Annotated in this window: 105 protein-coding genes, 4 tRNA genes and 1 riboswitch (2 of these 110 running past the window's edge); of the genes, 69 read left to right on the forward strand and 40 right to left on the reverse strand. The window is 52.7% G+C overall.

Going from position 1 to position 115343, the window contains the following annotated elements; all coding sequences use genetic code 11:
* The 4 genes from CMUST_RS06670 to CMUST_RS06685 all read left to right on the forward strand — a co-directional run.
* Positions 1-670, forward strand: partial view of a hypothetical protein gene (locus CMUST_RS06670; protein ID WP_047261863.1) — the 3' portion only. The gene continues 182 nt to the left of window position 1, outside the view; the window shows 670 of its 852 coding nt (coding positions 183-852); the start codon falls outside the window, past its left edge; its stop codon occupies positions 668-670.
* 261 nt (positions 671-931) lie between these two features.
* Positions 932-4237: a hypothetical protein gene (locus CMUST_RS06675; RefSeq protein ID WP_047261864.1), complete on the forward strand. Its 3306-nt coding sequence runs from the start codon at positions 932-934 to the stop codon at positions 4235-4237.
* A gap of 100 nt (positions 4238-4337) precedes the next feature.
* Entirely contained in the window at positions 4338-5174 is an 837-nt protein-coding gene (locus tag CMUST_RS06680; protein ID WP_047261865.1) for a hypothetical protein, read from the forward strand.
* A gap of 65 nt (positions 5175-5239) precedes the next feature.
* Positions 5240-5941, forward strand: coding sequence for a hypothetical protein (locus CMUST_RS06685; protein ID WP_047261866.1), 702 nt, complete (start codon positions 5240-5242; stop codon positions 5939-5941).
* Positions 5942-5994: 53 nt separating this feature from the next.
* On the opposite strand, the gene CMUST_RS06690 is transcribed toward CMUST_RS06685, so the two are convergent.
* Positions 5995-6414, reverse strand: a complete 420-nt coding sequence (locus CMUST_RS06690; protein ID WP_047261867.1) for a hypothetical protein — start codon at positions 6412-6414, stop codon at positions 5995-5997.
* 47 nt (positions 6415-6461) lie between these two features.
* The gene (locus CMUST_RS06695) at positions 6462-6962 is read right to left on the reverse strand and encodes a hypothetical protein (protein WP_047261868.1); all 501 of its coding nucleotides are present in this window, start codon (positions 6960-6962) and stop codon (positions 6462-6464) included.
* A 295-nt stretch (positions 6963-7257) separates the two neighbouring features.
* Here CMUST_RS06695 and CMUST_RS06700 point away from each other — a divergent pair, with 295 nt between their 5' ends.
* The 5 genes from CMUST_RS06700 (at position 7258) to CMUST_RS17120 (ending at position 13422) form a co-directional block, all read left to right on the forward strand.
* Positions 7258-8049 (forward strand): YwiC-like family protein, encoded by a 792-nt coding sequence (locus CMUST_RS06700; protein WP_047261869.1) that lies wholly within the window; start codon positions 7258-7260, stop codon positions 8047-8049.
* Positions 8050-8265: 216 nt separating this feature from the next.
* Positions 8266-9630, forward strand: a complete 1365-nt coding sequence (locus CMUST_RS06705; RefSeq protein WP_047261870.1) for a YeeE/YedE thiosulfate transporter family protein — start codon at positions 8266-8268, stop codon at positions 9628-9630.
* Positions 9631-9815: 185 nt separating this feature from the next.
* On the forward strand, positions 9816-12176 hold the full coding sequence (locus CMUST_RS06710) for a hypothetical protein (RefSeq protein ID WP_047261871.1): 2361 nt from the start codon (positions 9816-9818) through the stop codon (positions 12174-12176).
* 85 nt (positions 12177-12261) lie between these two features.
* Complete coding sequence (locus tag CMUST_RS06715) at positions 12262-12984, forward strand: hypothetical protein (RefSeq protein ID WP_047261872.1); 723 nt, start codon at positions 12262-12264, stop codon at positions 12982-12984.
* Positions 12985-13287: 303 nt separating this feature from the next.
* Positions 13288-13422: a hypothetical protein gene (locus CMUST_RS17120; RefSeq protein WP_269082587.1), complete on the forward strand. Its 135-nt coding sequence runs from the start codon at positions 13288-13290 to the stop codon at positions 13420-13422.
* Positions 13423-13537: 115 nt separating this feature from the next.
* Here CMUST_RS17120 and CMUST_RS06720 read toward each other — a convergent pair whose 3' ends face one another.
* The 8 genes from CMUST_RS06720 to CMUST_RS17285 form a co-directional block, all read right to left on the reverse strand.
* Positions 13538-14863: a UDP-glucose dehydrogenase family protein gene (locus CMUST_RS06720; protein ID WP_047261873.1), complete on the reverse strand. Its 1326-nt coding sequence runs from the start codon at positions 14861-14863 to the stop codon at positions 13538-13540.
* Complete coding sequence (locus CMUST_RS06725; protein ID WP_047261874.1) at positions 14860-15837, reverse strand: phosphotransferase family protein; 978 nt, start codon at positions 15835-15837, stop codon at positions 14860-14862. Before CMUST_RS06725 ends, CMUST_RS06720 begins: the two co-directional genes overlap by 4 nt.
* Positions 15837-16922, reverse strand: coding sequence for a phosphotransferase (locus CMUST_RS15925; RefSeq protein ID WP_052844569.1), 1086 nt, complete (start codon positions 16920-16922; stop codon positions 15837-15839). The genes CMUST_RS06725 and CMUST_RS15925 overlap by 1 nt, the downstream gene beginning before the upstream one ends.
* Complete coding sequence (locus tag CMUST_RS06735; protein ID WP_047261875.1) at positions 16919-18700, reverse strand: ABC transporter ATP-binding protein; 1782 nt, start codon at positions 18698-18700, stop codon at positions 16919-16921. The genes CMUST_RS15925 and CMUST_RS06735 overlap by 4 nt, the downstream gene beginning before the upstream one ends.
* A gap of 8 nt (positions 18701-18708) precedes the next feature.
* Entirely contained in the window at positions 18709-19809 is a 1101-nt protein-coding gene (locus tag CMUST_RS06740) for a glycosyltransferase family 4 protein (protein WP_047261876.1), read from the reverse strand.
* Positions 19810-19812: 3 nt separating this feature from the next.
* Positions 19813-21021 carry a glycosyltransferase family 4 protein gene (locus tag CMUST_RS06745; RefSeq protein WP_047261877.1) on the reverse strand — a complete coding sequence of 403 codons (1209 nt, stop codon included), beginning with the start codon at positions 21019-21021 and terminating at the stop codon, positions 19813-19815.
* Positions 21018-22190, reverse strand: a complete 1173-nt coding sequence (locus CMUST_RS06750; RefSeq protein ID WP_047261878.1) for a glycosyltransferase family protein — start codon at positions 22188-22190, stop codon at positions 21018-21020. The genes CMUST_RS06745 and CMUST_RS06750 overlap by 4 nt, the downstream gene beginning before the upstream one ends.
* A 483-nt stretch (positions 22191-22673) precedes the next feature.
* Positions 22674-23156: a hypothetical protein gene (locus CMUST_RS17285; protein ID WP_236690174.1), complete on the reverse strand. Its 483-nt coding sequence runs from the start codon at positions 23154-23156 to the stop codon at positions 22674-22676.
* 87 nt (positions 23157-23243) lie between these two features.
* On the opposite strand from CMUST_RS17285, the gene CMUST_RS06755 reads away from it, so the two are divergent.
* Positions 23244-23999, forward strand: a complete 756-nt coding sequence (locus CMUST_RS06755) for an SMI1/KNR4 family protein (protein ID WP_047261879.1) — start codon at positions 23244-23246, stop codon at positions 23997-23999.
* Between the two features lie 107 nt (positions 24000-24106).
* Here CMUST_RS06755 and CMUST_RS16950 read toward each other — a convergent pair whose 3' ends face one another.
* Positions 24107-25078 (reverse strand): SgcJ/EcaC family oxidoreductase, encoded by a 972-nt coding sequence (locus tag CMUST_RS16950; protein ID WP_201779228.1) that lies wholly within the window; start codon positions 25076-25078, stop codon positions 24107-24109.
* Between the two features lie 208 nt (positions 25079-25286).
* Between CMUST_RS16950 and CMUST_RS06770 the strand changes: the two genes are divergently transcribed.
* Entirely contained in the window at positions 25287-26693 is a 1407-nt protein-coding gene (locus CMUST_RS06770; protein WP_047261880.1) for a DHA2 family efflux MFS transporter permease subunit, read from the forward strand.
* 177 nt (positions 26694-26870) lie between these two features.
* Complete coding sequence (locus CMUST_RS06775) at positions 26871-27899, forward strand: 6-phosphofructokinase (protein WP_047261881.1); 1029 nt, start codon at positions 26871-26873, stop codon at positions 27897-27899.
* A 52-nt stretch (positions 27900-27951) separates the two neighbouring features.
* Here CMUST_RS06775 and CMUST_RS06780 read toward each other — a convergent pair whose 3' ends face one another.
* Positions 27952-28650 carry a DUF4241 domain-containing protein gene (locus CMUST_RS06780; protein WP_047261882.1) on the reverse strand — a complete coding sequence of 233 codons (699 nt, stop codon included), beginning with the start codon at positions 28648-28650 and terminating at the stop codon, positions 27952-27954.
* Positions 28651-28811: 161 nt separating this feature from the next.
* Between CMUST_RS06780 and ald the strand changes: the two genes are divergently transcribed.
* Together ald and gatB are read left to right on the forward strand one after the other, a co-directional pair.
* Entirely contained in the window at positions 28812-29924 is a 1113-nt protein-coding gene (gene ald, locus CMUST_RS06785) for an alanine dehydrogenase (RefSeq protein ID WP_047261883.1), read from the forward strand.
* Between the two features lie 78 nt (positions 29925-30002).
* Positions 30003-31511 carry an Asp-tRNA(Asn)/Glu-tRNA(Gln) amidotransferase subunit GatB gene (gene gatB, locus CMUST_RS06790; protein WP_047261884.1) on the forward strand — a complete coding sequence of 503 codons (1509 nt, stop codon included), beginning with the start codon at positions 30003-30005 and terminating at the stop codon, positions 31509-31511.
* A gap of 497 nt (positions 31512-32008) precedes the next feature.
* On the opposite strand, the gene CMUST_RS06795 is transcribed toward gatB, so the two are convergent.
* The gene (locus tag CMUST_RS06795; RefSeq protein ID WP_047261885.1) at positions 32009-32716 is read right to left on the reverse strand and encodes a LysE/ArgO family amino acid transporter; all 708 of its coding nucleotides are present in this window, start codon (positions 32714-32716) and stop codon (positions 32009-32011) included.
* A gap of 70 nt (positions 32717-32786) precedes the next feature.
* On the opposite strand from CMUST_RS06795, the gene CMUST_RS06800 reads away from it, so the two are divergent.
* The 3 genes from CMUST_RS06800 (at position 32787) to CMUST_RS06810 (ending at position 35302) form a co-directional block, all read left to right on the forward strand.
* Positions 32787-33656: a LysR family transcriptional regulator ArgP gene (locus CMUST_RS06800; protein WP_047261886.1), complete on the forward strand. Its 870-nt coding sequence runs from the start codon at positions 32787-32789 to the stop codon at positions 33654-33656.
* Positions 33657-33747: 91 nt separating this feature from the next.
* Complete coding sequence (locus CMUST_RS06805) at positions 33748-34365, forward strand: HNH endonuclease family protein (protein ID WP_236690175.1); 618 nt, start codon at positions 33748-33750, stop codon at positions 34363-34365.
* Positions 34366-34453: 88 nt separating this feature from the next.
* On the forward strand, positions 34454-35302 hold the full coding sequence (locus CMUST_RS06810; RefSeq protein ID WP_047261888.1) for a DoxX family protein: 849 nt from the start codon (positions 34454-34456) through the stop codon (positions 35300-35302).
* 97 nt (positions 35303-35399) lie between these two features.
* On the opposite strand, the gene CMUST_RS06815 is transcribed toward CMUST_RS06810, so the two are convergent.
* From CMUST_RS06815 to CMUST_RS06830, 4 genes are all read right to left on the reverse strand, one after another.
* A complete protein-coding gene (locus CMUST_RS06815) occupies positions 35400-36668 on the reverse strand; it encodes a glycosyltransferase family 87 protein (RefSeq protein WP_047261889.1) in 1269 nt (422 codons plus the stop codon).
* An 80-nt stretch (positions 36669-36748) separates the two neighbouring features.
* Complete coding sequence (ilvD, locus tag CMUST_RS06820) at positions 36749-38590, reverse strand: dihydroxy-acid dehydratase (RefSeq protein ID WP_047261890.1); 1842 nt, start codon at positions 38588-38590, stop codon at positions 36749-36751.
* Between the two features lie 75 nt (positions 38591-38665).
* Positions 38666-39211, reverse strand: coding sequence for a PH domain-containing protein (locus CMUST_RS06825; RefSeq protein WP_047261891.1), 546 nt, complete (start codon positions 39209-39211; stop codon positions 38666-38668).
* A 99-nt stretch (positions 39212-39310) separates the two neighbouring features.
* A complete protein-coding gene (locus tag CMUST_RS06830) occupies positions 39311-40843 on the reverse strand; it encodes a mechanosensitive ion channel domain-containing protein (RefSeq protein WP_083987445.1) in 1533 nt (510 codons plus the stop codon).
* Positions 40844-41331: 488 nt separating this feature from the next.
* Here CMUST_RS06830 and CMUST_RS06835 point away from each other — a divergent pair, with 488 nt between their 5' ends.
* From CMUST_RS06835 to serA, 7 genes are all read left to right on the forward strand, one after another.
* Positions 41332-43167: an acetolactate synthase large subunit gene (locus tag CMUST_RS06835; RefSeq protein ID WP_144414146.1), complete on the forward strand. Its 1836-nt coding sequence runs from the start codon at positions 41332-41334 to the stop codon at positions 43165-43167.
* 36 nt (positions 43168-43203) lie between these two features.
* Positions 43204-43725, forward strand: a complete 522-nt coding sequence (ilvN, locus tag CMUST_RS06840; RefSeq protein WP_047261892.1) for an acetolactate synthase small subunit — start codon at positions 43204-43206, stop codon at positions 43723-43725.
* A 93-nt stretch (positions 43726-43818) separates the two neighbouring features.
* Positions 43819-44832, forward strand: coding sequence for a ketol-acid reductoisomerase (gene ilvC, locus CMUST_RS06845; RefSeq protein ID WP_047261893.1), 1014 nt, complete (start codon positions 43819-43821; stop codon positions 44830-44832).
* Between the two features lie 501 nt (positions 44833-45333).
* Positions 45334-46533, forward strand: coding sequence for a cation diffusion facilitator family transporter (locus CMUST_RS06850; protein ID WP_236690176.1), 1200 nt, complete (start codon positions 45334-45336; stop codon positions 46531-46533).
* 121 nt (positions 46534-46654) lie between these two features.
* The gene (locus CMUST_RS06855; protein ID WP_047261895.1) at positions 46655-48457 is read left to right on the forward strand and encodes a GmrSD restriction endonuclease domain-containing protein; all 1803 of its coding nucleotides are present in this window, start codon (positions 46655-46657) and stop codon (positions 48455-48457) included.
* Between the two features lie 41 nt (positions 48458-48498).
* Positions 48499-50073, forward strand: coding sequence for a cell wall-binding repeat-containing protein (locus tag CMUST_RS06860; protein WP_047261896.1), 1575 nt, complete (start codon positions 48499-48501; stop codon positions 50071-50073).
* A gap of 211 nt (positions 50074-50284) precedes the next feature.
* Entirely contained in the window at positions 50285-51877 is a 1593-nt protein-coding gene (gene serA, locus CMUST_RS06865) for a phosphoglycerate dehydrogenase (protein WP_047261897.1), read from the forward strand.
* 46 nt (positions 51878-51923) lie between these two features.
* On the opposite strand, the gene CMUST_RS06870 is transcribed toward serA, so the two are convergent.
* Positions 51924-52358 (reverse strand): winged helix-turn-helix transcriptional regulator, encoded by a 435-nt coding sequence (locus tag CMUST_RS06870; protein WP_047261898.1) that lies wholly within the window; start codon positions 52356-52358, stop codon positions 51924-51926.
* 108 nt (positions 52359-52466) lie between these two features.
* On the opposite strand from CMUST_RS06870, the gene CMUST_RS06875 reads away from it, so the two are divergent.
* From CMUST_RS06875 to CMUST_RS06885, 3 genes are all read left to right on the forward strand, one after another.
* The gene (locus CMUST_RS06875; RefSeq protein ID WP_047261899.1) at positions 52467-52883 is read left to right on the forward strand and encodes a nuclear transport factor 2 family protein; all 417 of its coding nucleotides are present in this window, start codon (positions 52467-52469) and stop codon (positions 52881-52883) included.
* A gap of 274 nt (positions 52884-53157) precedes the next feature.
* Positions 53158-53877: an ABC transporter ATP-binding protein gene (locus tag CMUST_RS06880; protein WP_047261900.1), complete on the forward strand. Its 720-nt coding sequence runs from the start codon at positions 53158-53160 to the stop codon at positions 53875-53877.
* Positions 53878-53918: 41 nt separating this feature from the next.
* Positions 53919-55076: a SufD family Fe-S cluster assembly protein gene (locus CMUST_RS06885; protein ID WP_236690177.1), complete on the forward strand. Its 1158-nt coding sequence runs from the start codon at positions 53919-53921 to the stop codon at positions 55074-55076.
* Positions 55077-55130: 54 nt separating this feature from the next.
* On the opposite strand, the gene CMUST_RS06890 is transcribed toward CMUST_RS06885, so the two are convergent.
* Entirely contained in the window at positions 55131-55997 is an 867-nt protein-coding gene (locus CMUST_RS06890; protein WP_047261901.1) for a DUF4862 family protein, read from the reverse strand.
* 154 nt (positions 55998-56151) lie between these two features.
* Between CMUST_RS06890 and CMUST_RS06895 the strand changes: the two genes are divergently transcribed.
* Both CMUST_RS06895 and CMUST_RS06900 read left to right on the forward strand, forming a co-directional pair.
* The gene (locus CMUST_RS06895) at positions 56152-57168 is read left to right on the forward strand and encodes a 3-isopropylmalate dehydrogenase (RefSeq protein ID WP_047261902.1); all 1017 of its coding nucleotides are present in this window, start codon (positions 56152-56154) and stop codon (positions 57166-57168) included.
* A gap of 53 nt (positions 57169-57221) precedes the next feature.
* On the forward strand, positions 57222-57875 hold the full coding sequence (locus tag CMUST_RS06900) for a DUF2625 family protein (RefSeq protein ID WP_052844574.1): 654 nt from the start codon (positions 57222-57224) through the stop codon (positions 57873-57875).
* On the opposite strand, the gene CMUST_RS06905 is transcribed toward CMUST_RS06900, so the two are convergent.
* Positions 57872-59308: a cryptochrome/photolyase family protein gene (locus CMUST_RS06905; protein WP_236690178.1), complete on the reverse strand. Its 1437-nt coding sequence runs from the start codon at positions 59306-59308 to the stop codon at positions 57872-57874. The genes CMUST_RS06900 and CMUST_RS06905 overlap by 4 nt on opposite strands.
* Before the next feature lie 37 nt (positions 59309-59345).
* Positions 59346-60026, reverse strand: a complete 681-nt coding sequence (locus CMUST_RS06910; protein WP_201779229.1) for a suppressor of fused domain protein — start codon at positions 60024-60026, stop codon at positions 59346-59348.
* Between the two features lie 89 nt (positions 60027-60115).
* On the opposite strand from CMUST_RS06910, the gene CMUST_RS16785 reads away from it, so the two are divergent.
* From CMUST_RS16785 to CMUST_RS15930, 8 genes are all read left to right on the forward strand, one after another.
* Positions 60116-60286 (forward strand): hypothetical protein, encoded by a 171-nt coding sequence (locus CMUST_RS16785; protein WP_158408204.1) that lies wholly within the window; start codon positions 60116-60118, stop codon positions 60284-60286.
* Positions 60287-60359: 73 nt separating this feature from the next.
* Positions 60360-62216: a putative nucleotidyltransferase substrate binding domain-containing protein gene (locus CMUST_RS06915; protein ID WP_047261905.1), complete on the forward strand. Its 1857-nt coding sequence runs from the start codon at positions 60360-60362 to the stop codon at positions 62214-62216.
* Positions 62216-62860: an exonuclease domain-containing protein gene (locus CMUST_RS06920; RefSeq protein WP_047261906.1), complete on the forward strand. Its 645-nt coding sequence runs from the start codon at positions 62216-62218 to the stop codon at positions 62858-62860. The genes CMUST_RS06915 and CMUST_RS06920 overlap by 1 nt, the downstream gene beginning before the upstream one ends.
* A gap of 87 nt (positions 62861-62947) precedes the next feature.
* Positions 62948-63745, forward strand: coding sequence for a fumarylacetoacetate hydrolase family protein (locus CMUST_RS06925; protein ID WP_047261907.1), 798 nt, complete (start codon positions 62948-62950; stop codon positions 63743-63745).
* 172 nt (positions 63746-63917) lie between these two features.
* On the forward strand, positions 63918-64481 hold the full coding sequence (locus tag CMUST_RS06930; protein WP_052844575.1) for a class I SAM-dependent methyltransferase: 564 nt from the start codon (positions 63918-63920) through the stop codon (positions 64479-64481).
* Between the two features lie 188 nt (positions 64482-64669).
* The gene (locus CMUST_RS16790) at positions 64670-64897 is read left to right on the forward strand and encodes a hypothetical protein (RefSeq protein WP_158408205.1); all 228 of its coding nucleotides are present in this window, start codon (positions 64670-64672) and stop codon (positions 64895-64897) included.
* A gap of 24 nt (positions 64898-64921) precedes the next feature.
* Positions 64922-65758, forward strand: coding sequence for a DUF3558 domain-containing protein (locus CMUST_RS06935; protein ID WP_144414147.1), 837 nt, complete (start codon positions 64922-64924; stop codon positions 65756-65758).
* 2 nt (positions 65759-65760) lie between these two features.
* Positions 65761-67410 (forward strand): hypothetical protein, encoded by a 1650-nt coding sequence (locus CMUST_RS15930; protein WP_052844576.1) that lies wholly within the window; start codon positions 65761-65763, stop codon positions 67408-67410.
* Between the two features lie 72 nt (positions 67411-67482).
* Here CMUST_RS15930 and CMUST_RS06945 read toward each other — a convergent pair whose 3' ends face one another.
* Positions 67483-68583, reverse strand: a complete 1101-nt coding sequence (locus tag CMUST_RS06945; RefSeq protein WP_047261910.1) for an isochorismate synthase — start codon at positions 68581-68583, stop codon at positions 67483-67485.
* A 59-nt stretch (positions 68584-68642) separates the two neighbouring features.
* Positions 68643-69551: an SLAC1 family transporter gene (locus tag CMUST_RS06950; RefSeq protein WP_047261911.1), complete on the reverse strand. Its 909-nt coding sequence runs from the start codon at positions 69549-69551 to the stop codon at positions 68643-68645.
* Between the two features lie 116 nt (positions 69552-69667).
* Here CMUST_RS06950 and gltX point away from each other — a divergent pair, with 116 nt between their 5' ends.
* Complete coding sequence (gltX, locus tag CMUST_RS06955; protein ID WP_047261912.1) at positions 69668-71149, forward strand: glutamate--tRNA ligase; 1482 nt, start codon at positions 69668-69670, stop codon at positions 71147-71149.
* The gene (locus tag CMUST_RS06960; protein WP_047261913.1) at positions 71121-71618 is read left to right on the forward strand and encodes a hypothetical protein; all 498 of its coding nucleotides are present in this window, start codon (positions 71121-71123) and stop codon (positions 71616-71618) included. Before gltX ends, CMUST_RS06960 begins: the two co-directional genes overlap by 29 nt.
* Here the strand turns inward: CMUST_RS06960 and CMUST_RS06965 are convergent, their stop codons facing one another.
* Complete coding sequence (locus tag CMUST_RS06965; protein ID WP_047261914.1) at positions 71619-72362, reverse strand: nicotinamide mononucleotide transporter family protein; 744 nt, start codon at positions 72360-72362, stop codon at positions 71619-71621.
* A 77-nt stretch (positions 72363-72439) separates the two neighbouring features.
* Positions 72440-72592: riboswitch (FMN riboswitch) on the reverse strand.
* 302 nt (positions 72593-72894) lie between these two features.
* On the opposite strand from CMUST_RS06965, the gene CMUST_RS06970 reads away from it, so the two are divergent.
* Positions 72895-73923 (forward strand): alpha/beta hydrolase family esterase, encoded by a 1029-nt coding sequence (locus CMUST_RS06970; protein ID WP_236690179.1) that lies wholly within the window; start codon positions 72895-72897, stop codon positions 73921-73923.
* A 75-nt stretch (positions 73924-73998) separates the two neighbouring features.
* On the opposite strand, the gene CMUST_RS16335 is transcribed toward CMUST_RS06970, so the two are convergent.
* Positions 73999-74163, reverse strand: coding sequence for a DUF4236 domain-containing protein (locus tag CMUST_RS16335; RefSeq protein WP_083987447.1), 165 nt, complete (start codon positions 74161-74163; stop codon positions 73999-74001).
* Positions 74164-74315: 152 nt separating this feature from the next.
* Here CMUST_RS16335 and CMUST_RS06975 point away from each other — a divergent pair.
* The 3 genes from CMUST_RS06975 (at position 74316) to CMUST_RS16340 (ending at position 74969) form a co-directional block, all read left to right on the forward strand.
* Positions 74316-74387 (forward strand) — tRNA-Gln (locus CMUST_RS06975).
* 44 nt (positions 74388-74431) lie between these two features.
* A tRNA-Glu gene (locus CMUST_RS06980) sits at positions 74432-74504 on the forward strand.
* A 90-nt stretch (positions 74505-74594) separates the two neighbouring features.
* A complete protein-coding gene (locus CMUST_RS16340; RefSeq protein WP_083987449.1) occupies positions 74595-74969 on the forward strand; it encodes a hypothetical protein in 375 nt (124 codons plus the stop codon).
* Positions 74970-75104: 135 nt separating this feature from the next.
* Here CMUST_RS16340 and CMUST_RS06990 read toward each other — a convergent pair whose 3' ends face one another.
* Positions 75105-76049 (reverse strand): DUF4300 family protein, encoded by a 945-nt coding sequence (locus tag CMUST_RS06990; RefSeq protein ID WP_052844577.1) that lies wholly within the window; start codon positions 76047-76049, stop codon positions 75105-75107.
* Positions 76050-76181: 132 nt separating this feature from the next.
* On the opposite strand from CMUST_RS06990, the gene CMUST_RS06995 reads away from it, so the two are divergent.
* Positions 76182-76254 (forward strand) — tRNA-Glu (locus CMUST_RS06995).
* Positions 76255-76446: 192 nt separating this feature from the next.
* Here the strand turns inward: CMUST_RS06995 and CMUST_RS15935 are convergent.
* Positions 76447-76986, reverse strand: coding sequence for a TetR/AcrR family transcriptional regulator (locus tag CMUST_RS15935; RefSeq protein WP_052844578.1), 540 nt, complete (start codon positions 76984-76986; stop codon positions 76447-76449).
* Between the two features lie 111 nt (positions 76987-77097).
* Between CMUST_RS15935 and CMUST_RS17035 the strand changes: the two genes are divergently transcribed.
* Positions 77098-77490 carry a cytochrome b5 domain-containing protein gene (locus CMUST_RS17035; RefSeq protein WP_083987453.1) on the forward strand — a complete coding sequence of 131 codons (393 nt, stop codon included), beginning with the start codon at positions 77098-77100 and terminating at the stop codon, positions 77488-77490.
* 86 nt (positions 77491-77576) lie between these two features.
* Here CMUST_RS17035 and CMUST_RS07010 read toward each other — a convergent pair whose 3' ends face one another.
* Entirely contained in the window at positions 77577-77771 is a 195-nt protein-coding gene (locus CMUST_RS07010; protein ID WP_047261916.1) for a hypothetical protein, read from the reverse strand.
* 370 nt (positions 77772-78141) lie between these two features.
* On the opposite strand from CMUST_RS07010, the gene CMUST_RS07015 reads away from it, so the two are divergent.
* Together CMUST_RS07015 and CMUST_RS07020 are read left to right on the forward strand one after the other, a co-directional pair.
* Positions 78142-78588 (forward strand): hypothetical protein, encoded by a 447-nt coding sequence (locus CMUST_RS07015; protein ID WP_047261917.1) that lies wholly within the window; start codon positions 78142-78144, stop codon positions 78586-78588.
* Positions 78589-78740: 152 nt separating this feature from the next.
* Positions 78741-79292 carry an HD domain-containing protein gene (locus tag CMUST_RS07020; RefSeq protein WP_158408206.1) on the forward strand — a complete coding sequence of 184 codons (552 nt, stop codon included), beginning with the start codon at positions 78741-78743 and terminating at the stop codon, positions 79290-79292.
* Here the strand turns inward: CMUST_RS07020 and CMUST_RS07025 are convergent.
* Positions 79289-80011, reverse strand: coding sequence for an IclR family transcriptional regulator (locus CMUST_RS07025; RefSeq protein ID WP_047261919.1), 723 nt, complete (start codon positions 80009-80011; stop codon positions 79289-79291). The two genes, CMUST_RS07020 and CMUST_RS07025, sit on opposite strands and share 4 nt — an antisense overlap.
* Positions 80012-80092: 81 nt before the next feature.
* Here CMUST_RS07025 and leuC point away from each other — a divergent pair, with 81 nt between their 5' ends.
* The 3 genes from leuC to CMUST_RS07040 all read left to right on the forward strand — a co-directional run bounded on the left by leuC (position 80093) and on the right by CMUST_RS07040 (position 82293).
* Positions 80093-81547, forward strand: a complete 1455-nt coding sequence (gene leuC / locus CMUST_RS07030; protein ID WP_047261920.1) for a 3-isopropylmalate dehydratase large subunit — start codon at positions 80093-80095, stop codon at positions 81545-81547.
* A gap of 26 nt (positions 81548-81573) precedes the next feature.
* Positions 81574-82164, forward strand: a complete 591-nt coding sequence (gene leuD, locus CMUST_RS07035; RefSeq protein WP_047261921.1) for a 3-isopropylmalate dehydratase small subunit — start codon at positions 81574-81576, stop codon at positions 82162-82164.
* A gap of 57 nt (positions 82165-82221) precedes the next feature.
* A tRNA-Ser gene (locus CMUST_RS07040) sits at positions 82222-82293 on the forward strand.
* Here the strand turns inward: CMUST_RS07040 and CMUST_RS16350 are convergent.
* Positions 82267-82650 carry an SdpI family protein gene (locus tag CMUST_RS16350; protein WP_158408207.1) on the reverse strand — a complete coding sequence of 128 codons (384 nt, stop codon included), beginning with the start codon at positions 82648-82650 and terminating at the stop codon, positions 82267-82269. The genes CMUST_RS07040 and CMUST_RS16350 overlap by 27 nt on opposite strands.
* A gap of 138 nt (positions 82651-82788) precedes the next feature.
* Between CMUST_RS16350 and CMUST_RS15940 the strand changes: the two genes are divergently transcribed.
* From CMUST_RS15940 to CMUST_RS07080, 7 genes are read left to right on the forward strand one after another with little or no spacing between them, the layout of a single operon-like run.
* Entirely contained in the window at positions 82789-84495 is a 1707-nt protein-coding gene (locus CMUST_RS15940) for an LbetaH domain-containing protein (protein WP_052844579.1), read from the forward strand.
* Complete coding sequence (locus CMUST_RS15945; RefSeq protein ID WP_052844580.1) at positions 84495-86222, forward strand: hypothetical protein; 1728 nt, start codon at positions 84495-84497, stop codon at positions 86220-86222. Before CMUST_RS15940 ends, CMUST_RS15945 begins: the two co-directional genes overlap by 1 nt.
* Before the next feature lies 1 nt (position 86223).
* A complete protein-coding gene (locus tag CMUST_RS15950) occupies positions 86224-87852 on the forward strand; it encodes an LbetaH domain-containing protein (protein ID WP_052844581.1) in 1629 nt (542 codons plus the stop codon).
* Between the two features lies 1 nt (position 87853).
* Positions 87854-89572, forward strand: coding sequence for an LbetaH domain-containing protein (locus CMUST_RS15955; protein WP_052844582.1), 1719 nt, complete (start codon positions 87854-87856; stop codon positions 89570-89572).
* A gap of 2 nt (positions 89573-89574) precedes the next feature.
* Entirely contained in the window at positions 89575-91296 is a 1722-nt protein-coding gene (locus CMUST_RS15960) for an LbetaH domain-containing protein (protein ID WP_052844583.1), read from the forward strand.
* Positions 91297-92637: a hypothetical protein gene (locus tag CMUST_RS15965; protein WP_052844584.1), complete on the forward strand. Its 1341-nt coding sequence runs from the start codon at positions 91297-91299 to the stop codon at positions 92635-92637.
* Positions 92638-92655: 18 nt separating this feature from the next.
* Positions 92656-93063, forward strand: a complete 408-nt coding sequence (locus CMUST_RS07080) for a hypothetical protein (RefSeq protein ID WP_047261923.1) — start codon at positions 92656-92658, stop codon at positions 93061-93063.
* Positions 93064-93170: 107 nt separating this feature from the next.
* Here CMUST_RS07080 and CMUST_RS07085 read toward each other — a convergent pair whose 3' ends face one another.
* Complete coding sequence (locus CMUST_RS07085; RefSeq protein WP_047261924.1) at positions 93171-94046, reverse strand: choice-of-anchor M domain-containing protein; 876 nt, start codon at positions 94044-94046, stop codon at positions 93171-93173.
* A 798-nt stretch (positions 94047-94844) separates the two neighbouring features.
* Here CMUST_RS07085 and CMUST_RS15970 point away from each other — a divergent pair.
* Complete coding sequence (locus CMUST_RS15970) at positions 94845-96359, forward strand: bactofilin family protein (RefSeq protein WP_052844585.1); 1515 nt, start codon at positions 94845-94847, stop codon at positions 96357-96359.
* Positions 96360-96380: 21 nt separating this feature from the next.
* Entirely contained in the window at positions 96381-97433 is a 1053-nt protein-coding gene (locus tag CMUST_RS07095; protein ID WP_047261925.1) for a hypothetical protein, read from the forward strand.
* Positions 97434-97720: 287 nt separating this feature from the next.
* Here CMUST_RS07095 and CMUST_RS07100 read toward each other — a convergent pair whose 3' ends face one another.
* Genes CMUST_RS07100 through CMUST_RS07110 form a run of 3 tightly spaced genes read right to left on the reverse strand, consistent with a single transcriptional unit; the run spans position 97721 to position 100287 of the window.
* Positions 97721-98467 (reverse strand): hypothetical protein, encoded by a 747-nt coding sequence (locus tag CMUST_RS07100; RefSeq protein WP_047261926.1) that lies wholly within the window; start codon positions 98465-98467, stop codon positions 97721-97723.
* A gap of 7 nt (positions 98468-98474) precedes the next feature.
* Positions 98475-99218 (reverse strand): hypothetical protein, encoded by a 744-nt coding sequence (locus tag CMUST_RS07105; protein WP_047261927.1) that lies wholly within the window; start codon positions 99216-99218, stop codon positions 98475-98477.
* A gap of 55 nt (positions 99219-99273) precedes the next feature.
* The gene (locus CMUST_RS07110) at positions 99274-100287 is read right to left on the reverse strand and encodes an NUDIX hydrolase (RefSeq protein ID WP_047261928.1); all 1014 of its coding nucleotides are present in this window, start codon (positions 100285-100287) and stop codon (positions 99274-99276) included.
* 205 nt (positions 100288-100492) lie between these two features.
* On the opposite strand from CMUST_RS07110, the gene CMUST_RS07115 reads away from it, so the two are divergent.
* The gene (locus CMUST_RS07115; RefSeq protein ID WP_047261929.1) at positions 100493-101491 is read left to right on the forward strand and encodes an NAD(P)H-dependent glycerol-3-phosphate dehydrogenase; all 999 of its coding nucleotides are present in this window, start codon (positions 100493-100495) and stop codon (positions 101489-101491) included.
* 27 nt (positions 101492-101518) lie between these two features.
* Entirely contained in the window at positions 101519-102622 is a 1104-nt protein-coding gene (locus tag CMUST_RS07120) for a D-alanine--D-alanine ligase family protein (protein ID WP_047261930.1), read from the forward strand.
* Here the strand turns inward: CMUST_RS07120 and CMUST_RS17125 are convergent.
* Together CMUST_RS17125 and CMUST_RS07125 are read right to left on the reverse strand one after the other, a co-directional pair.
* Positions 102619-102747, reverse strand: a complete 129-nt coding sequence (locus CMUST_RS17125; protein WP_269082588.1) for a hypothetical protein — start codon at positions 102745-102747, stop codon at positions 102619-102621. The genes CMUST_RS07120 and CMUST_RS17125 overlap by 4 nt on opposite strands.
* A 36-nt stretch (positions 102748-102783) precedes the next feature.
* The gene (locus CMUST_RS07125; RefSeq protein WP_047261931.1) at positions 102784-103740 is read right to left on the reverse strand and encodes a DUF3515 domain-containing protein; all 957 of its coding nucleotides are present in this window, start codon (positions 103738-103740) and stop codon (positions 102784-102786) included.
* 136 nt (positions 103741-103876) lie between these two features.
* Here CMUST_RS07125 and CMUST_RS07130 point away from each other — a divergent pair, with 136 nt between their 5' ends.
* The 8 genes from CMUST_RS07130 (at position 103877) to CMUST_RS07165 (ending at position 112018) form a co-directional block, all read left to right on the forward strand.
* Positions 103877-104851, forward strand: coding sequence for a thiamine-phosphate kinase (locus tag CMUST_RS07130; RefSeq protein WP_047261932.1), 975 nt, complete (start codon positions 103877-103879; stop codon positions 104849-104851).
* Between the two features lie 95 nt (positions 104852-104946).
* A complete protein-coding gene (locus CMUST_RS07135; RefSeq protein WP_047263464.1) occupies positions 104947-105651 on the forward strand; it encodes a uracil-DNA glycosylase in 705 nt (234 codons plus the stop codon).
* An 11-nt stretch (positions 105652-105662) separates the two neighbouring features.
* On the forward strand, positions 105663-107699 hold the full coding sequence (locus CMUST_RS07140) for a DAK2 domain-containing protein (protein WP_047261933.1): 2037 nt from the start codon (positions 105663-105665) through the stop codon (positions 107697-107699).
* 3 nt (positions 107700-107702) lie between these two features.
* Positions 107703-109826: an ATP-dependent DNA helicase RecG gene (locus CMUST_RS07145; RefSeq protein WP_047261934.1), complete on the forward strand. Its 2124-nt coding sequence runs from the start codon at positions 107703-107705 to the stop codon at positions 109824-109826.
* 25 nt (positions 109827-109851) lie between these two features.
* Positions 109852-110064 (forward strand): biotin/lipoyl-containing protein, encoded by a 213-nt coding sequence (locus tag CMUST_RS07150; protein ID WP_047261935.1) that lies wholly within the window; start codon positions 109852-109854, stop codon positions 110062-110064.
* A gap of 17 nt (positions 110065-110081) precedes the next feature.
* Complete coding sequence (rsmD, locus tag CMUST_RS07155; RefSeq protein WP_047263465.1) at positions 110082-110675, forward strand: 16S rRNA (guanine(966)-N(2))-methyltransferase RsmD; 594 nt, start codon at positions 110082-110084, stop codon at positions 110673-110675.
* A gap of 11 nt (positions 110676-110686) precedes the next feature.
* On the forward strand, positions 110687-111193 hold the full coding sequence (coaD, locus tag CMUST_RS07160) for a pantetheine-phosphate adenylyltransferase (RefSeq protein ID WP_047261936.1): 507 nt from the start codon (positions 110687-110689) through the stop codon (positions 111191-111193).
* Between the two features lie 63 nt (positions 111194-111256).
* The gene (locus CMUST_RS07165; protein ID WP_047261937.1) at positions 111257-112018 is read left to right on the forward strand and encodes a sulfite exporter TauE/SafE family protein; all 762 of its coding nucleotides are present in this window, start codon (positions 111257-111259) and stop codon (positions 112016-112018) included.
* 63 nt (positions 112019-112081) lie between these two features.
* Here the strand turns inward: CMUST_RS07165 and CMUST_RS07170 are convergent, their stop codons facing one another.
* The 4 genes from CMUST_RS07170 to CMUST_RS07185 form a co-directional block, all read right to left on the reverse strand.
* Entirely contained in the window at positions 112082-112834 is a 753-nt protein-coding gene (locus tag CMUST_RS07170; protein WP_047263466.1) for an amino acid ABC transporter ATP-binding protein, read from the reverse strand.
* A 38-nt stretch (positions 112835-112872) separates the two neighbouring features.
* On the reverse strand, positions 112873-113802 hold the full coding sequence (locus CMUST_RS07175; RefSeq protein ID WP_047261938.1) for an amino acid ABC transporter permease: 930 nt from the start codon (positions 113800-113802) through the stop codon (positions 112873-112875).
* Between the two features lie 95 nt (positions 113803-113897).
* On the reverse strand, positions 113898-114881 hold the full coding sequence (locus tag CMUST_RS07180; RefSeq protein WP_083987463.1) for an ABC transporter substrate-binding protein: 984 nt from the start codon (positions 114879-114881) through the stop codon (positions 113898-113900).
* A gap of 318 nt (positions 114882-115199) precedes the next feature.
* A protein-coding gene (locus tag CMUST_RS07185; protein WP_047261939.1) for a DUF368 domain-containing protein crosses the window boundary here: on the reverse strand, positions 115200-115343 show its end. The gene runs 789 nt beyond the window's last position; only the last 144 of its 933 coding nucleotides appear in the window; the start codon falls outside the window, past its right edge — the gene reads right to left on this strand; it ends in the stop codon at positions 115200-115202.

Below are 115343 nucleotides of genomic sequence, written 5' to 3' on the forward strand. Positions count from 1 at the left end.
AGGCCCCGCGCGTAAGCGTGATGAGATTGCCGCGGCACTTTCGGGGAGTATGTGGCGCGGAACTATTGTCAGCGACGAGGCCGGTGGGCGTGTGGTGCATCTGTCCTTTGTCACCGATGTGCAGGCCGGATTGAGCGATGAACAGCTCATAGGCTGGCTGGTGTTTGTCCACAACGATGTATGCGTGGTGTTTCATGACCTCAACACCCATTTCAGCATTCTTTCGCCCGCACTCACCCCGCTTGTATGTGCGATCGATGCGACGTTACCCGCGGTCACCCCACGGCGGTGTGAGGAGTTGCTTTCACGGGGTTCCCTCCCCGTTGAGGTGAGTGATGAGGCGTATCAACAACACCGTGAAGCCGAGGGCTTGGGCTTAATAACCGTGAGGTTTACTGGCGAGACGTTGCGGTTATCGTATTGGGACGAATCCGGCTATTACCAAAAGAAGTTCCTCCCTCCTGAAGTGCACGCTATCGTTGTGCAATTGAACCAAGAACCGCACATAGGCGCTATTGAGATTAATGGGTATCGCGAGCTTTTCATCCACACAGTGGTGTACTGCGGGGCGGGAGCCACTGACGAGCAGCTGATTTACTGGTGTGATCACACTCTTGTCCTCATGCATGAACTGGCGTTAAGGCTGCACAGGAAACCAGAGAAACGGTAATGGGTAATGCTGTGGGCGTCGACAAGCAAGAGCACGGGCATATACTGGCGAAACGATTGCAATGTTGGCAATGGGCACGAAAAACAACCCGTGAAGCGATCGTATTGGGGGGAGCTTATTTTGTTTGGGTACTAGCTGCGGGCACGGTGTTTTCTAAGATACGAATGTGTGTTTGGCCATTTTTGGGGGCTTGTGTTAGCCAGCCATGCTACAAAAGGTATGTTTACGTGTTTTCCGCCAAGCATTTAAAGAGAGCATCCTATGACCAAACCCCCTGTTGCACCGCCTAAGCTGCGCAAAGCTGTTGAGATTTTCAAAGAACTCGGCTGGGACGACGCTGAAATTTCTGATGCACCCATCTTGCCCTTAGGGACCCCCGAACAGCAAGAGCTCGTAGTCAAAGGGCTAGAAAAAGGCGCCTGGAAAAAATGGGTGGATGATTCTTACAGCGGCACCACTTACGATCTTGTTCAGGTTAGTCACACCATGCTGGCGCTGTTCGCGATCCGATGTGGGGTTAGCGCCAAGCGAGCGGTGTGGCTTTTGGATTTCGCGGCTGTACGTGAGTGGCCAACTGCTGCCCAGTGTGCGCTTCAACGCGGACCTAAGTATGTGCGCGACGTAATGGCTGGCATTGAGAAGCGTGATCGTTGGGGCGACGACACTTCCGTGGGGGCGTGGGATCTATGTATGTTGTCATTTCTCCTGATCGTTGAAGACTACGGCCTTGATTTTGAAGTCCCTGCGTATCCCTGGTATTTGCGGGATTGGGCCGGGATTGTTGCGTATGCCTTCTATGGGAGGGAGGGGGCATACTTCCAAGGCGAGGTTGACCAGATTCCACCGAAGGAGACGTTGCTTCGCTCCATGCGTGCGCATGTGGAGATGGCTGTGGAGCAGGGAGTTCCGTTGTGGGGTGCGTTGGGGTATGTGCTTCGTGCGGGCTTAGAAAACGGTGTGTTTACAAGAAAAGAGGTGGTTGATTATACGGTGGCGGCGGTGAATGCGCCTGCCCGTCCGAGTGAGCATAAGCGCTGTGTGGAGCTTTTGTGCGGTGACCTTGCGATTACTGATGATGAGATTCGTGCTCATGCGGAGACGTTGGGGGCGTTGATTGCATCGGGTGATGCTGTGCTTATCGACGCCGTGGGGGCGCGGTTTTTTGCTGTTGCGGCTGCTGCTCAGGCGGCAGAAGTGGCGGTGGGTGCGTTGTATGCTTCCACGCAGAAGGCACAATTGGTTGTGTTGCAGGGATTATCGGCCCGTACTGATCTGACGGGGGAGTTGCTGACACCACTTGTGCAGAGATTGCAGGAGCTTGCAGGGGCTCGGAATAAGCAGGTTGTGAAGCTGGCTGCTAGTTTGCTGGACCAGGCGGGTGAGCAGCTAGAACCTGCCACACCGCTGAATGAAATGGAAGCACCAACCGTTACGTGGGAGCCTGTACCGCCGGTGTGGGAGGTTGAGCGTTTTGAGGTGGAGCAGGTCGATGTGGATGCGTTAGTGGCGGCACAGCAGGCAACATCACCGGATAAATATGACAGCGGGCCGAGCTATGACATTGAGCTTGAGCAGTTCTTTGCCATCCTCGTGGCCTTAGCACAAACGGACTTTCAGTCCGCACAGCGCTATATCGATTCCCAAACTGATCACGATGCTCCTTATATACGAACGGTTGGTAGTGATCCGGTTGGGGATCGTGGATTCGCGGTATGGTACAACGTTGGGTCGTTTCCGGTGTTGTTATCGCAGCCTTCTTTTGTGGATTTGCGGATTATGCCAGAGGATTTCTTTGCGCGGTTAGAAACATATCGTTTGGCTGGTGTCCCGGTTTCTTCGAGGGATCTTCTGCTTGCGTTGTGTCGGTTGGATGTGCGTGGGCATGACCTGCATGAGCTTATTCGGCGGGTGAGAGAGTTTCCGTTGCCTTTGCGGTGGTTTGGTGATGAGGAATACCTCGGCACTGTTGCTGATGTTGTGGAGGAATACCTCTGTGAGGAGGAGTTTCTTGCCACGGTGTGGCCCGAGACTGGGTTGATCGATTCAAACGGAGGTTTTGCCGTTCCGAGAGTGTTGGAGCGGTTGGTCAATCATGGTTCGGTCCACTATTTCACTTTCTATGAACCGTTTATTTTCCCGCTCATGGGAGACGGGTTTTTTAAAGAGTTCGGTGCCACGGGCCATAGTACTTTCCAAGGGGCGTGCCTTGCCGCCGTCGCCAAGCAGTTGGCGCGTTGCTCTACGCCGTTGAGTCCTGGTATTGCTATGAATCTGATTGCTGCCCCGCGATTGAATGCTAAGGGCAAGGCTGTGGGGCTTGATGAGGCGATTCGGGCGGCGTGGCGCAGGGGGTTGCTAATCCCAGGTGTTGCTGACATCAACAGCATAGGGTGGAAAAACCCTGTTAAGAGTTTCCATGGGCTGGATGAGGTTTTCCGTGATCTAGCTCATGACGGGATGCTTGCCCTGGTGTGGCCGTTGATGAACGACATTCTTGTTGCGGCTTCTCAAGCGGTGCGTCCACATAAGGGCGCCGGTGAGATTGCGGAGTTGACTGTTGAGCTGTTGCCGAGTGTGCAGCAAGCAGTTGAGGCTGGCGTGGCTGATCCACATGTGTTGGAGTTGCCGGGGATTCGGGCTTTTGGCACAAAGAAGGGCTCATCGAGGTTAGCGGAGGCGGCGCGTGCTGCAATGAAACTTTTGGAGGGTACTACATCACCAGCAGCGGATACTCGCGTTGAAGAGCCTCAACCTGAGGTCGAATTTAGTGGTGAGTTCACAGAGCTATGGCCCGAGAACCGTGGAGAAGGTCCGGCGCGACCAGACACGGCGACTGTTACTTTCGAGGAAATAGAGGACGATGAAAATGCATTGTTCTGGCGCTCGGATGGTCTTTTTGCTGTGGTAAGCGTCCCCGAATACCCAGGAAAGGCATTCCGAAAGTTCCCATTTTCCTCCATCCATCCGTGGCGATTCCACGAACTAAGCAATGGAAAAACCGCAACTCTGCGCGAGGAGCACCTCTGTTTTGATGGTTCAACGTGGCAGCTGGAAAGCGCGCCTGATACCCGCAGCTGGAATAAGGAATTTTATCCTTCTTCGGAGTTCCCGGATAGTTTCCTCTACATTCTGTGCGCCTTCCTTGCGGTGCCGAAAGAGCCAAAGGGCGCTTTCGAAGAACTCGGTCGCCAACTAAATCTGAATACGATTAGTGCTGCAAGTATGAAAGCTGTGATTCCGCGGCTTCTCCAGCTGGACTTTTGGTCACCGGTTCCACTTGTGAAAGCGATTGAGAAAAACCCATCTCACTTGCCAGCACTGTGGCCAAGTCTTACTGAATCCATTGCGGTGGCCGCTGGTTTTATCGATGCGGGCGAGTCCGTGCCAAAGTGGTTGAACAGGGTTCTTGATTGCGCGATCTATCACGCGCCGATTCTGGCCGAGGCAACAAAGCGCGGCAAGATCCCCGCCACGGAGTGGGAGCCGTTGAACCAGATCGCAGAAATGAAGAAGAAGGTGGTGGCCAAGACTAAGGCCAACGAGCTTCGTATTCTGCTTGGCATGTGATTAAGAAAAATCCTGCACAAAGCTAACGTGGCAGCTAGGCGGGGGATTTTTTGAAACGAGTGCGAGAGAGTCAAGGACGGCGGAAAGCGGGGAGACGGTGATGGCGAAGGTGGGTGAGGTGAGCGTCGAGAAGCTTTTCGACGCCGCTGCCACGCTGGGGTATGAAGCGTACGAGACGTGGCCTGTTGGAATGTGCATAACGTTTGATCGGATCAGCCTTGACGTGGTGCTGCATGAAGACGCAGGGTTACTTGAGTTTCGTGCCGAATGGCCAGGGCGGGTGCGTGATGCTGGGAAAGTGGCGGAAGTATTAAGGCAGCGCATATGGCGGGGTCTAGTGTTCCGTGAAGATTCTGGGGCGAAACGGTTAGAAGTCTCACTGATGACCGATGTTCGCATGGGGCTGAGTGCCGAGCAGCTCAAAGGCTGGTTAGTGTTTGTACACAACGACCTGTGCGTGCTGTTCCACGATCTTGGCACCCAGTGTGGGATGCATCAAACCGCGCCGCAACCGCTGAAACGCGAGGTGGCTGTGACACTGCCAGCGGTTATTCCGGAACGCCTTTATGCACTGTTGGCACACGATGGCGGAAAACTTCAGGTGACTGACACTACCTACTACCACGAGCTTGAGGTAGGGGACCGTCGTTATGGAACGATCAGTCTCGATGGTGAAGAATTGCAGCTTGAATTCAGGGATGAAGGTGGCTTGTTTAGCAGCACCTATCTGCCGCAGGATGTTGGGGAGAAAATCGATGAACTAAACCGTAAAACCCATGTCGGAGTGGTGGAGGAGTATTGGGGTGAAATTTCCGCTCGCACCGTTTTTTATTGTGGTGCTGGGGCGAGCGATGAACAGCTTGAATCCTGGTGCGCAGAGACAATGCCGAAGCTAGAAGAACTGGTGGAACACGGTGCCTGCAAACATAACAGCTGAGTTGATCAGCCGAGTGTGGTATACCCCTGCGATACCGCTGTATCGCGAAGGGTTATGGGTTGACTGTGGGAACTACACACTGGGAGCTGCACTGCGATGCAGACAAACAAACGGTGCTGGTTATGGCGGTCATTCCCGCACCCGATGCGACTATGGAGCGGGTGGCGAAACTGGAAAGGTGGGGTCCGTTTCGGTTGCGGCGCGATGGCCAGGGGAATGTGTGCGCCGAGCTCACCATCAGTGTTGTTGGGGGTTTGAGTGATACCCAGCTGGTGGGGTTTCTTACCCATACACGTCACGCGATTCAGGGGATCTACGAAGACTTCCATGCTTCGACCAGCACGGAACCTGTGCCGGATACGCCAGCGCACATGCCGGTGACGGATGCTTATGTAACGGAGCTTATTACCACACACCTTGCGCAGGAATTTGGTGCGGAAAGGTTTGTTTCCCCCTACTACTACCAGGTGAAACGAGCGCGGGACGAAGGTGTGTTTCTTGTGGTGTCGTGCGCACACATCAACTACATAGACCATCTGCCTAGAGCACAGTTGGGTGAGCGGATTGGTTTCTTTAACGATGGGCGAAGCTTCGTGAGGGTGATGCTTACGCCGGAACCATCCATGGACACGTGCGAAGAGATTCAGGCACGCATGTGGTTTTATGTTGGGGCGGGGGCTTCCGACGCGCAGCTTCTTCACTGGCTGGAACACGGGGAGTCTGTGCTGTCAGAAGCCCTCGACACCGTTTGTCAGAAGGCTTATTGAGCAACAAATTGATTCACTAGAAACGGGTGAATGTGGAGGTTTGAGGTGGTGTTTTAGTAGTCGCGGCACCCTACGACTAGTTCGCTTGTGAGGGTTTGGGTAAAGCCAGTGGCCTTGAATGAAACTTCGCCCCACATTGTCACAATTCGCACCGCCCAGCGATCTGAACCTGATGGGTATGTGCCGTTGTATGAAAGATAAAGATCCTCGATTTCAAGTGGGAACGGCGTTTGTTGGAGATTAAGCGAAAGCTCGGAAGGGTCGTGAAAAACGAGGTCGCAAGCCGCGGTGCATTGCTTAAAAGAAACATCGTTAATGGGCACGTGGCCGAAACAATAATCTATATCGAATTTGATATGGTCATGTTCCGGGTGGAAGTTTATCCCATAAATAACCGAATCGTGCCACCCCATGTCCTCATAATCTTCGGTGGTCCAGACTTGTTTAGGCTGTTCAATATAGTCCTCTATCATCTCGTATTCCTTATAAAAGAACCTTTCTTAAGCCGCGTTGTTGCAAGTTACGTTTTCCGCAACGAATAAGCAGTATTACACCAGGTTGGCTCCCCAGTGGCTGTTTGCTCAAAACCGGTGGCGGTGAAGCTTAATACTCCCTCTTGGCATTCGAGGAAAAACTTCTTGCGTTCAGGCTCATTATCCGTGATTTCTTCCCCAGATTCTGGGGTTTCCATCCGAATCGTCCCAATCTCCAACGAAGGATACATACTCGCACATTCGATCACTAGGTCCCGGGTATCAAAAAACACCAAATCGCAGCGCACCACAAGAAACTTTCCCCGCTCGTTCTCGGTTGGCCACTGAAGAAGGTAATCAATATCGAATGTGAGATTCAGGGTATCGTTGCCGATACTTATTCCATGGATGAGGCAATCATGCCAATGTAAGTTCCCGAAATCTGTTACGCCCCACCGAAAAACCTGGGTCCGATCAGCATTGATCTCTGCCACAATATCTACCTCAACAATCGTTGAATACCTACGAAGAGCATAGACCACCAGCATGATCTGATGAGGCTAAAATCGCATGAACATGGCAGCACCCGGATGGAGCCGAATCGGGAACTGGGTAACGGTGATGTCGACAAGCAAGAGTGTAAAATTTGGGCCGTACGCGAAACGGGAATGTGCACGTGGAGAAATCTTCAGCTGGTAGCTGCGTTGACCACATCTACGGAATGTGAGTCGGGGCTGTGGAAACTTAGGTTCTCGTTGTTTTAAAAATAGTGGGATTTTTCACTGCATGAAAATGCACAAGGTCTGCATTTTTGTTAGGTAACACTTACTATAGTGGGAAGCTATGGTGAGGAATGCATTTAAGAACGGGTGGGTGACTGACCAGCACGGATCGTGGGCTATGGGGTTTGCCCCGCTTATCTTTGGCCTGATTATTGCAGATCGTACATGGCTTCATTTTGTTCTTTTGGGGGCGTGGACTTTTGGGTTTTTCTTCTTCGCGGTTGCGGAAAAGTGGTTGAAGTTTCGCTTCAAGCCAAGATATCGACCGGCACTTTTTACCTACGCTGGTCTCACCGCAGTTTTTGGGTTGATACTCATCATCGGAGCCCCGCATCTGCTGTGGTGGAGCGTACTGTATGTTCCCTTGGTCGCGGTTTCCTTCCATCGTGCCTGGCGCAAGCGGGAGCGGGAACTTACTTCTCGGCTGGTGGCTATCGTTGCGGCGGCTATGATTCTGCCTGTTGCGGATAATGTGCCGACATCGGTGGCGTGGTTTACCCCAGGCGGGGTGTCGGTGAAAGCGTGGCTTTTTACTGCGCTTTTGACGATGTACTTTGCTACGACGGTTCCGCTTGTGAAAACTCTCATTCGGGAAAGTGGTTCGCGGGCGTGGTTTATCGGTTCAGTGTGTGCTCATGTTGTTGCCGCTTTGATTGTTGCAGCATTGGCTTTTATTGGTTTTGCTACATGGCCGCACGTGTTGGTGTGGGTGGTTTTGGTTGTGCGTGCGTACGCCCTTCCGGTGATTGCGTTACGACGCGGGAGGCGGTTTAACCCACGGCAAATCGGTCGCCTAGAGATTCTGGCGAGCCTTATGGTGTTTGCCACGCTACCGTTCGGATTCGCCGGTTGACTAAGTGCAGTCAGTGATACGCGCCTATCTAAGGCTGAACTCTAGGTTATTAGTGCGCTGAATTGATTATATTCAACTTCTTATCGATTTTCTTTAGCCAGTATAAGGGGTATTTTTAGACTACTTTGTCTGTTTAGGTATTCAAAAAATAAACAAAGCTGTCTAGTATGTGGTTCATTCCGGGAAGAATACTTGCTGCGAAAGAAGGCTAACCTCATGATCATTACTGGACTGATAGTGGGCATCGTGCTCGGTGCCATCATGCAACGTGGACGGTTCTGCGTCACGGGAATGCTGCGTGACATATTCCTTGCAAAAACGTGGCGCAGTATTGTGGCATTGCTCATCGTCATCACAGTCCACGCGGTGGGGCTGCACGCTCTTGATACCGCAGGCGTAATATCATTGAGTGTCGATTCGTTTGCCCCGGTTGCAGTGGTGATCGGTGGTCTAATTTTCGGCTGTGGCATCGTTCTTGCTGGCGGATGTGCCTCAGGAACCTGGTACCGATCAGGTGAGGGACTTGTCGGTTCGTGGGTAGCGCTGGTGGCCTATGCCACCACGGCTGCGGCCATGAAGACAGGCGTTCTCAGTGGGTTTAATAACTGGCTTCGTGGATATACCATTGAGGCCACCACTATTCCCGAAACCCTAGGGATTTCGTCCTGGTATTTTATCGCTGCACTTATTGCTGTTACTGCCTATGCGGTTGCATACTACCGCAAGCGGGATGCCGGAACTGCCAAAGTGGATTTGCATGTGCAAGGCTGGCGGCGACCGCTGCACCAATACGTCGCTGGTGCTCTAATAGGGGTGATTGGTGTATTAGCTTGGCCGTTGTCTGCCGCAACTGGACGTGACTATGGCCTGGGTATCACTGGTCCTTCCGCGAACCTCACAAACTTTGTGGTTACAGGGGATACTCAATACTTCGACTGGGGTGTCCTGCTAGTAGTAGGTATTCTTTTTGGGTCGTTTGCAGCGGCGCGGGCAACTGGGGAATTTCGGGTTCGCATCCCAGAACCCGAAACAGCAGTACGTGCCCTGGCGGGTGGAATACTCATGGGGATAGGGGCCAGCTTGGCTGGCGGCTGCACGGTTGGCAACGGAATGGTAGAGACAAGTTTGTTTAGTTACCAGGGGTGGATTGGCTTGCTTGCAATCGCGATCGGGGTTGGGGCCGCGTCAAAGATATGGCTGAAACCAACTGCGAAGTCTGCGCGACCTCAACCAGCTGCAGGAGGGCATCTTGATGGTGAACTGTTTGATCGGTTGAAGGCGTTTCAAACGTCGCCTGTTGCGTTGAAACTTCCAGCACCCTCCGCCGTGGGGGTCCGTGAGATTGCCCCTGGGACATATACGCTTGATGCGGTAGGGTCGGTGTGCCCCTTCCCGCTTATCGACGCAAAAGAGGCGATCGCTCACCTTCAGATTGGTGAAAAACTTGTGATTGATTTTGACTGTACGCAGGCCACCGACAGTATTCCACAGTGGGCTGCGGATCAGGGACATGAAGTGGAAAATTTCCACCAGACAGGGGTTGCCGAATGGCAATTAACAGTGGTTAAAGGCGCAACATAGCCGATTGGTATCAATGACTAGAAAAAGATCATGGTGTGCTCAACCCGTAGGTGGTGTGGCTGACCGTGATCTTTTCTTATACCGCAAACCAAAACAAAAGCAGAAGCTACGGTTCGGCGTCGAAAAGCAAAAATAAGGTGCCCTGATGTGGCAGTATGAAAAACACTGCCAACCTTAGGAGAATCATGAAGCCCACAATCCTCGATGCGGTTGCGGTGTATCGCAAACTTGGCTGGGACACCGCCGAACTTAGCACTCTGCCACATATGCCTGTCGGTACCGACGAGGAACAAAAAGTAGCACGTGCTGGACTTGCTACAGGTAGCCTTCTTGGGTTAAACAACGTAAATCGGCTCAATCTACGGCTATTCGCACTCTGTGTCGGGGTGCCACCACGCCACGCAGCGGAGCTTATTGACGCACGTTACACCAATGTCACCGTCGCGTGCATCCGACGCCGTGGCGAAACCTACGCACGCGAACTCGTTCGCGAAATTAGCAAGTTTGATGCGTCGAGCTTGGGTTATCAAAATTGCAGCAGTCCGCATCATGTTGCTTTTACGCTGGTCAACGAAACATATCTGCAGCTGCCTGTTCCTACAACCGTGGGGTATCTTGTTAGCTGGCTGCACCTTGCCGCTCGACACTACGACGTGTCAGAATCTGTGGTTGTTTTTGGCGACCCCAGTCACCTGCCAATAACAGATACGCTTCCTGGGCGAATAGGTGAGCACTTGGAGGTATTCGCTAAATCAGAAGTAGCAAAAACATCATTGTTTTCCAAGGTTGTAATGGCCGCGCTGCAGCAAGGAAATATCGACCGGGCTACGGCATGCGCTGTTTTATTCACCGCACTGGACAATACTACGCGGAAGTCAGACAAAACCCAGTGCGTAAAAGTTCTGCGCGACGAACTTAGCATTACGGATGCTGAACTGTTGACAAACAGCGCTCACCTGATGCCTCTTCTCGAATCCGGTGACGCCGTAATCACCTCGGCTTTTGCGCCTCGACTGCTGGAGATAATTCCCGAGCAAGATGTAACCAACCTGGCGATCGCAGCGCTATGCCAACCCACCCAGAAAACCCAGAAAGCCACTCTCACCGCACTACACTCACGTGCAGACCTTAGCCCTAAAACCATAACTAATCTGCATTCCCAAGTTATTGAACTAGTGAAAAGCAAATATCCGGGCGTGGCAACCCCAGCACAACGCCTCCTTGACAGATGGGGCTATCATAACCCTAACGAGGAAGACCATGGCGAAGATAAAGCGCCATCAGTTCAATGGCTACCAACCCCCAATCTGTGGGCTACTGAACGGGTGAGGTGTGCTGGTTCAACTGTAACGCTGCTAGTGGATGCCGCACGGGAAGCGCTGCGCGATCCACTAACTACGAATCTAGCCACAGAGACATTTTTTGCACTGGCGGTTCAGCTCGCATGGAGTGACCCGGTTGCTGCCAAACGGGCATTAACCGGCTTGCCAAAAGTCGGACGGTTTATCCCACTTCAAGCATGGGCGAAAAACATGAATGTGGCCGAATGCTTCGAACAAGAGCATGATTTTCCCATCGGAGCCCGAGATGGGGAAGCCGCCGCACGGTTAGGCGACATTCCCTGCCTTTTGTCTTCCCCAAGTTTTTCGGATCTTTCTATAACTCTCGCAGATTTTTGCGCTCGGCTAGACACTTTCGAGTTGCATGAACGGTCTGTCGGCGAAGCAGACCTATACCTAGCTCTATGTCGGCTTGTATGCTGTAACAGCAGTCAGCTCGACGAATTGTGTAACTCCACCGTTGCGGTGAAACAAACACTGCCTACCGCGATACGTAGAAAAACACTCTACACAGTGGGCGAAGTTATCACAGAGTTGCTTAGCCTACCTGGGCACACATTTACAGACTCACTCGTGGAAACCACACTACTTCGACCCAGGCTGCAAGTATTGCGGGGCTACGGGCACCACCCTGATTTCACCATCCTGCCCCGATCTGGGGAAGAAACATACCACGTGCTGCGGTGGGCGAAAACTGCCTCGCCCGAAAAACTCAGCGCATATGCCGCCCAGGTGGCATGCTTGGCCAACCCGCTGCCACCTGCTGCATTAATCAACTTTCTGGGGTTGATGCGTCCCACACGCAAGGGAATTGATCCTCGCATAGGAGAAGCTATCATCACTGCATGGCAGCGGGGCTTGTTACGCGAAGAAAACGTAGATGTTCAGCTCTTGGATTGGGGCTTGAAACCACAGGTAAAACCCTTATTAGAACCCCTGGGTGATCTAGCACAAGCCGGATTGGTGGCGATCGTATGGCCCATACTCGATGGATTCCTAGAACATGCCAACGCAATGAGATTATCCGCTGCAACCTGCTCGCTTGTCCTTGATCTGATGCAGCAGTGTTTACCAGCAGATGACATGTTAAAGAAATCAGAACTCAGATTGACAGGGCTTCATTCACACGCGCACAAAGAGTCAAAAGGCAAGACTGTATCTAAGGCTCGTGCGATTCTGCACCAGATTCAATCTGGAAAAGATTGACATACATCGACGAACACAAGTACTCTGGCCCACCTGCCCAAAACCGCAACCAACGAGATCAGGGAAACAAAGGCCAAGGATCACGATGCTTGATAAGATCGCTGAGGAAGCTGTCACACTGGGAATTACACCGCTACCCATATGGCCAACTGCGGTGTGGCTGGATCATCGTGACATGATAATTGAAGCCACAGAATACGCAGACTCCGAAGCAATTGGGTTGAAAACGACTTTCCCTACAAAACTGCGAACAATCGAACAACCCGAGCAATCACCCTGCCGACTTACCCTCGGGACCAGCGACAACGGAGCGCGGCAACTCGTCATCGAGTTCTTCGCGGATATGGTCGTCGGCTATCAGCCAGGCTTGCTGAGCTTTGTCCACCGCGAGTTTAAAATTCTAGCCATTGATCTCGGCATACAACTTCCCGCCATTTCAACTCACCATCGTAACGAAGCATATGATATTGCCAGAGCAAGACATCTCACTACACTTCTAGCTGCCCACGTTGTGGACTCTCCATTGAGCTTTAAGATCGAACCCCATCACGACTGGGTACGGCTCACCTGCCGCAATTACGACGACCGGATGTACGAACGAGCGCGAGTAAAGGTGGCCAAGCAAAAATGCGCACAGCTTAATCAACGGACCGCGCCGGGGCGGGTATTTGTGGAATGGGACGTGGCAGTGACCGCGTACTGGGACTTTTACTACACCAATGCAACCGACACCCAACTGCGGACGTCGCTTGAACGTGGTACAAGCTGCATATCACAGTTGGTTGAACAAGCAAGTAGGTTCGGCTAAGCGCCACAGTATGTTTGGCACCCTGGCTTGGGGGCGGTTGGCGTTGAAGTTGCGGGGTGGAGCATGCAAAAACTCAAGCTAGGCAGGTTAAAGGTGTGGTCTTATTAGAGCAACTCGACCTTTTCATGAATAGGTGGTGGGTTTCATGGCGTGGGAGATGAATAAGTCGAGTACGGAGGTCAACACCCAGCTGGCGGCGTTTTTAATGGGCCTGAAAGGTTAAGAAATCCCGGTTAGTTCAGGGCACAGGGCTAGCAAACACCTAACCGTCTCTTTATTTATTGGGATGAAAAATCTGCGGTTGTGTTTTCTAATACTTTCCGTACGAAAAACCGGGCAATTGGGTACGTGGAAGCTAGAGCTAGGCGGGTAACCGTTCTGGGCGAACACCAACTCGACCTTTTCACTTCCTGGGCGGCGGAATCAGCCGAAGGATAACGAAAAAGTCGAGTTGGTGTTCGCCCAGCGTATTAACCAGGCTTAACCCATGGCAGACATGGCTCCGCTGAACTAGTACTGGAAGATCACCTCTGCACCGTTAAAAACGCGAGCGTCAGTGCCGACCTAAACCGCGATATGACCAGCCGCTGGCCTTCCATTGGTCGGCGTCAAGGGCATTGCGGCCATCAATAATGGCTGGTGTTTTGACAATCGACTTGATGTGTTCAGGGTTAAGATTTTTAAATTCTTCCCACTCCGTCAGCAGCAAAACAAGATCGGCCTGGTCAAGCGCTGTAAGCGTATCGCGCTCAGTGGTCAGGCCAGGATACCGGGATTCAACAGCATGTAGGGCTTCTGGGTCGGTGACTGTAACGTGTGCGCCCAGATCATGCAGGCGAAGCGCGACATCTAAGGCGGGGGAGTCGCGGATATCGTCACTGTTTGGCTTGAATGCTGCACCAAGCACGGTGATCTTCTTGCCCGTCGCACCGCCATTAAGAGCAGCCAACGAAAGGTCTACCACGCGGTCGCGGCGGCGTTGGTTGATTTCGTCTACTTCACGCAAGAACCCGACGGCGTCTTCAACGCCGAGTTCCTCGGCGCGGGAGACGAACGCGCGGATGTCTTTGGGCAAACAACCGCCACCAAAGCCCACACCGGCTTTAAGGAACTGGTTGCCGATGCGCACATCGTGGCCGAGGGCTTCAGCTAGCTGAGTGACATCACCATCAGTGGCTTCACACAGTTCCGCCATGGCGTTAATGAAGCTGATCTTGGTGGCCAGGAAGGAATTGGCAGCTACTTTAACCAATTCAGCAGTCGGATAATTCATGATAAGCCGTGGAGTGTCTGCGGCAAGCATGGAGGCGTAAATCTCATCGAGGGCCTGCTGCCCACGAGCAGCCTCTGCAGGGTCGTCGGAAAGCCCGTAGACGATGCGGTCGGGATGCAGGGTGTCCTGAACGGCGAAGCTTTCGCGCAGGAATTCCGGATTCCATACGAGGGTGAGTTCCTGCGGTGCGATGCGGGCGGCAAGCTTTTGTGCGGTGCCCACTGGAACGGTTGATTTACCTACTACAACTGGTGTTTTACCGGATTTTTGCACCGCGTCTAGGATCATGTCGAAGGCTGAATCTACATAGCTTAGATCCGCAGCACCGCTGGTCGCAGATTGGGGAGTGCCAACGGTGACGAAGTGAACATCAACATCAGCAAGCTCCTCTAGTGCAGGGGCAACGGCAAACCGAAGTTTGCCGGAGGCGAGGCTTTGCTGCAGGATTTCTTTGAGTCCGTCCTCGTAAAACGGAGTGTCGCCCTTATTAAGGGATTCTATTTTGGCGGTATCAATGTCGACACCGATGACGTCGTGGCCGAGTGAAGCCATACATGCAGCGTGGACGGCACCGAGGTAGCCGCAGCCAATTACTGAAATCTTCATGGTTGTTTCTCCTCTAAGGTGTGGGAAATCCACTGGTTAAGAAAGGGTTGTGCATTAGGTCGGAATGCGTATACGCAGCACAGTCGCAGGCGGGCGGATTGGGTGTAGGCACGCAACCGAGAACGGGAAATCTTTAAACGGTGTGCAAGCAAGGCGAGTTCTTTTATGATCAGCGCTTGAGTTTCATGGGAGTAAACCCCCTGGTATCCACGCAGTTCAACATGGGCAAGCAAATTGCCCACATCCAGTGCTGCTTCACCGTAGGCGGCGGTATCTAAATCCAAAACGCTCACTGTTGTGCCGTCCCACAGCAATTGCTTGTCGTGCAAATCCCGGTGTAACAAAACAGGATCATCGGGGGTTTGGTTAAGCGCTGTAGCTAGCTTTTCGACGCTTAACCGCAAGACGTTTAGCACTGATACAGGTAGTGCCTGATAGCTATCAACTAGGTTAATCCAATGCTGAAGTGTGGCGAGCTCTTCCATCGCACCATGAATCGGAAGTTCCACACCCACAGTGTGAGCAAAATTGGGCCACAATTCGGCGAATTTCCGCCAGCCAGGCAAGGAAGCATCGCCAAGTTCCATGAGGGTTCTGCCACCAAGCAACGAAAATTCGATGGTTGACCCAGTTTCCCCCAAAACCTCCGCAGCACCTAATCCTGCCGCGACAGCGATGGCCGACAAGTCCGGCGGTGCGGCTTTAGCGAAATGTTTTATGGCTCTTCCGTTATTAATATCAATGACAACGGCTCGCCGATGTAGCCGGTGCACCACCAAACCTGGGTGGGGCCTAAGTTCTGGAAGTTTAGGGTCGGTGCCAAACGGCACGATCGAAACATTACCGCTGGCATCAACTTCACCAGCGCGCAACTGGCCGTCGACAAGCTGCTCAAACGTGAGGCTATAATTCTTCACGTTTGGCCAGGCACGTAGCACATCAGGAAGATTGAAGAGCACATCAAGAGGTTTCATCACAGCGCCTCCTCAATGCGATCAAGTCGTTGAGCGATCTGCGAACGCCAGTGTGGCGAAGCGGCGCGCAGTGGCTGTGTTAACCGCATGAGCTCTGCATGAACTTGGGCGGTACGAATATCGGAGGCAGACGGAAGAGCGGCTACTGAAGCATAAGCATCAAGAAATAGATCGTGATGCGTTGGATCGATAGCTGCCAAATAAGAACCAATATCGAAGGCCGCAGGTCCACAATGCACCCGATCGAAATCGCTGAACCACAATTGGCCACTCGTGGAATCGTAAAGGATTTGATCTGGGGTGAAATCGCCGTGGAGTAAAACCGGGTCGGTTTTTTCGAATCTTGGAACATTAATACCAGCGACTCGGGCGGCCAGCCCGGAATCTAAAGACTCTAAAATTCCCACGTGGGCACATAGTTGGTGCCGCACATCAGGGCCAGCGGCAACAATATCCGAAGGAACCGTGCTTCCCAACGCATGCAGCCGGGCAAGTGCTGCACCGACCTCGGCGGTGGCCGACTCATGTGGGTTATGTTCCAAATCCGTGTCGCCAACAAAATCGACAACACTTAAGAGTGGGTTTGAACCGTCATCATGTCGTGTTTGAGTGGGGACCGCAGTGGAGAGAAAATCATGCATCTGTTTTGGTGGCGTACCGGCGGTATTGATTCGCCACACTTTGTCACCCACTCGGAAAACCACTCGACGCGCAGGGTTGTACCGAAGAATTTTCCCGCCACGTACCTCGGCGGGCAACGGGCGCAGCAATGTGCTCAACTTGGGATCAGCATTCACTTCCCCCGTTTGGAGGATGAAATCGTTCGATAACTCAATCGTGCGTACATCCAGCTGCAGTTTTTCTGCTAGTTGCTGCGCTTTTTGGGCTTTTTTGTGGCTGGTTGGCCACAAAACCCGGACCCAACCGAGAATCTGACGGGTATCTGGTTTGCGGAGCGAAGCAACAAGAGATGTCGCGGGCTTAATGCGCATCCATTCTGCTTTCACATTCTGGCCGAGTTTTTCACTGAGCCAAGACGCATCAGTGAAACGATCAACCAGCGACACCGTGGTGGGGATCATCATTGAAAATCCTCCTTGGAATCGACCCAGTTTCGGAAGGCTCCGCTGAAGGAATAAAGTTCGCTAGGGGAGCCGTCGAGAAGCACCTTGCCGTTTTCAAGCCACACGACACGATCAGCACGCAGCGCAACCTCCGCATCGTGGGTAACAGCTAGAGTGGTGCGGCCTGAAACAAGCTTCTCGATGGCTTCAAGTACCAGCCCAGCTGACTCAGGATCAAGCCCTGAGGTAGCCTCGTCAAGAATGACGATGGGCGTATCCCGCAAAAGCGCACGTGCGATGGCCACGCGTTGCCGTTGTCCGCCGGAAAGAGTTCCGCCACGTTCGCCAACAACGGTGTCATAGCCCTTGGGCATTGCGGTTATGAAATCATGGGCGTTTGCAGCCTTGGCGGCTGCCTCGATGTCGGCGTCAGTGGCGTCGAAACGACCATAGCGAATATTTTCGCGAATGGTGCCTGCGAACAAGACGGCTTCTTGGTGCAACAACGATACGTGTGCCCGAAGATCTGTAAGGTCAAGGCTGGTGAGCGGAAGACCGTCGATGCTTACTGTACCTTTTGTGGGATCAAGGGCACGCACCAAAAGGGAGACGAGAGTAGATTTTCCAGCACCGGAAGGGCCGATGATGGCAACGGTTTCGCCAGGGTGGATAGTTAGATTAAGGCCGCGCAGTACTTTCGTCGCCTCGTAATTAGTGTGTATGTCGTCAAATGTGACCAAACCTGAAACATTGTCGCCAAGCGGAACGGGATGTTCAGGGGATTTGATGTCAGATTGAAGCTCCATCAGATCTGCGACACGTTCACCAGATGCGGTTGCGCGTGCAATTCTGCCGGTGTATTTTGCCATATCGCGCAGCGGTTTCATGGTGGTACGCAGGTACGTGGTGAATAGAACCAGGTCGCCGAGAGTCATTGCGCCATCTAGTACCCGAAGCCCGCCGCCAACTAGCACCGCTGCGGAAGCTAAACCTACGATTACATCGGTACTGCGTTCCAGGCGTGCGGCAAGGCGTCGGCTTTTCACCCCAGCGGTTAGCGAAGTTTCATTCGCGCCAATGAACCGATCAGCGATCAGCGATTCCAGGCCGTAGGCTTGCACGATCTTTATTGATGAAAGGGACTCTTGTGCAGTGTTTGCCAATTGCCCTTCAGCTTTTCGGGTCTTGCGTGCGGCGACAGCGATTTTATGCGAAGCGCCTCTTGATGTAACGAGGAACAGGACCATAGCAATCACCACTACCAGCGACAATAGTGGATCAAGCACCATCATTATGATGAGCATCACTATCAACGTGATAACGTTCGCCAGAAGTGGCAACCCTGCGGTAACCGCGACTTCCTGCATGCGATTGACGTCCGAGACAAGGCGCTGCACGGTATCTGCACTGCGGTTTTGAGAATGGAATTGTTGGGAAAGTCCTTGTACGTGCTGAAAAATACGGGCACGTAACAGTGTTGAAGCGCGAGAACCTACCAGCGCAAAAGCCACCGTCGCCAAGTAATTACACAGCGCACGCATCGCGACCACAAGTATCAACGCCGCGCCACAGACCAGCAATAACTGCAACGAAGCTGGTGATTCCGCTATGTCTGCACCTATAGATACAGACAATGCATCAATGACGAACTTCAATGGCCAGGGTTCAAGTACGCGGAAAACAACTTCAAGAAGCAGCGCCACAACTCCGCCCGCGATTAATTTTCGTTGGGGTTTAACGTCGGGCGCTATGAGTTTCAGTGTGCGTTTGAGCGCAATTTTCTTCATTCGGTTACGCATAGTTGACCCTATTCCGCCAGTCCCGCGTGTTGGAACATGGTGTCAACGACGCTTGCCCAACTGTGTTTTTCGAGTGCGCGCTCTCTAGCTAGCTGACCATAGTGGGCGGTCAATTCTGGGCTGTGTGCTAAAGCGTCGATCGCCTGTGCCAGGGCATCGGAATCTGAAGGCGGTACGAGAACACCCACCCCATCAAGCACCTTCGGGATTTGGCCGATTTCAGAGGCAACAACGGCAAGACCCGCAGCCATGTATTCATACACTTTCAGTGGTGAAAAATACTCCTGATTTTCGGGATAAGGTGCAACGCCGATGCTTGCCCCAGCCAAGTAGCTAGGCATCTCTTCCGGTGCAATCGCACCACAAAATTCCACATCAAGCCCCAATTCGGTGGCTTTTTTCGTTAAATTTTCCCGTTCGGGGCCGTCACCGATGATGCGTAACTGCCATGGGCGTGTAGCCTGCGCAGCCGCTTCCAGTAATACCGATACGCCGTGCCACGGTTTCAAGGTGCCGACGAAAATAACCACTGGTGCCTTTGATGGGTCAATTTCTTGAGGGTGGATTCGGTTAACGTTGACCCCGTTCGCGACGGTAAACGCAGTTTCCGTATGGGTATGATCTACAACCCACTGCCGAACTGGAACTGACACACAGATTGTGGCAGCTGCAGCTTTTACCTGGTTTTTAAGCGCTGTATAGGCGTAGTCTTCTGATACTAATTCGCGGTGGGTACGTTGTTCGTCGATAAGCGGTGCGTTTACCTCAAGGATGCCAGGCAGCGCGCTTTCGGCGATGACCGTGCTAAACAGAGAATAACGTTCGTAGATGAGATCGAAGTTTCCAGCAGAAATAAGCTCAATGAAGCGGGTGCTGGCATCAATTTGGGCTTGCTCTCGTGCCGCAGCATCGTCTTTAGCCACCGGAATTTCAACGACATCTAGGTCTGTTAGATCGGCAGGAACATCCGCGCCGCGTTTGGTGGTGAAAACTGTGACATTATGGCCGCGTGCGAGCATTTCACGCACGACTTCTTGGATATGAACGCTAGCCCCTTTAGTCCCAAAAACGGGAATGCCAGGGTCAACGCTGACGTATGCAATATTCATGTTTTAAGCTCCTTGGGCGGATTCCCACTGCGACAATGTTCGAGCTTGGCTCAAGCTGTCAAAGTGCTTTTCGACGAGTAACCGGGCGTTTCTACTTAAAGCGAGACCATCTACCTCACCAGTTGCGCACTTTTCTAGGGCTTCTGCGAGGGCAGGAACATTGCCGGGTTCAAGAAGCAGTCCAGTGTCGTCATTGCGGACAACCTCCGGAATTCCGGTTACGGCTGTAGAAATAACGGGAGTGCCACAGGCCATTGACTCTAAGATCACGGTGGGTAACCCGTCGATATTGCCATCGGTACCTGGCACACAAGGCGCTGCAAAAACGTGGCATCGGCGCAGCAAATCACGCACTTCTTCTTGGTTTAGTGGTCCCAACATGGAGATGGAATCTTTAAGATCAAGATCCTTGATTTTCTGGGATAGTTCTTCCTTTAACTCGCCACTACCACCAAGGAAGATCTCTAATGGTATGCCTTTTTCTTTCAGCATTGCCGCGGCTTCGATTAGGTCGCCAAATCCTTTCTTCGGCACCAAACGTCCCACAGCCGCGACTTTGAGCGGTTCAGACAACTCAGGCGGCTTATGGTACGGGAAGCGATCAAGCTCCAATGCGTTGTATTGGAGGCTAATGTTTGCACCCGTGCCGTCAAGAACCTGTTGCAAGTAGTTGTGATTGTATTGACTGATCGCAATAACCCGATCTGCATCAGCACAGATACGACGTAGCCAGTCCATGTTCACGCTATTGTGGAAAATATCTTTGGCATGTGTGGTTACCGTGTACGGAATGCCAGTCAGCCGAGAGGCGACCCAAGCCATGCGGCCAGCAAGCGCTGCGAAATGCGCATGGAGATGGGTAATTCCTTCTTCCTTGGCCTTTATCGCTAGCTCTATACCTTGAGAAACATCACTGAAACCTAACGTGGCAAGCTTAGGAAGAATTTTGTGGAAATTCTGCGCAATTTCGGGGTCCTTGATGGCACCGCCGATGCGCAGCCAGAAATCCTCTGCACCGAATGGTCGACCTATCCATTTCACCTCGGCGCGTACCCGAGCTAATTCTGGATGGAAGCGAGCATCGGTGGTGGGGCGAAGTGCGAAGATAGTCAGTTCGTCACCAATTGCCTCACGTGCAAGGATTTCTGTGACGATAAAAGTTTCGGAGAACCGAGGATAGACCTTGAGCACATAGCCTATGCGACCAGTCATGACATTACCTCCACCCGGTCACTGCTAAACAGCTCTGCCGTAAACTCTGCGGCTTTAGTAAGTCCTTTTCGGGACACTGATGAGCGGTTAACGGTACGAGTAACTGCAGTTTTGACCCATTCACTGAGCCCTTGGGTTTCCAAATCCTTCATTCGGGTGTATTCGACCATCCCGACTGTTGCGAGAGAGCGGGCCCGAATCAATTGCTCTAGGCGGGGCACTTCACGAGGGACGATCATCGCGGGGGTGTCGGTGGCTAAGATTTCCGCGATGGTGTTGTAGCCACCCATTGAGATAACAGCCGAAGCTCGATCAATCTGGCTAGCTAACCCTGGCCATGACTTAATTACTTTTACCTCCGGCCGGTTCTCGGCCGCGCGGGTAAGTAACTCAAATTGGTGCTCGTCCAGTTGGGGGCCAGCTACCACTACATGCTGGTGTCCTGCTGGCACCGCAATATCTACTGCTATTCGGGCAAGCCCGAAACCGTCTTCACCGCCTCCAACTGTGGTGAGAATGAAAGGCTTTGCCGCGATGTCGGAATTTCGGTCAGTGATGTTTCGACCTTTGGATAAATAACCCGTGAACTTCACTTTGTCCGCCAACGCCAGAGGTATTTCGCCAGAAACTACTGGATCATGGACGTGTTTGTCGCCGTACACCCAAATCGCGTCGATGAGGTCATAAACTATGTCAATGTCGCCGAGTCGATCCCATTCCGCGAGCGCAACTTCGGGGGAATCAAGGATCTCGCGCATCCCCAGAACTATATGTGTGTCAGGGTGACTTTGTTTCAACGCGATCAGTGGTGCCTTTAGCTCTTGCCACACCCCAAAGATATGCCGATCAACTACCACGATGTCGGGCTGGAAGCTTAACAGTGTGGCGGAAATTATCGCGGAGCGTAGTTCGATGAGTCGCGAAGTCTCTTCATTGAGATTGCGCGCTTGATAGCCGTTTTCGCCCTTGGAAATGCCAGGTACCGCCACCCAATCAAAACCGGCTGGCAGCGGGAATAAATGAGAAGGTGCGAGACCGGATAGCAGTAATCCAGACACGTTTGGGATCGTTTTGGCTATGTGATGCGCGATCGCTAAATTACGGCGCACGTGGCCTAGTCCTTGCGAATCGTGACTATACATAAGCACACGAATGGGGGTGGAGGTCATGGTGATGAGCCTTATCTAAAGAATCCTGCACCTTGAGGTTTGGTGCAGTGGTGGAAAGTGGGATAAACGCTAATAAATGAACGTTTTTACGTTTTAAATGATTTTTCTAATTAATCAGACGTCTGCTGATAGTTTAAGTAGATCATTTGCGTACGTGCAAATTCGCTTTTGTGCAACATGAAAGCCGGATACTGTCTGCTGTACCAATGAAATCTGCCGTTCTTCCAGCTCAGGGGCTATTATTTATATGATTATTTGGTATCGCTTACCAATATTTACGTTTTTGGCTTTGGTCTGATGACCGGCAATTATGAAGTGAAAGTGAACCAAAAATGAAGAATGTGATGTTCAGCATATTAGTGGAGTTTTTGGTCGAATCGGCGTAACCTGTGTTGCCGCGTTATTGATAACGCTTTTTTAGTTGGAGATTTCTACTTCATTTCTTCCAATAAAAGAATCAATAAGAGGGGCCCGTAGCCTCACTCAATTATGCGAAGCATTTAGTGCTGAAATTCCTGGGGGATCATGCAAACCTACAACAAGACGTGCAACCAGAATGGGTATCTGAACCCAACTCGACTTATTCCCGGTGTGGTAGTCGGAATCGTCGTCTGGAAAAGGGATAGGTCGAGTCGGGTTCAGAGTCAAAGGGTGGCGACGCACCCTGAGGTGGACAGCAAGCTGGGCAGCGGTTGCGGCAGGTGCCGCGTATACCCTCGGCCTGCATTCGGATGGCACCGTCATTTGCGTGGGTGATAATTCCTGCAGGCAGTGCGATGCTGGAATGAGGTAAAGAGCATTGCTTGTCGACGCCGCAAGCACCACCCGTGGTTCATGGGTATCCTGCCGCTGCGGAAAACCTGGTGCCGCATAGGAACGTACTTCGATAGAGCTTAAGGTGACTACATGACACCTGTTGGCGTCGAAAAGCCAGGTCCCGCGAATATATTGTTGTTTTAAGCACACCGGTTTGGGTGTGCGATATTTATCGGCTCTCGTTACTGTGGTGAACTAAGGCAACAGGAAATCAGATGCGCATAAAGGAAAATCTATATGACTTTGTCCATTGTGGAACATGTTGCCGAGGTTGAATCGCAGCTTGGCTGCCCACTGCCCCAGGATTATCGGGAGTATCTTCTTAATTCAGAAAATGCGAATTCTGCTATCACCAGGTTCTTTATGAAACCCGATGAGCGGCTACATTGGGGAGCCGATTTCCCGTTCGCGGCCAATAACCCACCGATGTGGGAGAATCCTGACTTTGTCGCAGGATTTGAAGAACTAGAAGACGAAGCAGAAATTGACCAGCTGTACGACAAACTGGGGGAATATCTTACGCAGCGATATGAAAAACCGGCTACCCAGGGTGTTGTGTTTGTTAGTGATGAAGGCTGCGGGGAATACACCATTTTTGTTTTGCGGGGCGTGTCACGCGGCCAACTGTGGTGTTTTGATGTCAGCTACGAGGGGGCACTGATCACGCCACGTCTGCATCCAGTAACTAGGCAACCACTGGATTTTTCTCAGTGGTTGGGATTGCAGCGTGATCCGTATCGGTTGACTGCGGTGCCGAAAAAGCAAGCAGGAGGGTTAAGTTTCGCTCGAATCAGTGGTGAAGGGAAGACCGCTATGCGGTATCATCTCGCCCGAGGGGAATTAACGGGGATTACCGAAACACAGATCGCGAAATTGAAGCGGGTCGCGGATATCCCAGAAACAGCCAAGTTCTTAGATCCTTACACCAATACCTGGCAACCGCTGCGCGTTGGATACCCAGTAACGTGGTCATACGGTATTACCAAGGTTTAAGCACTTGTAATGTGAGAGCAAGTCCTGGGGGCAAAGCGAGTGGAAACACCGGAGTAGTTGCAGTCTATTCCGGTGTCTTTATGTAATCGTGGGATAGGAATACGGGTTTATTTCTCCGGCATTACGGAAGAATGATGGCTGGAAATCTTCCATTGGTTGCCATCCCATTTGTAGGTGTAAGTAAAACGTGCCGCTGCGGAAGCTCCGTCCGCATACGCGAAGGTATATAGTCCGGAGTCGGTCGCGGTGTTGCAGCCGCGAGTAATCCAACGTTGATTGATAGTTCCTACGGGTTTCTTCTCAAGGAAGTGTTCGAAGTAATCCTCCTTTTCTGTTTTTGTAAACCGCGTTTTATTGGAGACGGTGGGGAGCAGGATAGAATCCTCGCCGTATAATTCCGCAACTTGGCCAGCGTCTCCGCTTTCTAATGCGGCGTTCCAGGTATCAAATAACCCGGTAATATCTGAGTCCTCTGCGACTACACAGTTCTCGCCGCCAAGATCGGGTTTCGGCGAAGCAGTAATTCCGGTTGCGGCAGGCTGATTAGTATCAGCGCCTTCTTCTGGCATGACGGATGAGTGATGGGTGGTGATTTTCCATTCGTCATCTTCAAGCTGATATATAAACGTGTACCGCGCTGGAACCTTGCTGCCATCGGCATAGGTGAATGTGTAGGTACCAGCATCGATAGCTTGGTTGCAGTCGATCTCGATCCAGCGTTCGTTTACAACTGCTGACGGTTTCTTTTCGAGCCAATGTGTGAAGTAGTCCTCTTTTTCCTCAGGCGTGAGTCGTACTTGATTTGAGACGGTGGGCAGCAATACGGATTCTAGGGCGTAGTTTTCTACTACTTTCTTTGCATCACCGCTTTCTAAATCTGCATTCCATTGGTCGAATAGGGCGGCGATGTCTGTTTCGGTGGTAGCTTCGCAGGACTCGTCTTCAAGGCCGTTTAAGGCGGCGGATGTAGTGGCGTCAGGAAGGCTGCTAACGGTTGAGTCCACGGAGTTGGTTTCGCTACATCCGGGCAGAAAGAGCGCCAACCCCAGTATGCAACTGATAATGAGTTTTGGCTTCATGGGAGACCCCTTTGGGTGGCGGATAAAAATAATAAAACATTATCAAAGTTATATTCTTATTATATAGCAGTATTGCTGTAGGCTTAATGTTTTGCGAAGGAAACTGCCTGATTGTGGGCATTGTCACCGTTCCAATTGCTTTTCGACGATCGTCCGTGGCCAGAAAGCTGTGTTTTCCGCATGGGCGCTAGCGCGTAGAATCACTGCAATGACAAATCCTGAATCGACACCCGTTACGAGTGAGACTCATGCGTGGAAAGCGCTAGGGGCGTTATGCATTGGGTTCTTTATGATCCTGCTGGATCAAACCGTTGTGGCAGTTGCGACTCCACAGCTGCAATCGCAGCTAGGTGCATCACTTAATCATGTGGTGTGGGTAACTAGTATTTATCTATTATTCTTCGCGGTTCCGTTATTGGTCTCTGGGCGGTTAGGCGATAGATTTGGTCAACGGAACGTATATCTAGTGGGGCTGACCATATTTACATTAAGTTCGTTAGCATGTGGACTATCACCGACCGTCGAAATGCTCATTCTATCCCGTGCCATGCAGGGACTAGGCGGCGCACTCATGGGGCCGCAAACCATGAGCGTGGTCAATAAACTTTTTGCTCGGAATCGTCGCGGCGCCGCAATGGGGGTATGGGGAGCAGTGGCGGGGCTGGCATCGTTATTAGGGCCGATTGTAGGTGGGCTCATTGTTGGAACTATTGGTTGGCAGTGGGTGTTCTTTATCAATGTGCCACTGGGAATACTATCTTTCGTCTTGGTTTATCTTTGGGTACCTACATTTGAATTAACCACCGGGAAACTGGATTTCCTCAGCGTGATCGTATCAATCGCGGCCATGAGTGCACTTGTATTCGCCGTGCAACAAGGCCCAGAACTTGGTTGGCCGACATGGATTTGGGGCTTGTTGGTACTTGGCATCGTACTCATTGGGCTTTTTATCTGGCTGCAAAAAACCGCAGACCGCCGTGATTCTGCCGCGCTGATCCCCCTGTCTATATTCAATATCAAGAACTTTTCCCTAGGTGCATTTTCAATCTCTGCGATGGGATTCGCAATTGGTGGCGTAATGCTGCCCATCATGTTGTTTTTACAGCAAGGCCACGGGCTTTCTGCGGAACAGGCCGGATTCATGCTGGTTCCGATGGCTATACTGTCGGGCGGCTTGGCACCATGGGTGGGCAAACAATCTGACCGAATGCACCCACGAATCCTGTCAATGATCGGATTCGGCTGTATGCTGCTTGCTGCCGTCTCGCTAGTCATAGTCATGCGTGACGGGGTGGACATGTGGTGGATTCTTATTCCAATTGTTCTTCTGGGCTTCGGGAATGGATTTGTGTGGTCGCCAAATTCCGCAACCAGTTTGCGGGATCTACCGGTTCACCAGATTGGGGCAGCTTCAGGCGTTTATAACACCACACGGCAACTGGGTTCCGTCATGGGGGCAGCAGCAGTCGGGGCAGCTATGCAGATTGGTGTTGCCAACACGGATTTTGCCACTGCGATGGGCAATTCAATCATTGTCGTGGCGGTGGTTCTGTTTACTGGGCTGATAGCCGTGTCCCGTTTTGAAAACAAAGTGCACACCCGTGAAGCGTCGTAAAGCATAACCAATTACTGACACCCAATCGTGGCTAATGCATAACAGGAGTAATAATTTTTAGTGCGAGAAAACTCACAATCGAATATTGGTGCGGATCGATTAAAAGCCCTTGTCACTGGCTCACGATTGACATTTCCGATCGGGCAAAACAAAAGAAAGTGGACTAGGATTTAACTCATGCGTATTGCCACACTGACCTCCGGTGGTGACTGCCCCGGCTTGAATGCTGTTATCCGCGGAATCGTCCGCACCGCAACTGAATATGGTTCCACAGTGGTGGGCTACCAGGACGGTTGGGTCGGTCTGATGGATGATCGCCGCACCCAACTCTACGATGACGAAAGCATCGACCGTATCCTGCTTCGCGGCGGCACCATCCTAGGTACAGGTCGGCTACACCCCGACGCATTCAAACACGGCTTGGAAGAGATCAAAGAAAACCTCGCAGATGCCGGAATTGATGCGCTCATTCCAATCGGCGGCGAAGGTACACTCAAAGGTGCAAAATGGCTGGCGGATAACGGAATTCCGGTAGTTGGTGTGCCAAAAACCATCGATAACGACGTTAACGGCACTGACTACACTTTCGGCTTTGACACCGCCGTATCCGTGGCAACCGATGCCATTGATCGGCTACACACCACCGCTGAATCCCATAACCGTGTGATGATTGTTGAGGTTATGGGACGTCACGTCGGCTGGATTGCATTACACGCAGGCATGGCGGGTGGCGCACACTACATTGTTATCCCAGAAGCACCATTCGACATTGCTGAGATCTGCAAGGCAATGGAACGCCGTTTCCAAATGGGGGAGAAGTACGGAATTATCGTCGTAGCCGAAGGCGCTTTGCCTAAGCCTGGCACCATGGATTTCGCCGAAGGTGAAGTGGACCAATTCGGCCACCAGGTATTCAATGGAATCGGCCAGGTGATTGGCGAAGAAATCAAGCGGCGGCTAGGCCACGATGTGCGCACCACAGTTCTAGGCCACATTCAACGTGGCGGTACGCCAACCGCATTCGATCGAGTGCTGGCAACCCGGTACGGTGTACATGCCGCACGAGCGTGCCATAACGGTGATTTTGGCAAGTGCGTGGCTCTGCGCGGCGAGCATATTGAACTCATCGAGCTTGAGGAGGCTGTCGGCAAGCTCAAGACGGTATCTCCAGGGCGCTATCGCACCGCACAGGCGTTGTTTGGATAGCATCCGGCACAACCCCGCAACCCCCGAATTTTTGTTCGGGGGTTAACGTGGTTTATACAGCTGGTGAATCGACTATTTCGAGGTCGATGTGGTAACTGACTAGTTCTCCCTCGGTACCGTATCCAGCCAGTACCGGATAGAAACCATCACCCCAACCGGAGTGGCTCAGCACCACGTTTTCTTTTCCTGAGACAAAGGGCAATGGAATATTGGCTAGCCCTTCCTTAAAGTGATCGGGGCTGTCCATCAGTGCGAACCAGCAATCAGGTTTATCGTTATCTACGAAAGTTTCGTTGAAATTGATCCCGTTTTCCCGGTAGTGTTTGGTAACCGCTTTGGCTGCTGCGCTATCGACGAAAGCTACAGTGCCAGCATCGACGCCTACCCCGAAAAACATCTCATCTTCATCTTCATCGTCATCTTCATCTAATTCTTCTGGATCTGCATTCGTTGGAATGGCGTTGACATAGCGAACGGCAGGCTCCGGGCTGAAGACCACGCTGAGGTACGCTTCGCGCAAGTGTGGAACATCCTCTTCCGTGATGTGTGCGATCGTGACGAAAACATCAAATTCACCGTTGGGGGCGGGAAAATGAAGCGATTCTCCCAGCGATACAAATGGGTCGCAGGCCTCAATGCTGCCAGAGGTAACTGTTAACTTTCCAAGTGGGGTGCGGGTTAGCCGGTAGGTATCACCACTGTACGAATCAGTGGCGCGTTCAGCATAAGCAAAACATGATCGGTTGGTCATAGCCGTTAACCTAACACATGGCTCACGCTTCGCGTCCTAAAAATCTTGAAACGCGAAAAATAACTCTTTTGAAGAAAGAACCAGAAAATCCATAGCGTGGTGGGGGACTGACGGGATAGAATCGCAGCTACGATTGACATCTTTGCTAAGGAGAACCGCCCATGATCATAGGCTGCCCCAAAGAAATCAAGACCAACGAGGCTCGGGTCGCACTCACACCTGCTGGCGTACGTGAACTGGTGAAAAACGGTCACGAGGTATTGATCGAGACAACGGCGGGGCTTGCCTCAGGGTTTGATGATTCCGCGTATGAAAGTGCTGGGGCAAACCTCATACCGGAAGCAACTGAAGTATGGCAGCGCGCCGACATGGTGGTAAAAGTCAAGGAACCACAGGAATCTGAATTCCATTTGATGCGCCCTGACCTCATTCTTTTCACCTATCTCCACCTTGCTGCGGAACCTGCAGTTGCCGATGCGCTAGTGAAAAATCGCGTCACCGCAATCGCCTACGAAACGGTCACCGGCGATCATGGGTTGCCACTTCTTGCACCTATGAGTGAAGTGGCTGGCAAACTTGCGACACAGGTTGGTGCCTATCATCTCATGAGCCCAATGCACGGATCGGGAATCCTTTTAGGCGGAGTTCCCGGAACGCTTCCAGCGCAAGTGGTGGTGATCGGTGCCGGCATTGCGGGTGAGAACGCAGCAAAAGTCGCATTGGGCATGGGGGCAAAGGTGATAATCGTTGATATCAATCTCCAGCGGCTCCGCCAACTTGCGACACAATATGGTCCCCAGCTTAAAACTTTAGCTTCCAATGAATTTAATATTGCTGCTGCGGTAAAAGATGCTGACTTAGTAATCGGCTCCGTCCTCATCCCAGGTGCGGCTGCGCCGAAGTTGGTAACCAAAGACATGATTTCTACCATGCGGGATGGATCTGTACTTGTCGATATCGCTATCGACCAGGGTGGTTGTTTCGAAGGTTCCCGTCCCACCACACATGACGACCCAATCTTTGATGTTCACGGCAAGCGTCTCTATTGTGTGGCTAACATGCCAGGTGCCGTGCCACGTACCTCCACCGAAGCGCTAACCAACGCGACTCTGCCTTATTTACTGCAAATCGCCAACCACGGCTGGCGTGACGCACTCGTCGCCGATCCACATTTAGCGAACGGGCTTAATACACACGGTGGTCACGTGACTCACCCCGAGGTTGCAGAGGCATTGGGATTGGAGCTTACTAATACTTCTCAAGTACTTGTGTAGTTGTCGCGATAGTGCGTCGTGGATTTTATCATCTGCTAAATCCTAAAAATTCCGTTGTTAGCGGTATAGTTTTTGGGTATGACAGCAGCTTTTGATGAATTGATGGACTACGACGAGGTTTTGGAAAAATTCGAGCCAGTAATGGGCATGGAAGTCCATGTTGAGCTTGCAACTGAAACCAAGATGTTCTCCGCGTCCTCCGCTCATTTCGGCGCGGAGCCTAATTCCAACGTTGACCCAGTTTCGCTGGGGCTTCCCGGCGCATTACCTGTGGTCAATGCAAAAGGAGTGGAATGGGCCATCAAGATCGGACTAGCGCTTAATTGCACAATCGCGGAATCGTCCCGGTTTGCCCGTAAGAACTATTTCTATCCAGATCAGCCGAAGAACTACCAGATTTCGCAATACGATGAACCTATCGCATATGATGGCTACCTCGACGTTGTGCTGGAAGACGGCACTGAATGGCGGGTAGAAATCGAGCGCGCACACATGGAAGAGGACACCGGAAAACTCACTCACTTAGGTGGCAGCGATGGTCGAATTCATGGTGCAACGTCCTCTCTAGTTGACTGCAACCGAGCGGGAGTTCCACTGATTGAGATTGTTACCAAGCCAATCATTGGTGCTGGCGAACGCGCACCAGAGGTTGCAAAAGCCTATGTCTCTGCACTTCGCGACCTCGTGAAAGCACTGGGTGTTTCCGATGCACGCATGGATCAAGGCTCCATGCGGGTCGATTCTAACGTTTCGCTGAAACCAAAAGGTGCTACCGAATTTGGCACCCGCACGGAAACTAAAAACATCAACTCATTAAAGTCTGTTGAACAGGCCGTTCGCTTCGAAATGCAGCGGCAAGCCCGCGTGATCGAAGACGGTGGTGAGATCGTCCAAGAAACCCGTCACTATCACGAGACTGACGGCACCACCACCTCTGGTCGCATCAAGGAAACCGCTGAGGACTACCGTTACTTCAACGACCCTGACTTGCCGCCCGTGATTGCACCGAAAGAATGGGTGGAAGAAATCCGGGCTACACTGCCGGAGCTGCCGTGGGTGCGTAAAGCCCGGCTGCAAGAAGAGTGGGGGCTTACTGACCTTGAAATGCGGGACCTGGTTAACGCTGGCGCGTTAGATGTTATCATCGCCACCATTGAAGCAGGTACCACCTCTGGTGAAGCACGTTCCTGGTGGGTTTCTTACCTTTCCCAAAAAGCGAAAGAATCAGGGGTCGAACTTGAGGCGCTGCATATTACGCCGCAGCAGGTTGCCCGTGTAGTTTCGCTCATCAATGAAGGGAAACTTACCAATAAACTCGCCCGCCAAGCTGTCGATGGCGTGCTTGCCGACGAAGGCGACGTCGACGACGTTATCGCAGCCCGTGGCCTTGAGGTTGTGCGTGACGACGGCGCCATTAAAGCAGCCGTCGACGAAGCCCTGGCGGCAAACCCCGACATTGTGGCGAAGTACAAGGCGGGTAACACCAAAGTGGTTGGTGCTATCGTCGGTCAGGTGATGAAAGCCACCCGTGGCAAGGCTGACCCGGGCCAGGTAAACCAGCTGATTGCCAAGAAACTCAATTCTTAATACAGTCACCACACAGAAAGCGACATGGGAAGATCGTGCTACCCATGTCGCTTTTTCGCGTATTAGCCATTTTTCTTCTGAACACAGCTTTCGATGGCATCAGCTAAGTAATGCGAGTAGTTTGCGTTGTCGTATGGAGTCGGGGATTGCCGTAGCTGTGCCGGTTTTTGGCTGAGACTAGCCAAGATTCTCCGACGTGAGGAAAATGTCGGAGTTTTGCTTGTCGACGCCCCCAACGTGGACGTGCGTCGACGTTGTAGTGTTGATTTCTTGCAAGTCGGGGATTTGTGTTTGGCGTTTGGTTATTTCTTGGGGTTTTAGCGCTGGGCGTGTGGATTATCCGACTTGATGAGGTGGTGGACGAGATGTCAACCTTAAATGTTGGGTGAACAACCCAAAGTAATCCCAGGTGTTATCGGAAGCTGGCTACGTGAATAGAGAAACGCCCATATTCGAAAAGCGTTTGGCTGTGAATATGGGCGTTAGTTTTGTGATCATTAGTGCATGAGTACTCGGATGCACATCATCACCATGATGCAGCCGATGGCGAAGTTGATGAAGCGCCAAGCTTGGGGTTGGCTGAGAATCGTCGAAAAGCGGGCAGAACCATAACCAAGCAGCGGGAACCAGGTCATGGATGCCAACAATGCACCAGCAGCAAACAGCCAGCGGCCCGACGTCCCGTATTGGTTGGCCATGCCGCCGAGCATGATAAGCGCGTCAATGTAAGCAGCAGGGTTAAGCCAAGTAAAAGCCAATGCGGCGAGAACCGGTTTGAGCCACGTATGTGTGGTGGTTTGTGTGCGCGGCTGGGTTTTTGTGGTGGTTTTGGTAGTTACCGAGCCGCCCGAATGGCCGAAATCGGAGCTGGTTGGCGATGTGGTGCCTGGTGAACTGTCCGATTCAACGGTGAGTGCACCAGCGTCTTTTTTAAAGGCGTCACGGAAACAGGAGAAACCAAACCACGCCAGGTAAGCAGCACCAAGCCACTTGAGAATAACCAAAGCGATCGGTGCGCGTTCGATGAGTTCCCCCACCCCGGCGGTGCCACCCAGGATGAGCAGGATGTCGCTGAGCATGCAAACGGCTAATACCGCCACAACCGCTTCGCGTTTGATACCTTGTTTGATAATCAATGCGTTTTGAGGGCCAATAGCGACGATAAGGGAGATTCCGAGAAGGAAACCAGCGATCACGATGCTCATGTACACAAGTGTCGCGCAGCTAATGGATTAAGTAAAATTACGTTTTGTTACGGTAGGTTAGAATAGCTTCATGAACCCGATTCACCTGCAAACTCTGCTAGCCATTGTCGATGAAGGCAGCTTCGAAGACGCCGCCCTCACATTGGGGGTCTCACCGTCAGCAGTCAGCCAGCGCATCAAAGCGTTAGAAAAAGAAACCGGCCGGGTGCTTCTTAGGAGAGGAGCGCCAGTAACTGCCACGGAAGCAGGAGAAGTGCTAGTGCAAGCGGCTCGCCGCATGGCCTTGCTGCAAGCCGAAACGTTAGCGACGTTGCGGGGGCGCATTGCGCGGGTACCGCTGTCAGTAGTGGTTAATGCGGACTCATTGGCAACATGGTTTTGCCGGGTGTTGGCTGATGTCGCTAGTTGGGACACTGCGACTCTAACCTTGCGAATTGAAGACGAATCCCATTCGCTTAACCTATTACGTAGTGGCGATGTTTTAGGGGCAGTGACCCGTGAGAAAAATCCTGTCTCCGGTTGTGAATCAATCGAATTGGGGCATATGAGGTATGTGTCCGTGGCAAACCCGTGGTTGCTTGATCGGTACACCATAGATGGTCAGATTGATTGGGCAAAGATGCCCGCTTTACGGTTCGGCCCACGTGATGCATTGCAGGACGATGATTTAAAGGGCCGAGTCGATGAGATACCGAATAATCGTCGTATTTCACAGATTCCGTCCGCCGAGGCTTTTATGGAGGCAACCCGGGTGGGATTAGGCTGGTCATTTTTGCCATTACAGCAGGCACAACCGCTACTTGAATCAGGAGAAATTACGCGCTTAGATGACACTGTGTTGGAAGTGCCGCTGTATTGGCAGCGGTGGCGCTTGGAATCACCAGCATTGGAACGGCTAACTGCGTCAGTGATTGAGGCTTCTGAGTCATTGCGGTATTAAAAACCTGGATGGGAAAGTGAAACGCACATTTGCACTTATTCTTCTAGCCTGTAGTTTTATGATGGCAAGCTGCGCTGTCATCACTGATCACATGGCTTCCCAACTGCCGGAGGCGTCGATAAGCGATAGCAACGCTGACCCCTACGTGGCCATGCTGCACGGCTTGCCTGCCCGCGTATTCGATCCGAATCTTCCAGAATACAATCGGCAGGCCTTTGGTCAGCGTTGGAGCGATGACGTTGCTGTTGAAGGCGGGCACAATGGTTGCGATACACGCAATGACACCCTTGCTCGTGATCTGACTGAGGTGGCTTTCAAGCCAGGCACCCGAGATTGTGTAGTGACAAGCGGTGTGTTAGCTGATCCTTACACGGGTGCAACGATTAACTTCGTGCGCGGAAATGGCACCAGCGAGGAAGTTCCGATCGACCATGTGGTTGCGCTTGCCGACGCCTGGTATGCCGGGGCGCATCTGTGGGAAGAATCTAGGCGGCAGGACTTCGCTAATGATCCGATAAATCTTCAAGCGACCACGAAGGACGCTAATCGTGCGAAAAGTGCAAAAACTGCGGATGCTTGGTTGCCGCCAAATCCGGATTATCAGTGTGACTACGCACGCAGGCAAATTGAAATAAAGACCCGATATTATTTGGCGGTGACGGATGCGGAGCGGTTTGCTTTAGAGCAGGTTTTAGGCACTTGTTTATAGGTTAAAACTAAAAATTATGGAGAATCTGTGCTCGTCTAGGCGTGGCTGAACCAACACAAAGTAGAAAACTCACCTACGCTTATAAGGTATGAACGAGAACACACGACCAGATCGAGCTTCTGAATTTGACGACGACATTCCGGCATTTCCCGATGGTGGCGGCCAAGCTGCAACATCAGCAACAAATGTTTACAACAAGGCTGGCCGGGCGGCTCCGCAATCAATTGCGGCATCCGAGTCGCAAACTGAAGTGTTTGTGCAACCCTCCGCCGAAGAGACAGTAGTGCTTGACACCCCACAGACAGCAGAACCTATCCGTTACGAGGAACCAGTTTTCACAGAAGAACCACAAGCGCCAGCCCCAGTTACTGGCGCGGCTGTCGACACCACCCCCGTCTATGTGGAGCAGCCAGTCGTTGGTGTCAAACGTGGCACAATTGACTTCGGCATTTTCATTGTCCGGATCGTATTGGCGTTATATCTGCTTGCCGAATCAATATCTACTTTCTTCCAACTTGGACGTTCGCCAGGGCTGAACGGTTTAGAGAAAGAATTCGCAGCCTACGCGCTGCCAGATATTCTGGCGATCGCGGTACCAACCATGCAATTAGCAGCAGGTGTTTTCCTGCTGTTGGGGCTAATAACGCCGTTTGCCGCCGCGATTGCGACGGTGGTTACCACTTTCATGGCAATCCATGCAGTGTACGTCGCTGACTCATTTAACATTCTAAACCCCACCGATTCGGTGTGGCTTGGGGTTATCTTGATGGGCATTTCGGTGGCGGTTCAATTTACCGGCCCAGGACGAATTTCATTTGATACCACCCGCAGTTGGGCGACCCGGCCGCTGGTTTCTTCTTGGATTTTTGCCATTATCGGTGTCGCTGGCGCAGTTGCGTTGTGGTGGTTTGGTGCAGGTGTAAACCCGCTCAACTAATTACTGGCACAGCCGAAAATAGTAAAACCACAGTCGCGAAATCGTCGGCTGTGGTTTTTCGTATTCTTTAAACCAGTTACGTGTAAGGCTTTTTATGCTACTTAGAGAGTACCTGCGACCTGATGCGGCTCATGTTCGGTACCGCTATTGTCATTATCACGGTCAGAATGATCGCCCAGAAGAAATAATCGTCCATGAAAAGTTTCATGTACAAGATCTGTTGGAAGTCTTGATCGCCTTTTGGATCTCCCAACCACCAATGCGGCGGGATGGTGAGGGTAAAAAAGCTCAATGCTGTGGCGAACCACAGTACGGCGGTATTTCGTAACGAGGCGGCGTAGTAGAAAATCATCAGGAGCCACAGCGGCAACCACACCCAGTGATGCGACCACGAAATAGGGGAGATGAGCAGCATGAGTGTAGAGTTTGCCAGAGCTGCTTCAAAGAACAAGTTACGTTTTAATAGCCGCGAAATTACCAGGAAAAACGCGGCAATTGTCAGAATAACCAGAACTAGCCAAATGACATTGATGGTTGAGGTGGCGTTATTAGCGGCTTCGTTCGATGGCCATAGTCGGGTGATAACACCTTTGATAGATTGATTGGAAATATAGGCGACGTTAACCCCAATTTTGGAGTTATCATTCATGACGAAAATTGCATGGGTATAGAAATCCCAGGTTTCTTTCGCGTTGTGTAGTGCCCCTATGCCGGTTGCGACAGCGCCACCAATAACCGCCGCAGCAATCGCCCGCCAATCTTTTCTGAGCAAGAACACGAACAACATAACGACTGGTGTCAGCTTGATTGCTGCGGCCACACCAATGAGCCACCCCTGCGGAAGTCGCCGGTTGCGGGGCACAATATCTAAAAATACCAGCGCCAACAGCCACATATTGATCTGGCCGAAGGATGCATTGTGGCGCAGTGGTTCTGCGAGCAGACAAAAACCCCAACCCCACGCGATAAAAAGTAGTGCACGATGAGAGGTGGGGAAGAGGTAGTGCGCCAAAAACCACACACACAGTAGCATCAAAAGTGAGGAAATCCCGACCATCGCATAGCCTGAAGCATCGGGGCTGAGTAAGGTGAACGGGCTGAGAAGCAGTGCGGCAAATGGCGGATAGATGAACGGCAGCATGAGATCATAAGCCGGAAATGGTTGATCGTATAGACTACCGCCATCAAGATACGCCTGCGCACCAGCCCGGTAAACGATCATGTCGATGTGTCCGGAGGTGCCGAAAGTCTGCCACGCCATGATCACGGTAGAAACCACAAAACCTAGGCCGATAAGCACCCGAACTAGTGTTGGTCGGGAAGCGAAAAAATCACTAACACGGTCGAGGTAAGTATCTGCTGTCACAACTAATGGTTCCTTAAGCGTTGATTGATTGGTGTGGGCGTCGAAAAGCAACGTAAGATGGCCGCCATCATCGTGCCACGTTAATCAACCTGGCGGACGGCTCCTTTGTCTGCGCTTGTAGCCATCTTCGCATAGGCGCGCAGCGCTTTCGAGACTACCCGGTCGCGGTTAACCGGAGTCCACGGATGTGGCCGCGCGGCCATTGCTTTTCGACGCCGATCGAGTTCATCCTCATCAACATTCAAGTTCAAGACCCTATCCTTGACTGAGATGGTAATCGAATCGCCATTCTCGATCAGGCCAATGACACCTTCATGTGCTGCCTCCGGGGAGATATGCCCGATGGATAGCCCCGAGGTGCCACCAGAGAACCGGCCATCGGTAATCAACGCACAGACTTTACCAAGCCCAGCCCCCTTCAAGAACGAGGTTGGATGCAGCATTTCCTGCATGCCTGGGCCACCAGCAGGGCCTTCGTATCGGATAACTACTACCTCACCCGGCTGAACCTCACGCTTTAAAATGGTAGAAACCGCTTCTTCTTGTGACTCACACACCCGAGCTGGCCCGGTAAACTCCCACAACTCTTCATCAACACCAGCAGTTTTGAGTACTGAACCGTCGGGGGAAATATTGCCCCGCAAAATCACCAACCCGCCGTTTTCAGAATACGCATGAGCAATATCGTGAATACAGCCATTTTCCACATCAAGATCTAATGAATCCCACCGGGTGGACTGACTAAACGGTTCAGTAGTGCGTACCCCTCCCGGCGCGGCGTGGAATAGCTCAATGGCTTTATCGATGGCTTTACCACCACGGATGTCCCAGTCATTGAGCCAGCCGTCAACGGTGTCGTATGCGACGGTGTGCACTGATTCGTCAAGCATTCCCGCGCGGCGGAGTTCTCCTAGGATTGCAGGGATTCCGCCTGCCCGGTGCACGTCTTCGATGTGATAAGTGCCGTTCGGAGCAACTTTGGAGATACATGGGATTTTATGGGAGAGTTCGTCAATATCGGTTAAGTCGAAATCGATTTCGCCCTCTTGTGCAGCCGCCAGCGTATGCAGGATTGTGTTGGTGGAACCACCCATTGCCATGTCGAGTGCCATTGCATTGCGGAATGCAGCTTTGGTGGCAACGCTGCGGGGTAGTACTGATTCGTCGCCTTCACCGTAGTATCGCGAGCACATATCCATGATCATTTCGCCTGCCTGGATAAATAAGTCTTTGCGGGCAGTGTGTGTGGCAAGCGTGGTGCCGTTTCCGGGTAACGACAGCCCCAATGCTTCTGTTAGGCAATTCATGGAATTGGCGGTGAACATGCCGGAACAAGAGCCGCATGTCGGGCAGGCGGATTCTTCGATGGTGGCCAGATCAGTATCGGAAACCGCATCGGATGCGGATGCGGTGATTGCCGTGATGAGATCGGTCGGGGCATGTGCGATTCCGTCAACCGCGACAACTTTGCCAGCTTCCATGGGGCCGCCGGAGACGAAGATCGCGGGGATATTTAACCGCAATGCAGCGTTGAGCATGCCCGGGGTGATTTTATCGCAATTGGATATGCAGACCATGGCATCGGCTGTGTGCGCATTGACCATGTATTCCACCGAATCAGCGATGATTTCACGGGACGGTAGAGAGTACAACATGCCACCGTGCCCCATAGCGATTCCATCGTCGACGGCGATGGTGTTGAATTCTTTGGGGACGCCGCCTGCTTCACGCACTGCGTTTGCCACAATGTCGCCAACATTTTTCAGGTGAACGTGGCCGGGAACAAACTGGGTATAGGAGTTGACGATGGCGACGATGGGTTTGCCGAATTCATGTTCTTTGGTGCCGGTGGCTCGCCAGAGGGCGCGAGCTCCTGAGGCATTACGGCCAACGGTGGTGATGCGGGAACGAAGCGGGATCATAACAGTCTTCTTTGGTTAATAATTAGGCGGGTTTGTAAAACTATAGGGTGAAAGCTTTGTTTTTTGGCAAGCGGACTAGTCCTTGGTGGGACTATCGGAACCAGTTGGTGAATCGTGGTGTGCTTGCTGGTTGTCGTATTCTTCTTTGGATATGAGTATTTGGCGGCCGTCTTTGTGAACGATTACAACCTTTTCGTTGGCGGCCATTCGTCCTTGGGTAAGGGCGTCTGGGATCCGGCCAGCGGAAGCGGCTTCAAGGTCAGGCAGCGAATTGAAACTTACCCCTGGCAACGTGATTTTAGTGTCATCGGTGGTTTGGGCAAAGGCGGTTGATCGGGCGAAACCGATTCCTGCGAAGTCATCCCATGCGACATGCTGTGTGGCTTTGAACGCATACTGTGCGGTTATGCCGGATTCGTCGACGGTGGTGCGGGATTTGAGCACCCAGTAGATGAAGACTACGGGTAATAGCGGTAGCCACAATAGGAATTTTGGTAATGCTCCGACAACAAGCAGCATGATGCAGGACATGATGACCGCCGCCAGAATGTGGGTGCGGTCTGGCTTGAATTCCGCAACAGAGGTGGCGGCGCTGGCAGTATCGTCACTGGGAAGGCTCATGGAAGTTCATAGTAGTTCAATGCTGTTATGGAAGGGAACACGGGTTTTGCCATTACAGGTTTCAACCTATGAGGAGGAAGTAAGCCTTAAGGTGTGGTGTTATCCCACAGGTTGGGCTTCGCCTGGTGGGAAAGGTTCTAGGGGGTTTTGGTTTTCGGGATTGGCGTTAGGCGTCTTCGTTGGTTCGGTGGTTTGGGGTAGGGCAGATTCCGGTGACTGAGGTTCGGCCTGGGGTGGGGCTTGTTCTGTTGACTGTGCAGCGGAAGGTAGCTCCGTAAGCGGTTGCGATACCGTTGGGCTGAATTCCAAGCTTTGTGTAGCGGTCTCTGGTTCGGTGACTATTTCGGTTTGGGATTCCTCGTTATCCGGCGACACCGTGCTTGTTGCGCGTGGGGCCGGTGTGGGGGGCGCTAACCATCCGCTTGCATCGGAGTCTTCTGGGTTTAGCGCGAGGCCTTTAAGCAAAAGGATGAACACTGCTGCAGAGAGCAGGATGGTTGTAGAGACTCGGGTGCGGCCGCCAACGCTAAAGAACCGCTCCCAACCGGTGACTTTTTCTTCCTGGAGTGAGGCAGGTTTTTCTTCGGTGGTGAACGTGGCTGTTTTGTCGGTGATGGCCGGGTCGTCTTCAACTAGGAGCCCCCGTTCGGTGTGGGCTTCAGCCTCGGCTGGGCTAAGCGTACCTTCCGGGGCTGGTTTCTCCGGTTGCGGCTGTGCGGAGGCGATTCGGGTTGTGGCTGGTTGTTCCACCATAGGCGCCGGGGCAGTGAGCTCGGCGGTGGTTGAGGTTTCGGCTATGGTGCTGTACTCTTCCCAGAATTCGTCGATAAGTTTGACTCGGATGGCGCGTTCAACCAGCCACTGGCTTCCTGGTTTCACCTGCACCAAGAATCGCATGTCTATGCTCCACGGCATACCTAACGTGGTGGGGGCGGTGATACCGACAGCTGGGTGAACCGCAAGAGGTCCAAGAACGACTTCAGCTACTTTAGGTTCCGCCAACGCACGGCTAGCGGCGGCAGTGGAGCGGTCGATGGTATCGCTTACAGAGGTGCCGCGAGTCAGCGGGATGGGCATTACGACGACAGCTGATGACCAATGGTTGGAATTGTTGATTGATACCCCGGCTTTAGAGTTCGGAATTATCACTGTTTCTTCGGCCAAGGTGCGGATTCGAGTTGCACGCATCGTGATTTGGATGACGGTGCCTTCGATATTGGTTGCCCCACCTTCGAAGCGAACCCAGTCGCCAACCCCGTATTGTTTTTCGCTTAAAATGAAAAAGCCTGCTAGAAAGTCTGCGATGATTGATTGCGCACCCAAACCAATTGCTGCTGAAGCTGCGGTTGCGGGGATAGCTGCTCCTGCAAGGGAAAAACCCAGCGATTTGAGCATGAAGACAAAAACAACAAAGTATGAAATTATCTGAGCGATATAAACTACAACACCAGCGAAGGCCAGTTGTGTCTTGGAGTCGGATTCCGTTTCCGCTACGAATTTGTTGGTAATGAAATACATCGCCAACCTGCCGGCACGCGGGATCAAAAATGCGATCACGATCAATAATGCAAGCGAGAGCCCGGTATCAATCATCCACGACCATAATGAAATCGCAATATAAGAAAACGGCATAGTCTTCGAGCATAATCGTCTTGGTGTCGTAGTGGCAGCGGGAAACTAGGCTTAGCATTTTTTACCGACGAAACTATGCGGGCAAACCCATAAAAATGACAAATCTATGTGGGAAGTGATTCCGAAATGGGGGAGGTATCGGTGGTGAAGCTACGGTAAAAACGCAGACAGTTGCCAGTTGCGGGGGTAGGATTGTTACCTGGCGTGCTTGGCGTTGTACTATGTGACGCTATGAACATTATTCGACTTGTACTCGTGGTAACCGGCGCGGCGCCTGCCGTAACGGCTTCATAGTTCAAGTCGAATCGTCAAGCGCCCTCCTTCACACCACAAGTGTAGAAGCGAGGGTTTTTGTTTTAACGGTTCAACCTACCAAGGGTTTTCATCCTCACCCCTTATCGCACCTATTGATAGGGCGTGAAGATGGGAAACTGCGAATGGCACGTTCGCAGCAAGTTTCATAACAGCTAGTCAAGGAGTTAGAAGTCGTGGCAGCTTCCTTACGTCCCACTCCCGCTACGATGGCAAACCGTAGCCAAAAGGCACAAACGCAACGCATGAATGGTGCCGAGGCCATCGTTCGGTCCTTAGAAAACCTTGGTACCGATTTGGTCTTTGGGTTGCCAGGTGGTGCAGTTTTACCGCTATATGAGGCATTGTATTCCTCAACAAAACTACGTCATGTTCTTGTTCGTCATGAACAGGGTGCAGGCCACGCAGCCACCGGATATGCACAAGTGTCAGGCAAAGTTGGAGTATGCATTGCAACATCTGGTCCAGGAGCGACAAATCTGGTCACTCCTATCGCGGATGCTTACCTTGACTCGGTTCCGCTGGTTGCAATCACTGGCCAGGTTGGTCGGCACATGCTGGGTACTGATGCTTTCCAAGAAGCCGATATTCGTGGCATTACGATGCCAGTAACCAAGCATAACTTCATGGTGACATCCCCGGAACAAATTCCGCAGGCACTTGCCGAAGCTTTCCATCTTGCTTCCACCGGTCGACCCGGTCCGGTTTTGGTCGATATTCCTAAAGATATCCAGGCCGCTGAGATGGATTTCGTGTGGCCGCCAAAGATTGACCTGCCTGGCTATCGGCCGGTGACCGTTCCCCATAATCGGCCAATAGAGCAAGCGGTCAAGCTTATCACTGAGTCTAAGCGTCCGGTTTTATACATTGGCGGGGGTGTAATCAAGGCGGATGCATCGGAACAGTTAAAAGCTTTCGCTGAACACACCGGCATTCCGGTTGTGACGACGCTTATGGCGTTGGGTTCTTTCCCGGATTCCCACCCGCTTCACATGGGGATGCCTGGTATGCATGGCACAGTCCCTGCGGTTGGTGCAATGCAGGGCAGTGATTTGTTGATAACCATCGGAGCGCGTTTCGACGACCGGGTAACCGGTGACACTGCTTCGTTTGCCCCTCTGGCGAAAGTCATTCATGCCGATATTGACCCAGCTGAGATTGGCAAAATTCGGGCAGTTGATGTTCCGATTGTCGGCGACGCTAAGGAAGTACTGTCGGCTTTGCTTACTGAGTTCAAAGCAAAAGCGCCACATGGGGTGAATATTGCGGAATGGATGGCGCATCTTAATGATCTAAAAGAGCGGTTTCCTAGGGGATACCAAATTACTGACGATGGTTTGTTAGAACCGCAGCATGTCATTGAATCGTTGTCGCGTCTTGCCGGACCTGATGCTATCTATTGCGCTGGTGTGGGACAGCACCAGATGTGGTCAGCCCAATTTATTGATTTTGAGAAGCCGCGCACTTGGTTGAACTCTGGTGGTCTAGGCACAATGGGATACGCAGTTCCTGCGGCATTGGGGGCTAAAGCAGCTGCACCAGAAAAGGAAGTATGGGCAATTGATGGTGATGGTTGCTTCCAAATGACCAATCAAGAGCTAACCACCGCAGCGGTGGAAGGCTTTCCGATCAAGGTAGCATTGATCAACAACGGCAATTTGGGAATGGTACGGCAGTGGCAAACTTTGTTCTACGACGGGCATTATTCCAATACCAAACTGCGGGAACAAACAGAGTACATGCCGGACTTTATCGGGTTAGCTGAAGCGCAGGGGTGTGCTGCATTCCGGGTAACCAAGGAAGAAGAGATCGAACCAACAATCCAAAAAGCCCGGGAAATCAACGATCGCCCGGTGGTGATCGATTTCATAGTGGGGCAAGATGCCCAGGTATGGCCAATGGTTGCGGCGGGTCACTCAAATTCGGATATTCAATATGCCAGGGGCTTGCGTCCACTATTTGAAACTGATTCGTGCCCGACCGAACAAGAACTCCTACACAATCAAGACTGATGTGGGTTATCGAGAAAAGAAAAGGAATGCAAACTAATGGCTAACAATGATATTTCTCGTCACATCCTCAGTGTCATGGTGGAGGACCAGGACGGCATCATTTCCCGGGTGTCAGCAATGTTTACCCGGCGCAGTTTTAATTTGGTTTCGCTGGTGTCGGGAAACACGGAAATAGACGGTATCAACCGGATCACGATCGTGGTGGATGCGGATGAAATTGCGATTGAGCAGATCACGAAACAGTTGAACAAATTGGTGCCGGTGCTTAAGGTCGTGCGGCTGGAAGAAGACGTGACTATCGCACGGGCATTGATGCTGGTCAAGGTGTCGGCGGATGCGTCCAACCGACCGCAGGTGGTGGATGCTGCCAATATTTTCCGGGCCCGGGTTGTTGATGTTGCTCCTGATTCTGTTGTTATCGAAGCAACTGGTACTCAAGGAAAACTCGGTGCGTTGTTGGATGTGTTGGAGCCTTTTGGTATCCGGGAGTTGATTTCTTCCGGACAGATTGCGCTTAACCGCGGGCCGAAAACGATGGCTCCCAATTTCCGGCAATAATCCATCCCGCAAAATGAGACTAAATGCAGGTTTTTGTCTCATAATATGATATAAACATTTCTAAGATCCCTCGAAGAAAGGCTCAACCTTCTCATGGCTATTGAATTGCTTTACGACGCAGACGCGGACCTTACTCTAATCCAGGGCCGTAAAGTTGCGGTTTTGGGTTATGGTTCCCAAGGTCACGCTCACGCCCAGAATCTTCGCGACTCGGGTGTTGAGGTTGTTGTCGGGCTACGTGACGGCTCCAAGTCGGCCGAAAAGGCAAAGGAAGCTGGCTTCACCGTGTTGTCTAACGCGGAGGCGGCTGCCTGGGCGGATGTCATCATGATCTTGGTTCCTGACACGAGTCAGGCAAAGGTGTATTCCGAGGAAATCGCACCGAATCTTAAAGATGGCGATGCGGTACTTTTCGGACACGGCCTTAATATCCACTTTGGCTTGATCAAGCCTGCGGAAAATATCACTGTCGGTATGGTTGCACCAAAGGGTCCAGGACATTTGGTTCGTCGTCAGTTTGTTGATGGCAAAGGTGTTCCGTGTTTGATTGCTGTTGCTCAAGACCCTAAGGGCGAAGCGAAGGACCTATGCCTTTCTTATGCGGCAGCTATCGGTGGCGCTCGCGCTGGCGTTATCCCCACCACCTTTGAGGCGGAGACTGTCACCGACCTGTTTGGCGAACAAGCTGTTTTGTGTGGTGGCGCAGAAGAACTTGTCAAGGTCGGTTTTGAAGTTCTTGTCGAAGCTGGTTACGAACCTGAGATGGCGTATTTCGAGTGCTTGCATGAACTCAAGCTGATTGTGGACTTGATGTTTGAGGGCGGTATAGCCAACATGAACTACTCTGTTTCGGATACGGCGGAATTTGGCGGCTACCTTTCTGGTCCGCGCGTTATCGATGCCGGTGCTAAGGAGCGCATGCGGGAAATCCTGAAGGATATCCAGGACGGAACCTTTACCAAGCGGTTGATTGCCAACGTCGAGGGCGGCAACAAGGAGCTGGAGCAGCTGCGCGCGTCTTATGCTAACCACCAGATTGAAGAGGTCGGCTCCAAACTGCGTGATCTCATGAGCTGGGTAAAGAACCCGCTTGACGCAACTGCATGATCACGATCTGACTGATCGGGTTTCATTTCACCGCTAGTGGCATAAATGGATGTGCTACTAGCGGTTTCCCGTTAGTGAAAATCGGGGTGGTGGACTGTACTCACAGTTACTGCGTGGTGGTTTCGGCTACGTTTAGGGCTGGGGGTGCGTCGAAAAGCGGCAGTGGTGCTGACGTATGGCGAATGGGAATCTGGCGATACGATAACTATCTTTTATCACCAAAATGTGCATTATTAGGTTGATCTCTATCGGGGGTAGGAGCAATTATTGAAAAAGATTTCCGCGTGTCTAAAACCGTGTGGATGTAAAAGTTCATTACATTGAACTCTACGTCATTTGCTTATGGATGATGCAACTTGTGCGTGTATAGACGGGTGACGTTTTCAATAAATCGACATTATTGAAAACCTAAGGTATGTTAGTAGGCAAAGCAAACTTTGTGGTGGTGTCTCATTGGCACTTGGCAAAAATCACATGGTGTTGCGGCGGAAAGGAATTTCAGTGACTTCGGTATTTCGATCGGCCGCGACTTGCCATCAAAGTTCCTGGAAATACGGCAGGCACTTGTGTAAATATGGCGACTCCGCGCGGAGATTGCAGCAACCCGCCCAGCAGAAAGCGCATGCACATGATCACTTCTCCTTCGACGATGACGACCTATTTGTGCTGTATAACACCGTCATGGGGCATGCTATCCATCCCGGGATGGGGCAGTCGATGACTACCAGACAGGGTAACCACGAACCTAGCAATCATGAGCACTCACATGTGCATACGCACGATCATGGTGGAGGACATAACCACGGTCATGGGCATCACCACCACCATCATCATGGGGCGGATAGCTTAACGGCCCTGATGACGGTTCTTGGCTTCACCGCCACGATTTTTCTGGCCGAGTTGATTGGTGGCTGGGTATCAGGTTCATTAGCTTTGATCTCTGATGCGATGCACATGTTGTCCGACTCCACTGGACTTCTAGTTGCCGCCTTGGCCATCACCATCGCAAGGAAGCAGGCCTCCGCTCAAGCGACCTATGGGTATAAGCGTATCGAAGTCCTAGCTGCATTTGCCAACGCTATTAGTGTTTCCGCAATTTCCGTGTGGATCGTCTACGAGGCATTCGAACGTTTTAATGCGGGCGAAGAAGTAAACACCACGATTATGTTGGTGGTTGGTACTATCGGGCTGGTAGCCAATGCCATTGGTGCAAAAGTGCTGCACAATCATTCACACGACAATATGAATGTACGCGGCGCGTATCTGCATGTCCTGGTGGATCTCCTGGGCTCAGTGGCGGTGATTGTTGCTGCAATCTGCATGAAATTCTTTGACATTCTGTGGGCCGATACCGTGGCGTCACTGTTAATCGCGGCGCTAATTTTACCTAGATCTCTTAAACTCGCGTGGGAATCGCTGCGAGTACTATTAGAACAAGTGCCAGTTGGGGTAGATGTCGAAAAAATCTCGCAGTCGATCGAAAACTTACCTGGGGTGCGGGCAATCCATGATCTGCATGTATGGTCACTCGATGGGACGGAAATCATTGCTTCCTGTCATGTTGTGGCTGATTCGCCGTCCAAAGACTACTGCGACATTTTGGATCAAGTGCACCACGCTTTTAATGATCTCGGAATAAAACACGTGACAGTACAAGTCGAAGACGATGGTCACCATGCGCATGAGGAAACGTGCCGGTAACGACAAGCCTCCGGTTAGGTGGCAAAGCGTACGTGTTTTAAAGGGGCATATTCTCCTGGTAAAAACTAGCTCTGAACTGGAAATATGAGCAGTGTAGGGGTAAACGGCTAAACTTCACGTCATGGGTTTTTCCACACCAAGTTACGATCTCTACGACCTTTTTAGCCGCATCGACCGCGGTGATCTTCAACTACCTGACTTCCAACGGGAATATCGGTGGAATGTTGACCAAATCCGATCACTTTTGGTTACCGTGCTGCGGGGTTACCCGATGGGGTCGATCATGGCGTTGGATACCCGCAATGAACCAATGCGGTTTCGGCCCCGGCCGATTCATTCCGCACCAGATACTTCCGTTGCTCCAGGGCTATTGTTATTGGATGGTCAGCAACGCCTTACCACCCTGTATCAATGTTTACGGGGTGATGGTCTGGTGGAATCGGTGGATTTCCGTAATAAAAAAGTGCGGCGCCGATTCTTCATTGATGTGCGTACAGCAGTCTCTGCCGATGTTATGCCAGACGAAGCCGTGATCTCCGTCGATGAAAACGGCAAGGTTATGTCGCATTTCGCCCAAGAAATCCCTGGTGGCTTGGCTACGCGAGAGCGCGCGCTCGCAGCGGGATATATTCCAGTTTCGGATTTGCTTTTCGACGCCGGTACGGATCAGCTGTTTGAGATCGCCACCAATCTCGACGCTGAGTCAAAAAAACAGGCGAAACAATTCTATACCCGCATAATCAAGACATTGGTGCGGTACGCGGTTCCGATGATTCGGCTCGACCGTGAAACAGCCCAAGCAGGAATCGGGTCAATATTCGCCCAAGCGAATTCCATGGGCTTGCAAATGGATGTATTTGAATTGCTTACGGCGGTGTTTGCCACCGAAGACCCCGATTTCCGCATGCAAGATGACTGGGCTCAAACCGATGCGGTGCTGCGGTCCCATCCGGCGCTTGATGGAATAGACCGAACGGACTTCCTCACCGCTGTCGCGTTGTATGTCACCGCGAAAAAAGGACGCGCCTCAGGGTTTAGGGAATCAGTTCTGCAACTAAGCCTCGCGGAATACAAACCAGCTGCTGAGACCATGCGCACCGCTTTCCACGAAGCCGCGATTTTCATGTCCAGGCGCTGTATACTCACCACGGAACAAGTTCCGTATTCATCCCAGTTGATTCCACTCGCGGTGATGATCGCAGTCCTGGCAGAAGAACCACATATATTGGCGGAGCAAGCAGCGTGGGATCGAATCCACCGCTGGTTCTGGTGTGGTGTGTTTGGGGAACTATACGGTTCACCAGCGTTGATGGTGCGCATAGGCACAGACGTTGACGAAGTAACAAAATGGGTGCGCGACTGGAACGGCTCGCAACAAGTACCACTGCCGCGATCGATATCGCAAGCCCGCTTTGTGGAATCCCGATTGCTATCAGCTGGCCCAAATTCCGGATTATATAAGGGCATCTATGCGCTGATTATGGGGCGTGGAGCTAAAGACTGGCGCACCGGAAAAGTTTTTGACAGCGATACTTTCACTGAGCAAGGTACCCACTTCCGCCGGATATTCCCCCGGACGTGGTGTGACGCCAACGGCATTGACGGGATATTGGCAGATTCTGTTCTTAACCGCACTCCCATGGGCAGGCGAACCAACGTTATGGTTGAAGAAGCTTCACCAGCACGCTACCTGTACCGGATTCAGTCAAAGAGCCTACTAGACGACGCCGAATTTGACGCAGTGCTAGAGTCCCATTTATTAGACCCCAATCTTTTGCTTAAAGCCCAAGCATCAGAATTCTTCAATGATCGGCGCAAACGGATACTACGCATGATCGAAGAAGCAATGGGGGTTGCAGCCGTCCATGATGTTGACGAAACTAACCTATATGCGGGAGAAGAAGGTCCGGGCGCTTTCGCTTGACCGGTAACACGAACGAAACGATCTAGGGAAAAGGATGCGCGGTGGCGTCGAAAAGCAGTGCAGCGGTTGCCGTAACGGCAGCACTCCTGTTGGGCGCTTGCACGGTGGAGAACCTAGCCGTCGTCCAAACCCGCACCAGCGAAGAAATCGCGGCACACGCCCATCCCAATCTGGACCTCAAAGACGCACTTAGCGCCAACCTCAACCGCCACGTGGCCCAACATTATCCGAAACATCCTGTTGTTCTTGACGGTGCCGAAAACGCTGGGATAGACGCCTCCCGCCACTTCTTTGACAGCTCCGAGACAGTCGTCGTTTCCGGAACGGACATTTCTGATCAATTACGCGCCGCATCCATAGCCGTAGTAAGCCACGCACCGATGCTGACAATCCAAGACAGTAATCGGAATGCAGTACTCGCAGAGATCCACCGTCTCGGTGCCCGCTACGTACTAGTAGTTGGCGACACCAAACTCGCCGCAACCCAAGGGGAGCTCACCATCATCAAAGACCCAGGAACTGCGGAAGCTCTCGGTATGTTAACGGCTTTTTCTTTCAAGCCGAAAGGGATCACGTTCCCCCACGACGTTCCCCGCGCAGTAGCCGCACTCGGCGGCGAGCAAGCAACCTTGCTCCAACCCGGCTGGATACGCCCAACAACTACATCAACTCCGCAACCGGCGGTTCGATTGCAACCGTTTCCCGCACAATCACGTCGGGATGCTGATACCGCTCCCATTGTTCTCGCCTCTGCTCAATCCTCGGTTGCGGCTATCGCCACAGCACGCGCTTTCGGCGCTACGGTGCGCATCCTTGAACATCCGGATCCCCGGTTTAACGTTGAAACGATGCGGCACGTGACGGGGCTGTCGGATCAACCTGTGGTGGCGTTGGGCAGTCACTTTGGCAGTGCTGACCAACTGGCGCATCGGATAAAATTACTGGACGCTACTGCTCAGTATCAGCCAGGGGAGGGCAAACGTGGTTTGGTTTTTCCCAAACGCATCGTGGTAACGGAAACCATTCGGTTGGCGGAGGCACGGCCCGACGCACCACTGGATGTGCGCGAAAAAATTGCCCAATTAAAACGCCGTGAGGCAACGCACGGCCAAGTTTTTGATGGAATAATCTCACCCAGTTTTGTTCTTGATGCCACAGCAATGGCACCCCATGTGGTAGATGTATGGGTTGACGCGATATCTCAAGCTGGTGGCTACGCACTCATCATCCACCCGGAGCTTAACTCCGACCCTGGCTGGGCAGATATTTTAAAGAAACCTAACGTAGGTGTTGCACTGGAAAAACCTACAATCGAACAGTTTGAGGTTACGCAAAACTGGCTAGCTACTATGGTTCGCAACGAAGGACTACCGCAGAAGATTTTGCTTGTAGATCAAGTGGATTTTTCTCCCGCGCAGTGCCCTGCACCCGCCGATGAGTTGGCAGTCGTGTGGCAAACACGCGTCACCAACCCCGACCGTTATCATGCTGTCATGGCGAATCTTCCGGTTGGAATCTATCCGGGCTTGAGCTTGGAAAAGGACGATCCTGCTACCGCTGGAACGGTCAAAGAGCTAAACCCCCGTCCGGTTGTGCTCAATCGATATGATGATTAGTACCCCCGATGGTGGTTTGGTTTGTGGCGTCAAAAGATGGTTTGAACTGTATTTTTGATGAATTTCGCTACGCGGTAACTATTGTGCAGGCAAAACTGGACTAAACTCTTTAACCAGTCGCACGCCGCGAAGCCAGGTGTGGACACGGGTAGCATCGGCGCGGTCGTGTCGGTGTTACACGGACAACACGGTTTTTCCCAGGAGTTTCAACGTGAGCCAGAATGGCCTTCCTGTAGTTCTCATTGCAGACAAACTCGCGCAGTCCACAGTCGACGCGCTCGGAGATAAGGTGGAGGTGCGCTGGGTAGACGGGCCAAACCGCTCCGAATTACTAAAAGCAGTGCCCGAAGCCGATGCGCTACTAGTCAGATCGGCAACAACCGTGGACCGCGAGGTTCTCGAAGCTGCACCAAAGCTCAAGATTGTTGGTCGAGCTGGTGTTGGATTAGACAACGTGGATATTGCCGCTGCAACCGAGCGCGGAGTCATGGTGGCTAACGCGCCAACCTCTAATATTCATTCCGCATGCGAACATGCTATTTCCTTGTTGCTTTCTACTGCCCGGCAGATCCCTGCCGCAGACAAAACCCTTCGGGAGAAAACGTGGAAGCGGTCAGCATTTAATGGGGTGGAAATTTTCGGAAAAACCATTGGCATCGTGGGGTTTGGCCACATCGGGCAACTTTTCGCCCAGCGGTTGGCCGCATTCGAAACCACCATCCTTGCGTTCGACCCCTATGCGAACCCGGCGCGTGCCGCCCAATTGGGTGTGGAGCTTACCGATCTTGACGATCTCATGTCGCGTTCCGATTTTGTGACGATCCATTTGCCAAAGACCAAGGAAACCGCTGGCATGTTTGATGCTGAGCTGCTTGCCAAGGCAAAGAAGGGCCAAATTATCATTAATGCGGCGCGCGGCGGGCTTGTCGACGAGCAAGCGTTGGCGGACGCAATCACCGCGGGCCATATCCGGGGTGCTGGTTTTGACGTTTTTGAGACCGAGCCGTGCACGGATTCGCCGCTGTTTTCGCTGCCGGAAGTAGTAGTGACCCCACACCTGGGAGCATCTACCGTTGAGGCACAAGACCGGGCGGGCACCGATGTGGCTGCTTCGGTTCTTAAGGCACTAGCTGGGGAATTTGTCGCCGACGCCGTCAATGTTTCCGGTGGTCGTGTGGGCGAAGAGGTTGCCCTGTGGTTGGAATTGGCCCGCAAACTCGGTTTGGTGGCTGGCCACATGTTGGGTAAGGCACCGGTTCGATTGGAAGTTGAAGCTCGGGGCGAATTGTCCACTGAGGATGTTGACGTTCTAGGTTTGTCTGCGGTGCGCGGTTTGTTCTCCGGGATTATTGATGAGCAAGTTACGTTCGTTAATGCTCCGTCGATAGCGGAGGAACGCGGCGTTAAGGTGGAGGTTTCTACCGCACCGCAGTCAGTTTCGCACCGCTCGGTTTTGGACGTTACCGCCATTGCATCTGATGGCACGCGCATTTCCGTTATTGGTGCGTTGACTGGCTTAGATAAAGTCGAGAAGATCGTTCGGATTAATGGCCGTGGTATCGACCTTCGGGCTGCTGGCCGGAACTTGTTCTTCAACTATGCGGACGCACCAGGTGCACTGGGTGTAGTTGGTACGGCGTTAGGGGCTGCTGGCATTAACATTGTTGCTGCTGCTTTGACTCAGGAATCTGCTGGTGACGGTGCCGTGTTGATTCTGCGTGTTGATAGTGAGGTTTCCCAAGAGTTACTGGAACAGATCGCGTCGGATCTCAAGGCGGAAGCTTTCCAATTGGATCTAGGGTAGTTCCTTTTAAAATAGCTGCGCAACGTTACCCCGCATTACTGCTATATCAGATGGTAATGTGGGGTAACGTTTTATTTTGCCGGTTGCCGGTAGTTTCAGTGCTGGCGCACTGGGAGAATTTAGTGTCGTATGCTGCTTGGGCTTGCATAACATCTGCTGCATATGTTTCAGCCCACTGTCTCAAGGCTGACAGGGGTTCGATTAATGTTTCACCCAAGTCTGTGAGTCGGTACTCCACCCGAACAGGGATTCCGGGGAATTCTTCACGGTTGACAATCCCGTCGCGTTCCAATGCCCGTAGAGTGTCAGTGAGTACTTTGGCGCTGATCCCGGTTAGTTCCTTCTTGATGTTGCCAAACCGGCGGGGGCCGGTTGCGAGGTAGATCACGATCATCGCCGTCCATTTGTTGGCTATTCGGGCAAGCGATGTGCGGGAGGGGCAATCGGCGAAAAACACATTCCATTGTGTGTCAGGCATCATAGTGTCCTTGGGTCATAGTTACCTTGAAGTAACTGTGGGGTTGTGTGTAACCATTGGGTTATCAGCACAGTTCATATTGGTTTTTCGATATGCAAGGAAGGCAACCACATGTCACAGCAATCTCATCAACCACGTTTGATTGTAGAAGAGTACTTTGCTGCGTTGGCTAACGGCAGAATCGCTGACGCACTAAGCTTTTTAGATCCACAGGTGCGGTGGCACCAACCGGGCAACAACCAGTTCTCGGGTAGCTATGTGGGTGTCGATAATGTTGTTGCGCATATTCAAAAGATGATGGAATTTTCCCAAGGGACATTGACGGTGCAGCCAACCGATGTGCCGATGGTGAATGAACAAGTGGTTGCGGTTCCGGTTAGGTTTACCGGTACGCGGGTGACTGATGCGGGGGAGACGATAGAGATGGATCAAAGTGGGATTGATCTGTTGACGGTCAATGGTGGTCGCATCGTGGAAGTGCGATTGTTTTCGCAGGATAATGCTGCCGAGGATAGATTTCTTGGGTAGAAAACTGACTTCCTTATAGTCTGGCTTGGCCCGGTTTCGCCAGTTCGACGCAGCTGGGACAAGGATTGACGCAGTGGTTGGTTGGGGCCAATCTGGCCGATTCTTGCTCCCCCGAATGTGGGGGCATTGGTGGGGGATTCGGGAAAAAGATTGCTGTTTCTTTAATTATTTCGGAGTCAAACTTACGATAGGGATTGAGAGCATTAAATCCCGCAGGTGTGTGGTTTGATGGTGTGGGCGCCGCCCACCTGCCCAACGTGTAAGGAGGGTAGTTATGTCTACCAAACCGGTACTGAGTCTGGAAAACGTGAGTATTTCGGTAGGGGATAGGGAAATCTGCCATGATGTGTCACTGACGATTAACGAGGGCGAATGCCATGTTTTGATCGGGCCGAATGGGTCAGGTAAATCGTCATTGCTATGCGGTTTGATGGGAATTAAACCGTTTGAAATTACAGGAGGGAAAGCCCTATTGGGCTCAACTGACTTGGCGGGACTTTCAGTGGATGAGCGGGCCCGGTGTGGGTTGGGGCTAGCATTTCAGCGCCCACCATCGATTCCGGGGGTTTCCGTGCGTCGATTAGCGCAGGCGATAGGGGCAACAAGCCGGTTGGATGCCACTGCCAGCCAGCTTGGAGTGGAGTATCTTATCGACCGTGACGTGAACTGTGGTTTTTCTGGTGGTGAGGTAAAACGCTGGGAAGTGGCCAAGTTAGGACTTCATGATCCCACGATGTGTTTATTGGACGAACCAGAATCTGGTGTTGATTTGCAGCAAGTTAATGTGGTCAGTTCCGCTATTAATCATTTGTTGCATACCCCTACCAGTACGGGGGAGAAACGAGCGGTACTGGCCATTACGCACACTGGCTTCATTCTTGATGGGGTTGATGCGGTCATGGGGCATTTGATGGTTGATGGTCGGATAGTTGAATCGGCACCGCCACGTGAACTATTTGATCGCATTCGCAAAGACGGATACGTGGCAGCTTAAGCATGGAACGCTTGTGGGAAGATATGTAGAGAGGATGATTAATGATGAGCAATGGAATTGCTCCTACAGCTGCACCATTGATGGCGGCAGCGGAAAATGGGATCGGTCCGCTAAGTGTTACTCCTGAGTTGTTAGCATCGATCGGTTGGGCGCCGGAAGAGCAACGCGCGGGGACAAGTATCGTAGTTGATCATCATTTTGGGTCTATGGTAACCAATGACCCCAATGTGGTGGTTATGCCGTTAGCCCAGGCGCTCATTCAGTTGCCGTGGGTGCAGGAATTGATGTTTAGCCTTATCAGCCCAGATGAGGACGAGGTGTTGCGCCGGGCGTTTGAATCGACCCAAGAACCATTGGGTACATTTACGTGGGTTAAAGACGGCGCGCGGGTGACTATGCCAACCCAGTCGTTTACTGTTTTGACTAAGCCGCAGGAGCGGCAATTTGTGCATGACATCACGGTTATTGGAAAGAATGCCGTTGTTGATAGTGTTTCCGGTGCTGCGGTTGCGCCGGCGCTGACGCATGCGACGCACGTATCGGTTTCGGAGACTTTCATCGGCGACGGGGCACAGGTTCGTTCCGTTGATGTTGACAGGTGGGGTGCCAACATGACTGTGCACTCCTACGACCGCACGTCGATTGGCGAGGGCGCTAGCACTAGTTCGGTCTCTGTTGCGGTATCGGGATTGACAAAGCATCATTCGGATTCGGTAACGACTGTGGGCAAGGACTCGTCGGTGACTAATCACGCCATCGTTTTTGCTCCTGACGGGACTACCCGCGAGATGGCGTCAACAGTGGTGTTGACCGGCCCCGGTGCTCAGGCAGAGCAGGTGGCTCGCATGGTTGCTGATGGTGGTGTGATTCGCAACCGTTCAACGCTTCGGGCGTTGGTCGCCGATGCCAAAGGTTTCTTGGAATGCGACGGCTTGATGCTCAAAGATGTTGGTCAGATCGAGTCGATTCCGGCCTTAGATGCCCAGGTGGCTCGGGCGCAGCTTTCGCATGAAGCGTCAGTAGGCATGATTGATGACGATAAACTCGACTATCTTCGCGCGATGGGACTGGCCGAGGACGACGCACGGGATTTGATAGTGCAAGGTTTCTTGAATCTAGACGATCAGCGCATCCCAGCGTCGGTTCGATCCACTGTGGAGAATTTAGTGACGGCGGCCCGTGGCGCTGAGAAGATGTAGCGGTTTGCTTGTCGACGCTGGTGGTTGTGGTTGGTTAGACCGATTGTTGCGGTTTTAAGTTGCGTCGTAGATTACACGCAGCATCGCCAATCGGTCTTCCAATGTTGCGGTAGGCGGGACGCATACCTTTGCGCCTAAAAATGAAATCTCGCCTGCTGTTTTGGCCGCGGCAGAGATAGCCGTTGGATTAAGTAAAGACGCTGGTTCGTGAATCGAGCTGGGTAGGTGTCCGTCGCCCCAGGCTGGGCCATAACTTGTTTCGCGGTCTGATGCCCCGGAGAAGATCACTCCAGCTAATAATCCGCGATTTTGTGCAGCGGTGATGTGTTCGATGGGGGTGTGCTCACTTCGGCCGTCTATGGCGGAACGACCCCAGTTAATCGATACTTGGACGCCTACTTTTTCAGCGACGGCTAGTTCTTCCTCGAGGCTTAAAAAACCTTTTTCCGGAGTGTGGTGCGGGGTTGCGGAGTCACAATGCTCAATGATGATTGTCTTATCGCCCCACTTTAGAATTTCTTTCATTGATTCTTCGAATGTTGCCGCATCGCAGTGGGCAGTGGGGGCGGAATGCACCGCGATGGTGGAAACATTCAACGTGGTGGCGATCTGGTAGATCTCCTTTGTGAAAGCTAGTGCACGTGCCCGGCCTTGCTCGCTGGGGCTGGCGAGGCCGAATATGTCGTCGGCCCAAACGTTAACCATCGTGCCGGGAATGGCGGTGATGATGGAGTCGGGGAACTTTGCGATGTGCGGGCTTAACCAGTTGCGAGTTTGGGGATCAGCGAGTTGGCCGGGGTAGGGGATTTCCAGGCCTGTGATCCATTCTTGTCCAGCAAGTAATTCGTAGTATCGTTCCTGTTCTGCCAGGTTGGTAGGCATGGAGGCGTAAGCGCCAACGAGAAATGAGCGGGTGGTCATGAGAAGCAACCTTTCTGAATGAAAAGCCCAGCAAGATCCATCAGACGTCTGATGAATTCCATTGTAGGGCAGGTGGGGGTGCCAGGGTGCCTATTGGTGATTGGGGTGCTAAACTTCACCAGGAGTTCACATAGTGAGAAAGGAATCCCGCATAATGAAACTTGCCGTTATTGGTGGCGACGGAATCGGCCCCGAAGTAACCGCCGAAGCCCTCAAGGTGCTCCACACGGTGCGCGACGACATCACCATCACCGAATACGATCTCGGCGCCACTCGCTACCTGAAAAACGGCGAACTTCTCACCGATGCGGATTTAGCGTCATTGCGGGAACACGATGCTATTCTTCTGGGAGCCATAGGCGCGCCGGGTGCGGTTCCCCCCGGCGTTTTGGAACGAGGATTGCTGCTGAAAATGCGGTTCGCGCTCGACCATCACGTGAATCTGCGCCCCGCAAAGCTTTTCCCAACCGCAACCTCGCCGCTTGCCAACCCCGGGAACATCGATTTTGTGGTGGTGCGGGAAGGAACTGAAGGGTTGTATTGCGGAAACGGCGGTGTGCTGCGGGAAGGGACGGAACACGAGGTGGCTTCCGAGGTTTCGCAAAACACCAGGTTTGGGGTGGAACGAGTCGTCCGCGATGCGTTTAGTCGCGCCCAAGCACGTCGGAAGCATCTTACTCTGGTGCACAAGACCAACGTCTTGGTCAATGCAGGTTCGTTGTGGCAACGCACCATCGACGAAGTAGCGCAAGAATTCCCCGAGGTAACGGTCGAATACAATCACATCGACGCCGCCACCATCTACATGGTTACCGACCCAGGCCGATACGATGTTATCGTCACCGATAATTTGTTCGGTGATATCCTCACAGACCTAGCGGGTGCAGTTACAGGTGGAATCGGATTAGCGGCATCCGGAAATATTGACGCAACAGGCAAAAACCCGTCAATGTTCGAACCGGTCCATGGTTCCGCGCCGGATATCGCTGGGCAAGGTATCGCCGACCCAACCGCAGCCATTTTGTCTGCGGCAATGCTGCTACGTCACCTTGGCGATGACGACAATGCGCGCCGCATCGAACAAGCAGTGGAGGCCGATGTTGCCTCCCGTCAGCCGGGTCCGGTTAACACCGTCGATGTTGGTGATCGGATAGTAGCTGCGTTGAGTTAACGAATGTGTAAATTTCATCATGACCCGCTCGACTAAGCACTAATCTGTGAGTCATGGAAATTCGAACAATTGAACAACTCACGGACGTAACCGATCCGGCCTGGGGCGAAATCCAAGAAGCAATCAAAGCGGCACCAGTGGCAGTGGATGTTCTGCCCACCGATTCCGGGGCGGACACCCTCCATAAACTGCAAGTAACAACCCACTCCACTCTGGGCGGCATTGCCTATAACTGTGGCGGGATTCTCATCGACCACGGCTGGGTTCGTCTCTATGGCGGTGGGGGAGCGCAGCTGCCTAGCATCGCCGAGGCAAGCGGCATCACCGAACCGAGTGTGCCTGGCGCGTTGATTTTCGGTCACGACGTCTTGGGTGGGCGCTTCGCCATCGACGGCGGCGCGTTAGGGATAAGCCCTGGCGAGGTGTGTTATTTCTCGCCAGATGGCTTGGAATGGGAAGGCCTGGACATGGGGCACTCTGGTTTCGTGCATGCGTTTCTTGGTGGTGCAACCACGAAGTTCTACGACCTGTTCCGGTGGGAAGGGTGGGAAGCTGACACGAAGGCACTAAAACCAGACCAAGGATTCATGGTCTTCCCGCCGCTTTTCAGCCGCGAAAACCCGGAGGTGGACTTTATCACACGGACAGCGGTTCCCATGCAAGAAATCTTTGCATTTTATGAAACCTCCGCAGCTAGCAACAGCTAACTCTGATTTGTTTTTATCTGCTGGTAGGCCGCCAACGCCAATTGGCGGGTTTCACCAGCATCCACCATCGGTTCTGGATACACCATCGTGGGGTATTCCGGCACCCATCGGGTGATGTACTCATTCGTGGGATCAAAACGTTTCGCCTGGTTATGCGGATTAAAAATCCGGAAATATGGCGCGGCGTCATCACCACAGCCTGCCACCCACTGCCAGTTAAACGGATTGCAGGCCGGGTCGGCGTCGACAAGCTGATCCCAGAACCACTGTTCCCCCAATCGCCAATCGAACCCTAGGTTTTTGGTCAATAGCGATGCTGTAACCATACGCACCCGATTATGCATAAACCCCGTACTGCGTAACTCCCGCATACCTGCATCAACCAAAGCGAAGCCAGTATTCCCCTCGCACCACAACGCAAAATCTTTATCAGGGGTACTTCGCCACGGAAAATTATCAAATTCCCGGCGAGAATTCTCTGTAGCCAAATTAGGAAGATGATAAAGCCTATTCCACGCGAAATCACGCCACATCAACTCCGCGCAAAACCGCGAAACATCGTCGTTATCGCCACACTCCCGCGCGGAGTCGTAAAGCGTACGGATACTGATTTCCCCGAACCGAATATGCGGCGATAAACCACTGGTAGCAGCAACTGCAGGAAAATCCCGTTCCGAAGCATAGCGGCCCGCCGCAGTCTGCAGCGTAGGGGAAAACGCATCCCACCGGCGCCACGCAGCAGGTTCCCCCGGCGTCCACAACGCACCAAAATCCACAGCCCAATCGGGTTCGTTTCGACTCGGGTGGCTCGGCAGCAACGCCACATCCAAAAGTGCGGCGCGCAAAAGCTCCACCAATTTCTCTTCTAGCCGCACCCCACTATTTGCTGGTACCGGCGGGATTTCTGCCACCGGCCGGTCATGAAGAAACCCCTGTAAATTAGCAGCAAACGGCGTGTACACCCGATATGGCGACGCGGTTTTAGTAACAATTTCCCAAGGCTCCGCGAGCAACGCGCCGGGAAAACTCGAACTCGTTATTTCCTGCTTAGCCAGCAACGTAGCCACAGTATCATCAATGACAGCTTGGGGCTTGTGGTAGCGTTGTGACCAGGCCACCGTAGTGACCTGCAACGATGCGGCCAACCGGGGAATGATATCCACTGCATTACCCGATGCAATCACCAATGGGATGCCCAGTTCTAAAAGACTAGCCTGCAGCGACACCAAACTATGATGCAGCCACCATGATGCAGCGCCGCCTAGTTTCCTCACTCCCGGGCTGGGCGATTCCACGACATACACCGCGGCGGTATCCCCAACGCTGCGGGCGTGATGAAGCGCCAGGTTATCCGTTATTCGCAGATCATCCCGAAACCACATCATGGATGAGAACTTCTGGCGCTCCAGCATAGGTACAGTCGTGTGCCACATGCTACCTACTGTACCGAGCAACTTTCATGGCAGTAAGTTAAACGTAGGACTTCGTCCGGGACATATCGGTGACGAAATGCGGATTATACTTTCTGATACGTTCCGCTAATTCCCGCACCGCATCCTGGGAATTTCGCTCCATTAACCACTCAACTTCTTTCTCCGTAATGCCGTACAGCTGCACAAACTCAGTGCGGCCCAAGGCTGACCATTGCGGTTGTGCTTCGGTATCCGGAACCGTTATAGCAGCCGTGATATCCGATTCGGCGCCGATGTGGATCGACTCACCGGAGCCTTTAATAAACTGATACGGTTCAAAAACTCGACCGCTGTCAAAGACATACCCGGCGAGATTTTCCAAGAGATCCATCACCCACAGCCCATCGTCCTTGACATCCGCCAGCTTGAAAGTCAGTTCAAAACCAAACCCATTTTCCCCATCACTTAAATGCTCCGGGTCGGCATACAAGTATGTAAAACCATAGGTGACAAAATGTTTATATCCATTGGGGGAGGTGTAGATGGACTTGCCGTCTAAGTAGCTGTCGCCACCAAGCATCGCCGGAATGATCGGTGCAAAGTGGTCTGGTTCTTGCCCTGGATACAACGCTTCAAACGCCCGGTCGATGGCCTCCCACCCCGGTGCCCAGGTCTCATCCTCCGCTAATTTCTTCTCACACTCCGCCTGCGTCATGTGATACGGGTTTTTCTGTGTCACAGCTACCTTCTTTTAAAAAAAATCGGACAACAACGTACCAATCTTAAGGCTAAAGGCCCCAGCTAATTGGGGAAATAGAAAACAAAGCCATGCGTCTGCGTTCCCAGTTCCGGTTTATGCTTTACGACGCCCACATTGCCGCTATCGTCGATAACACCGCATGTGGGTACCCAGCCCGCCAGGAAACGTCGAAAAGCAAACACCGGACAAGAACGCTGCCAAGGGCAACCCGGCAACGCAAAAACTATGGACCAACGTGAAAAATAGTTAGTAGCGTGAAATAACTTATAGATTCTGCTGAATTGTAGTTCGCGTCACGTCTACGATGGTGGCATGACGGTTGAACTTGAAGAAGTACGGGAATTCCTAAACACCGCAGCGCCATTCGCCTCACTACCGCGTGACACAATCACCGACATAACCAAACACATGGGAATGGTGTACGTGCGACGCGGTGACACAGTAATCGAACTGGGTGCGGAAAATGATAACTGCTACATCATTCGCTCCGGCGCCGTCGACGTTTTAGATTCCGAAGGGACCCTTCTCGACCGCCGCGAATCTGGCCGCTCCTTCGGATACTCCACCCTCATGGGTGATGGTACCTCCCGTTACCAAATGGTCGCAGTCGAAGACAGTCTGCTACTGACCCTGCCCCGCGAAGCATTCGTCCCAGTGGCCGATGAATTTGAAGACTTCGCACGCTTCTTCTCCTCCCAATCCAAACGAATGAACGCCGCTGCGCAAAACCTCCGCAGTGACACCAATAACGACATCCTGCGTACCCAACTCGGCAGCTTCATGATCACAACCCCAGCCACTGTCCCATCCGGTGCCGCCATCCAAGAAGCCGCCCAGATGATGCAAGAAAAAAACGTATCATCACTACTGATCGTCGAAGCCGGCGAACTGCATGGTATCGTCACCGACCGCGACCTGCGCAAAAAAGTCGTCGCCGTCAACCTCGACGTAACCCTACCGGTCAGCGACATCATGACAAGCCACCCCCGTACCGCTACCAGCGAATCCCAAGCCTTCGAAGCCATGATCATCATGAGTGAACTCGGCATCCACCACCTCCCCGTGGTTGACGACGGAAAACTCACCGGCATTGTCTCCTCACCCGACATCATGCGGCTATTGCGCAACGACCCCATCTATGTCACCGCAGACCTCGCCCGCAAATCCGACCCAGCGGAACTTCGAGAAGTCTTCAAATCCGCCGACGATGTCGCAGTCAGGTTCATCGAACGCGGTGCAAGCCCCGAAGAAGTATCCGGTCTGCTCACCGTCGCAGCCGACTCATTAGCCCGACGCCTGCTAACCCTCGGCGAAGAAAAATTCGGCCCGGCACCCATCCCATATTCCTTCGTAGTTGTCGGCTCCCAAGGCCGCCGCGGCATGGGATTAGCCTCAGACCAAGACAACTGCCTCGTCCTATCCAACGACTACGACGAAGCCCAACACGGAACCTACTTCGCCGAACTCAGCGAATTCGTCTGCCGCGGATTAGACGAAGCCGGACAAATCCTGTGCCCCGGCGACATGATGGCAATGACCCCCAAATGGCGCATGACCCAACACCAATGGATAGATACCTTCCGCGAATGGATCACCGCACCCGAACCAGACAACCTACTCCACGCCCAAACCTTCTTCGACTTCCGGTGCATCCACGGCGACCAAGAACTCGCCGACGAAGTACACCGGGCTGCCACCGAAATGGCCCAACCCGCAAGCCGCATGCACGCCCACCTAGCCACCCTGGCGGCGCGCAGGGAACCGCCATTGGGGTTCTTCCGAGGATTTGTGGTTGACCGTGGTGGAGAATACGCCAATACCTTGGATGTGAAGAAAGGCGGAACAGCGGCGATCGTGCAGATGGCACGGCTGTTTGCACTATCCTCAGGGGTTTCGGCTGTTGGAACCCGACAACGGTTGACACAATCAGCAGGGCAGGGCGCGGTTTCAGTAAAAGGTGCCCAGGATCTTGTGGATGCTTTCGACTTTTTAAACGTTATTGCACTACACCAACAAGCTGAACAGGTGCGCCGTGGCGAAGCACCAACCTACCACATTGACCCTAATTCCTTAGGCAAGATGGATCGGGAGCATCTTAGGGATGCATTCCAAATTATTAAATCCATGCAAACAGCGCTGGCAACAAAATACCCAGTGAGGAACATCTAGTGTTTGGTCTATTTAATAAGAAAAACAAAGCCACTGGTGCACTCAAGGAATTCTATTCCGCTACAGCCGTTCCTGGTTCAACCCGGATTGGTGATGCGCCGCTTTTGGCGGTTGACATGGAAACAACTGGATTAAAGGCAGAAGAACACAAGATCCTTTCCATCGGTTGGGTACCCGTTAATGGCCGTAGAATCGACCTAAGTGGTGCAGGCTACGTGTTGGTAGCTGGGGCCGAAGTAGGAGAAAGCGCCGTAATTCACCATCTCACTGATGATATGGTTGCCCAAGGAGTTTCCGAAGCTGAAGCCATCGAACAACTGTTAGTGGCGTTGCGGGGTCGAGCGATGCTCAACCACTACTCGGCTCTGGAATCAAGTTTTGTGGATGCAGCCTGCAAACGGCATTTTGGTGCACCCTTTGACGTTCTACTCGTGGATACTTTTGCCATTGAAAGACGGCATATGGAGCGGATGGGTACATATCCGCGGGGTGAAGACTTACGGCTCGCGCGGGTACGAAGCAGATACAACTTACCGAATTATCGAAACCACAATGCACTAACCGATGCCTTGGCATGTGCGGAACTGTATCTGGCTCAGGTGGCTACGTTGAACGTTTCCACGCTGAAATCCTTGCAGTATTAATGGTGATTGCATAAGCTCTGGTGTGGAAAAATCGCCAAAGGGGGTAATCGCCCAATAATGTGCAGTAGACGTAGTAATATGCCCGTTATGCGTTTTGGACGAATAGCTACTCCCGATGGAATGTTTTTCTGCACAATCGACGGCGTCGAAGGCGAAGAGAAGTGCCGCGTTATCGACGGCACCCCGTTTACACCTCCGAAGCATACCGGTAAAGAATACGATCTTGCCGATGTCCGGCTTTTGGCCCCGATGCTTCCCAGCAAGATCGTTGCTATTGGCCGAAATTATGCCGACCATGTGGCGGAAGTGTTCCAAAAATCTGCAGAGCACTTGCCACCGACATTATTCCTCAAACCACCAACGGCTGTGATCGGTCCGGGGGCAGCTATAAAGATTCCCGATTTCGCTACCAAAGTGGAATTTGAGGGGGAACTAGCGTTGGTTATCGGTAAACCATGCAAGAATGTCCAGGCTAAGGACTGGAAATCTGTGGTTCTTGGCTTTACCATCATCAACGATGTTTCCTCCCGTGACCTGCAATTCGCCGACGGTCAGTGGGCTCGTGCCAAAGGCATTGACACATTTGCACCGCTTGGGCCGTGGATTGAAACGGATATTGATTCCATCGATACATCCAACTTGCCGATCAAAGCGCATCTTACGCACGATGGTGTGACCGCCACTAAGCAGGATTCAAATTCCAATCAGATGATCATGAACTTAGGTGAGATCATCGAATTTATTACCGCGTCCATGACGCTGCTGCCCGGCGACGTCATCTGCACTGGTTCTCCAGCTGGCACCGAGGCAATGTTCCCTGGGGATTTCATTGAAATCGAAATCCCCGGAATCGGCAAACTCGGAAACCCAGTCGAGCGCGCCTAATCCGGACATAGCCGTATCACTATTTCCTACACGACTATTGCACTGAAAGAGCCTTAATGGTTGCAGTGGTCGTGTATTTTTCGTTCTATGAGGTGCTGGAGAATTCATTTTGGAAATTCAATGTAAAACCGCAAAAGCATAAGATCCCCATCCACGTTCTATAGTGTCTGTTATGGAAAACGACATGTATGAAGAAGGATCATCGCACAAGTGGAGCGGAAACCCCAACGAATCCCTGATCCGGGAGGCGGCACAGCTCGCACCAGGTACAGCCTTGGACATTGGCGCTGGTGAGGGAGCAGATGCTCGGTGGCTCAAACAGCAAGGCTTTAGCGTTACTGCAGTGGAACCGTCACCGATTGCGGCTGCACGAATAGGAGAGAACATTACGGTTATTAATGACTCATTCGAAGCTGCGGAATTAGACAACTTTGATTTGGTGACAGCTTTTTATACACCACTGCTTGACGACGCAGCCACGCGAGAAAAACTTTTAGGTTGCATTGCCCCAAACGGTACGTTGATCATGGTGCATCACGTCGATGTATCCGGCATGTCCAACCACCTAGGAAAGCCGGAGTCGGCGTTTTTGTTACCAGCTCGCCTGCATGATTGGGTTGCTGCAAATCCACAGTTCCGGGTAGATACTTTCGGCAGGTTCCCCCGCACAGTCAGCCATGGTGCTGGTGCGGGACACAGCGAGGACGTGGTGCTGAAAATAACTAAAATTGCATAACCCAAAGCCCCGTTAACGGCTCCGCCAAGCACACCCTGAAGTTAAGCCTTTGGGATAACACACCTGGATCTGGTGTTGTTTTTCTAATGTCACCAATTGTGCGCACCAGTCAATTTGACTCCAGGGTAGATAGCGTCCCAACGGGATTATTTGCCTAACGCCGCCAGCACACGCATACGTTGGCGGCGTTGGACGTTGTGCAATTGCTTTCTGCCTGCTTCCTGGAAGTCGGGGATTGTGGCGGTTTGACCAGTTTCGGCTGGGACGGGCGTCAGGTTGTGTGTAAATCTCCGACTTGTAGAAGTGTGTGGGTGCTTGTCGACGCTGCCAGCGTGGCGTGTGGGTTGGGGTTATTGTGCCGGTTTTTGGAAGTCGGGGATTGTGGGGTTGCGGTTGGTTCTTTCCTGGGGTTTTAGGAAGTATTGGGTGGAATCTCCGACTTGAAGATTTGGTTGGGGTTTACCTGTTTGGGGGTGGCGGTGTTTTTTATGGAACCGGTTGGGGTGGTGGGTGAGTCTAACTGTATAGAGCAGGTTGTCTATTTGGTTTTACACTGGTTGTCAGTGGCGTTGAAAGGCGGTTTTAGAAAAATGGTCAAGAAAATGTCAGTGCATGCCAGGACTATGCCTAATCAGACACCGACTCGTTCAGCACGCTGTTCCGTGTCTGCGGTTGTGGTGTGTTGTGTCTTTCTGCTTTCTGGCTGCGGGTTATCTACACCTTTGGCTCAGTACTTGGCTGTTAAAAACCAGCCGCAATCCCAACAACAACCAGCGTCATCGCAGGTGGCTGAACCGAAAACGCTTGGTGAGTTGTTAGAAGCTGGTACTGGAACGTTCGACCCAAACGACCCTAATTTCACGTTGTTTAATCCGTGCACGGAAGTTTCCCAAGAACAATACGAAAAGCTCGGACTAAAAGTCGACGAACCAGCCACCATTTCACGAGATGGCTTTACTACTTGTCCATTGGTTGAAATAACTTTCGATCCTGACAAGGTTGCATTCGTCATTGGTTCTGATTTGATTGAATTTAAACATTTAGAGATGGAAGGCTTAGTTATAAAAGAACCAGGTCTGGTTCTTCCTGAGGGTATGTATGTGCATACATACCCAGATGAATCCGATGAATTGGCATGTACGATTGCGGTTTCAACGAATCGAGGACGGCTTAGTATCGATGGGATGGGAAATCGGCTTATGCCTGGGATTACTCGACATGAGGTCTGTCAGCAAGCAGTGGACAAGTTTCAAGAATTCTTCGATCTGAAAGGCTAATTATGTCCATGTTGATCAATTCGCCATCATTTGAAAGTGCTTTCTCAGAAATACGCTCTACACTTGACGAAGCGAGACGTCTTAAAAGAGTTGCTGCTCGTTCTTCGTTGAGTGGTGGGTTTTCGTCGTTGTCTGGTTTGCGTGAGTTGGGTGTGAATCATGCGCAGGTGATTCAGGGTGGGGCGGGTAGTGCCCGTGATGTGTTGGCGAGTTTCCAGGATTTGGTGGAGTGGTTGGGGATGAATCTGCGGTTGAATCATGTGGCGTTTACGGGTCACGATCTCGCGTTATCACGGGGGTTGGATACCGCGGATTCGGGTGGGACGTTTGAGCAGGATGTTGCGGAGTTTGCGTCGAAACCGGCGGCGTCGTTTGCGGATTTCCCATTCCTCCCACCTGCGCCGGTTCCGTCGGTGTCGTTGGAAACATTAGTCGCACAACTGGGTGCAACACAGTCGGGTCAGGCTGCTCAGGCTGCGGCGGACTGGCAGTCGATGGCGACGCAAGCAACAAGTATTGCGACACAGTTAGAAGGTATTGCATCCCAATTATCAGCGCAGAATCAGGGGGTTGCGGTGTTGCGGGCAACAGCGGGGATGAAGGCTACTGCGGCGAAAGCGTCGTATTTCGCCGCGAACGCCACAGAGATGGCCAGGTCGGTGGGGATTTTGTCGACGATTGCGCCGCATTTCCACACTCAGGCATCCCAAGCGTTGTCTGCGTTGCAGACTATTGCTAATCCTGCGGAGAAAGAAGCCGCAGAGAAGTTGTATCTGACGGCGTTTCATGGGGTATATAGTGGTGCGTTGTCTCAAGCAGTACCGGTGATTCGGAATTTGATGATTGATAACAGTCATGGTGTTGGTGGTGGTAGTGCCACGATCGGGTCGGATTCTACCGGCGCACCATCTGCACCAGCGACGAGTGCGCTTAGTCCGGCGGGGATGGGAACGCAGGCCGCATCAACTGCAACACTGCCTGTTACTGGTGGTGGGGTGGGTACACAGGCAGCACCGGCACCGGGTATGCCACCGATCACGGGGCTACCCACTGGAGCAGGACCAGGTGGTTCCGGTGCGTCAACACATGCGCCGGTGTTCAGTGGACTCACCCCAGGGGCAGTTGGTGGTCGAGGTGGTATCGGTGGTGGGAGTATTCCCGCTTCCGGTGTACTCCGACCCGGATCAGGAACAGGTACCAGTGCTGGTCGTAGTAACACCGGTACTGGTATGAGCGGGATGGGTGGTTACGGTATGGCCGGTGGGGTTGGTTCGGCTGGCATGCGAGGCGGAACCGGTGGTGCTGGTGGCCGCGCATTCGGCAGTGGTGGTCGTGGCTTTGGCACCGGCATGGGTCCTGGTGGTGGGGTTGGTGCAGCACCGAAAACCCCAAACGCAACCGGCGTTGGTGGCACCGGGGCAGGTGGTGTGAAGCCAACCACCGGAACGACCAACAGTGGCGGGCGTACTGGTACCCCGATGATCGGGGCACCGATCGGTGGGCAAAACACCAACAATGAGAATCAGCGGAAACGCAAAAAGCCGATACGGGGTATTACCACGAGCGTTGAACGAGACACCAACCTTAAAGCGTTGTTAGGTGACCAACCCAAAGTAATCCCAGGCGTCATCGGAAACTGGATACGCGAATAACTCTCATTGGAAAGAGATTGGGTGCACATGACGAAAAGCCGTGCCTGCTTATGAGGGCGGCAGATGTGTAGGTTAGAGGCCTAGTGCCCGCATGATGGTGCGCAGCTTGGCATCGGTTTCGGCAACCTCATCATCGGGGATGGAACTAGCCACCAAGCCGCCACCAGCCCACGCGCGGGCGAAGCGGCCATCGGTTTCGGCGCATCTAATGCTTACGACGTATTCACCGTCACCGTCACTTGAGCACCAGCCGACAGCACCAGCATAGAAACTGCGATCTGTCTCGACTTGAAGAATAAGGTCCCTGGCAATCTCGGTGGGAGTTCCACAAATGGCTGGGGTGGGGTGCAGCCGAAGAGCAACGTCCAAGGCGGTTGTATTGGTAGCGATGGTTCCCGTAATTGGGGTAGCCAAATGCCACATCTCGGCAGTTTTTTTCAGTTCTGGGGTAGGGGAATAGTTAACACTTGTGCACAATGGTTTTAGTGCGGTCACGATGTGATCGACCACTAATTTGTGTTCCCATAAGTCTTTTTCGCTGCGCAGTAGGTTTTGCCCCAAACCTTCATCTTTGACTGGATCAGGGTGCCGGGCAGCGGAACCAGCTAACGGGTAGCACGAGACAGTATTTCCGCTTAGTTTCACCAGTACTTCCGGGGAGGAGCCGACGATCCAGCGACGTTCGGCGTCGTCAAGCGAAATGTCCGCTAAAAACGCATTACGTTCGGGAGATAGGTGGATTAAACGGGCGGCTATTTCCAGCGGATCGATGGGGTCATCTGTGTTGAATTCTACTCCCACGGTGCGGGCCAAGACAACTTTTTCCAGCGCGGTGTTTCTGATGGTTGCTACGGCCGCTGCGACGCGATTGAGGTGCTCTGTTTTAGACGGCATCATCATTTTCAAGCGCGCGTTAAGTGGTAAGCCACGGCGGTAGTATTCCGGAGGCTCAAGGGGGCCATCGCTACGGATGATTGTTTCTGGTACTCGCAGCGCACACTTATCGTCAATGTCAAAGGGCAAAGCGCCGACAAGAAAGTCGCATTTTTTCTCACGAATCGCCGCTGCTGCCTCCCACGGATTAGTAAATAGTTGCCTGCTGCCTTGGGTTCGGACGGAGCCGTGTGGACGAGACAAAAGAAAATCAGGGGCGGTTACAGGGCGAGTAAGCATAGGAAATTAAGTCTAGGAGTAACGCACACCGGTTAGGAAATCCAGACCTGTGACGTTTTTTATCCAGCGTGGAACTGACCACGGAAATATGCACGTGTTGTGCGCACTGAAAGGTAGCTCACCCATATACTCAGCGGAACTAAAACGACCCATCCGGCAATGGTAGAGAAGTTAAAAAGTACTGAAGCCAACGCCGCAGAGGGGAAAGTTGACGCCCACCAGGGCAGTCCGAAGGGAGTACGAATGATATCGGGTAACCGCACTGCCACCAAAAAAGAGAAGAATGTGGTGACCCCAAGTAAGCCATAGGCGATTGAATCAGTAGGGCTAAGCAGGCCGAAGTTAAAGATGTTAATCGTAATCAGAGCAGGCGGGGCGATAAGAATGAAAATAGTGGGGCGCAGTGGTAGGGGAATGCGCTGGTCATGAAGAAACATCCGGTTCCAGACCACAGGCAATACCCCTAACCAGGTGATCACGCCAATGCCGAAGAAGAACCATGACGCATCGGGGAAAAGATCAAAGGAATACAGTGGTGCAACTAAATTGCCAACCAATGGTAAGAACCACGCCGGGGTGACATGGGTGGTTGTGACTTCTGGGCGCATCCATACCCACATCACCGCCAGCATGATGAGTATTTGGAGAACTGCGATAAAACACCACACCGGAGTGAGAATTGGTTCGGCGATAAAACCTTTGAGGCTAGCGACGCTTAAAAGCCCACCCAGCGGAATGGCGGCAAAAAACGAGCTAGTGATCGGGTGTAGTAAATCGGCCCCCACGACGCCGGGTGAAACTGCTACTTTATAAAGAAATCCCAGAGTCAGTGCTATCCATATTGCGGTTGCAAAAATAGCGAAACCAAGGGCAATTTCGTCGATAGTGGTGCGTCGAAAAGCGAGCGAAACGCCAGCTAAACCCATGACTGTTGCGAATAATGGTTGCGGGATAGGGGTGAGTTTCATCTATCGCAATATCCTTTTCTCACATGTGTCTACCACGATTATTGTAGACATCAGTGGCCGGGAGACCATTTCGGCGAAATCTATGCGGGCAAAAGTTTCTATTACACTGTTAAACCATGTCTGAAGTTCGTGTTCGTTTCTGCCCGTCACCTACCGGAACTCCCCATGTTGGATTGGTTCGCACCGCCTTGTTCAACTGGGCTTATGCCCGCCACACTGGCGGGAAACTCATCTTCCGCATCGAAGACACCGACGCTGCCCGTGATTCGGAGGAATCCTACAAAGCAATCATTGATTCCTTGTCGTGGTTGGGAATGAATTGGGATGAAGGTGTGGAAATCGGGGGACCACATGAACCATACCGTCAGTCGCAGCGAATGGATATCTACGCTGAAGTTTTGGAAAAATTGAAAGAGGCAGGGTATGTCTATCCGGCATATTCGACCGCAGCCGAGGTAGAGGAGCGGCACAAAGCTGCTGGTCGCGACCCCAAGCTTGGTTACGATAACTTCGACCGCGACTTGAGCGATGAACAGATTGCGGCGTTTAAAGCCGAGGGGCGGGAGCCAGTGTGGCGGTTTAAAATGCCGGATAATGATTGGGCCTGGACCGATTTGGTGCGTGGCGATATTGAATTCAAGTCCAGCACTCAGCCAGATTTTGTGGTGGCACGATCCAATGGTGCGCCGCTATACACCCTGGTCAACCCGGTTGACGATGCGTTGATGGAAATTACTCATGTCCTACGCGGTGAGGATCTTTTGCCGTCGACGCCGCGTCAGTTGGCCCTATACGAGGCACTCAAGGCGATCGGGGTGGCTAAGCTGACCCCAGAATTTGGGCACCTACCATTTGTTATGGGTGAGGGGAATAAGAAACTATCCAAACGAGATCCGCAATCTAACCTGTTCCATCACCGCGATAACGGCATTATCCCGGAAGGCATGTTGAATTATTTGGCACTGCTTGGTTGGTCGTTGTCGAGTGAGCGGGATATTTTCAGCGTTTCGGAATTAGTTGAAAATTTCGACGTTGCTGATGTTTTAGGTAACCCAGCGCGTTTCGACCAGAAGAAGCTTGAGGCGATCAATGCAGATCACATTCGGTTGTTGGAATTAGAAGATTTCACGGTGCGGCTGCGTAGCTACCTTAGTGAATACTATAATTTCCCGGCCGATTACCCTGATGATAAATTCGCCTTTGCCGCGGAACTGGTGCAGACTCGGATTAAAACCCTGTCCGAGGCGTGGGATCTGTTGAGCTTCTTGGTTACCGCTGATGCGGATTTGACGCTGGACGAGAAGTCGGCGAAAAAGAACCTCAAAGAAACTGCAATCGTGCCGTTGGACGCGGGTATCGCAGTGTTGGAGTCTGTTGAGGATTGGACCACCGCAAACATTGAAGCCGCGTTATCCAAGGCATTGATCGAGGACTTGGAATTGAAACCCCGAGTAGCTTACGGAGCACTGCGGGTGGGTATTTCTGGTCAGGCTATTTCGCCGCCGTTGTTCGAGTCCATGGAACTTTTAGGTAAGGAATCCACTTTGACTAGGTTGCGGGCTGCCCGGGATGTCACGCCGTTTGTGGTATCCGAGTAGCGTTGCGCTTGAGACGCATTTTCAGTCCTTGACGCGGCAAGCGTTTGCCTATGGTTGCACGCTTTTCGACGTCTCCGAGATGCGCGTTGTCGGTATCGAAATCGGTAACGCACTTCACTCCACAACGTTTTCTATCCGGTGGGGGATTGATCCCTGGATTGGTGGTCTGCCACCCGGCCAATCCTGGGAAGTGTCTTTATTTCAGCACATCTCCAGCGCCGGAACTGAGGAATGCGAACGTCTGTGGCGGGAAGCCATCGCATATATTGATGTCGATAGTTATGAAGATGTCCTTGCGCAAACGGCCGATGCGGCCAGACGCGGCGTAGCTTCGGCACAGCTTCCGGTGGCCACGTTTATTCGCTTGAATTTCGGTGGTGGCTGCACCCAACCGTTGCTCGAACACGAGGTGGTTTATATTGGGGCTGATGAGGCTTATCCGATAGCCCCAGCCCCTATAAACCAGTGATTAATGGGTGCTTGGCACCAGTTCTTTCTGGGAGTTTGCAGTATTCTTTTCCTCCCGTTGAATCTTTAACCATACGGTAAAGCCCCAGGTGACGAAGACACCATAGACGATATACAACGCGGCGGACGGGTAGTACCCAGCTGATAAAAGTAGCGGAACACCCACGATATCTACGCCGATCCACACAAGCCAGAATTCAGTCCAGCCGCGTGCCATGCCATAGGTTGCAAGGATGGAACCGGTGAAGATCCATGCGTCGGCAAGCGGACCCCAGGAACCTAAAGCTTGGAAGATCCACGCGAAGATGAGGGTACCTAACACCGCAAAGATAATCATGCCAGCACGTTCTTTATTTGATGCCCATCGTGGCTGGATGGCTGCGGTATCTTCATGCGGCTCGGTCACAATTGACCGGCAGGGGTCTGTGTCTGATGGTTCCTTAACTCCACATCGGCGGGCTTTGGACCAAGCCCACCAACCATATGAACTAACAATCAAGAACATTACTTGGCGGCCCGCTTGGCCGTAGAGATCAAGGTTTTGCGGTGTGTGGAAAACTCCGCCGAGAAATACCGTGAACAAAAGCAAGTTACCCACGATACCTACTGGCCAAGCCCAAACGACTCGTTTCATTCCCCCAATAGCGGAGGCTAGGCCAAAAACATTTCCGATAATTTCACGCCACAAGATCGGCACACCACCGATAATTAATGTGGCATCAAGTAGTTGAGTGAGAAGATTCACTGCGGTTCTCCTTATATAGAAGTGACGAGAGCAAATCCTCGGGGCACAAGTGTACGCAGAAAGCACACAACTTTACGCGTAGTCCTCTTTCATCCGGACTATAACCGTCGGCTGTGGAATCACACCACAATCTGCTTGACCCACCAAAAGTTGGTGGCGCTCGCGGGCTCGTCTTGAAAAAACCAAGAATTACCGCCGGTGGGGAATTTCGCCCCGCCCTGAGAACTTATCCTGTGAGTCTAAAGCATAATGGCGTGCAACGAAAAGCCGGGCGAGAGGCATTTGTGATTGTTTTCTCATGTGTGCTGGTTGGCCGGATTTTTGCCCCCGAAAACCCCAATGCTAACGATTGTTAAAGATGTGATTATTTGCGTGTAGTGTGCAAGATGATAATTGCTTGTGGCATAGTGGACTTAATACAAAAACAAACTGTTATGGATTTGGTGGCGAAAATTGCCGGTTTGGGTGCAATGTCACCCACCGCCTAAGATGCGGTATCTGAAAAGAAAGACAAGCTTTAAGGTTCGATAGCGTGGATCATCAAGTATTCAAGAAGATGGTAGCAGCCGCAGGATTCTGCGTGCTCCTTGGCGCAGGGGGCACAGTTGCGGTGCATGCCCAATCTGAGACTGTTCCGGTCCAGGATGCAATTGAACAAATAGAAGCATCATCATACATTCCCGAAATTGAACAGGTGTTAGGTGGGCTGGACCGAATCGTTCAAGCAGCCCCACCGCCAGCGGCACCGGTGATCGCTGACAACACTTTCGATCCGCAGCCACGTATCGATCCCGGTCAGACCCAAACTGTAGAACTTGCCGCTATTGACGGCACCAGCCGTCGTTACGTGATTCACGTTGGTTCAAAGTACAACCCGGAAAAACCAGAGCCAATCCCAGTGCTATTCGCTTTCCATGGTTGGCGGCAATCCATAGAAGAGTTCATGGAGTCTTCCCGGTTCCACACGACCGCAGCCTGGGATGATGCCATCGTCATATATCCGGAGGGTGTGGATGGCGCTTGGGAATCTGCGCCCTATGCGACGGGGCGGCCAGGCAAAGACATTGCCTATGTGCAGCAAATCTTGGCGCAGCTTGACGACGACTACCTGGTGGACAAACACCGCATCTACGCCGCTGGCTTTTCCAATGGCGGCGGAATGGCTGCTGTCTTAGGATGCCACGCGCCTGGTACATTTGCCGCTTTCGCATCGGTCGCTGGCGCTTATTACCAGCCAGTAAATCTAGGCTGCAAAACTTCGGCTATCCCGTCGATGGTGATTCACGCTAGTGATGACCCCATCGTCAGCTATCGGGGTGGTCCCCGTAATCGAGGCAAGCTGTTGCCTGCGTTAGAAGTCTCGCACCAGTATGCCTACCGCAACGGTTGCGACGCGACTCCGCCTGTGGTATCGGATGTTCCAGGTGGTCAACGGCTTAGCTTCAATGGTTGCTCAGCTGCAACCCAACATGTTCGGTTCAACAGTGCTGAACATATTTGGGTTGGTGGGGAAGACACCAGCGACATGGTGTGGGACTTCCTTTCCGCACAAAGCCGTTAAATAATCAAAAACCCGCCCGGTGATACCACTTTGCCCACCGGGCGGGTTTTGTGCGCTTGAAGGAGCGTCGAAAAGCTAGCGCAGCCGCCAGGTCAACCCTTTGCCTAGCCGAACGGTGATGTTTCCCCGGGAATTAACCGTGACGGGTCCGAATTTATGCGATATTGACGCACCACTTTTCGACACATTTAATGTTGTATTCTTGCCGATCTTCTTCCGCTTTCTGAAACTAATGCCCATGTATTGTTCTGCTCCTTATGTGGATATCGATGTGACACGATGATAGCAAAAAACACCTGCACAAGAGGCTAAATCAGCTGCCGATTTGCCATCGGAGGGGGATTGTTGTTATATTTTCTCTCGTTGCAAAACGCGAAACTGCGTTCAAACATTGGCCTATGGTGTAATTGGCAACACTACGGTTTCTGGTACCGTCATTCTAGGTTCGAGTCCTGGTAGGCCAGCAGCGAATACATCATTCGCCTGCGAGAAATCGCACAAAGTTCTAGCCCCGTTCGTCTAGTGGCCTAGGACGCCGGCCTCTCACGCCGGTAACACGGGTTCGAATCCCGTACGGGGTACAGATAAAAATCCCAAGTCTTGAAATGCAAGGCTTGGGATTTTTTCAATGTACAGGAATATTTTCAGAATTGCCTTTTAAACTAACTGGTATGGTTCGTAGTAGCATCATCGGTATCTTGGCCTTCATAACCGCAGGTTACATGATCCTCGATGCCACCCGGCATTTCTTGGGGTATGGATTTTTAGCCCCCAGCGGCCAATTGGGGCCGTGGGCAACCGTAGCGTCGCTTATTGGAATTGAGCCCGATTCTTCTGCAATGGCCGCTATCTTTTTCGCCTACGGCGCCCTGCTTCTTGGCGCAACGGTTTTTTATCTGCGCACCCGGAACCTCGCGTCAGCGAAAGTGCTTATCGTCGTAGCTATATGTGGACTCTGGTACGTACCATTTGGCACTTTCTGTCTGCTGGTAATGATTTTCCTGTTAGCAAGGAACATTATCGGTTCACGAAATGCACATCATTAAAGATCGCACAGCCTCGTAGACGGACGATCTTTCCTGAACGCGGATTTAGCTGTGAGTTTGACGTCCCATGGTGTTACACGGGATTCTGCCGACTTATTTTTCGATGTTTCCCTCCCGCAGCACCGCCGGGCTTATTTAAGAAATGGATAGTACTTCGTCGTTGCTGAATATGACGGGTTGGGAGTAATCGAGTTCGGTGCCGTCGTCGTAAAGCAAGCGCAAATACGTGTTGAGCTGCTCGTAGTCGCGGAACTTCAACGCCTGATACGGTTTGTCGAACGCGAGCTTTTCGACGAATAAAATACCTTCCTCATGCGGTACCGCGACCCCAACATGGCCGATAAATAACTTCGCTTTTTCATCGAGCGTGTCGTGCAAGAAAACACTCACGATCTTGACCTTCGGATTCACAAACGAAATTCCCTTGCTGCGGAAAAACTTCTGGATATTCGCAACATGCTGATTAGAATCGCGTTCGCGCGTAGTCTCAATCTGGCTAAAAACCTGCTTGAAACCAGCCAGCTCTTCCTCGGAAAACAGTGGGGCAGGGGCGTTGGCGATGGCATCCTCATCCAAGAAAAGAAGACCACTATCTGGCTCGGATTGCTGCGGATTGATGGTGACGAGATCTTCTGCAAGCAAGAACGTATTGATGCGGCAATTCGTGCCGATAAACTCCGGGAACCGCTTATCCCACAACACTGACATTGCGCCCAGGGCGTAGTCGGCGGAATACGGGCGGAAACCGCTCGGCAGCAATGAATTCTTAGCCACAGTGCCGTTATACAAATCGACCTGGGCAAAGAACCTATCGACGCTTTCGACGGGCACACCGGCCGCAATAAGCGCCGTGCGGACCTCGTTCTTGCTCTCCTCATCCACCAAATTGGTCACGGCCACATCTGCCAATTCCGGCGGTGTCAACGAATCAGTACCCGTTTCCGTGGCATTTGGTTCGGCTGGTTCTGCCCGCTGCGACGTCGTCTCAGCGACAATTGACGGCTCTGTGCACGCTGCTAACCCCACCGCGACGGACACGGAAATGCCAACGATTACTGCAACTCTACGAAGCTTAAACATGGCGTTTATTCTAGCGGCATCGCGTGAGAATACCGCCGCTTATCGGCGCCCAACCGAAAGCGCCGTGAGCAGCTGATTTGTTCAAAAATTAAAAGTTCGTGTACAGTACCGCTGGTACTAATCAAGTGCCACGCCCCGTTCGTCTAGTGGCCTAGGACGCCGGCCTCTCACGCCGGTAACACGGGTTCGAATCCCGTACGGGGTACAAAAATAATGCGCTATACCACATCGGTGTAGCGCATTAATCTTTCCAAAAGAATATGTGAAACAAGATAAAATGAGGTTGCTGACTTCCATGTTGGTTACCTCATTTTGGTGTTTCCGGTGTTGTTGCGGTTTCGCCCTTTTTGATAATCGCAAATTGGTTATGGATACTTCATTGGGGAGATTGCCTGTTTTATTTGTCGTGCTCAGGAAACACCTCATTCAGTATCGCTCGAATGAGAAACATCATCGCCTCCATCGACAGGACGTTTTGTTTGTCGAGGATGCGAATGGCGTCGAGAAGTTCGTAAAGGGCATCGTTGCTGATGTCGGGCGTGATTATCTTTTTGTTGCGCCACTCGTCTACTTGTGCAGCGTCGATAAAGAAGCTGTTGCATTCGGTATCTTCGCGTATTTTTGCCCCAGGATTATCGCTGAACCATTCCGCGAGAATTTTATCGTTGTGGACGGCAGCGTTGATGCGTTCAAGGAAGGTCATCAATGCTGCTTTGGGTTCCGACCAGTCGATATTTGCTAGTAGTTGCTGGCGTTGCTGCGCGTTCGTTTCTTTGTAAACCTCCCGGAAAAGCCCATATTTGGAATTACAGTGTAGATAGACGCTTCCCACTGCAATGCCTGCCCGTTTTGCGATGGCGGCGATGCTTGTTGCTTTATATCCGTTAGCGGCGAATTCCTCGCGGGCGGCGGTAAGAAGTGTAGGGGGGAGATTCATGGTGTTGATATTACCCTTGCCGACTGAATATCGGAAGAGTATATTCAGTACTGAATGAATAATAGAGATATTCATTCAGTAACGAATGATTGTATCTTGGAAGGAGTTAACATGCCGCGCACGATTGTTATTGGCCTCATTGTCGCTTTAGCCTTAGCGGCAGTTGTGTGCATTGCATACTTTGTGCTCGCACCGACGCAGGCGGGAAATGTCGAAAAATTTGACCGTACGTTTAGTGTGTCAGAAACAACGTTGATTGAATCGCGGACTGTTACGCGAGAAGAATTAGAAAAAGCCGATGGGAAAGATGGTCGACCCGCATACATTGCAATTGACGGCGTGGTGTACGACGTAAGTTCCGTGGAGAGCTGGGCTGGAGGGGTGCATCACAATGTGCTGGCTGGCCGGGATCTTACCGATGAATTTCTTAAATCGGGTCACGGCGTGCGGCACCTGCAGAAACTCGCCGTGGTGGGCGGTTTGGAGGGTGCGTCAGAGCACTAAACCGGTTTCTGGTCGGACGAGAAATCGCGGTGCCGACCAGAAACCGTTCGCTGGGAGGTCGACGGGGGAGCGTCGAAAAGCGAATGTTACATCTCTTTAACGGTTGGCGGCACGGTAGGCCGGGTATAGGTTGGTTCTGGCGCGGTGGTCGGGGTGGTGTCGGGTTTGGGCGAGGTATTGAGCCCGAAAATCAGCCCGAGGATGATCGCTATAGCTGCGAAAACGCCGCCGATTGCGCTAAGAAGTGTCTGCCAATTGGGGATCAAGGTGTTGATGTTCATTTATGTTCCTTTTGTTAATTTGAATTTTGCGCGATTGGTTTTATAGAGTCGAAAAATCACGTGCAATGATTAATGCAAATTCGTTAAAAACTAGCCCTAATTTATCACTTATTTTTGCTGCGTTCCTGCTATCGCTTTAATGGGGGTGGATGGGTGATTGCACAGGTCACGGAGTTTTTATGCTGCAATGATAGGGTGGCAATAGGTTTTCGTTGGGAGTTTTCCTGAATTACAATTAATAAACGCTTTATTTGTGATATATTTCGTTTGAGAGTCCGGCTAAATGAATGTCTTCCGAGCTCCCACATTTCAAGCAGGGGTGACCTGCGTGATTTCATCATCTTTGTTAAGTTTTTAAAGGATTCGTTCTATGTCGAATTTGGTGACGGAATTCCGTATTCTTGGCCCGCGCCTCGGTGGCTTCATTTTGTCGGTGCTGTTGTCGCTTGCGGTACTGATCGGTTCAATTGTGGGATCGCTTCATTCCTCCGGTGGGGGTGGGAGCAGCGAGGTTCCGAAGAAACCTGAGCCAGAGTTCCATGTTGAATGCTTGCCTGGGGTGCAGCTGATGTATGTGACCATTCCAAATCTGGGGGTTACTGGTCTGGAAGAGGAGAAGTTTAAGGATCGCTGGCAGGGGGAGATCAATGGCATCCCGCTCGGAACGATCCAAGCCGGTGATAAGGGCGCCCCAAATGCAGTCGCTTTCCCCGCTGACGGTAAGCGTGAGTATAAGTTCAGCGGAAAGTACAAGGTGGATGACGTAACCTACTCGTTCTGGGGCAACGGGACGTTGGCATCGCCTTGTAAACCGTAGCGCTGACAGTTCATCCCGCCGCTGGTCCTAGGCCAGCGGCTTTTCGCTGTGTTCTAGCTTTTCGACGCGGGCACGTTGCTGCGGTGTGAGGTCTTAGAATGGTTGCAACGTTATGATCAGTGAAAATGTGGTGAGGAATGGTGGTTGCGGTGATGAGTGATCGGTTGTTTCACGCTATCAACGTCGCGGCGGTTGCGCATGACGGGCAGTATCGTAAGGGGAGTGCGGTGCCATATTTCAGTCACATATGCGGGGTGTTATTTGTGTTAGCGCAGCTTAGCACCGATGAAGATGTTCTTGTGGCGGGCGTATTACACGATGTGATTGAGGATGCGCCGGAAAAAACCTCGTTAGCCGAGATTGAGGCGGAGTTTGGTGGGCGGGTGGCTCAGCTGGTTGCGGCGGTAACGAAGGACGAGGCGCTTGCTGATTGGCAGGATCGAGCCAATGCGTATATCAGCATGATCGAAAATGCTGACTCAGATGTGGCTTGTATCGTCTTAGCGGATAAGTTTCATAACCTACATTCAATTCTGGCAGATCACGCAAAGTGTGGGGAACGGCTGTGGGAGCGGTTTAATAGCACTAAACAGCAACAGCAGTGGTGGTATGCGCAGGTGTTGCAAGTACTAAAAAGCAAGCTGGACCCGAATCCGATGCTGGACGAATATGAGCGTCTGGTGGCGCGACTGCTCGAGCTTTAAAGCAATGCAGACAAAGCTTGCGTGGCTTTAATAAGCTCCGGGGCCCATTTCGACGGTGCCGGACGTAACCGCTCAGCTGGGCCTGAGATGGATAAGGCTGCAACGAATAACCCTTCAGCGTCGAAAATCGGGGCGGTAATGGAAGCCAATCCCACCTCTCGTTCGGAGATTGATTCAGCCCAGCCCTGGTCACGTACCTGTTCCAAGTCTTCCATGGTGAATTGCGGACTTTGAGCCAAAATGCTATCGCGCAGGGCAGGGGATGAATGTGCTAGGAAAACCTTCGCCGCGCTTCCCGCATTCAGCGGTAGCCGGGTGCCTACCGGGACGGTGTTTTGCAAACCGGTGGCAGGTTCCTGGGCGGCGATACACACTCGGGTGGCGCCAGCTAATTGGTAGAGTTGTACGGATTCGCCGGTAGTATCCATCAATTGGGTCATGATCGGCGTGGCTGCGTCGACAAGCGAAGTGTTAGCCCCAGATCCCAGGCTGGTTAAAACGGCGCCGATTGTCCACTTCCCGTCGTGGGTGCGGCTGAGGATTTGGTGGGTTTCTAAGGCGGTGGCTAACCGGTGTGCGGTGGCACGGGGCAGCTCGGTTGCGGTGCATAACTCGGCGAGCGAGCGCGGCTGTTCTGCTACGGCGAGGAGGATTGATACCGCTCGGTCGAGGACCTTGATCCCGCTTGAGGGTGCCGGTTCGTTTTCGGTTTGTCTCATGCTATGATACTACCATCCCAATTGGTGGGACAAAAGATAGGTATCGACAACCCTTAACCGTCAAAGTAGGTGACGTACTCCATGACCAGCCCCGTGGATACAAAAACAAAGCTCACGTTGGCCGAAAAAGTGTGGCGCGACCACGTAGTTTCAAAAGGCAACGGTGATGAGCCGGATCTGATCTTCATCGATCTGCAATTGCTGCACGAAGTAACCAGCCCCCAAGCATTCGACGGACTCCGGCTTGCTGGGCGCACGTTACGCCACCCAGAATTGCACCTGGCTACCGAAGATCACAATGTACCCACGGAAGGCATCAAACAGGGCAATCTTTTAGAGATTAAAGACGCGGTGTCCCGCACCCAGGTGGAGACCCTGCGCAAAAACTGCGAAGAATTCGGCGTGCGCCTGCACCCCATGGGCGACATTAACCAAGGCATCGTCCACCAAGTCGGACCGCAATTAGGCGCTACCCAACCCGGAATGACCATCGTATGCGGCGACAGCCACACCTCCACCCACGGCGCATTCGGCGCTATGGCGTTTGGTATCGGCACCTCTGAAGTGGAACACGTCATGGCGACCCAAACCCTGTCGCTTAGGCCATTTAAAACGATGGCGATCAACGTCACCGGCGAGCTGCAACCGGGTGTTTCGGCGAAAGACCTCATCTTGGCCATCATCGCGAAGATCGGCACCGGCGGCGGTCAAGGCCACGTTATTGAATACCGGGGCGAGGCTATTGAAAAGCTCAGCATGGAAGCGCGTATGACAATCTGCAATATGTCCATCGAAGCAGGTGCCCGGGCGGGCATGATCGCGCCTGATCAAACCACCTTTGACTACATCAAAGGCCGCGAAATGGCCCCGCAAGGCGAGGACTGGGATAAGGCCGTCGAATACTGGAAAACCCTGCCCACCGACGAAGGGGCAGAATTCGACACCGTCATCGAAATTGACGGTTCCGCACTGACCCCGTTTGTTACGTGGGGAACTAACCCGGGTCAAGGCTTGCCGCTTTCTGCTACCGTTCCTTCACCAGAGGACTTCACCAACGACAACGATAAGCTTGCTGCCGAAAAAGCCCTCAAATACATGGACCTCACCCCAGGTACCCCGCTGCGCGAGATCAAAATCGACACGGTGTTCCTCGGCTCCTGCACCAACGCCCGGATGGAGGATCTGCGCACCGCAGCTGAGATTCTCAAAGGCCGTAAAGTGGCCGACTCGGTGCGGATGATGGTCGTCCCGTCCACCGCGCTGGTCAAACAGCTGGCGGAAGAAGAAGGCCTCGACCAGATTTTCAAAGAGGCCGGTGCGGACTGGCGCAGCGCAGGTTGCTCCATGTGTCTTGGAATGAATCCTGACCAATTACAGCCCGGCGAACGATCCGCATCCACCTCGAACCGTAACTTTGAAGGGCGGCAAGGCCCGGGTGGCCGTACACACCTGGTTAGCCCCGAGGTCGCAGCCGCAACCGCAGTGTTAGGAACGCTAGCATCACCTGCTGATCTGCCCGTACTGGTTACCGCCTAACCTCACCATCAAGGAAGATTCAAAAAATGGAGAAATTTGTCACACACACTGGTGTAGGGGTTCCGCTGACCCGGTCCAATGTGGACACCGACCAGATCATTCCTGCGGTCTACCTCAAGCGTGTTACCCGCAGCGGCTTTGAGGACGGATTGTTTAATAACTGGCGCACCAATGAACCTGACTTTGTGCTCAACCAAGACGCCTATAAAAACGGCTCGATCCTGGTAGCTGGCCCTGATTTTGGTACCGGATCCTCCCGGGAACATGCCGTGTGGGCGTTGATGGATTACGGCTTTAAGGTTGTGTTTTCCTCTCGGTTCGCGGACATTTTCCGCGGTAACTCTGGCAAGGCTGGCCTGCTGGCCGCGCTGATGGCGCAGGAAGATATCGAGCTGCTGTGGAAGCAGATGGAACAAAACCCGGGCGTGGAACTCACCGTTGATCTAGAGAACCGGACCGTAACGTGTGAGAACAATGTCTATTCCTTCGATGTTGATGATTACACCCGCTGGCGGCTGATGGAGGGCCTCGACGACATCGGCCTGACCTTGCGAAAAGAAGACGAAATCGCAGCATTCGAAGCGACCCGCCCCAGCTTCGAACCCAAAGCGCTGTAAAAGTTTTGCTTTTGTAACACAAACCCGGCTGTGGTCGTGTTACGCTGTGTGCGGGATTAGGTTTTAGCTCAGTTGGTAGAGCGCTTCTAGCTAAGAAGCAGGTCAGCGGTTCGATTCCGTTAAACCTAATCCCGCTTTTTCGGTGACTGATTTCGCGGCTTTGGTGCCCACCACATACTGGATTGCGGTGAGCACCAACACGACAAAACTATCCCCTAGGATAAACAGCGCTAAGGTATCGTTGCTTGCTTTGAGTAAGCCCAACACCACCACACCAACACCCCCAAAGAATAATGCCGCGGCCATGGCGTAGTAGAGTTCCCATATTTTTTGATTAGCCACACGAAATGCTTCATCACTGGCCATAGTGGTGGGTGTGCGCAGACCCGCTAACCAGTTTCTTTCCAGCCCTTCTCTGGATCTGCTACCAAGTTCGGCGATGGCGATGCTGCCGACAATGAGGGATGCGGCGATGAGATAAAACATGGCTACCCTCCTTAAAGAATGTCCAAAGTATATCTGGTCGGCACAATGGCAGCTAGAAAATTCCTTGGACAAAACAGGAAAAAGAGTAGGTGTGGTGTGGCACAATGAGACGGCACAAATGAGCGTAAAAAGGAGTTTATGGTGGTTGCTGCTCATTTTGAACTTACCGATGAGTCAATGCTCAGTTTCACTGGTGAACTAGTTTTCCGCATCCGAGCGATCCGCGACATCCCCGAACGATTCGTGAAAGCAGGCGACCTAGGCGGTTGGGTCAGCAGCGAGTACACGTCGACAAGCGAGCTGCGCATTGGGCCGAAAGCCTGGGTTGCGGGGGATGCAGTTGTTGCAGGTGACGCCCGAGTTTTAGGGAATGCTCTCGTGTACGATTCCGCGTGTGTTTTCGGGTCTGCGCGGGTCAAAGGGTGGGGGCGCGTGCACGGCAACGCCAAAGTTTTCGACGATGCCATAGTCAAAGGACGTGCCCGAGTAAACCAAGCCGCCAGTGTTTTTGGGGGCGCACAGATCGGCGGCGACGCCCTGATCACCGGAACCGCTGAGGTCACAGATAATGCAAAAGTATCAAAACACGCCGTGGTGGCGGGGGATAGTATAGTCGAGGAAAACGCCAAAATCACAGGAGACAGCCACATCAGCGACTCCCTTGTAACGGAAAGCGCACGCATTGATGGACACGCAGCAATATATCAAGACAGCGCCGTGTCGGGGGACGCACATATCTTTGGTGATGCACGGCTGTACTCCACCATTGCTTCCGGCTCGGCGAAAATCAGTGGCGGGGCGCACCATCACTGCTGGATCACCGATACCGCCCACGTTGCCGCAGACCTCCCCGAGAGAGCAGTGCTCACAGGAAAAGCGCTCGTAGAAAAGACGACAGACTGTGAAGTTTTTCAACCAGTAGGAATCCTCGATGCCACAATCACCGTAGCCCGCACCGCAACCGGGGACATATCGTCCTCCATAGACCCCGACGATATAGCGGAACTGGAAAAACAAGGCCTCGATGACCTCTTCCAGCAGCAACTCGATGCGGCCACGCGCCGCATTAAGGAAGCAATGCTCACCGAACCAGCCCCTGACGAGCCCCTTTCCTTCGAACTTACCGACGAGACCAAAACCCTCGCCGACGGCACCACGATCTATCGGATTAGGGCAGCTAAAGACATAGAAGCCTACAATTTCACCGTCCCCCGTGGCGAACTAGGTGGCTGGGTAAGCTCCACCCACACCAGTACCCACATACCCCGCATTGCGGAATCCGCGTGGTTGAGCGGCGACGCAATCCTCACCGACGAGGCACATATCACTGCTGGTGGATATGTGGTGGGGCAAGCCGATATCAGTACCATGCTTCGGCTTGAAGAGAGTGACTTCGAAAAAACCTGGCTGAAAATCTGCGGCACCACCGTGATCCACGGCGGCACCGTGTATGGGCACGGGACACTCCAAGGGCGTTCGTGGGTTGGGCCAGAAGCGGTTATTTCACCAGTAGGCGTTATTACTGACGCTCATCTTGGATCTAGTTCCAACCACCGTCAATTTGGGCCGACATCACTAGGAACCACGTTTTTTATTACTCGTGGGTACAACCGTGGGGTTCACATAATGGCGGAAACTTTAGGTGAATGGGCGACAGAAACACTCGACGAACTGCTGCCCGAAAACCCCATCGAGCGGCTGTATACCCAGCGTGAATGGGCAGAAAAATACGGCTGGTGGAGCTGTATGAAAAATACATCAACTCATAAGAAACACCGCATCATCGAGGAGTACACGACGTTGCGTAAGCACATCATTGCAGTGTTAAAGGAATGGGATCTTTAGTGGTAGAAGTACATTTTGAGCTCACCGATGAATGTAAGGTATTAGCCACTGGTGAGCGTGTGTTTCGTATCCGTGCGGTTCGCGATATTCCTGAACGATTTGTCACAGCAGGCGAAAAAGGTGGCTTTGTCAGCTCTACCCATACCACTGATGGAAAACCACGAATAGGCCCCACCGCATGGGTATCGGGTGATGCGACTGTTGCCGGTGATGCGCGGATTTCCGGAAATGCTTTGGTCTATGAAAATGCCTGCGTTTTCGGATCAGCACGTGTCAAGGGGTGGGCTCGTATCGGTGGAAATGCACGCGTTTTTGATAACACTGTGGTGAAGAACAACGCACGTGTGAGGCAGAACGCGGAAGTTTCTGGCCAGGCCCGGGTGGCTGGCCAAGCCGTGGTTTCAGAAAGCGCGAGGGTCTTTGGCGACGCTGTGATCGAAGGAGACGCGCGCATCTCTGGAGGTTCGTGGGTGGAAGGTAACGCCCACGTTTCGGGTCACGCCCAGCTTTCGGGTGATGCCTACGTCTGTGATAAGGCACGAATTGCAGGCAGTGCATATCTTATGGGTGATACAGCTGTTTCCGGTGAAGCTACTGTAACCGACGCTGCCATTATTGATGGCGAGATTAATGATCATGCGCGGATCACCGATGGCCGTATGCAGGATTGTTGTGTGGAAGGTAATGCCCAGGTGAGCGCCAACTTGCCAGATTGTGCGCACCTTGGCGAGAAAATGGTGGTCACCCACCCTGAGGAGTGCGTGGTTTTTCACCCCCTGGGAGTGGAGGATTGTCCTGTTACGGTGGCGAAAACCACCAACGGAAAAATCGCTACCATCATTTCCTACTACGCCAATAACAGCGGCAACCGGTTGGGGAAAGAACAGCTCATCCACCAGTTACAAGCTCAAGGGTTAGATGAGCTGTTTGAGCAGCAACTTCAGTGGGCTAAGAATCGTGTGGCCAAGGCGCAGCCTGTGGTGGAGGAGGAAGCCCTGGATTTTCGGTTGACAGATGAAACGAAAACCCTTTCCGATGGTACTGTTGTGTACCGGATTGAGGCTACCCGTGACCTGCCGTTTTTTAATGTATCAAAGGGCGATAAAGGCGGCTGGGTGCCCAGTACACATAATTCGCAAGGAATCCCACGGATTAGTGATAATTCGTGGCTCGGTGATGAGGCGATGCTACTCGACGAAGCAATACTGACCTGCGAAGGCCGCGCCACAGGGAATGTCTGCATGAAAGGAAACGCCGTGGTGAAGGAAGAAGGTTGGGTGGAACGAAGCGTGACATTAACTGATAACACTGAAGTGATAGGTGGTTTTGTCACGGGAACGGTAACTATTGCGGGCAGTTCCACAGTGCGAGGTGGGGTGGAAATCGAGGCTGTGGGCACCCTCACCGATGTGAGGATTCGCGATAATTCGGATCACCGCAGGTTCGGCCCGCTCTTTGGTACTGGGATTGAGGTTTTCCTCACCCGGCGCGCTCAGGGGGCGCAGCTTTCGACGAGGATTTCTGGTGTGTGGCGTGAGGGAACCCTCGACGAAATGGTGCCTGAAAATCCTATTCTTGATCAGCTGAATAACCGTGACTGGTGGGAAACAGTTGGCGACCAGCCTTTGCTTGTTGGGCAGTCGCCGCGTGTTCAGGCCTTGGTTTTGGAAGAATACGCCCAGTTAAGGGAGCTTATTGTGACCGTGTTGAAGCAGTGGGATTCTTAATATGATTAAGTGCCATTGTGAGTTAACGAGCGAGTCGATTTTTGCGCCTAATGGTGAGCGGGTGTATCGGATTCGTGCTACCCGTGATATACCGGAACGCCATGTCAGGGCGGGTGAGTTGGGTGGTTTTGTTAGTTCTCTTCACACTGCTGATGGGAAACTGCGCATCGGTCTGAAGGCGTGGGTTGCCGGTGATGCCATTGTTAGTGGTGAGGCGAGGGTTGTGGGAAACGCGCTGGTCTATGATCATGCACATATCGGTGGGCACGCTCATATCACTGGGCATGCGCGGGTGTATGGGGATGCTCGTGTATGTGATCACGCGCGGGTGCGAGGGCATGCCCGTGTGAGTGATGAAGTGGTGGTTTCCGGCAAGGCGTGTGTTGAGGGGAACGCTGTTATTGCCGGTCAGGCAGATGTTTCCGATAATGCCTGGGTTGGCCAGAACGCGGTCATTAAGGGGACGTCCTTTATTTATGAGGATGCTGTGGTTACAGGAGATGCGCTTCTTGAGCGCTCGCACGTGTATGGTCAGGCACGGGTTGCAGGTGAGGCGCGTCTTTACAGCGGTTCGTCGGTTTGCGACTCGGCGCAGGTCACGGGTACTGCAAGTATTTTTGGCACGACGGTGCGTGATGAGGCGAAAATTACTGACGGCACCATAGTTAATTGCTGGATTGAGGGGCGAGCCCATGTGGAAGCAACGATTCCCGATAAGGCGGATTTGTCCGGTGAGGCGCAGATCCTTGTTCCTGAACACTGTGAGGTGTTCCGGCCGGTGGGTGGGAATGACTGCATGGTGACGGTGGCACGCACCGTGCATGGTGAAGCCAAGGCGTGGGTGAGCACTTTCGAGACTGAGCAGGGGTGGGGCGAGACAGTTGAGGAGCTTGAGCGGCATCTTGACGCCCAAGGGGTGGCCGAGCCGTTTCGCGAAAGTCTTAGCATTGCCAAGCGGCGTGTCCTGCGTGAGAGTGCGGAAGAACCCGACGAGGAGTTGTGCTTCGAGCTCACCGATGAAAAGCGTGTGCTTGACGACGGCACCACGGTGTTTCGGATACGGTCACTGTGTGACCATGATTTGTTGTGGGTGTCGAAGGGGGATTTGGGTGGTTGGGTTCCTTCAACCCACTCGCCCCAGGGGAAACCGAGGATTTCGGGGCAGTCGTGGTTGGGTGATGATGCCATGATCCTTGGGAACGGAAGTATCACGAGCCATTCTTTAGTGGGCGAATCAGCGTGCATTAAGGATCAAGCCCACATCAGTAGGAGCCGTGTCGTGGGCGAGGTTGTGGTGTCGGGGGATTCGCGTGTTGAGGGCAGTTGTATCTATGGGTGTGGGGAATTGGCGGGGCAGTCCTGGGTGAATGCTGAAGGGACTTTAGAGATCACTGGCACAATTTTCGACGGCTGGATCACCTCCTTTACTGATCACCGCAGGTTTGGCCCCACCAGCACTGGGCTGCTTGTGTGTGCCACTCGGCAAAAGAATGGGAAGGCGCACTTCACAGCCCGGGTTGATGGAACCGAACGCATAGGTTCACTTCACGAGCTGTTAGCAACAGATGATGATGAGGTTCAGGTACTGCGCAGGCTTATCACCACAGTATTAAAGGAATGGGATCTTTAAGATGCTCACACCACACTTTGAGCTGACACACGAATCTCGCCTTGCACCCACCGGCGAGCTGGTGTTTCGGATCCGGGCGATACGTGACATTCCCGAACGTTTCGTGAAAGCAGGCGATCTAGGCGGGTGGGTGAGCAGTGTGTACACGTCGACAAGCACACTGCGGATCGGGCCGCAGGCGTGGGTGGCTGGCGATGCTGTTGTGGCAGGTGACGCTACTATCGCAGATAATGCGTTGGTGTATGATCGCGCAGTAATTTTCGGAAACGCACACATTGGTGGATACGCCCGGGTGCATGGGCGGGCGCGGGTGAGTGGTGACGCGGTGGTCAAAGATCAGGCGCGGGTGAATGAAACCGCACACATTCGCGACCAAGTAGCCATCACAGAAAATGCCGTTGTGTCTGGGAATTCACGAGTTTTGGAATCAGCGCAGGTCGCCGGGAACGCGCGTGTTGAAGGGAACTCGTATCTATCTGGACATGCACAAGTTGCAGGGGATACTTATCTCGACGATGCTATCGTCAGCGATGAAGCGCGTGTGGATGGGCGAACACTACTTCGTGATGGACGTGCTATAGATAATGCGCATGTTACTGGCAGCGCCGTGCTCTTTCATACAACCGTCAGTGAAGACGCGGTGGTCACAGCAGGGCCATTGACGGAATGCTATGTGGAAGGGAAAGCAAAAGTTGCTGCCGGTGTCCCCGACAACGCGGACCTTAGTGGGGATACGGAAATCCTGAGCCCACGTCACTGCGAAGTTTTTCAGCCACTTGGGGTGCCCGACTGCCCGATAACGGTGGCGCGGACCGCAGCCGGTGAACCATTAGTGTACTTCGACCCCTTGAACCCTGAGATAGAAACCATTGATGATCTGGATAAATATCTTGATGCGCAGGGGCTAGCCGCCCCGTTTCGCCAAAGTCTTAGCTTGGCCAAACAGCGGGTGATGCGCGATATTCCAGCGGTGGAGGAGGACACGTCGCTGTGTTTCGAGCTCACCGACATTACGAAAACGCTTGACGACGGCACAACGGTGTACCGCATTCGCGCGACCTGTGACATTGAGCAATGGTGCGTATCCGCAGGCGACCTGGGTGGTTGGGTGCCCAGTACGCACACACCCGAAGGGATCCTGCGGATCGGACCTCTATCCTGGCTGGCCGATGATGCCATGATCCTTGGCAGCGCCTACATCACAAACAAATCTATTGCCCTTGACAATGCGTGTATCAAAGACCACGCCGTGGTACAAGACAGCGGACGAGCGATCGGCAACGTCACCCTATCGGACGAAACCTGCGTGAAAGGCGGAACAGTACTCGGCGATGGTGAGCTGACCGGTCGTTCCTATGTAGGCAACGAAGCCGGGATTGAGGTTGCGGGCACCATCCCCGATGCGTGGATCAACTCCACAACCGATCACCGTCGGTTCGGACCCACCAGTACTGACACCATGATCTATCTGACTAGGCAACGAGACAATAAGGCGCAGATTCTGGTGACCATGGGTGGAGTCTGGGATGAAGGATCGCTAGATGAATTTGTTCCCGCGAACCCAGTCGCAGCACAATTCAACGAACGTGACTGGTGGCAATTGTTTGGCACCCACGGGTTACTTGCTGAGCAATCACCGCAGCTTCAACACCTAGTGATGGAAGAATACGCGCAGCTACGGAAATTAATCACCATCGTATTAAAGCAATGGGACGCATAAAGATGACTGAGTGCCATTTCGAATTGACGGAGGAATCGAAACTAGCTTTCACAGGGGAGAAGGTTTTCCGGATCCGAGCGATACGTGACATACCCGAACGCTTCGTGAAAGCAGGCGACCTGGGCGGGTGGGTGAGCAGTGTGTACACGTCGACAAGCGAGCTACGGATCGGGCCGCACGCCTGGGTTGCCGATGACGCCATCATTGCTGGTGATGCATACGTAGCGGGGAACGCGTTGGTGTATGACCACGCGTTTGTTTTCGGGCAAGCCCGCGTCACGGGATCAGCGCGGGTGCACGGCAAAGCACAAGTATGCGATGACGCTGTGGTGCAAGACTGTGCACGCGTGCACGATAGCGCTGTGATCTCTGGGCAGGCACGCATTAGCGGTGATGCCACTATTTCCGGTAAAACCGAAGTGACAGACCACGCGCACGTGAGCGGAAAAACACAGGTTGGCGGGGAATCGAACGTATACGAAAACGCTCAGATTGCGGGGAATGCTCGCGTCTATGATTCCTCGGTGCACGAAAACAGCAGGGTAGACCAAGACGCGACCCTTTTCTTGGGATCAACTCTCTTCGGTGATGCATTAGTTTCGGGTTCGGCACAACTTAGACAAACAACCGTCCGCGAACACGCCATTGTCACTGGTGGTGATCTCACGGGGTGCTGCATTGAGGGGAACGCGCGGGTTGCAGCCTCGCTACCAGAAAGAGCCATTCTTTCGGGAACCGCAGAAGTGCTGAAAGAGGAACAGTGCGAGGTTTTCCAACCACTGGGGGTGCGTAATTGTGCGGTGACGGTTGCTCGTACCCAGAAAGGGAAAGCTGGGGTGTGGGCTGAAACTTTCGAGACTGATGCGGGGCGAAGCCAGGACGTCAGGCACCTGAAGTGGCACCTCGTTTCCCAAGGCTTGGGCAGGTCTTTCCGCGAGAATATTAAGATTGCAAAACGGCGCGTAGTGCGTGATCTTCCTGAAGAACCTGCGCAACCGCTGTGCTTTGAGCTCACCGACATTGCGAAAACGCTTGACGACGGCACAACGGTGTACCGTATTTGCGCGGTTCGTGATATCGACGTGTGGTGTGTATCCGCCGGCGATCTCGGGGGCTGGGTGCCTAACACCCACACACCCGAAGGGATTCCACGGATCGGACCTGATTCTTGGTTGGCCGATGACGCCATGATCCTTGGCAACGCCTACATCACAGGCGATTCTTTCGTTGCTGATCAGGCGTGTATTCGAGACAACGTTGTTGTCGATGCGTGCGGAAGGGTCTTGGACAAGGTAGTTGTTTCGGGTGATTCACGGGTTCATGGCGGGATAGTTTTCGGGCGTGGTGAGTTGACCGGATGTTCTTATGTGGGCGAAAAGGCTCACCTCGAAGTAGTCGGGAAGATCCCCGATGCGTGTATCAACTCCACAACTGATCATCGTCGGTTTGGGCCTACTGTGTTTAATACGGAGATTTTTCTCACCCGCCAACAAGGCGGAACTACCCTCATCATGGCGAGGACGTGCGGGAGAACAAAAACAGGCACCCTGGATGAATTGCTGCCGGAAAACCCCATACAGTATCAAGAGGAAAACCCTGACCTGTGGGAAGGATTCCCCACGTTATTGGATAGGTATTCTGATGGTTTACGCGAGCTAGCGATCGCGGAGAACACAACCCTGCGGAGGTTGATTACCGTCGTGCTGAAAGAATGGGACCTATAAATGGAAGCTGCCCATTTTGAGCTCACCGAAGAATCCCAACGAGCGTGCACAGGGGAGAAGGTTTTTCGGATCCGGGCGATACGTGACATACCCGAACGCTTCGTGAAAGCAGGCGACCTGGGCGGGTGGGTGAGCAGCGTGTACACGTCGACAAGCGAACTGCGGATCGGGCCACGCGCCTGGGTTGCCGACGATGCTGTTGTGGCAGGTGACGCGCGAGTTTGCGATGATGCGTTGGTGTATGGGGCGGCACAGATTTCAGGATGCGCCTTGATAGCAGGCCACGCGCGGGTATACGGCTGGGCGGAGGTGGACGCTGATGCGAGGGTGAAAGAATATGCCCGCGTATTTGGCTTCGCCAACGTCACCGACAACGCAACAATCACAGGGTGCGCACGAGTATACGGGGACACGATGGTCAGCGGGCACGCAACCGTCAGCGGCTTTGCCGACATGTCCGGGACGAGCCAGGTGGGAAAACACGCGAAAGTGTCGGGCTGGGCACAGCTGCGCGACGAGACCACCGTGACCGACCACGCCACAGTGACAGGACGTGCGGAAATTTCGGGCGATTCCTGGTTATGCGACACCGCCACAATAACTGGCAGGGCGAAGGTACGGGATAGTTGGGTGCAAGACTCCAGCCAGATTCACAACGCGGAGGTTCGCGGCGCCACGCTTGAGGGTGAGAGCATCGTGCGTGCCAACCTGCCCTACGGGGTAGTAGTTATTGATGCACAGATCCTCACCCCGCACCACTGTGAAGTATTCTGCTCGACCTATTTCGTGACCATGTTTCGCACCGCAGAAAACCAGATTGAACTGGCAATTCTTGACCCCGATCGCAGCTATTTAGGGGCCGACGAAACCACACTTTTAGCACACATGCCAGATATGGAAACAGCGGAAGAGATGCGTCAACTTGTTGCTGGTTCCAGGCGTCGCATCCTGGGCGAGCACACACCTGCGGAACTTACCCCCGACACATCTATGCGTCACGAACCTTTCATTACCGCATTAGCCACCATCAACGGGGAAATTGCGGTGGCAGAAGAGAGCACCATTGCCCGCGCCACGTTAAGCGGAACTGGGAGAATCAGCGGCGTGATCAAGGCACACATATCCCTCGAAGTAAGCGGAGAGATGACAGAACTTTTCGTCCTAGAAAAAGAGGACTACCGCGAACTTTTCAGCGAACGCGGCACAATCCGTATGATCCGCAGAAGATGCGGCTACTACCTGCAGCGCAAAGAAAACGGGTGGGAACAGATCAACGCAGACGAACTGGGTGAATCGGCAGCACAATGGGTACACGAAATCGCAGCAAGTTGGGATCGGTAGGCAGTAGAGTAGTTTTTCATGACCGAACCGTATGCAGCACTTGCAAGCATTTCTCCCGATGAACGGGGTGACCGGCGGCTTGTGTGGGGTGACTATGAATTCATTGTCGGGGAATTAGGGGATGCTCCTGAAGATATTGCCTTGTTCAATGACACGGTACGCAGCTACGCCGAAGCCCTACCAGGCATTATTTCCGCAATCGTAGAGCTGTATCCGCCTGATTGGGAGGTAACCGAAGAGCGGGTGAGAGCAGAACTTGGGGCACCGAAAGTGCACCTTCGCCCCACCGCGCCTGAGGAAATTCGGGAATGGTACGGGGACATTACCTTAACCTATCTCGAGCATGAATTTGACTATTCCCACATCATCGATGTGAGCTGCAGCGGATCGGTGCGCACCATCCTCAATGTAAGTATGGACGGCTAGGCGCTGCCGCAAAAGCAAACGCTGCGCGCAAACCCAATTCTAAATTGCGGGAAGAATAGGAAAAACGGTCAAGACTGGTGTCCTGACCGTTTGCTTTTGGGGTCATGCTACATGCGGGGAAAAGTAATCATGGGGTTAGCAAAAGCGGCGATGATTGCGCCGAGCACACCCAAGACTGCAAGTACGATACCTACAATGCCACCGGTGCCGATTTTGCTGCTGCCGGAGCCTTTCTTGGTGTCGTCCTTTGGCTTATCGGCTGTGGTTTTCTCATCGGTGTTAGTTTCAGTCTTATCTGTGGTTTGTGCGTTACCACCGTTATCAGCCTCAACCTCAAAGGTGTAGGTTGCAGGGTTGCTCACCTTGTTTCCCGCTTCGGCGACTGCGGTGACCGTATACGTCCCAGGCGAAGTGAAAGCCCAGTTCATGTGAAGATGTTCCGCACCGGTTTTCATAACGTCGCCGGATTTCAGGGTGAAGGAACCGTCGGTAAGAACGGAGGTGGCCGCCATCTTCCCGGCGGAATACTTCGGGGCGTAATCTGTTAATCCGTTGTTGGCGGTTTGGTAGACGAACATCGTGCCGGGGCCAGAGATATTGGTGAATGTGTAGCTCACCTCATCAGCCTTCCCCTTGAGTGCATTATTGTCCCAACCCGGCCAGATGTTTCCGTCATGCCAGACTTCGGAAGCCAGTGCGGCGCGGCCAGAGATTTCATCTTGGTCGGTCGTGCCGGTGAGGTCTTGCCACCAATCGGAAGTGATCTTAAAAACTACGTCCTCGGCATCACGAGTGATGTCCTTTTCGGTGGTGAACCGCTCCTGAAGGCCCAGTTTAAGGTCGTCGCCATCAAGCTCGGTGTAGAGAACATCGACGTGACCTCGATGAATGACCAATTTGCCATCCTCGGCGGCGGCGATTGTGGCACCGCCGAGAGTTACGGCGGTTGCGGTTGCGGCTGCTAACAGGGTTTTAGCGAACATGAGTATGAAAGACTCTTCCTAACCAAATACAGAAAAACGTATAAGTTGCTGGTCGGCTATTTGCCGTTGCTTATGGTAATCCGCGACATATTGTGACGAGAAAATATTGGGCTGAAAGTTTCCTTGCGGTTGGCGCGGGATTTTTAGGTTTCACAGGTTTGGCGAGCGGCGACTGCTGGCAATTGATCTGATGTCTTGATTTTGGTTTTGTGGGAAAATTCGTAGGTCATGACAACAACTGGTGCCGCGCAGGTGTAGCGAACAGGAGATGCTGAATCTTGTTGGCGGTGTAGTGTGCGCTTAAAAACCTTAAAAACTAGTGCAAAAACTTCACAGCTGATCGGTGGCGGTTGGTACCCCCGTCCAGTGTGACGGAAGTGGATGGTGGGGCGAGGTGGTGTGGAAAGCGCCGTCCACCTTTGTGGATGTATGGGGGACGGCGCTGGATGTCAGGCAGTTTTCCATTTCGATGCGGGTGCAACCGTGAGGCACCGTAGGGGTAGTGGCAGCTACCGAGGATGCGCAGACGCGGTCGCTTTGAAAGATATAGCATTGCGCACAACTTATGTAGCAAATTCAATACCTTGTGGTTTTTATGCTACTGCGTGGCGGGTTAATTGCGAAATCGAAACCGTGTGCGTTTTCTTTTGTGGACATGTCAGCGCTGTGTATTGGCGATATATTCGTATGTATTTTCTTTGTATAAAAATCTATCGTTACGTCGTGCGATTTCGTGCAGCGAAAAAACACGGGTGTTACAATCTAACGCGATAATTTACGCAGGTAGGAAGCAAAACCGTGCACTTTGAACTCACTGGGGAAACCCGCATTAATTCCCACGACGTGACACTGTATCGTATTCGTGCTGCTCGTAGCATCCCAGAGCACAGCATTGTGTGCGGTGAGCTGGGTGGGTGGGTGAGTTCCACGCATACGGCTAATGGGAAACCGCGAATTGGGGAGGGCGCGTGGGTTTTCGCCGACGCACAGGTTTTTGACCAGGCGCGGGTCACGGGGCATGCCGTGGTTACAGGGAATGCACAGGTCTTTGGGCGGGCGAAAATAAGCGGGCATGCACTTATAGAGGGGCACGCACGAGTGTGCGGGAAATCCGTAATTAAAAACCGTGCGCGCGTTTCAGGTAATTCGCTTATCGACGGCGCAACAGTTGCCGGTCATGCCCAGGTTTCCGGCGAAGCGGAGGTCTTGAGCACCAATGGGTTGCGGTCACGGGTGTGTGACAACGCCACGGTTATTGATGCGCGAATCGACGAGGGAAGTATCATCAGTGGCAATGCACAGGTCATGGGCTATGTTTCCGTGTATAGTAGCCACATTTCCGGAAATGCGTGGGTGGAATCGTATGGGACGATCGCCGACAGCAAGGTTCGTGATAATGCGGTGGTGTTAGCGTCCAGGCTCAACGAAGTGGTGGTCGAAGGTGATGCGAAGGTGTATTCTCAGCCGCGAGTGGGGTCGGTGATTGGGGGAAACGCGGTGATTAAACAGTTAAGCGATTACATCACGTTTACACCGCTAAGCCCTGAGTGGACGAGAGTTCACGTCTACCGCAATCACAAGGATGAGCCGGAGGTTCGCCTTGACTTTTTCCGGAACCTTGAAGGTACGCATAGTACTGATGTGGCGGAGTTTGTTGAGCTTCTCAAAAAATATGGCTGGGATCAGCCCATGTGTGCGCAGCTTGAAGCGGCACGTGCCCATATTGCGCAGCAGATCGCGGAGTACGAAAACCCAACGCTTGGGTATGAGCTCACCGACACGACAAAAACCTTGGACGACGGCACTGTGGTGTACCGAGTCCGGTGGCGAGATAGCGGTCTTATGGGCGGTTGGATGCCCGGCACCCACACCCCAGAGGGGGAGCCGAGAGTTACTGGAACGGCACGGCTTGATGGAGAAGCCATGCTCTTAGAAAACGCCTCCATCACAGAAGACGCACGCGTTCGAGACACTGCGTGTGTGCGTGGAGATGCGCATATCGCAGGGCATGCAATCGTGTGCGATAACGCGGAGGTTTCAGGGAAAGCTTTCCTCGACGGCTTGGCTGAGGTGGGTGAGAACGCAGAAGTATCGGGGAATGCGCTAATCTTCGATAGTTTCGTCTACGGGTCGTGTCATGTCAGTGGGAATACCCGCATGTATCGAGGCGCACATCTAAGTGGGCAGATAACAATGAGCGGAGAATGCCTGATAATCGGTGCCCAGGTGGAGGGCAAAGCCACTGTAGAGGGATGTTCGCAGATCACCACAAACACCGCACTTAAAGGCACATACACCGACCTCGAAACGTAAATAGTTCAAGGAGGAGTAGGAGTGAGCGTCGAAAAGCTAAAATTGCCCACCCTCGCGGATCTACGCGCGGGCGCACCACTGTGGGCCGAAGACGCCAGACCCGTGGGCGACGATGCTGGCAGGAGGGCTGCGATTGCATACTTTGAGGGTGAAACTGAAGCCGCAGCGGTACTAGCTTTGCCCACCGCAGAACCCGAAAGCGTGCGCATCCACGTGCTGGACCAACTCGCCCAACAAAAATACGACGAAGACGATTACGAAGCGGCGTGGGACGCAGCACACGAACTATACCAGATAGGCTGTGAGCTGGACCTTCCCCAAGTAGTGTGCGAAGCCCTTGAGCATTTCGCGAACATCGGCCGCTTCACAGATTACCGTGACGCAGCCCTGAAACTCATCGACACTCACCGCCCCGCGCTAACCGGGCGCTGCGACACCTTCCTCCTCGACTGCGCAACTATTGTTGCGCGCGGGGAACCTGATGCCGCTTCAGAGATGGTGGAACTTGCGCACACCACCACAAACGATCGATTTACAGCGCTAGCTTTCGAGCTTGCTGCGGGGTGGTTTGCTGATGCTGGAGACTTCCCCCGAGCGTACGCGGAAGCGGATAATTCCTGCGCAGCTTTTCGACGCCACATCAGCGCCCTCACAGACGAAGAGAAGAACCTTGACGAACTTTCCTTGTACGAACAGCTGAAGGACTTCGCCCAATTTCGTGCCCGCGACCCGCATCTCACACAGCAGAACTATCACCGCGGTCTTGCATTGGTGGATGAAGCGGAAGCGATCATTACTAAGTACCTTGATGCAGTCCTCTTTAGTGCTGTCGCGAATGAGGATCGAGCCGCCCTACACCGCAGCTTCGGCGATACACACGCCCAGAAACAGTGCTTGATCAGCGCCTGTGAGCAGTATATCGAGGCCGAAGATGGGGAATCTGCTGCGAGGATTCTGACCGCACTTAGCGATCTCAATCATGATCCTGCGGAATTACATCACTTCGCCACACGCATCGTGGAAGTCTTTGGTGAAAACTCGGACGCTCACAACGAAGCCTTCGAACAGGAATAACAGATATTTCACCCTGGAGAAGCGGAATCCACACAGCGTACACAACAGGCGCAACAAACGACGGCGGTGAGCCACAGGAACGGCAAACAAAAACGCCTCGCATTGTGAACTGACGGAAGAAACGATAGTCCAATCGCCGCGGGATCACTCTCTATGCATTCGCGCAATTCGCGAAATACCGGAACGCTTCGTAATGCTCGGCGATCTAGGTGGGTGGGTTAGTTCCACACATTTAGTCAGTGAAGTTTAGGTTCGGGCGGCCGTTTGTGGCGTCGAAAAGCACGAAACTACATCCAATCGAAGGTTAACAGGGCGATGGATGTTTCTGGATCGAAGAATAATAAGACCGCATCGGCACCGTGGCAGGAATAATTGCTGCCTGCTACTGCGGCGATGAATCGAAACCGGCGACCATCTTCGGTAACTGGATAGGTATGGGTGGGCCACTCGTCGGCGGCTGGATTATTAGCAGGAATGGTTACGGTGGGAAACTCCTCGTTGATGGTCCAATTGCCACCCCCTGGTTCCTCCGCCCACATGTCGAGCCATGCGGGTGGGTTGAGATCATGCTGTTCATGTGCAGCTTCGGCAACAGTGTTTATGTAAGTGAGTGTGCCGAAGGACTCAAAGTAGGTTTTGCGGGCACGGTAGCTTTCGTGGACATCGTCGTATAAATCAGCTAAGTCGGGGTTTTCGGCGATGTCCGCGTCGGGGCTATAAACCTCAAATAGTCGCCAGTCTCCCAAAAACTCGTAGCGATTATCGCTGTCAAGTTTGAAACCCAACCAATTTTGGCAACCGTATTTGGTGTGGTGCTGCTGGGTTGACTCACCCAATTCGCCCCATTCCGGTTCAACAGGACTAAGCAGATGCACGGTTTGGGGAAGCTCCGAATCGATAGCACGTAGGTCTATTGATATCAGCGGGAGAAGCACCCGCCCGGCGCACGCAATGTCGGCATCGGAACCTGCGAAAACGTCCTGTGGATTCGGAAACGGGTGCAGGTGTGATTCGAGATTGTAAACAGCTGGCATCTGAGTGTTAGGTCCAATCGAAGGTTAAAAGTGCGATGCGGGTTTGAGGGTCGAAAAATAGCAAGATCGCATCGGGGCCAAAATCAAAATAGTTGTAGCCGGGGACTGCGCCGATGAAGCGAAATGGGCGACCATCGTCGGTAATTGGGAACGTTGCGGTTTCGGTACCTGATTCCGTGTCTACGGTTATGTCGCTTGTAGGGAAGGAGCCCGCATACTGCCAGTTCCCCACACATGGCGGTTCGTGCCAAACGTCGAGAAACGGCAACGGATTGGTACGGGAATGTTTAAGGCCGAACGGTTTGCCGAAAACACGGCGGCCCAGTACGCCGTGTTTGTGGTAGAACTGCTTGTGCTTTTGGTAGCTTTTCTGCGATTCTTTTGTGAACCCCACGAAACCCGGATCGCGGGCAATCGGGGATTCCGGATTTAGGGAGTGGAAGTAGCGCCAGTCGCCGAGAAACTCATATCGGTTGTCGTCGGTGAGGCGAAACCCAATCCAGTTCGTACACGCGTAGGTACTGTGATACTTTTCCGTACCCTCGCCGAGGAGGGATGCCCCGTTGTGCTCAACGGGGCACACCAAATGGACGGTCCCGGATAGCTCCGGGTCAACTGCGGATAGATCGATGGACAGCAAGGGAAGCAGAATTTTTGCTGCCTGGGCGATGTCCTCTTCGGAACCAACAAATACGGATTGTGGCTCTGGGTAGGGGACAATTGACTCAGAAAGGGTGGTAAGGCGGGGCATATTTCCAAGATGGTAACAAAATGTGTGGGTTACATTGCGCGGTTTTGCGTAAGTGTTATTCCCGTATCGGAAGCGGCGTGGCGAAGTAGTCTGCGCCGGTTAACGCCCCATCAGAAAAGGACAATACCCACACACTGGCTTTCTTCGCGGGAAATGAATCCATCGGCAAGGTACCAGTAGCTGACAGCCACGCGACTAGATCGGGGATTAATAGCCCTTGGGAAACCACAACACTGGTGCCACCAGAGTTAATAATGTCGCTAAACCATTGTTGGCACTGTACAAGCGAGGTAATCCATGCATCGTCGCCAGCCTCCGGGGCGATAGTAGGAGTTAGGTTGATGTGGTCTGCGATTGCAGCGGCGGTGTCAATACAGCGAACCGGCGGGGCGGAAAACACCCGATCGGGGCGATACGTGGCCACCAGCGGGGCGAGGAAATGTGCCTGGCGTTTTCCCTTTTTGGTCAGAGGACGCAGGTGGTCGTCATCGGTCCAGATATTGCGGGAGTGGGCTTTTGCGTGCCGGACCAGTATGATGCGTGCGGTGGTTGGTGTCATACAGCGTTTCGCAGCTTTATCGAGTACCTGCTTATCGGCTGGATAAGTGAGCAATTCCCGTGCCGTATCAAGCGGCAGCCACCGAATTTCATCGACTTCATCGTTGGGGTGAAATTCACCACCGAGTACTTCGCTGACCCAGTAGTACACTACCTTGGTTCTGTTTCGTACCGGGTAGGTGACTCGACCTAATAGTTTTCCCAATTGGATGTGGTATCCGGTTTCCTCAGTGATCTCTCGAACCGCAGCCACTGGCAAGGATTCACCCGGATCGACTTTGCCTTTCGCCAATGACCAGTCGTCGTAAAACGGCCGATGAATGCACGCAAACTCTATTTCATCCGCGTCATTGTGGCGCCACAGTACTGCACCAGCGGCAAACACCGGGTGGTGGATACCGACGGAAACGTCGGCTGGAATTTCCTGAAACCTTCCGCTTAGAAATTCGCCTGTTTGTGGTGTTGCTGGAAGTGATTGGGGGGTGGGTGGTTGTTTTGTTACATCAGTCATGGTGGTGTGATTGTCCTCTTTTGCGAAAGTGCTTATCAAAAGATAACACTAGAGGTTCCTGCTAGAACACCGCATATTAAGATCATTTGCAGGTAACAAAGATGAATCTTAAAAACCGAGAAGTATCCTTAGGTAAGGTAAGACGGAATACTCGACGGTAACCCGGATACAAACAGTTACACACTTGATTGGTGCGGAGGAAAACATGGCAACAGTAGCGGTAATGGGAGCTGGTTCATGGGGAACAACACTGGCCAAAGTATTTGCCGATGCCGGAAGTAACGTCGTCTTGTGGGCCCGGCGTGAAGAGGTAGCTGACTTAATTAACCGCAATCACCGCAACCCTGACTACCTCACTGATATCGCACTGCCTGCTAACCTCACTGCAACAGCCGACTATCAGCAAGCGCTTCAAGGCGCCGATATTGTGGTGCTTGCTGTGCCTAGCCAGACTTTAAGAAACAACCTCACCTTGTGGGCTACATCTATCCCACACACCGCAACGGTTGTCAGCCTAGCCAAAGGTATAGAAAAGGGTACTTATTTGCGGATGAGTGAGTTGATTGGAGAGGTAGCGGGAATTGAAAAAGATCGGATTGCGGTTTTGTCTGGCCCAAACCTTGCCCGCGAAATAGCCGAGCAACAACCAGCAGCCACCGTCATAGCCTGTCCCGATGAAAAACGCGCACAGTTGGTGCAGCAAGCTGTGGGTGCGCCATACTTTCGTCCCTATACCAATACCGATGTCGTAGGTTGTGAGATTGGTGGCGCATGCAAAAACGTCATCGCCTTGGCGTGTGGCATGGCCTCTGGTCGAGGGCTGGGGGAGAACACCTTGGCATCCGTTATCACTCGGGGGTTGGCGGAAATCACCCGACTCGGAGTCGCTATGGGCGCTGACCCCCGTACCTTTGCAGGACTCGCAGGCCTTGGGGATTTGGTGGCGACTTGTTCGTCGCCGTTGTCACGTAACCGGAGTTTCGGGCATAGGCTCGGCCAAGGCGGCACCCTTGACCAAGCCAGGCAAGCTACCCACGGACAGGTGGCGGAGGGGGTAACGTCTTCTGCCTCAATCTTTGAATTAGCTACTAGTCTCGGTGTTGAAATGCCCATTACACAGGCGGTATATGGGGTGTGTCACAAGGGGCTTGCCGTTGACGACATGGTAGCTGCTTTGATGGGGCGGACGAAGAAATCGGAATAACCACATTGGATAGTAAAGTAGATCGGCATGAGCCTACTTTCTGATTCTTCTCAACCAACCAAAAACCGCATTAAAATAGCCGTAATCTACGGCGGTCGCAGCTCCGAACACTCGGTATCTTGCGTATCTGCAGGTGCGATCATGGCGCACCTCGACCCTGAGGTTTACGAAGTTTTTCCCATCGGTATCACCCATGACGGAACCTGGACGGTAGGCGAGTCAGACTTAGAAAAGCTCAAAACCAAAGACCGGGTCATGCCTGAGGTGGAATTAAAACAAGAAGTATTTCTATCGATCGAGCCCAAAACCAAAGGCCAGTTCCGCTATATCGACGGCACCATCTATGCGGAAGTTGACGTGATTTTCCCTGTTCTGCACGGCCTTTACGGCGAAGACGGAACAATCCAAGGCATGCTTGAACTTTCAGGCATTCCCTATGTCGGATCCGGGGTACTTTCTTCAGCCTGTGGCATGGACAAGGAATATACGAAGAAACTATTGGCGGCTGAAGGGTTGCCGGTTGGAAAAGAAGTGATCTTGCGCGGTGAGGAGCAATTAACCCAAGCGGATAGGAACATGCTGGGTTTGCCAGTATTTGTTAAACCGGCCCGGGGTGGTTCTTCCATCGGAATTTCCCGAGTAACCAATTGGGAAGATTTCGATGCCGCAGTCACAGAAGCCCGCAGGTACGACACGAAGGTCATCGTCGAATCAGAAATCGTTGGCTCCGAAGTTGAATGTGGTGTTTTGGAACGTTCTGATGGAACGCTGGTTACCTCTGTTCCCGCCCAATTGGTTGATACCAATTCCGGTGATGAAGGTTTTTACGGTTTTGACACTAAATACCTGGACGATGTTGTTACAGCCCTCATTCCGGCGCCTCTTGATGAAGCGACAACCACCCTTATCCAATCGTTGGCATTGGAGGCATTCAAGGCGCTTAACTGTGTAAGTTTGGCCCGGGTGGATTTCTTCGTCACTGCGGCAGGCCCAGTCTTAAATGAAATAAACACCATGCCTGGTTTTACTCCAATCTCGATGTACCCGCAGGTTTTTGCCGCAACCGGAATAAGTTACGAGGAGCTCCTAGATACCTTGATCCAGCGTGCACTAACGTTAGGCGAACACTAGCGGGTAGCTTGTCGACGTCGGAAAACGTCGACAAGCGCAGCGACAGGAGTGTGTGAGCCGTAGTACTGAAAGTATGCGAAATCCAGGTCGCTTACTTCCAACCCGGCATCCAGGCGTAAACCCATCAGGTACAGGCAGCGGTGAGCTGAACCCCAACCCGGCTATTGCTGACTTTCCCGGGTGTGTGTGACTATCACTTCACCCAAACTCACTAAAGCAGGATTGCCGATGGCTTGAGGCATGGAAACCGCGATGTTAATGTCTCGCCCCACCGGATACCAGGTGGCAGCAGTGGTGCCATTGCCAAGTACCGTATCTTCAAACCATGCGAGTTCATTGACTTGGTGCAGGCGCGCGCCCGCCGCATAGTTTTCGGGAAAACCAACCCCACAGCGCAAAACGATGGGTTCATGATCGCGCGCCCGCCACGCTGCCATGTGATCGGGTAGTGAAATATCCGTCACGCGAGTATAACGGGTTTCAGTGCCAATCGACTCCGGAAGATCAGAAAAAAGATCAGCGCACTGTTGTGCAGCTGCCGGATCACTATCAAGTGACGAAAGCGGAATCGGATGCGGCGACGGTGAGGAGGTCGCTAATATCTCAATAGCTGGTGCCAAGTCGGCGGCTATATCAGCAGGAGAATACGATCCCAACCCCTGAGCATCGGTGGTGACCGCGATAACCTTATTCCGATTAACCGCATACATCGTGCGCATCGACGAACCTGGGGTGGCGTCAACAACGGTGAGCCATGACGTGCCTGCGACGTCGTCAAGCGTAGATAACGCGGTGTACTGGAACGGCAACTGCACCCCACACCGCACCGTAACCTGCTCCACAGACGACGACTTCCAAGCCGCCGCCCCAGGAGGAACCGGAGGCGCAATACCAACCCGACGATGGCCGACAACTGTATCTGGAAGCGCCGCTACAAACTGAGCGCATTCTTCGGATGCTGCCTCCGGTGTATCCAACGTAGCCATCGCTACCGGCTGCAATGCCGCCTTATCGAAAACCACCTTGGCGCCAACTAATACACCAACCACCAATAACAGCCCGAGAATGAGGGCAATAATGATGGGGGTTTTGTTAAACGAAGAATCCTCAGTGCTCATAGAGTATGAGTGTAATCGGTAACCACTCCACAAACCGCAGCGAAAAGAAAACACTCCATCGTCTGCTGGGAACTAAGTCGACCTATCAGTAATAATGAGGGATGGAAGAACCCATCTTAAGAAAGTAATCAAATTAGTGGTGCGCATCGTTAAAACCAAAAAACCCACCTGCGCGGAAGTCGGCGAGCAGGCCGTCATAGAAGCCATCATCAAGCAAGCGCCATGTACCCGAAACGGTGACGACGCCGCTGTACTAGACTACCTAGCACCCAATTCCCGGCCGGTTATATCCACCGACATGTTAGTCGAAGGACGCCACTTCAGGCGCGATTGGTCCAGCCCAGCAGAGATCGGCAGGAAAGCGATAACCCAAAACTTCGCCGATGTGGAAGCAATGGGCGCCAGACCCGTCGCAGTCCTGCTTGCCCTTTCCATCCCCAGCTACACCCGACTCGATTTCGTCAGCGAACTAGCCCGCGGAATCGCAGAACGCATGGATGATTACGGTGGTGAACTCGTAGGCGGCGACGTCACCGACGGCGACAGCATCGTTATCTCCATCACCGGAATCGGCCAACTAGGTGGATCACTTCCGGCGCTTCGGCTCGATCACGCACGACCCGGCCAAGCAGTGGTTGCCACCGGCGACATTGGGGAATCAGCAGCAGGCTACGCCTTATTAAATCGCTTCGGTCGCAGTGGCGTGCCAGCAAAATTCGACTCGCTCATCCAAGCCCACTGCGCGGCCACCGTTCCACCAGGCCGCGGCTTCGTAGCGCGCTCAGCAGGAGTAACCGCAATGACCGACAATTCTGATGGACTCATTCACGACGTCCACACCATGGCAAAAAAATCCGGTGTCACAATCAACCTACACTCAACAGCCATTACACCTAACCCCTTGATTATTGAGGCTGCCGAATTACTCGACATCGACCCATGGCAATTTGTTTTGGCCGGTGGGGAGGACCACACACTCATCGGCACAACTTTTGGGCCAGCGCCCACCGGTTTTCGAGAAATTGGGACCGTAGTACGTCATAATTCAATGGGAGAAACAACCGTCGACAATAAAACACCGCTGTACACCAGCGGTTGGGGAAGTTTTTAATGAACACAAACGCATCTATTCCAACCAATAACGTTCCATTTGGCGAAACCGATACCCACTTATCGCCACAGGAAGCAGCTAGCCTATCACCAGTGATGCTGCACGCCGCCGCTGGCAAATACTTCGAAACACTTGAAATCCATCCCAGCTGGCAGAAAATCCTCGAACCTGTTGCCGACGATATCAACAAGATAGGGGAGTTCCTCGCCGCTGAAGCCAGCGCCGGAATCGACGTATTCCCACCCGAAGCCGATCGGTGGCGCGCATTCCGCCAACCATTCGAAGAAGTCAAGGTTCTTATCGTCGGACAAGACCCCTACCCAACACCGGGACACGCCATGGGATTGTCATTTTCACTCAAACCAGACGTACGCCCCCTGGCCAAAAGCCTCATCAATATCTTCAAAGAATTAGAATCCGACCTAGGGGTGCCCCGCCCAAACAACGGTGACTTAAGCGGCTGGAGCAACCAAGGTGTCATGCTCTTAAACCGCGTCCTATCAGTACGCGGCGGCGCTAAACAAGCAGGCAGTCACCGCAATAAAGGCTGGGAAAAAATAACAGACACCGTGATTGACGGACTAGTATCACGCAACACACCACTAGTTGCCATCCTATGGGGCAAAGACGCCCAGAGCCTGGCACCAGCCCTGGCGGCCTCATCACGCGTGCGGATAATACAATCTCCACACCCCTCACCGCTTTCAGCAAGCCGGGGCTTCTTCGGCTCCAAACCATTTAGTAACACCAACCAATACCTCACCGAAATGGGGGCCTCACCAGTTCAGTGGCAACTGTAAAATAACTTTCTATGGCAAACGTTGAGTATCTAGACGGCCCCGGACTACACCGCTGGGCCAAACGGGCCGTATCCGAATTGGTTGCCCGCCGATCTGAGATCAATAAACTCAACGTTTTCCCCGTACCCGACGCCGACACTGGCTCCAACATGGCCCACACCATGGAGACCGCACTGGCCGAAGTAGAAAAACTCGATGACACATCGCTTGCCGACGTCACCGCAGTCGCCTCCGCGCTAGCCGTTGGCTCAGTCAAAGGCGCACGCGGCAACTCCGGGGTAGTACTCAGCCAAGTCCTACGCGGACTAGCACAAGCCGTCACCCACGGACGCATCGACGGGGCCTGCGTGATCAAAGCATTAGACACCGCCAATTCATTCGTTCGCAAGGCCATAACCGAGCCAGTTGAAGGAACCGTCATCACCGTACTGCGTGCCGCCGCCATCGCAGCACAACAATCCACCAGCCCACGGCTAAGCGACGTCGTAACCCAAGCAACCGCCGCCGCACAAACCGCACTTGCCAAAACCCCCTCCCAACTACCTGCCCTGCGCGAAGCAGGTGTAGTCGACGCTGGAGGAAAAGGGCTCGTCGTACTACTGGAATCACTACGAGCGGAACTAACCACCACCCACACCCCACACACCGAAACCACAACCGCCCGAAAAAACCATCCCACCGCAACCAAACCACCAACACCAGAACCCACCCACACCCCACAATCAATAAACTCTCACCACCCAAGCAGCATTTACATGCTGGGCCAATTAACTAACGCCCGGATTGTCGGGGTAGTAGGGCACCACACACGCAGCACACCACGCCACCGCGAATTCGGTCAACCTGGAGAACTAGCAACATTACTGACCAACAACTCCAACAACACACCGCAGGTAGTCACAGTTGCACCCACCCACACGACTACAACACCACCTGCGACCAGAACACCAGAAAAAACCACGACCACCGACGACAACCTGCCAACAAAATCCACCAACTCGCCCTACCACGACAACACCAACAAGGAACGAAAACCCCAGCCCGGCAACCCAACAACCAAAAACCCCGCTACACACGTCCAAACCGCCAAACAGGCAGCACAACGCACCGAAGCAAAAGATTCAAAACCACAGCGCTCTCAAGAACACCCTCAGCAAACCGCAGATTATCGCGCCGGGCAATACATGGAAGTGATGTTTTTCATTGAGAATGCCAATCTTGAGGAAATTCGTCATGCATTGAAAGATTCCGGTGACAGTCTGATAATTGCACCGATTTCCGAAACCTCTGGCACGGTTCATATCCACACCACGAGCGCGGCGGCGATTGTCGAATTGGCGTATCAGCTTGGTAGAGTATCGAATTTGCATTTTGAGGTACTGCCAACCCCTAAACAGCAATCTGCCTCCTACGACGTTAAGCGGCATGTAATCGCGGTGGCACCAGCCGGTGCCCTTGCTGATCTCTACGAAGAAGCAGGTGCGATGGTGGTGGAGCGGGAAACCGATACCAGTGATATTGTCACCACCATTGCTGCAGCTGTCTGGGCCGCAGGCAGCGATGAGGTAATCCTGTTGCCTAACGGACTACTTAGTAAAACTGAGCTTATAAGCGTGGAAAAATCCAGCCACGCCTTCGACACATCGATCACAATTTTGCGTACCGGATCCCTCCTTAAGGGTTTGGTTGCGCTTGCCGTCCATGATCCACACCAACCCCTGGCGGTCGATGCGTATGTAATGGGGGAAACGGTGGCGGATATTCAGACCGCTGTCATTGAAAAGGCACATGATGGACTTGTCGTGCGGATCGAAAGTGAAGTCCGCACGGTCACAGAAACCCTCACCAATGCGGCGGTTTCAGCGTCGAAAAGCTTAGTGGCAACCTGCGCCCGAAACAGTGCGGCGGCTGAACAAATTACGGTGCTTGTCGACGACACCGCTGCGGCAGATTTCAACGAGTCGGAATTGATCGCCGAACTCGGCATTGATGTCGTTTGTTACCGAGTCCAGGGGTTAGGTGTGCTTATTGAGATCGGGGTGGAATAAATCATGCTGGGTTGGACTGATGACCGCGCACTTGCAACACTACTTCCTGCTAAAGAAGCCAAGGCTATTGCAAAAGCACTGGGGTATACAACTGCATCTGAATTACTTGCCCATCATCCGCGAACCTATGCCCACCAAGGTCAGGGAGTAGGAGCACTGCACTGCACTGCAGGCGACATTATTACCTGTCTTGGCACTGTGGCACGTGTCCAATCCCGATCCACCCAACGTGGCGAGGTAACAACCGTTGCTATTGCAACACCGGAAGGAACAATTAACGCCTCGTTTTTCAACGCTGCCTGGGTCAAACGGCTACTCCAGGTCGGTGTGCCGGCCATTTTTACTGGAAAAGTCAAATTTTTCCGGGGCCAGCCGGGCCTGCAACACCCGGAATTTATCGTGCTGCCCGAACCTGGTCACGGTAACCGTACGAAAGGAACCGCAGCGCTTCGCAGCCTGCAAGCGTATAGCGAAGATGGCGACGTGACGCAGCTATTGGAAAACCTCGATAGCATTCCGATTTATCCGGCCAAATCGTCAATGCCAACCTGGCGTATCCTCGGCGCCATCCACGAAGTACTGCGCAAGACTGAAGCGATCCCTGATCCGCTGGGCAGATTTGCCCCACATGATCTTCCAAATTTCGACGCCACCTTAAGAGGAATCCACCAAGATGGTGGCGGAAACGTCGAGATGTATCGCAATCGACTCATTTACGATGAGGCATTGACCTTAGCGCTTGTTATGGAATTGCGTAGGCAAGACGCGGAATCAAAAACTGCTGTCGCGCTACCTCCAATCACCAACGGGTCGGCGAAGAAACTCATGTCCCACCTACCCTACGAACTCACAGGTGGTCAAAAACGTGTGATGTGGGAAATCGCCGAGGATCTTTCGCAGACCCATCCCATGCAACGGCTTCTACAAGGCGAAGTGGGCTCCGGGAAAACCGTCGTGTCTTTGGTAGCGATGCTGCAAGCGGTGGAAAACGGAGCGCAATGCGCGTTACTTGCCCCCACTGAAGTGCTGGCGCATCAACACGGCCGTAGCTTGACCGAATTACTGCAGCATGCGGACATTGGTTGCGAAGTTGTCGTGCTCACCGGTTCGTTGCCTGTAGCTAAAAAGAAAGAAGCGCTGTTAAAGATAGTCTCAGGTGATGCCGACATTGTGGTCGGAACTCACGCGCTCATTCAAGACACCGTTGAGTTTTTCAATCTCGGCCTGTGTGTGGTTGATGAACAACACCGGTTCGGTGTGGAGCAGCGCGATAATCTTCGCGGCAAAGGCAAAGACGGTAAGACACCGCACCTGTTAGTCATGACGGCAACTCCAATACCACGCACCGTTGCGATGACATTCTTCGGCGATTTACATCACTCCATTCTTAAAGAACTTCCTGGTGGGCGGCGCCCGATTAAAAGCTTCGTTGTGCCTGAGTACCTACCAAAATATGTGGCGCGGGTGTTTGAAGTGATTGAAGAAGAAGTGATCAGTGGACACCAGGTCTATATTGTTTGTCCTCGAATCTCCGAAGAAGGCGGGGTAGAAGATCTTTACCAAGACTGGGGCTATGGTGTGTTTAAAAACCATCGGGTGGGTATGCTGCATGGGCAGATGCACCCAGATGATAAAGACAAAGTAATGGGGCAATTCGCTAGCCACGAGATTGATATTCTATTCGCGACCACCGTCATTGAGGTTGGCATTGACGTACCCAACGCCACGGTGATGCTGGTCCGAGAAGCCGAAAATTTCGGAGTATCCCAGCTACACCAATTGCGCGGCCGTGTGGGGCGTGGTGGCAACGAATCTATCTGCTTTTTCCACCACGCTAGCGACAAAGACAGTCCTGCCGACCTGCGGCTGCGCCACATGGCCCAAACCACCGACGGCTTTGAAGTTGCTGATATTGATTTGCTTTACCGCCAAGAAGGCGACGTGCTAGGTACAACCCAATCAGGCAACAGGCGAAAAGTGAAATATCTGAATCTTGTTCGCGATATCAAATGGATTGAACGGGCGAATGCTGACGCAAAAGTCATTGTTACAGAGGATCCGAACCTGGCTAAGCAGCTTGTCGCCGGTATAGATGACAAGGCACAGGACTACTTGGATAAGTCGTAGCCTAGGAGTTTGATAAGGTAGTGCCATGAAAATCTGTGCGCCATTTGCTGGCATTGTTCATTTCAAGGTGGCCGAGGGTGACAAAGTTGCCACTGGTCAAGAAATTGCCAGCGTAGAGGCCGTAAAACTAGAAGCGCCAGTGCTTGCTCCCGGCCCCGGAATCGTATCCAAACTGTGTGTATCAGATTTTGGCGATGTGATCGGTGGGGCAGAATTACTCATCTTGACGGAAGGCTAATGCATAAAACTATGGGAATGACTCGAATCATCTCTGGCGAAGCACGCGGACGAAAGATCAAAGTTCCACCTGAGGGTACCCGTCCCACCTCTGACCGGGCACGGGAAGGCCTTTTTTCTTCCCTCCAGGTACGTTTTGGCTTTCAAGACGCTGTCGTTCTCGACTTATTTGCTGGCTCGGGTGCGCTTGGATTGGAGGCTGCGTCGCGGGGCGCTGCTGAGGTCGTCTTAGTGGAATCCAACCCGAAGACGTGCGAAGTGATTCGCCATAACTGTTCCGTGGTGGGGCATCCGAATGTACGTATTGAGGAAATGCGGGCATCGACATATCTCGCTCAAGCTCCGAAAGAACATTTCGATATGGTACTTGCCGATCCGCCTTACGATCTTGCCGATTCCGCGATCATAGAAATGCTTCACGCCCTAATCCCAGTGCTTGTCGACGGCGCGGCTGTCGTCATCGAACGCCACCGTGATTCGGCGCCCACCGAGTGGCCTGCCGGGTTTGTTCCGACCACCCAAAAGTTAAAGAAACGCACCTTTGGTATTGCCCGAATGGACATGGCGGTATTTCACCGGGACGAAGTAGACGGCGCCGTCAGTTTTAGCTAAAGGAACACCATATGGAAACTCCAGTTACTCCCACCGTTCACCGCGCTGTATGCCCAGGGTCGTTTGACCCAGTGACCATGGGCCACCTCGATATTTTTCGACGTGCGGCCGCGCAATTCGATGAAGTTGTTGTACTTGTTACCGGCAATCCCAACAAAAATTCAGGACTATTCAGTATCGATGAGCGGCTGGAGTTGGTGCGCTCTGCAACAACGGAAATCCCCAACCTTCGCGTGGATTGGTGGTCTGGCCTGCTGGTTAATTACACCACCGAACATAATATTGGTGTGATAGTCAAGGGGTTGCGCTCCGCACTTGACTATGAATACGAAATACCAATGGCACAGATGAACCGAAACCTCACCGGTGTCGACACAGTATTTTTCATGACCGACCCGAAGTACGGACATGTTTCCTCCACGTTATGCAAAGAAGTGGTGAAGTACGGCGGGGACATTCGGGACATGTTGCCTGCGGAAGTTGAGAAAGCCATTAAAGCAAAGTATGCACCTAGCTAAAAACTGATCGTGGCTTTTTAGGGCGCACTTGTTTTCTCTCGTTGGAAAGGCGGCAACCTTATCATGCTCTCCGGTTTTAGCCTCGGCGTTGTTGTGTTTGTGGTCGTGTTCATTGGTTCGTTTCTCCAACGTGTCTCTGGCATGGGGCTTGGGCTTGTCGCGGGCCCAGTTCTTAGCCTGATCCTCGGACCTGTGGAAGGCATTTTGGTAGTCAATGTTCTGGCCGTCATTAATGCTGTGTTCGCTACGATTTCCGTGAGGAATCTCATAGAATGGCAAAAATTTTGGCTAATTAGTCCAATCCTTGTATTCGGAATACTTCCAGGGGCTTGGTTGGTGCGCACGCTTGAACCAGGTTTAATGCAGGCACTAGTCGGCATGATATTGCTGTTAGCCCTGTCGTTTGTCAGTTTTGGTTCTCAGTGTTTGCCGACCGTTTCAGGAAGATGGCCTGCAGCTTTTTCCGGATTAATAGCTGGTTTTACCAGTGCATTAGCTGGCGTCGCGGGTCCCGCCATTACAGTGTATGCCCAAGCTTCAAAGTGGGAGCAACGCAGTTTTGCCGCCACCTTGCAGCCAATATTTTTTGTTTCTGGTTTGATCTCGATTGTCGCGAAGGTCGGGTTCATCGGTTTCACCCCGATCACCACTACTAGCCCTGTGGTGTGGATTGGTGGCGTGTGCGCCATGATTGTCGGCATTTTCCTCGGGGTGAAGGCGGAAGCTTCCATACCTCGTACGAAAGCCCGGACACTTGCAGTCGCACTCGCTATGGCAGGCGGCGCGACTGCCCTTGTTCGTGGAATCCTGGCACTGATCAGTTAGCAAATTCAGGTACGTATCTAAGACCTAAGCGGTTAGTCGAATGTTGCTTGTGAGTTTCTGGGTTTAAAGCAGGCTGGAGAGAAACGCTTTGGTACGCTCATGCTGCGGATAATCAATCACCTCTGCAGGGGAGCCTGATTCGACCACAACTCCGCCATCCATAAATACCACTTGGTCGCTGACTTCCCGGGCGAAGCCCATCTCGTGGGTAACAACAAGCATTGTCATCCCATCAGCAGCCAACTGCCGCATGACTCGTAGCACTTCACCTACCAGCTCGGGGTCAAGTGCGGAGGTTGGCTCGTCGAAAAGCATGAGTTTAGGTTCCATGGCTACGGCGCGGGCGATGGCGACACGTTGTTGCTGCCCGCCGGACAATTGGCTGGGGTAAGCATCGGCTTTGTGTTTTAAACCAACCTGCTCCAGCAACTTCAACGCCTGTTGCCTCGCTTGTTCAGCTGGTACCCCTTTAACGTGAATGGGTGCCTCAATGACATTTTCAAGAGCGGTACGGTGTGGAAACAGATTGAAATTCTGGAATACCATGCCGATGCCAGAGCGCTGGCGCGCAGCTTCCTTTTCGGAAATCTCGTATAGGGTACCGTTTTTCTCCTTATAGCCGATTAACTCACCATCGACATAAAGCCTGCCGGCAGTGATCTTTTCTAGGTGATTTACACACCGTAAAAAGGTAGATTTTCCGGAGCCGGATGGTCCGATCAGACAGGTGACGGTGCCTTTAGGTACTTGCAGGTCAATCCCGTTAAGTACATCTAACCCGGAGAAAGATTTGCATACCTGCTGCGCGTCGATCATTAATGTTTCGGTTTCAGTCACGGTTGTAGCTTTCCTGATTAATCGTTCGGGTGGCGGGCTGGGGGTTCCGGAACCACATTAACGTTACGGGGCAGAGTACCTTCAGCATCAGCGAGTGCAGCGAGTTGGCGTTGCGTCAATTCCCGAGTAGCACCTTTTTCAAAATGCTTCTCCAGATAGTACTGGCCAACCATGAGCACTGAAGTTATGGCAAGATACCACGTAGCGGCTACAAGCAGCATGGGGACCGGTTCGAAAAGGCTATTGGCAATATCCATGGAACGGCCAAAAAGCTCACCGGCATAGGGGATCGCCACAACAAGGGATGTGGTTTTGAGTAGAGAAATAAATTCATTACCAGTAGGTGGAATGATAATACGCATAGCCTGAGGCAAAACGGTGCGCCGGATAGTCATCCACCAGCTCATGCCCAAGGCCTTGGACGCTTCAGTTTGCCCTTCTGGTACGGCCTGAATACCGGCGCGCACAATCTCTGCCATGTAGGCGGCTTCGTTTAAACCTAAGCCGATTACTGCAAGGAAGAACGCGTTTTTGAGAATTTCGCGCAGGTCGAGTTCGGTGAAACCCACATCGATTGTTTTGAAAACAACCCCCGCTAAACCCCAGAAAACCAATTGCACATAGACTGGGGTGCCACGGAAGATCCACAGGTATAACCATGCTAACCCGCGCAGCACCGGGTTAGGCGACATCCGCAACACAGCTAAGGTGCTGCCTAGAATGACACCTATCAACATAGCGAGAACCGTGATCGCTAGGGTGTGCATCGCAGCTTCAGCAATGCGGGTGTCAAGCAAATACCGGCGGTAGGTGGACCAACCGAAAGCCTCGTTTTGGGTGGCTGAATAGACAAACCACAGTGCTAATAAGGCAAGAATGATTGCGGCAACCCAACGGCTTGGGTGCGGCAATGACTTTGCCTGAATCGGTGTAGGCGTAGTGGTCATATAAGCACAATCCTTAAAGAATAACTAGATATGAAGATTAAACTCGCTTAGCTTGAACCGAAGCTAAGCGAGTAACACGTGTGAAATGAACGTGATTATTTCACAGGTTCACCATTAATCAACGCTTCGGACACATGTCCATCGGTGAGGCCCCATTGATTCATAATCGTGGCGTAATCGCCAGTATCAATCAGATGTTGAAGCGCAGCAGCCAACGCTGGAGCCAATTCAGAACCCTTCTTTACCGGCCATCCGTAATGGGCAGCATCAAAAATATCACCCGTTAAAGCGATGCGGCCATTGGAACGCTCAACAGCCCAGGCGGTGATAGGGGAATCAGCCGAAAAAGCGTCTGCCTTACCAAGGATTGCAGCATTTGCCGCCAAATCGGAAGTTTCAAACGCGATTTTATTAATTGGCTTCTTGCCGTCTTTTTCGCATTGCTCGGAACGGCGAGTGACATCTTCAGTATCGGAAACGGTAGTGCGTTGAACCGCGACGGTCAGGCCACAGGCATCGTCAGGATTGACTGGGTTATCTGGGGCAGAAGCCCATTGGATACCAGCATTAAAATAATTGACAAAATCATAGTTTTTGCGGCGTTCTTCATTATCAGTAAAGCCCGAAGCGCCGAAATCAACCGTGCCGCCAGATACTGCGGGCAGGATTAACGAGAAATCCTGATCGGATACGACAAGCTCTAAGCCCATGACAGAAGCTACCGCATGTGCCAGATCAATATCGAAACCGATGATATTGCCGCTTGGGTCTTTAAACTCCGCAGGCGCAAATGGGGGATTGGTACCGATAACGATTTTTCCATCCGCTGCAATATCTGCTGGAACCATAGCCGCAATTTCATCAACTTTGGCTGGTTTGATCTCTTGCCAACCTTCCGGAAGTCCGCCTTCTGCTGCTGGCAATCCGGCGGAATCAGTCGCTTCTGCACGAGCGGAACCGGAAGATGATGTGGAGGCACCTTCGGTGTTCGTAACACAACCAGTAACCAGAGCGGCAGATACACACAAAGTGGCTGCGAGTATGCGGGAGGAAGAGCGATGCAAGATACCTAAAGTCATGCGCATAACCGTATCATATTCAGGGGTATTCTGCCTAGAATGACCTCGGTCATTGCGCTGTGATTGCTGTCATTTTTCACCGAACTATGCAGATAAAGGCTAGTAATTGTGCACAACCTCGGATCGTATCCGCATCTTCAATGCCGAAGATCTTCGTATTTTAGCTATTTATAATATGCGTGTTGCTGAGGATGACACTGAATCCGGCAGCTTTGTTCCGGGCAGCTGATTAAGGTTATGCGGCTTCCATGAAGCCGCGTCGAAAAGTAAAAACCTGCATGACCACGACTTGTGATCATGCAGGAAAATCCTAGTGATTTAGTTGGTGCTTGCAACCGTGCCAGTCTTATCCGTAAATCTTTCCAAAACCATGATGCCACCAGCAATGATGCCGCCGAGTGCCATCATACCAAACAGCCATCCGATGTCATTGCTTGGAGGTAAGAGGCCAGTTGAGTCGTC

Source organism: Corynebacterium mustelae (assembly GCF_001020985.1).
Taxonomy (GTDB): Bacteria; Actinomycetota; Actinomycetes; order Mycobacteriales; family Mycobacteriaceae; genus Corynebacterium; species Corynebacterium mustelae.

What these genes read in the sequence shown, in the direction of transcription:
- CMUST_RS06675 (WP_047261864.1), top strand. Translation starts at nt 932, where the DNA reads ATGACCAAACCCCCTGTTGCACCGCCTAAGCTGCGCAAAGCTGTTGAG.
- CMUST_RS06680 (WP_047261865.1), top strand. Translation starts at nt 4,338, where the DNA reads ATGGCGAAGGTGGGTGAGGTGAGCGTCGAGAAGCTTTTCGACGCCGCT.
- CMUST_RS06690 (WP_047261867.1), bottom strand. Translation starts at nt 6,414, where the DNA reads ATGATAGAGGACTATATTGAACAGCCTAAACAAGTCTGGACCACCGAA.
- CMUST_RS06695 (WP_047261868.1), bottom strand. Translation starts at nt 6,962, where the DNA reads ATGCTGGTGGTCTATGCTCTTCGTAGGTATTCAACGATTGTTGAGGTA.
- CMUST_RS06700 (WP_047261869.1), top strand. Translation starts at nt 7,258, where the DNA reads ATGGTGAGGAATGCATTTAAGAACGGGTGGGTGACTGACCAGCACGGA.
- CMUST_RS06705 (WP_047261870.1), top strand. Translation starts at nt 8,266, where the DNA reads ATGATCATTACTGGACTGATAGTGGGCATCGTGCTCGGTGCCATCATG.
- CMUST_RS06710 (WP_047261871.1), top strand. Translation starts at nt 9,816, where the DNA reads ATGAAGCCCACAATCCTCGATGCGGTTGCGGTGTATCGCAAACTTGGC.
- CMUST_RS06715 (WP_047261872.1), top strand. Translation starts at nt 12,262, where the DNA reads ATGCTTGATAAGATCGCTGAGGAAGCTGTCACACTGGGAATTACACCG.
- CMUST_RS06720 (WP_047261873.1), bottom strand. Translation starts at nt 14,863, where the DNA reads ATGAAGATTTCAGTAATTGGCTGCGGCTACCTCGGTGCCGTCCACGCT.
- CMUST_RS06725 (WP_047261874.1), bottom strand. Translation starts at nt 15,837, where the DNA reads ATGAAACCTCTTGATGTGCTCTTCAATCTTCCTGATGTGCTACGTGCC.
- CMUST_RS15925 (WP_052844569.1), bottom strand. Translation starts at nt 16,922, where the DNA reads ATGATGATCCCCACCACGGTGTCGCTGGTTGATCGTTTCACTGATGCG.
- CMUST_RS06735 (WP_047261875.1), bottom strand. Translation starts at nt 18,700, where the DNA reads ATGCGTAACCGAATGAAGAAAATTGCGCTCAAACGCACACTGAAACTC.
- CMUST_RS06740 (WP_047261876.1), bottom strand. Translation starts at nt 19,809, where the DNA reads ATGAATATTGCATACGTCAGCGTTGACCCTGGCATTCCCGTTTTTGGG.
- CMUST_RS06745 (WP_047261877.1), bottom strand. Translation starts at nt 21,021, where the DNA reads ATGACTGGTCGCATAGGCTATGTGCTCAAGGTCTATCCTCGGTTCTCC.
- CMUST_RS06750 (WP_047261878.1), bottom strand. Translation starts at nt 22,190, where the DNA reads ATGACCTCCACCCCCATTCGTGTGCTTATGTATAGTCACGATTCGCAA.
- CMUST_RS06755 (WP_047261879.1), top strand. Translation starts at nt 23,244, where the DNA reads ATGACTTTGTCCATTGTGGAACATGTTGCCGAGGTTGAATCGCAGCTT.
- CMUST_RS16950 (WP_201779228.1), bottom strand. Translation starts at nt 25,078, where the DNA reads ATGAAGCCAAAACTCATTATCAGTTGCATACTGGGGTTGGCGCTCTTT.
- CMUST_RS06770 (WP_047261880.1), top strand. Translation starts at nt 25,287, where the DNA reads ATGACAAATCCTGAATCGACACCCGTTACGAGTGAGACTCATGCGTGG.
- CMUST_RS06775 (WP_047261881.1), top strand. Translation starts at nt 26,871, where the DNA reads ATGCGTATTGCCACACTGACCTCCGGTGGTGACTGCCCCGGCTTGAAT.
- CMUST_RS06780 (WP_047261882.1), bottom strand. Translation starts at nt 28,650, where the DNA reads ATGACCAACCGATCATGTTTTGCTTATGCTGAACGCGCCACTGATTCG.
- ald (WP_047261883.1), top strand. Translation starts at nt 28,812, where the DNA reads ATGATCATAGGCTGCCCCAAAGAAATCAAGACCAACGAGGCTCGGGTC.
- gatB (WP_047261884.1), top strand. Translation starts at nt 30,003, where the DNA reads ATGACAGCAGCTTTTGATGAATTGATGGACTACGACGAGGTTTTGGAA.
- CMUST_RS06795 (WP_047261885.1), bottom strand. Translation starts at nt 32,716, where the DNA reads ATGAGCATCGTGATCGCTGGTTTCCTTCTCGGAATCTCCCTTATCGTC.
- CMUST_RS06800 (WP_047261886.1), top strand. Translation starts at nt 32,787, where the DNA reads ATGAACCCGATTCACCTGCAAACTCTGCTAGCCATTGTCGATGAAGGC.
- CMUST_RS06805 (WP_236690175.1), top strand. Translation starts at nt 33,748, where the DNA reads ATGGCTTCCCAACTGCCGGAGGCGTCGATAAGCGATAGCAACGCTGAC.
- CMUST_RS06810 (WP_047261888.1), top strand. Translation starts at nt 34,454, where the DNA reads ATGAACGAGAACACACGACCAGATCGAGCTTCTGAATTTGACGACGAC.
- ilvD (WP_047261890.1), bottom strand. Translation starts at nt 38,590, where the DNA reads ATGATCCCGCTTCGTTCCCGCATCACCACCGTTGGCCGTAATGCCTCA.
- CMUST_RS06825 (WP_047261891.1), bottom strand. Translation starts at nt 39,211, where the DNA reads ATGAGCCTTCCCAGTGACGATACTGCCAGCGCCGCCACCTCTGTTGCG.
- CMUST_RS06830 (WP_083987445.1), bottom strand. Translation starts at nt 40,843, where the DNA reads ATGCCGTTTTCTTATATTGCGATTTCATTATGGTCGTGGATGATTGAT.
- ilvN (WP_047261892.1), top strand. Translation starts at nt 43,204, where the DNA reads ATGGCTAACAATGATATTTCTCGTCACATCCTCAGTGTCATGGTGGAG.
- ilvC (WP_047261893.1), top strand. Translation starts at nt 43,819, where the DNA reads ATGGCTATTGAATTGCTTTACGACGCAGACGCGGACCTTACTCTAATC.
- CMUST_RS06855 (WP_047261895.1), top strand. Translation starts at nt 46,655, where the DNA reads ATGGGTTTTTCCACACCAAGTTACGATCTCTACGACCTTTTTAGCCGC.
- CMUST_RS06870 (WP_047261898.1), bottom strand. Translation starts at nt 52,358, where the DNA reads ATGATGCCTGACACACAATGGAATGTGTTTTTCGCCGATTGCCCCTCC.
- CMUST_RS06875 (WP_047261899.1), top strand. Translation starts at nt 52,467, where the DNA reads ATGTCACAGCAATCTCATCAACCACGTTTGATTGTAGAAGAGTACTTT.
- CMUST_RS06880 (WP_047261900.1), top strand. Translation starts at nt 53,158, where the DNA reads ATGTCTACCAAACCGGTACTGAGTCTGGAAAACGTGAGTATTTCGGTA.
- CMUST_RS06885 (WP_236690177.1), top strand. Translation starts at nt 53,919, where the DNA reads ATGATGAGCAATGGAATTGCTCCTACAGCTGCACCATTGATGGCGGCA.
- CMUST_RS06890 (WP_047261901.1), bottom strand. Translation starts at nt 55,997, where the DNA reads ATGACCACCCGCTCATTTCTCGTTGGCGCTTACGCCTCCATGCCTACC.
- CMUST_RS06895 (WP_047261902.1), top strand. Translation starts at nt 56,152, where the DNA reads ATGAAACTTGCCGTTATTGGTGGCGACGGAATCGGCCCCGAAGTAACC.
- CMUST_RS06900 (WP_052844574.1), top strand. Translation starts at nt 57,222, where the DNA reads ATGGAAATTCGAACAATTGAACAACTCACGGACGTAACCGATCCGGCC.
- CMUST_RS06905 (WP_236690178.1), bottom strand. Translation starts at nt 59,308, where the DNA reads ATGTGGCACACGACTGTACCTATGCTGGAGCGCCAGAAGTTCTCATCC.
- CMUST_RS16785 (WP_158408204.1), top strand. Translation starts at nt 60,116, where the DNA reads ATGCGTCTGCGTTCCCAGTTCCGGTTTATGCTTTACGACGCCCACATT.
- CMUST_RS06915 (WP_047261905.1), top strand. Translation starts at nt 60,360, where the DNA reads ATGACGGTTGAACTTGAAGAAGTACGGGAATTCCTAAACACCGCAGCG.
- CMUST_RS06925 (WP_047261907.1), top strand. Translation starts at nt 62,948, where the DNA reads ATGCGTTTTGGACGAATAGCTACTCCCGATGGAATGTTTTTCTGCACA.
- CMUST_RS06930 (WP_052844575.1), top strand. Translation starts at nt 63,918, where the DNA reads ATGGAAAACGACATGTATGAAGAAGGATCATCGCACAAGTGGAGCGGA.
- CMUST_RS15930 (WP_052844576.1), top strand. Translation starts at nt 65,761, where the DNA reads ATGTCCATGTTGATCAATTCGCCATCATTTGAAAGTGCTTTCTCAGAA.
- CMUST_RS06945 (WP_047261910.1), bottom strand. Translation starts at nt 68,583, where the DNA reads ATGCTTACTCGCCCTGTAACCGCCCCTGATTTTCTTTTGTCTCGTCCA.
- CMUST_RS06950 (WP_047261911.1), bottom strand. Translation starts at nt 69,551, where the DNA reads ATGAAACTCACCCCTATCCCGCAACCATTATTCGCAACAGTCATGGGT.
- gltX (WP_047261912.1), top strand. Translation starts at nt 69,668, where the DNA reads ATGTCTGAAGTTCGTGTTCGTTTCTGCCCGTCACCTACCGGAACTCCC.
- CMUST_RS06960 (WP_047261913.1), top strand. Translation starts at nt 71,121, where the DNA reads ATGTCACGCCGTTTGTGGTATCCGAGTAGCGTTGCGCTTGAGACGCAT.
- CMUST_RS16335 (WP_083987447.1), bottom strand. Translation starts at nt 74,163, where the DNA reads ATGGGCATTAGTTTCAGAAAGCGGAAGAAGATCGGCAAGAATACAACA.
- CMUST_RS16340 (WP_083987449.1), top strand. Translation starts at nt 74,595, where the DNA reads ATGGTTCGTAGTAGCATCATCGGTATCTTGGCCTTCATAACCGCAGGT.
- CMUST_RS06990 (WP_052844577.1), bottom strand. Translation starts at nt 76,049, where the DNA reads ATGTTTAAGCTTCGTAGAGTTGCAGTAATCGTTGGCATTTCCGTGTCC.
- CMUST_RS15935 (WP_052844578.1), bottom strand. Translation starts at nt 76,986, where the DNA reads ATGAATCTCCCCCCTACACTTCTTACCGCCGCCCGCGAGGAATTCGCC.
- CMUST_RS17035 (WP_083987453.1), top strand. Translation starts at nt 77,098, where the DNA reads ATGCCGCGCACGATTGTTATTGGCCTCATTGTCGCTTTAGCCTTAGCG.
- CMUST_RS07010 (WP_047261916.1), bottom strand. Translation starts at nt 77,771, where the DNA reads ATGAACATCAACACCTTGATCCCCAATTGGCAGACACTTCTTAGCGCA.
- CMUST_RS07015 (WP_047261917.1), top strand. Translation starts at nt 78,142, where the DNA reads ATGTCGAATTTGGTGACGGAATTCCGTATTCTTGGCCCGCGCCTCGGT.
- CMUST_RS07020 (WP_158408206.1), top strand. Translation starts at nt 78,741, where the DNA reads ATGAGTGATCGGTTGTTTCACGCTATCAACGTCGCGGCGGTTGCGCAT.
- CMUST_RS07025 (WP_047261919.1), bottom strand. Translation starts at nt 80,011, where the DNA reads ATGAGACAAACCGAAAACGAACCGGCACCCTCAAGCGGGATCAAGGTC.
- leuC (WP_047261920.1), top strand. Translation starts at nt 80,093, where the DNA reads ATGACCAGCCCCGTGGATACAAAAACAAAGCTCACGTTGGCCGAAAAA.
- leuD (WP_047261921.1), top strand. Translation starts at nt 81,574, where the DNA reads ATGGAGAAATTTGTCACACACACTGGTGTAGGGGTTCCGCTGACCCGG.
- CMUST_RS16350 (WP_158408207.1), bottom strand. Translation starts at nt 82,650, where the DNA reads ATGTTTTATCTCATCGCCGCATCCCTCATTGTCGGCAGCATCGCCATC.
- CMUST_RS15940 (WP_052844579.1), top strand. Translation starts at nt 82,789, where the DNA reads ATGGTGGTTGCTGCTCATTTTGAACTTACCGATGAGTCAATGCTCAGT.
- CMUST_RS15950 (WP_052844581.1), top strand. Translation starts at nt 86,224, where the DNA reads ATGATTAAGTGCCATTGTGAGTTAACGAGCGAGTCGATTTTTGCGCCT.
- CMUST_RS15955 (WP_052844582.1), top strand. Translation starts at nt 87,854, where the DNA reads ATGCTCACACCACACTTTGAGCTGACACACGAATCTCGCCTTGCACCC.
- CMUST_RS15960 (WP_052844583.1), top strand. Translation starts at nt 89,575, where the DNA reads ATGACTGAGTGCCATTTCGAATTGACGGAGGAATCGAAACTAGCTTTC.
- CMUST_RS15965 (WP_052844584.1), top strand. Translation starts at nt 91,297, where the DNA reads ATGGAAGCTGCCCATTTTGAGCTCACCGAAGAATCCCAACGAGCGTGC.
- CMUST_RS07080 (WP_047261923.1), top strand. Translation starts at nt 92,656, where the DNA reads ATGACCGAACCGTATGCAGCACTTGCAAGCATTTCTCCCGATGAACGG.
- CMUST_RS07085 (WP_047261924.1), bottom strand. Translation starts at nt 94,046, where the DNA reads ATGTTCGCTAAAACCCTGTTAGCAGCCGCAACCGCAACCGCCGTAACT.
- CMUST_RS07100 (WP_047261926.1), bottom strand. Translation starts at nt 98,467, where the DNA reads ATGCCAGCTGTTTACAATCTCGAATCACACCTGCACCCGTTTCCGAAT.
- CMUST_RS07105 (WP_047261927.1), bottom strand. Translation starts at nt 99,218, where the DNA reads ATGCCCCGCCTTACCACCCTTTCTGAGTCAATTGTCCCCTACCCAGAG.
- CMUST_RS07110 (WP_047261928.1), bottom strand. Translation starts at nt 100,287, where the DNA reads ATGACTGATGTAACAAAACAACCACCCACCCCCCAATCACTTCCAGCA.
- CMUST_RS07115 (WP_047261929.1), top strand. Translation starts at nt 100,493, where the DNA reads ATGGCAACAGTAGCGGTAATGGGAGCTGGTTCATGGGGAACAACACTG.
- CMUST_RS07120 (WP_047261930.1), top strand. Translation starts at nt 101,519, where the DNA reads ATGAGCCTACTTTCTGATTCTTCTCAACCAACCAAAAACCGCATTAAA.
- CMUST_RS17125 (WP_269082588.1), bottom strand. Translation starts at nt 102,747, where the DNA reads ATGGGTTTACGCCTGGATGCCGGGTTGGAAGTAAGCGACCTGGATTTC.
- CMUST_RS07125 (WP_047261931.1), bottom strand. Translation starts at nt 103,740, where the DNA reads ATGAGCACTGAGGATTCTTCGTTTAACAAAACCCCCATCATTATTGCC.
- CMUST_RS07135 (WP_047263464.1), top strand. Translation starts at nt 104,947, where the DNA reads ATGCTGCACGCCGCCGCTGGCAAATACTTCGAAACACTTGAAATCCAT.
- CMUST_RS07140 (WP_047261933.1), top strand. Translation starts at nt 105,663, where the DNA reads ATGGCAAACGTTGAGTATCTAGACGGCCCCGGACTACACCGCTGGGCC.
- CMUST_RS07145 (WP_047261934.1), top strand. Translation starts at nt 107,703, where the DNA reads ATGCTGGGTTGGACTGATGACCGCGCACTTGCAACACTACTTCCTGCT.
- CMUST_RS07150 (WP_047261935.1), top strand. Translation starts at nt 109,852, where the DNA reads ATGAAAATCTGTGCGCCATTTGCTGGCATTGTTCATTTCAAGGTGGCC.
- rsmD (WP_047263465.1), top strand. Translation starts at nt 110,082, where the DNA reads ATGACTCGAATCATCTCTGGCGAAGCACGCGGACGAAAGATCAAAGTT.
- coaD (WP_047261936.1), top strand. Translation starts at nt 110,687, where the DNA reads ATGGAAACTCCAGTTACTCCCACCGTTCACCGCGCTGTATGCCCAGGG.
- CMUST_RS07165 (WP_047261937.1), top strand. Translation starts at nt 111,257, where the DNA reads ATGCTCTCCGGTTTTAGCCTCGGCGTTGTTGTGTTTGTGGTCGTGTTC.
- CMUST_RS07170 (WP_047263466.1), bottom strand. Translation starts at nt 112,834, where the DNA reads ATGATCGACGCGCAGCAGGTATGCAAATCTTTCTCCGGGTTAGATGTA.
- CMUST_RS07175 (WP_047261938.1), bottom strand. Translation starts at nt 113,802, where the DNA reads ATGACCACTACGCCTACACCGATTCAGGCAAAGTCATTGCCGCACCCA.
- CMUST_RS07180 (WP_083987463.1), bottom strand. Translation starts at nt 114,881, where the DNA reads ATGACTTTAGGTATCTTGCATCGCTCTTCCTCCCGCATACTCGCAGCC.